At 70.4% G+C, this 115,343-nt stretch carries 105 protein-coding genes and 1 pseudogene (1 of these 106 running past the window's edge); 41 read left to right on the forward strand and 65 right to left on the reverse strand.

Features of this window, described 5'->3' with window-relative positions:
* Positions 1–93: 93 nt before the first annotated feature.
* Genes DMB42_RS05295 through DMB42_RS05310 form a run of 4 tightly spaced genes read left to right on the forward strand, consistent with a single transcriptional unit; the run spans position 94 to position 5,549 of the window.
* Positions 94–411, forward strand: a complete 318-nt coding sequence (locus DMB42_RS05295; RefSeq protein ID WP_125631264.1) for a hypothetical protein — start codon at positions 94–96, stop codon at positions 409–411.
* Positions 408–1,154 carry an isocitrate lyase/phosphoenolpyruvate mutase family protein gene (locus DMB42_RS05300; RefSeq protein ID WP_125631266.1) on the forward strand — a complete coding sequence of 249 codons (747 nt, stop codon included), beginning with the start codon at positions 408–410 and terminating at the stop codon, positions 1,152–1,154. The genes DMB42_RS05295 and DMB42_RS05300 overlap by 4 nt, the downstream gene beginning before the upstream one ends.
* A 7-nt stretch (positions 1,155–1,161) precedes the next feature.
* Positions 1,162–4,008 (forward strand): BTAD domain-containing putative transcriptional regulator, encoded by a 2,847-nt coding sequence (locus DMB42_RS05305; protein WP_125631268.1) that lies wholly within the window; start codon positions 1,162–1,164, stop codon positions 4,006–4,008.
* A 35-nt stretch (positions 4,009–4,043) separates the two neighbouring features.
* Positions 4,044–5,549, forward strand: a complete 1,506-nt coding sequence (locus DMB42_RS05310; protein WP_125631270.1) for a DHA2 family efflux MFS transporter permease subunit — start codon at positions 4,044–4,046, stop codon at positions 5,547–5,549.
* Here the strand turns inward: DMB42_RS05310 and DMB42_RS05315 are convergent.
* Positions 5,518–6,756 carry an MFS transporter gene (locus DMB42_RS05315; RefSeq protein WP_125631272.1) on the reverse strand — a complete coding sequence of 413 codons (1,239 nt, stop codon included), beginning with the start codon at positions 6,754–6,756 and terminating at the stop codon, positions 5,518–5,520. The two genes, DMB42_RS05310 and DMB42_RS05315, sit on opposite strands and share 32 nt — an antisense overlap.
* Before the next feature lie 233 nt (positions 6,757–6,989).
* Between DMB42_RS05315 and DMB42_RS05320 the strand changes: the two genes are divergently transcribed.
* Entirely contained in the window at positions 6,990–9,530 is a 2,541-nt protein-coding gene (locus DMB42_RS05320; RefSeq protein WP_125631274.1) for a PEP/pyruvate-binding domain-containing protein, read from the forward strand.
* Positions 9,531–9,540: 10 nt separating this feature from the next.
* Here the strand turns inward: DMB42_RS05320 and DMB42_RS05325 are convergent, their stop codons facing one another.
* The 9 genes from DMB42_RS05325 to DMB42_RS05365 form a co-directional block, all read right to left on the reverse strand.
* Positions 9,541–10,431: a serine hydrolase gene (locus tag DMB42_RS05325; protein WP_185844477.1), complete on the reverse strand. Its 891-nt coding sequence runs from the start codon at positions 10,429–10,431 to the stop codon at positions 9,541–9,543.
* A 93-nt stretch (positions 10,432–10,524) separates the two neighbouring features.
* Positions 10,525–11,469, reverse strand: a complete 945-nt coding sequence (locus tag DMB42_RS05330; RefSeq protein WP_125631278.1) for an NADPH:quinone oxidoreductase family protein — start codon at positions 11,467–11,469, stop codon at positions 10,525–10,527.
* A gap of 58 nt (positions 11,470–11,527) precedes the next feature.
* On the reverse strand, positions 11,528–12,400 hold the full coding sequence (locus tag DMB42_RS05335) for an alpha/beta hydrolase (protein ID WP_125631280.1): 873 nt from the start codon (positions 12,398–12,400) through the stop codon (positions 11,528–11,530).
* Positions 12,401–12,458: 58 nt separating this feature from the next.
* Positions 12,459–13,853: an FAD-binding oxidoreductase gene (locus DMB42_RS05340; protein ID WP_125631282.1), complete on the reverse strand. Its 1,395-nt coding sequence runs from the start codon at positions 13,851–13,853 to the stop codon at positions 12,459–12,461.
* Between the two features lie 180 nt (positions 13,854–14,033).
* Positions 14,034–14,825, reverse strand: coding sequence for an ABC transporter permease (locus tag DMB42_RS05345; RefSeq protein WP_125631284.1), 792 nt, complete (start codon positions 14,823–14,825; stop codon positions 14,034–14,036).
* A complete protein-coding gene (locus tag DMB42_RS05350) occupies positions 14,822–15,673 on the reverse strand; it encodes an ABC transporter permease (RefSeq protein WP_125631286.1) in 852 nt (283 codons plus the stop codon). Before DMB42_RS05350 ends, DMB42_RS05345 begins: the two co-directional genes overlap by 4 nt.
* Positions 15,674–15,675: 2 nt before the next feature.
* A complete protein-coding gene (locus DMB42_RS05355) occupies positions 15,676–16,908 on the reverse strand; it encodes a spermidine/putrescine ABC transporter substrate-binding protein (RefSeq protein WP_125631288.1) in 1,233 nt (410 codons plus the stop codon).
* 9 nt (positions 16,909–16,917) lie between these two features.
* Positions 16,918–17,985, reverse strand: a complete 1,068-nt coding sequence (locus DMB42_RS05360) for an ABC transporter ATP-binding protein (RefSeq protein ID WP_125631290.1) — start codon at positions 17,983–17,985, stop codon at positions 16,918–16,920.
* Between the two features lie 14 nt (positions 17,986–17,999).
* Positions 18,000–19,433, reverse strand: a complete 1,434-nt coding sequence (locus DMB42_RS05365) for a gamma-aminobutyraldehyde dehydrogenase (protein ID WP_125631292.1) — start codon at positions 19,431–19,433, stop codon at positions 18,000–18,002.
* Positions 19,434–19,636: 203 nt separating this feature from the next.
* Between DMB42_RS05365 and DMB42_RS05370 the strand changes: the two genes are divergently transcribed.
* The gene (locus DMB42_RS05370; protein WP_125631294.1) at positions 19,637–20,128 is read left to right on the forward strand and encodes an Lrp/AsnC family transcriptional regulator; all 492 of its coding nucleotides are present in this window, start codon (positions 19,637–19,639) and stop codon (positions 20,126–20,128) included.
* Here DMB42_RS05370 and DMB42_RS05375 read toward each other — a convergent pair.
* The 3 genes from DMB42_RS05375 to speB are packed head-to-tail and all read right to left on the reverse strand — an operon-like array spanning position 20,125 to position 23,215.
* Positions 20,125–20,781 carry a cyclase family protein gene (locus tag DMB42_RS05375; protein WP_125632580.1) on the reverse strand — a complete coding sequence of 219 codons (657 nt, stop codon included), beginning with the start codon at positions 20,779–20,781 and terminating at the stop codon, positions 20,125–20,127. The two genes, DMB42_RS05370 and DMB42_RS05375, sit on opposite strands and share 4 nt — an antisense overlap.
* Positions 20,781–22,286, reverse strand: coding sequence for a cytosine permease (locus DMB42_RS05380; protein WP_125631296.1), 1,506 nt, complete (start codon positions 22,284–22,286; stop codon positions 20,781–20,783). The genes DMB42_RS05375 and DMB42_RS05380 overlap by 1 nt, the downstream gene beginning before the upstream one ends.
* A complete protein-coding gene (gene speB, locus DMB42_RS05385; RefSeq protein ID WP_125631298.1) occupies positions 22,283–23,215 on the reverse strand; it encodes an agmatinase in 933 nt (310 codons plus the stop codon). The genes DMB42_RS05380 and speB overlap by 4 nt, the downstream gene beginning before the upstream one ends.
* A gap of 70 nt (positions 23,216–23,285) precedes the next feature.
* Between speB and DMB42_RS05390 the strand changes: the two genes are divergently transcribed.
* A complete protein-coding gene (locus DMB42_RS05390; RefSeq protein ID WP_260477507.1) occupies positions 23,286–24,740 on the forward strand; it encodes a PucR family transcriptional regulator in 1,455 nt (484 codons plus the stop codon).
* A 10-nt stretch (positions 24,741–24,750) separates the two neighbouring features.
* On the opposite strand, the gene DMB42_RS05395 is transcribed toward DMB42_RS05390, so the two are convergent.
* Genes DMB42_RS05395 through DMB42_RS05410 form a run of 4 tightly spaced genes read right to left on the reverse strand, consistent with a single transcriptional unit; the run spans position 24,751 to position 30,615 of the window.
* Positions 24,751–27,471, reverse strand: coding sequence for a glycoside hydrolase family 38 C-terminal domain-containing protein (locus DMB42_RS05395; RefSeq protein WP_125631300.1), 2,721 nt, complete (start codon positions 27,469–27,471; stop codon positions 24,751–24,753).
* Entirely contained in the window at positions 27,462–28,550 is a 1,089-nt protein-coding gene (locus DMB42_RS05400; RefSeq protein ID WP_125631302.1) for a Gfo/Idh/MocA family protein, read from the reverse strand. Before DMB42_RS05400 ends, DMB42_RS05395 begins: the two co-directional genes overlap by 10 nt.
* A complete protein-coding gene (locus DMB42_RS05405; RefSeq protein ID WP_125631304.1) occupies positions 28,547–29,446 on the reverse strand; it encodes a TIM barrel protein in 900 nt (299 codons plus the stop codon). The genes DMB42_RS05400 and DMB42_RS05405 overlap by 4 nt, the downstream gene beginning before the upstream one ends.
* Positions 29,437–30,615: a CehA/McbA family metallohydrolase gene (locus tag DMB42_RS05410; protein WP_125631306.1), complete on the reverse strand. Its 1,179-nt coding sequence runs from the start codon at positions 30,613–30,615 to the stop codon at positions 29,437–29,439. The genes DMB42_RS05405 and DMB42_RS05410 overlap by 10 nt, the downstream gene beginning before the upstream one ends.
* 224 nt (positions 30,616–30,839) lie before the next feature.
* Between DMB42_RS05410 and iolC the strand changes: the two genes are divergently transcribed.
* The 5 genes from iolC (at position 30,840) to DMB42_RS05435 (ending at position 36,393) form a co-directional block, all read left to right on the forward strand.
* Positions 30,840–31,778 (forward strand): 5-dehydro-2-deoxygluconokinase, encoded by a 939-nt coding sequence (gene iolC, locus DMB42_RS05415; protein ID WP_125631308.1) that lies wholly within the window; start codon positions 30,840–30,842, stop codon positions 31,776–31,778.
* Positions 31,775–32,680, forward strand: a complete 906-nt coding sequence (locus tag DMB42_RS05420) for a deoxyribose-phosphate aldolase (RefSeq protein WP_260477508.1) — start codon at positions 31,775–31,777, stop codon at positions 32,678–32,680. The genes iolC and DMB42_RS05420 overlap by 4 nt, the downstream gene beginning before the upstream one ends.
* Positions 32,677–33,516, forward strand: a complete 840-nt coding sequence (gene iolB, locus DMB42_RS05425) for a 5-deoxy-glucuronate isomerase (protein WP_125631310.1) — start codon at positions 32,677–32,679, stop codon at positions 33,514–33,516. The genes DMB42_RS05420 and iolB overlap by 4 nt, the downstream gene beginning before the upstream one ends.
* A complete protein-coding gene (gene iolD / locus DMB42_RS05430) occupies positions 33,513–35,348 on the forward strand; it encodes a 3D-(3,5/4)-trihydroxycyclohexane-1,2-dione acylhydrolase (decyclizing) (RefSeq protein ID WP_125631312.1) in 1,836 nt (611 codons plus the stop codon). Before iolB ends, iolD begins: the two co-directional genes overlap by 4 nt.
* A 61-nt stretch (positions 35,349–35,409) precedes the next feature.
* On the forward strand, positions 35,410–36,393 hold the full coding sequence (locus DMB42_RS05435) for an AI-2E family transporter (RefSeq protein WP_125632586.1): 984 nt from the start codon (positions 35,410–35,412) through the stop codon (positions 36,391–36,393).
* Here DMB42_RS05435 and DMB42_RS05440 read toward each other — a convergent pair whose 3' ends face one another.
* Complete coding sequence (locus tag DMB42_RS05440) at positions 36,394–36,990, reverse strand: PadR family transcriptional regulator (protein WP_125631314.1); 597 nt, start codon at positions 36,988–36,990, stop codon at positions 36,394–36,396.
* A 65-nt stretch (positions 36,991–37,055) separates the two neighbouring features.
* Between DMB42_RS05440 and DMB42_RS05445 the strand changes: the two genes are divergently transcribed.
* Entirely contained in the window at positions 37,056–38,642 is a 1,587-nt protein-coding gene (locus DMB42_RS05445) for an FAD-dependent monooxygenase (protein WP_260477509.1), read from the forward strand.
* Here DMB42_RS05445 and DMB42_RS05450 read toward each other — a convergent pair.
* A complete protein-coding gene (locus DMB42_RS05450; protein WP_185844478.1) occupies positions 38,584–39,090 on the reverse strand; it encodes an N-acetyltransferase in 507 nt (168 codons plus the stop codon). The genes DMB42_RS05445 and DMB42_RS05450 overlap by 59 nt on opposite strands.
* A 19-nt stretch (positions 39,091–39,109) precedes the next feature.
* Between DMB42_RS05450 and DMB42_RS05455 the strand changes: the two genes are divergently transcribed.
* Positions 39,110–39,769 (forward strand): HAD family hydrolase, encoded by a 660-nt coding sequence (locus DMB42_RS05455; RefSeq protein ID WP_125631317.1) that lies wholly within the window; start codon positions 39,110–39,112, stop codon positions 39,767–39,769.
* On the opposite strand, the gene DMB42_RS05460 is transcribed toward DMB42_RS05455, so the two are convergent.
* Entirely contained in the window at positions 39,766–40,293 is a 528-nt protein-coding gene (locus DMB42_RS05460; protein WP_185844479.1) for a DivIVA domain-containing protein, read from the reverse strand. The genes DMB42_RS05455 and DMB42_RS05460 overlap by 4 nt on opposite strands.
* Positions 40,294–40,409: 116 nt before the next feature.
* Here DMB42_RS05460 and DMB42_RS05465 point away from each other — a divergent pair, with 116 nt between their 5' ends.
* Genes DMB42_RS05465 through DMB42_RS05475 form a run of 3 tightly spaced genes read left to right on the forward strand, consistent with a single transcriptional unit; the run spans position 40,410 to position 42,590 of the window.
* The gene (locus DMB42_RS05465) at positions 40,410–41,183 is read left to right on the forward strand and encodes an ATP-binding cassette domain-containing protein (RefSeq protein ID WP_125631321.1); all 774 of its coding nucleotides are present in this window, start codon (positions 40,410–40,412) and stop codon (positions 41,181–41,183) included.
* The gene (locus tag DMB42_RS05470) at positions 41,180–41,851 is read left to right on the forward strand and encodes a hypothetical protein (RefSeq protein WP_125631323.1); all 672 of its coding nucleotides are present in this window, start codon (positions 41,180–41,182) and stop codon (positions 41,849–41,851) included. Before DMB42_RS05465 ends, DMB42_RS05470 begins: the two co-directional genes overlap by 4 nt.
* 31 nt (positions 41,852–41,882) lie before the next feature.
* Positions 41,883–42,590, forward strand: a complete 708-nt coding sequence (locus DMB42_RS05475) for an SGNH/GDSL hydrolase family protein (protein ID WP_125631325.1) — start codon at positions 41,883–41,885, stop codon at positions 42,588–42,590.
* 43 nt (positions 42,591–42,633) lie between these two features.
* Here the strand turns inward: DMB42_RS05475 and rlmN are convergent, their stop codons facing one another.
* A complete protein-coding gene (gene rlmN / locus DMB42_RS05480; RefSeq protein WP_125631327.1) occupies positions 42,634–43,734 on the reverse strand; it encodes a 23S rRNA (adenine(2503)-C(2))-methyltransferase RlmN in 1,101 nt (366 codons plus the stop codon).
* A gap of 149 nt (positions 43,735–43,883) precedes the next feature.
* On the opposite strand from rlmN, the gene DMB42_RS05485 reads away from it, so the two are divergent.
* Entirely contained in the window at positions 43,884–44,906 is a 1,023-nt protein-coding gene (locus DMB42_RS05485) for a suppressor of fused domain protein (RefSeq protein ID WP_125631329.1), read from the forward strand.
* Here the strand turns inward: DMB42_RS05485 and DMB42_RS05490 are convergent.
* From DMB42_RS05490 to DMB42_RS05515, 6 genes are all read right to left on the reverse strand, one after another.
* Entirely contained in the window at positions 44,886–45,725 is an 840-nt protein-coding gene (locus DMB42_RS05490) for a phosphatidate cytidylyltransferase (protein ID WP_260477510.1), read from the reverse strand. The genes DMB42_RS05485 and DMB42_RS05490 overlap by 21 nt on opposite strands.
* Before the next feature lie 59 nt (positions 45,726–45,784).
* The gene (frr, locus tag DMB42_RS05495; protein WP_125631332.1) at positions 45,785–46,342 is read right to left on the reverse strand and encodes a ribosome recycling factor; all 558 of its coding nucleotides are present in this window, start codon (positions 46,340–46,342) and stop codon (positions 45,785–45,787) included.
* A gap of 43 nt (positions 46,343–46,385) precedes the next feature.
* On the reverse strand, positions 46,386–47,084 hold the full coding sequence (gene pyrH / locus DMB42_RS05500; RefSeq protein ID WP_221762026.1) for a UMP kinase: 699 nt from the start codon (positions 47,082–47,084) through the stop codon (positions 46,386–46,388).
* Between the two features lie 145 nt (positions 47,085–47,229).
* Complete coding sequence (tsf, locus tag DMB42_RS05505; protein WP_125631336.1) at positions 47,230–48,063, reverse strand: translation elongation factor Ts; 834 nt, start codon at positions 48,061–48,063, stop codon at positions 47,230–47,232.
* Between the two features lie 983 nt (positions 48,064–49,046).
* On the reverse strand, positions 49,047–50,006 hold the full coding sequence (rpsB, locus tag DMB42_RS05510; RefSeq protein ID WP_125631338.1) for a 30S ribosomal protein S2: 960 nt from the start codon (positions 50,004–50,006) through the stop codon (positions 49,047–49,049).
* A gap of 242 nt (positions 50,007–50,248) precedes the next feature.
* Complete coding sequence (locus tag DMB42_RS05515; RefSeq protein WP_125631340.1) at positions 50,249–50,863, reverse strand: helix-turn-helix transcriptional regulator; 615 nt, start codon at positions 50,861–50,863, stop codon at positions 50,249–50,251.
* 133 nt (positions 50,864–50,996) lie between these two features.
* On the opposite strand from DMB42_RS05515, the gene DMB42_RS05520 reads away from it, so the two are divergent.
* From DMB42_RS05520 to DMB42_RS05545, 5 genes and pseudogenes are all read left to right on the forward strand, one after another.
* Complete coding sequence (locus tag DMB42_RS05520; RefSeq protein ID WP_125631342.1) at positions 50,997–52,316, forward strand: MFS transporter; 1,320 nt, start codon at positions 50,997–50,999, stop codon at positions 52,314–52,316.
* Positions 52,317–52,757: 441 nt separating this feature from the next.
* Positions 52,758–53,960: a M23 family metallopeptidase gene (locus tag DMB42_RS56310; RefSeq protein WP_221762027.1), complete on the forward strand. Its 1,203-nt coding sequence runs from the start codon at positions 52,758–52,760 to the stop codon at positions 53,958–53,960.
* A gap of 67 nt (positions 53,961–54,027) precedes the next feature.
* Positions 54,028–54,570: a hypothetical protein gene (locus tag DMB42_RS05535; protein ID WP_125631346.1), complete on the forward strand. Its 543-nt coding sequence runs from the start codon at positions 54,028–54,030 to the stop codon at positions 54,568–54,570.
* 125 nt (positions 54,571–54,695) lie between these two features.
* Positions 54,696–56,238 (forward strand): annotated as a pseudogene (locus tag DMB42_RS05540) (ISKra4 family transposase).
* Positions 56,239–56,423: 185 nt separating this feature from the next.
* Entirely contained in the window at positions 56,424–57,119 is a 696-nt protein-coding gene (locus DMB42_RS05545) for a hypothetical protein (RefSeq protein ID WP_125631348.1), read from the forward strand.
* A gap of 807 nt (positions 57,120–57,926) precedes the next feature.
* Here the strand turns inward: DMB42_RS05545 and DMB42_RS05550 are convergent.
* The 13 genes from DMB42_RS05550 to rpsP all read right to left on the reverse strand — a co-directional run bounded on the left by DMB42_RS05550 (position 57,927) and on the right by rpsP (position 68,672).
* Positions 57,927–58,886: a tyrosine recombinase XerC gene (locus tag DMB42_RS05550; RefSeq protein WP_396981146.1), complete on the reverse strand. Its 960-nt coding sequence runs from the start codon at positions 58,884–58,886 to the stop codon at positions 57,927–57,929.
* A 149-nt stretch (positions 58,887–59,035) separates the two neighbouring features.
* Positions 59,036–60,343 (reverse strand): DNA-processing protein DprA, encoded by a 1,308-nt coding sequence (gene dprA, locus DMB42_RS05555; protein ID WP_260477511.1) that lies wholly within the window; start codon positions 60,341–60,343, stop codon positions 59,036–59,038.
* 76 nt (positions 60,344–60,419) lie between these two features.
* Positions 60,420–61,961, reverse strand: a complete 1,542-nt coding sequence (locus DMB42_RS05560; protein ID WP_125631352.1) for a YifB family Mg chelatase-like AAA ATPase — start codon at positions 61,959–61,961, stop codon at positions 60,420–60,422.
* The gene (locus DMB42_RS05565) at positions 61,962–62,315 is read right to left on the reverse strand and encodes a YraN family protein (RefSeq protein ID WP_125631354.1); all 354 of its coding nucleotides are present in this window, start codon (positions 62,313–62,315) and stop codon (positions 61,962–61,964) included. It lies immediately after the preceding gene.
* A 1,133-nt stretch (positions 62,316–63,448) separates the two neighbouring features.
* Positions 63,449–63,772 carry a DUF2469 domain-containing protein gene (locus DMB42_RS05570; RefSeq protein ID WP_026215037.1) on the reverse strand — a complete coding sequence of 108 codons (324 nt, stop codon included), beginning with the start codon at positions 63,770–63,772 and terminating at the stop codon, positions 63,449–63,451.
* A 39-nt stretch (positions 63,773–63,811) separates the two neighbouring features.
* Entirely contained in the window at positions 63,812–64,480 is a 669-nt protein-coding gene (locus DMB42_RS05575; protein WP_125631356.1) for a ribonuclease HII, read from the reverse strand.
* A gap of 50 nt (positions 64,481–64,530) precedes the next feature.
* Positions 64,531–65,127, reverse strand: a complete 597-nt coding sequence (gene lepB / locus DMB42_RS05580) for a signal peptidase I (RefSeq protein WP_125631358.1) — start codon at positions 65,125–65,127, stop codon at positions 64,531–64,533.
* Positions 65,127–65,984: a signal peptidase I gene (gene lepB / locus DMB42_RS05585; protein ID WP_125631360.1), complete on the reverse strand. Its 858-nt coding sequence runs from the start codon at positions 65,982–65,984 to the stop codon at positions 65,127–65,129. Before lepB (DMB42_RS05585) ends, lepB (DMB42_RS05580) begins: the two co-directional genes overlap by 1 nt.
* Before the next feature lie 142 nt (positions 65,985–66,126).
* Positions 66,127–66,489: a 50S ribosomal protein L19 gene (gene rplS, locus DMB42_RS05590; protein WP_125631362.1), complete on the reverse strand. Its 363-nt coding sequence runs from the start codon at positions 66,487–66,489 to the stop codon at positions 66,127–66,129.
* 137 nt (positions 66,490–66,626) lie between these two features.
* The gene (gene trmD, locus DMB42_RS05595; protein ID WP_125631364.1) at positions 66,627–67,406 is read right to left on the reverse strand and encodes a tRNA (guanosine(37)-N1)-methyltransferase TrmD; all 780 of its coding nucleotides are present in this window, start codon (positions 67,404–67,406) and stop codon (positions 66,627–66,629) included.
* Entirely contained in the window at positions 67,406–67,906 is a 501-nt protein-coding gene (rimM, locus tag DMB42_RS05600; protein WP_125631366.1) for a ribosome maturation factor RimM, read from the reverse strand. Before rimM ends, trmD begins: the two co-directional genes overlap by 1 nt.
* Before the next feature lie 72 nt (positions 67,907–67,978).
* A complete protein-coding gene (locus DMB42_RS05605) occupies positions 67,979–68,224 on the reverse strand; it encodes an RNA-binding protein (RefSeq protein WP_125631367.1) in 246 nt (81 codons plus the stop codon).
* A 1-nt stretch (position 68,225) separates the two neighbouring features.
* A complete protein-coding gene (gene rpsP / locus DMB42_RS05610; protein WP_125631369.1) occupies positions 68,226–68,672 on the reverse strand; it encodes a 30S ribosomal protein S16 in 447 nt (148 codons plus the stop codon).
* Between the two features lie 254 nt (positions 68,673–68,926).
* Between rpsP and DMB42_RS52980 the strand changes: the two genes are divergently transcribed.
* A complete protein-coding gene (locus tag DMB42_RS52980; RefSeq protein WP_185844480.1) occupies positions 68,927–70,222 on the forward strand; it encodes a hypothetical protein in 1,296 nt (431 codons plus the stop codon).
* 112 nt (positions 70,223–70,334) lie between these two features.
* Here the strand turns inward: DMB42_RS52980 and ffh are convergent, their stop codons facing one another.
* Genes ffh through DMB42_RS05640 form a run of 5 tightly spaced genes read right to left on the reverse strand, consistent with a single transcriptional unit; the run spans position 70,335 to position 76,219 of the window.
* Positions 70,335–71,891 carry a signal recognition particle protein gene (ffh, locus tag DMB42_RS05620; protein WP_125631371.1) on the reverse strand — a complete coding sequence of 519 codons (1,557 nt, stop codon included), beginning with the start codon at positions 71,889–71,891 and terminating at the stop codon, positions 70,335–70,337.
* Positions 71,892–71,948: 57 nt separating this feature from the next.
* Positions 71,949–72,509 (reverse strand): ATP/GTP-binding protein, encoded by a 561-nt coding sequence (locus DMB42_RS05625; RefSeq protein WP_125632592.1) that lies wholly within the window; start codon positions 72,507–72,509, stop codon positions 71,949–71,951.
* A gap of 7 nt (positions 72,510–72,516) precedes the next feature.
* A complete protein-coding gene (locus DMB42_RS05630) occupies positions 72,517–72,909 on the reverse strand; it encodes a DUF742 domain-containing protein (protein ID WP_125631373.1) in 393 nt (130 codons plus the stop codon).
* Between the two features lie 5 nt (positions 72,910–72,914).
* Positions 72,915–73,337: a roadblock/LC7 domain-containing protein gene (locus DMB42_RS05635; protein WP_020546542.1), complete on the reverse strand. Its 423-nt coding sequence runs from the start codon at positions 73,335–73,337 to the stop codon at positions 72,915–72,917.
* A complete protein-coding gene (locus DMB42_RS05640; protein ID WP_125631375.1) occupies positions 73,334–76,219 on the reverse strand; it encodes a nitrate- and nitrite sensing domain-containing protein in 2,886 nt (961 codons plus the stop codon). The genes DMB42_RS05635 and DMB42_RS05640 overlap by 4 nt, the downstream gene beginning before the upstream one ends.
* 389 nt (positions 76,220–76,608) lie before the next feature.
* Between DMB42_RS05640 and DMB42_RS05645 the strand changes: the two genes are divergently transcribed.
* From DMB42_RS05645 to DMB42_RS05660, 4 genes are read left to right on the forward strand one after another with little or no spacing between them, the layout of a single operon-like run.
* Positions 76,609–77,592: an ABC transporter substrate-binding protein gene (locus tag DMB42_RS05645; RefSeq protein ID WP_260477512.1), complete on the forward strand. Its 984-nt coding sequence runs from the start codon at positions 76,609–76,611 to the stop codon at positions 77,590–77,592.
* Positions 77,592–78,368 (forward strand): ABC transporter permease, encoded by a 777-nt coding sequence (locus tag DMB42_RS05650; protein ID WP_125631377.1) that lies wholly within the window; start codon positions 77,592–77,594, stop codon positions 78,366–78,368. Before DMB42_RS05645 ends, DMB42_RS05650 begins: the two co-directional genes overlap by 1 nt.
* Positions 78,365–79,156 carry an ABC transporter permease gene (locus DMB42_RS05655; protein WP_125631379.1) on the forward strand — a complete coding sequence of 264 codons (792 nt, stop codon included), beginning with the start codon at positions 78,365–78,367 and terminating at the stop codon, positions 79,154–79,156. The genes DMB42_RS05650 and DMB42_RS05655 overlap by 4 nt, the downstream gene beginning before the upstream one ends.
* Before the next feature lie 15 nt (positions 79,157–79,171).
* Complete coding sequence (locus tag DMB42_RS05660) at positions 79,172–80,176, forward strand: methyltransferase (protein WP_125631381.1); 1,005 nt, start codon at positions 79,172–79,174, stop codon at positions 80,174–80,176.
* 24 nt (positions 80,177–80,200) lie between these two features.
* On the opposite strand, the gene DMB42_RS05665 is transcribed toward DMB42_RS05660, so the two are convergent.
* The 4 genes from DMB42_RS05665 to DMB42_RS05680 form a co-directional block, all read right to left on the reverse strand.
* Positions 80,201–80,767, reverse strand: a complete 567-nt coding sequence (locus DMB42_RS05665; protein ID WP_125632596.1) for an ATP/GTP-binding protein — start codon at positions 80,765–80,767, stop codon at positions 80,201–80,203.
* A 7-nt stretch (positions 80,768–80,774) separates the two neighbouring features.
* Positions 80,775–81,122 carry a DUF742 domain-containing protein gene (locus DMB42_RS05670; protein ID WP_125632598.1) on the reverse strand — a complete coding sequence of 116 codons (348 nt, stop codon included), beginning with the start codon at positions 81,120–81,122 and terminating at the stop codon, positions 80,775–80,777.
* Positions 81,123–81,193: 71 nt separating this feature from the next.
* Positions 81,194–81,616, reverse strand: coding sequence for a roadblock/LC7 domain-containing protein (locus tag DMB42_RS05675; RefSeq protein ID WP_020546542.1), 423 nt, complete (start codon positions 81,614–81,616; stop codon positions 81,194–81,196).
* Entirely contained in the window at positions 81,613–84,462 is a 2,850-nt protein-coding gene (locus DMB42_RS05680) for a nitrate- and nitrite sensing domain-containing protein (RefSeq protein ID WP_185844481.1), read from the reverse strand. Before DMB42_RS05680 ends, DMB42_RS05675 begins: the two co-directional genes overlap by 4 nt.
* Before the next feature lie 759 nt (positions 84,463–85,221).
* Here DMB42_RS05680 and DMB42_RS05685 point away from each other — a divergent pair.
* From DMB42_RS05685 to DMB42_RS05695, 3 genes are read left to right on the forward strand one after another with little or no spacing between them, the layout of a single operon-like run.
* Positions 85,222–86,097, forward strand: a complete 876-nt coding sequence (locus DMB42_RS05685; protein WP_185844482.1) for an ABC transporter substrate-binding protein — start codon at positions 85,222–85,224, stop codon at positions 86,095–86,097.
* Positions 86,094–86,915: an ABC transporter permease gene (locus DMB42_RS05690; RefSeq protein WP_125631388.1), complete on the forward strand. Its 822-nt coding sequence runs from the start codon at positions 86,094–86,096 to the stop codon at positions 86,913–86,915. The genes DMB42_RS05685 and DMB42_RS05690 overlap by 4 nt, the downstream gene beginning before the upstream one ends.
* The gene (locus tag DMB42_RS05695; RefSeq protein WP_125631390.1) at positions 86,912–87,742 is read left to right on the forward strand and encodes an ABC transporter permease; all 831 of its coding nucleotides are present in this window, start codon (positions 86,912–86,914) and stop codon (positions 87,740–87,742) included. Before DMB42_RS05690 ends, DMB42_RS05695 begins: the two co-directional genes overlap by 4 nt.
* Here the strand turns inward: DMB42_RS05695 and DMB42_RS05700 are convergent.
* On the reverse strand, positions 87,729–88,160 hold the full coding sequence (locus DMB42_RS05700; protein WP_125631392.1) for a pyridoxamine 5'-phosphate oxidase family protein: 432 nt from the start codon (positions 88,158–88,160) through the stop codon (positions 87,729–87,731). The genes DMB42_RS05695 and DMB42_RS05700 overlap by 14 nt on opposite strands.
* 140 nt (positions 88,161–88,300) lie before the next feature.
* On the opposite strand from DMB42_RS05700, the gene DMB42_RS05705 reads away from it, so the two are divergent.
* Both DMB42_RS05705 and DMB42_RS05710 read left to right on the forward strand, forming a co-directional pair.
* A complete protein-coding gene (locus DMB42_RS05705; RefSeq protein ID WP_125632600.1) occupies positions 88,301–89,533 on the forward strand; it encodes a flavin-dependent oxidoreductase in 1,233 nt (410 codons plus the stop codon).
* Positions 89,534–89,638: 105 nt separating this feature from the next.
* Positions 89,639–90,508, forward strand: a complete 870-nt coding sequence (locus tag DMB42_RS05710; protein ID WP_125631394.1) for an ATP-binding cassette domain-containing protein — start codon at positions 89,639–89,641, stop codon at positions 90,506–90,508.
* A gap of 73 nt (positions 90,509–90,581) precedes the next feature.
* Here the strand turns inward: DMB42_RS05710 and DMB42_RS05715 are convergent, their stop codons facing one another.
* From DMB42_RS05715 to DMB42_RS05740, 6 genes are all read right to left on the reverse strand, one after another.
* Complete coding sequence (locus tag DMB42_RS05715; RefSeq protein WP_125632602.1) at positions 90,582–91,133, reverse strand: ATP/GTP-binding protein; 552 nt, start codon at positions 91,131–91,133, stop codon at positions 90,582–90,584.
* Positions 91,134–91,140: 7 nt separating this feature from the next.
* On the reverse strand, positions 91,141–91,545 hold the full coding sequence (locus DMB42_RS05720) for a DUF742 domain-containing protein (RefSeq protein ID WP_055507219.1): 405 nt from the start codon (positions 91,543–91,545) through the stop codon (positions 91,141–91,143).
* Positions 91,546–91,564: 19 nt separating this feature from the next.
* The gene (locus DMB42_RS05725) at positions 91,565–91,978 is read right to left on the reverse strand and encodes a roadblock/LC7 domain-containing protein (RefSeq protein ID WP_201760494.1); all 414 of its coding nucleotides are present in this window, start codon (positions 91,976–91,978) and stop codon (positions 91,565–91,567) included.
* 5 nt (positions 91,979–91,983) lie between these two features.
* Positions 91,984–95,223 (reverse strand): nitrate- and nitrite sensing domain-containing protein, encoded by a 3,240-nt coding sequence (locus tag DMB42_RS05730; RefSeq protein WP_125631396.1) that lies wholly within the window; start codon positions 95,221–95,223, stop codon positions 91,984–91,986.
* Positions 95,224–95,474: 251 nt separating this feature from the next.
* The gene (locus DMB42_RS05735; RefSeq protein WP_125631398.1) at positions 95,475–96,872 is read right to left on the reverse strand and encodes an aminobutyraldehyde dehydrogenase; all 1,398 of its coding nucleotides are present in this window, start codon (positions 96,870–96,872) and stop codon (positions 95,475–95,477) included.
* A gap of 17 nt (positions 96,873–96,889) precedes the next feature.
* Positions 96,890–98,161, reverse strand: coding sequence for a glycosyltransferase (locus tag DMB42_RS05740; RefSeq protein ID WP_125631399.1), 1,272 nt, complete (start codon positions 98,159–98,161; stop codon positions 96,890–96,892).
* A 128-nt stretch (positions 98,162–98,289) separates the two neighbouring features.
* On the opposite strand from DMB42_RS05740, the gene DMB42_RS05745 reads away from it, so the two are divergent.
* A complete protein-coding gene (locus DMB42_RS05745; protein WP_260477513.1) occupies positions 98,290–98,895 on the forward strand; it encodes a TetR/AcrR family transcriptional regulator in 606 nt (201 codons plus the stop codon).
* Here DMB42_RS05745 and DMB42_RS05750 read toward each other — a convergent pair.
* From DMB42_RS05750 to DMB42_RS05770, 5 genes are all read right to left on the reverse strand, one after another.
* Positions 98,889–99,938 carry an ABC transporter ATP-binding protein gene (locus DMB42_RS05750; RefSeq protein WP_125631401.1) on the reverse strand — a complete coding sequence of 350 codons (1,050 nt, stop codon included), beginning with the start codon at positions 99,936–99,938 and terminating at the stop codon, positions 98,889–98,891. The two genes, DMB42_RS05745 and DMB42_RS05750, sit on opposite strands and share 7 nt — an antisense overlap.
* Positions 99,925–100,731 (reverse strand): ABC transporter permease, encoded by an 807-nt coding sequence (locus DMB42_RS05755; RefSeq protein ID WP_125631403.1) that lies wholly within the window; start codon positions 100,729–100,731, stop codon positions 99,925–99,927. The genes DMB42_RS05750 and DMB42_RS05755 overlap by 14 nt, the downstream gene beginning before the upstream one ends.
* The gene (locus tag DMB42_RS05760) at positions 100,724–101,578 is read right to left on the reverse strand and encodes an ABC transporter permease (RefSeq protein ID WP_221762028.1); all 855 of its coding nucleotides are present in this window, start codon (positions 101,576–101,578) and stop codon (positions 100,724–100,726) included. Before DMB42_RS05760 ends, DMB42_RS05755 begins: the two co-directional genes overlap by 8 nt.
* 11 nt (positions 101,579–101,589) lie before the next feature.
* Positions 101,590–102,711, reverse strand: coding sequence for a spermidine/putrescine ABC transporter substrate-binding protein (locus DMB42_RS05765; protein WP_125631405.1), 1,122 nt, complete (start codon positions 102,709–102,711; stop codon positions 101,590–101,592).
* Between the two features lie 339 nt (positions 102,712–103,050).
* Positions 103,051–103,350, reverse strand: coding sequence for a hypothetical protein (locus DMB42_RS05770; protein ID WP_125631406.1), 300 nt, complete (start codon positions 103,348–103,350; stop codon positions 103,051–103,053).
* Positions 103,351–103,481: 131 nt separating this feature from the next.
* On the opposite strand from DMB42_RS05770, the gene DMB42_RS05775 reads away from it, so the two are divergent.
* Together DMB42_RS05775 and DMB42_RS05780 are read left to right on the forward strand one after the other, a co-directional pair.
* Entirely contained in the window at positions 103,482–104,603 is a 1,122-nt protein-coding gene (locus DMB42_RS05775; RefSeq protein ID WP_125631408.1) for a hypothetical protein, read from the forward strand.
* Entirely contained in the window at positions 104,600–105,559 is a 960-nt protein-coding gene (locus DMB42_RS05780; protein ID WP_125631410.1) for an SIS domain-containing protein, read from the forward strand. Before DMB42_RS05775 ends, DMB42_RS05780 begins: the two co-directional genes overlap by 4 nt.
* On the opposite strand, the gene DMB42_RS05785 is transcribed toward DMB42_RS05780, so the two are convergent.
* The 4 genes from DMB42_RS05785 to DMB42_RS05800 form a co-directional block, all read right to left on the reverse strand.
* Entirely contained in the window at positions 105,553–106,122 is a 570-nt protein-coding gene (locus tag DMB42_RS05785) for an ATP/GTP-binding protein (protein ID WP_125631412.1), read from the reverse strand. The two genes, DMB42_RS05780 and DMB42_RS05785, sit on opposite strands and share 7 nt — an antisense overlap.
* Positions 106,103–106,417 (reverse strand): DUF742 domain-containing protein, encoded by a 315-nt coding sequence (locus DMB42_RS05790; protein WP_260477580.1) that lies wholly within the window; start codon positions 106,415–106,417, stop codon positions 106,103–106,105. Before DMB42_RS05790 ends, DMB42_RS05785 begins: the two co-directional genes overlap by 20 nt.
* 66 nt (positions 106,418–106,483) lie before the next feature.
* Complete coding sequence (locus DMB42_RS05795; protein WP_125631416.1) at positions 106,484–106,906, reverse strand: roadblock/LC7 domain-containing protein; 423 nt, start codon at positions 106,904–106,906, stop codon at positions 106,484–106,486.
* Positions 106,906–109,695: a nitrate- and nitrite sensing domain-containing protein gene (locus tag DMB42_RS05800; RefSeq protein ID WP_125631418.1), complete on the reverse strand. Its 2,790-nt coding sequence runs from the start codon at positions 109,693–109,695 to the stop codon at positions 106,906–106,908. Before DMB42_RS05800 ends, DMB42_RS05795 begins: the two co-directional genes overlap by 1 nt.
* 341 nt (positions 109,696–110,036) lie before the next feature.
* Here DMB42_RS05800 and DMB42_RS05805 point away from each other — a divergent pair, with 341 nt between their 5' ends.
* The 5 genes from DMB42_RS05805 to betA all read left to right on the forward strand — a co-directional run.
* The gene (locus DMB42_RS05805; protein WP_125631420.1) at positions 110,037–111,092 is read left to right on the forward strand and encodes a glycine betaine/L-proline ABC transporter ATP-binding protein; all 1,056 of its coding nucleotides are present in this window, start codon (positions 110,037–110,039) and stop codon (positions 111,090–111,092) included.
* A complete protein-coding gene (locus DMB42_RS05810) occupies positions 111,089–113,002 on the forward strand; it encodes a proline/glycine betaine ABC transporter permease (protein WP_125631422.1) in 1,914 nt (637 codons plus the stop codon). The genes DMB42_RS05805 and DMB42_RS05810 overlap by 4 nt, the downstream gene beginning before the upstream one ends.
* Positions 112,999–113,976, forward strand: coding sequence for an ABC transporter substrate-binding protein (locus tag DMB42_RS05815; protein WP_125631424.1), 978 nt, complete (start codon positions 112,999–113,001; stop codon positions 113,974–113,976). Before DMB42_RS05810 ends, DMB42_RS05815 begins: the two co-directional genes overlap by 4 nt.
* A gap of 71 nt (positions 113,977–114,047) precedes the next feature.
* Entirely contained in the window at positions 114,048–114,983 is a 936-nt protein-coding gene (locus DMB42_RS05820; protein ID WP_125631426.1) for an ABC transporter substrate-binding protein, read from the forward strand.
* Positions 114,959–115,343, forward strand: the 5' portion of a protein-coding gene (betA, locus tag DMB42_RS05825) for a choline dehydrogenase (protein WP_260477514.1). Its footprint extends 1,259 nt past the window's final position; the window shows 385 of its 1,644 coding nt (coding positions 1–385); its start codon is at positions 114,959–114,961; its stop codon lies off the right edge, out of view. The genes DMB42_RS05820 and betA overlap by 25 nt, the downstream gene beginning before the upstream one ends.

Consider the following 115,343-nt stretch of genomic DNA (forward strand, 5'->3'; position numbering starts at 1 on the left):
GCTCGAGTCTGCTGTCTGCCATCTCTCCAGCAGACCTCAGCCGCCAGAGACCGTCACCACTTCACGGACAATCTGAAACGAGACACACCTCATGTGGCGTCCCGGATACTCGCGACCGGCTCACTAGGTGACGACCCCGAGGCGGTGCTGCACGAGACGCTCAGGCAGGACCCGCCGCTCAAGGCCGCCCGCAGGCTCGACACCAGGACCGGCGAAGAGGTCACGATCGACCTGGTCGCGGCCAATCGCGATCCCGAGGTGTTCCCCGACCCGGCCCGCTTCGACGTCACCCGCGGCCCGGCCCCCCACCTGACCTTCGGGGACGGCCTGCGCCCCTGCCCCGCCCCCGCCCACGCGCTCGCACTGGCCGCGGGCGTGCTCGACACGCTCCTCGGAGGGACCGGCCGATGAACTTCCACGACCTGCACCGGCCGGGCGACCCGCTGCTGCTGCCCAACGCCTGGGACTACGGCTCGGCCGCGTTCCTCGCCGCGCACGGCTTCCCGGCGATCGGCACGACCAGCCTCGGCGTGTCCGCCGTGCACGGCAAGCCGGACGCCGCCGGCGCGACGAAGGCCGAGACGATCGAGCTGGCCGAGACGGTCAAGGATCTGGGCGTACTGGTCACGGTGGACATCGAGGGCGGGTTCAGCGACGACCCGGCCGAGGTGTCGGACCTGGTGGCGGGCCTGGCCGCGCTCGGGGTGGCGGGCGTCAACCTGGAGGACGGCCGTCCCGACGGCACGCTGCGCCCGGTCGAGCTGCACCGGCGGATCATCGAGGCGGCCAAGGGCCATGGCGTGTTCGTCAACGCCCGTACCGACACCCACTGGCTCGGGACCGGCGACTGGCGGGAACGGGTGGACGCCTACGGGGAGGCCGACGGCATCTTCGTCCCCGGGTTGTCGGACCTGGCGGAGATCGCCGAGGTGGTCGCGCGTACGCCGCTGCCGGTCAACGTGCTCTACCAGCCGGCCGGGCCCACGCTCGACCAGCTCGCCGGGGCCGGGGTCGCGCGGGTGAGCACCGGCTCGCTGCTCTACCGCGCGGCCCTCCAGGGCGCCCTGGCCGCCATGCTGAGCGCGCAGGGCAAGGAGGCCCCGGCGCTGCCGACGTACGGAGAAATCACCGCGATCCTCCCGCAGGCCCGATAATCAGGGCATGCGCTTCGAGATCCTCGGTCCCACCAGCGTGCTGGGCGAGAACGCCGCACCGGTGGCGCTCGGCGGGCCGCGGGTGCGCGCCCTGCTCACCCTGCTGGCCCTGCACGCCGGCCGCGTGGTCGGCGCCGACCAGCTCGTGGACGGCCTGTACGGCCCCCACCCGCCGGACGGCGTGGCCAACGCGCTGCAGTCCCAGGTCTCCAGGCTGCGCCGGGCGCTCGGCCGGGACCTGGTCGAGTTCCACCCGGCGGGCTACCGCCTGGTCGCCGACCCGCAGGACGTGGACGCGCGCAGGTTCGAGCTCCTGGCCGCGGCCGGGCGACGGGCGCTGGCGGATGGGGACGCCGGACGGGCGGCGGCGCTGCTGGGCGAGGCCCTGGAGTTGTGGCGGGGCGCGCCGCTCGCCGACGCGCCGCACGCCGGGTCCGCCGCGGCCGGGCTGGAGGAGCTGCGGCTGGCGGCCACCGAGGACCGCATCCAGGCCGACCTGGAACTCGGCCGGCACCGCGACCTGGTCGCCGAGCTGCGCCGGCTCACCGCCGCCCATCCACTGCGCGAACGCCTGCGCGCCCAGCTCATGCGCGCCCTGTACGGCAGCGGCCGGCAGGCCGAGGCCCTGGCCGTCTACGGCGAGGCGCGGCGGCTGCTCGACCACGAGCTGGGCGTCGAGCCGGGCGCCGAACTGGCCGCCGCCCACCTGGCCGTGCTCCGCGCCGACCCGGCCCTCGGCGAGGCGGCCGGGACGACCGCGCCGGCGAAAGCAGTGGGGGCGACCGGCGGGCAGCCGGGGCTCAAGCAGGGATTGCGGGCGCAGCTCACCAGTTTCGTGGGCCGGGCGGAGGAGCTGGCGCAGGTGGGCGCGCGGCTGCGGGGCAGCAGGCTCGTCACGCTGATCGGGCCGGGCGGCGCGGGCAAGACCAGGCTCGCCCAGGAGGCGGCCGGCCAGGAGCCGGGCGACGTGTGCTTCGTGCCCCTCGCCCCGGTGGCCGACGCGGCGGGCCTGCCCGGCGCGGTGCTGGTCGCGCTCGACATCCGCGACGCCCTGCTGCACGCGCCCCAGCGGCCCGCGCTCGACCCCGTCACCCGGCTGGGCACCGTGCTGGCCGAACGCGACCTGCTGCTCGTCCTGGACAACTGCGAGCATCTGGTCGGCGCCGCGGCCGACCTCGCCGACACGCTGCTGGCCTCCTGCCCGGGGCTGCGGGTGCTGGCCACCAGCCGCGAGGCGCTGGGCATCACCGGGGAGTCGATCCTGCCGGTGTCCCCGCTGCGCCTGCCGCCGCCCGAGCCGGACGACCCGCTGGCGTACGCGGCTGTGCGGCTGTTCGCCGACCGGGCCGCCGCCGTCCGGCCCGGCTTCGCCGTGGAGGCCGGCAACGCCGCGCAGGTGGTGCGCATCTGCCGGGCGCTCGACGGGCTGCCGCTGGCCATCGAGCTGGCCGCGGCCCGCCTCCGTACGCTGTCGGTCGCCGACGTCGCGGCCCGCCTGGACGACCGGTTCCGGCTGCTGACCCGGGGCAGCCGTACGGCGTTGCCCCGGCACCAGACGCTCCACGCGGTCGTGGCGTGGAGCTGGGACCTGCTGGACGACGGCGAGCAGCGCCTGGCCAGACGCCTGAGCGTGTTCGTGGGCGGCGCCACGCCGCGGGCGGCCGAGCGGGTGTGCGGGCTGCCGGAGGAGGTGCTGTTCTCGCTGGCGGAGAAGTCGCTGGTGGAACACGTCGGTGGCCGGTACCGCATGCTCGACACGATCCGGGAGTTCTGCGCCGAACGCCTGGCCGAGTCCGGCGAGACCACCGCCGTCCGGGACGCCCACACCACCTACTACCTCGACCTGGTCCTGACCGCCGACCCGCTGCTGCGGACCGGTGACCAGCTCGACTGGCTGGCCCGGCTGGACGCCGAGAGCGACGACCTCGACGCCGCCGTACGCTGGGCGACCGAGTCCGGGCAGCTGGAGACCGGCCTGCTGCTGCTGGCGCACAGCTCCTGCTACTGGTGGATGCGCGGCCACCGAGGCACCAGCGCGAACCTGGCCGCCGGGCTGCTGGCCAGGACCGGCGGCGCCTGCCCTCCCGGCATGGAGGAGGAGTACGTCATGTGCGTGCTCGTCAGCGCGTGGACGGGCGTGGCCGACGAGGAGTTGCGCGAACGGCTGGCGGAGGTGCGCGAGCTGCTGCCGGTGACCCACCTGCCGGAGCGGGTGGAGTTCCTGATGATGATGCGCTCGATGTTCACCGGGCCGCCGGGCGACGTCGAGGAGATCTACCACCAGCTGCTGGAGCACATCGACGGCCTGCCGCCCTGGCAGCGGGCGTTGTCGTACAGCGGGGCGGGGTTCGTGCTGCAGATCCTGGGCCGGGTCGAGGAGTCGGTGGCCTCCTTCCGGCGCAGTCTGGCCACGTTCCGGGAGATCGGCGAGCGGTGGGGGGCGGTGCTGGTGTTGTCGGGGCTCGGCTCGCTGGCCTCCGAGCAGGGCGACTACGCGGCCGCGTACGCGCTGTCGGACGAGGCGCTGACGGTGGCCCGCGAGCTCGGCGTACGGGCGGAGATGGCCGAGGCCCTGTGCCGGCGCGCCGAGGCGCTGCTCGGCATGGGTGAGCCGCTGGGCGCGCGGGCCGACTACGAGGAGGCGGCCGAGCTGGCCCGCCGGGTGGGTTCCATGGACATGCTGGCCTGGGCGCACCTCGGGCTGGCCGAGGTGGCACTGGCGGAGGGCGAACGCGACGTCGCGCTGTCCCTGCTGGCCCAGGCCCGCGCTGAGTGCCCCGACGACTGGTACAGCACCGAGGACATCCGCAAGCGCATCGACGCCACCCGCGACAGGGCGGTCAGCGGACGGTAGGCGCGCCGTCAGCCGCCCCCGCGACCGTGGACGGCATGACGAACAAATGGGCGTGCCTGGCCGTCGCCTGCCTGGCCACGCTGCTGCTCTCGATAGACCTCACCGTCCTGCACCTGGCGCTGCCCCGGCTGGTCGCCGACCTCGGCGCGAACTCCACACAACTGCTCTGGATCGGCGACATCTACGGCTTCGCCCTGGCCGGTCTCCTCGTCACCATGGGCAACCTGGGCGACCGGGTGGGCCGCAAGCGGCTGCTGCTGATCGGCGCGGCCGGCTTCGGCCTCGCCTCGGTGGTGACCGCCTACGCCCCGAACCCCGAGCTGCTGATCGCGGCCAGGACGCTCCTGGGCGTGGCGGGCGCGATGATCATGCCGTCCACGCTGTCGATCGTCAGGAACGTGTTCACCGATCCGGGCGAGCGCACCGCCGCGATCGGGATCTGGAGCGGGATGAGCGCGGCCGGGTTCGCGCTGGGGCCGGTCGTCGGGGGTGTGCTGCTGGACCACTTCTGGTGGGGGTCGGTGTTCCTCGTCAACGTGCCGATCATGGTGCTGGTGCTCGTCGCCGGATTCCTGGTGCTGCCGGAGTCGCGCGACCCGGCCCCCGGCCGCCTCGACGTGCCCAGCGTGGTCCTGTCCTTCGCCGGGATCGTGACGGCCGTCTACGCGGTCAAGGAGGCCGCCCGCACGGGTCCGGCGCAGGCCGACGTGCTCGTGGCGGCCGTGGCGGGCGTGGTGTGCCTCGGGCTGTTCGTACGGCGGCAGACGCGGCTGGCCGACCCGCTGATCGACGTACGGCTGTTCCGGCGGCGGGCCTTCAGCGCGTCCGTGGGCACGAACCTGCTGGCGATCTTCGCGTTGTCGGCCATGAGCCTGCTGTTCGCCTGGTACCTCCAGCTCGTCCTGGGCTGGTCCCCCTTGCAGGCGGGGCTGGCGCAGATCCCCGGCGGTCTGAGCGGCGCGGTGGGCGGGGTGCTGGCGGCCCGGCTCATCGGCCCGCTCGGCCGGAACGGCGTGGTCGCGCTCGGCCTGGCGCTGAACTCGGGCGCGTTCGCCTGGTACAGCACCCTGGGCACCGAACTGGACTACCTCACCCTGCTGCCCGTCATGCTGGTGGGCGGGCTCGGGGTCGGGCTCACGTTCACCGTGAACAACGACAACGTCCTGGCCACCGCGCCCAAGGAGCGGGCGGGGGCGGCGGCCGCGGTGTCGGAGACGGCGTTCGAGCTGGGCGGGGCGCTCGGCATCGCGATCCTGGGCACGGTGCTGAACAGCGTCTACCAGGCGAACCTGCGCCTGCCCGCCGGGGTGCCAGGGGAGGCCGCGCGGGAGTCGATCGCGGGGGCCACCCGCACGGCGGCCGGCCTGCCCCCGGAGGCGGCCGGCGAGCTGATGCGGGCGGCGCGGACCGCGTTCATGTCCGGCATGCACGTGACGACACTGGTCACGGCCGTGCTGCTGGCCGTGGTGGCGGTGCTGGCGCTGGCGGGGCTGCGCGGGGTGCCGAAGGTCATCCGGGAAGAGTCGCCGGTTCACCCGTGAGCGACGGCACGCCCGGCGCGGGCGCGGCGGGCCGCGGGCGCAGGCTGCCGATCCTGGCCAGTACGAGGATTGCGGCCAGGCCGGTGGCCACCGGCGCGACCACGAACGCCAGGGAGGCGCCGAAGTGGTCCACGAGCTGGCCCGCGACCGACGATCCGGCGGCGATGCCGAGGGCGATGCCGCCGTTCAGCCAGGTGAACGCCTCCGTACGGACCTCCGCCGCGACCAGGCCCTCGACGAGGGTGTAGCCGGTGATCACCACGGGGGCGATCACCAGGCCGGCCAGGGCGGCGGCGACGTACAGGTGGGGGACCGCGCCGGCGAGCGTGAACGCGCTGGTCGCGACCGCCAGCAGGGCCAGCCCGGCGGCCAGCCGGACGCGGGCGGTGGGCCGCCAGCGGACGGCGCCGTACAGCAGGCGGCTGAGCATGCTGGCGGCGGAGAACACGCCGTAAACGGGACCGGCGGACGCGGGCGCGTGCAGGGCGGTGGTGAGCGAGGTGACGCCGACCTGGAGGCTGCCGAAGACCGAGCCCATGGCCAGGAACGCGGCGGCCAGCAGCGCCACGCCACGCCGCCGCAGCACGCCCTTGGAGGCGGCGACCCGGACCGGCGCCGGTTCGGGCACGTCCGTCCGGACGGCGGCGAAGATCACCGTGCCGACCAGGATCAGCACGAGCCCGCCGAGCAGCGCGACCACCGGCGAGTACGCCGTGGACAACCCCACCAGCAACACCGGGGCCAGCGTGAACGTCAGCTCGTCGGTGATCGACTCGACCGCGAACGCGGTGTTCAGCCGGCCGGTGCCGCCGAGCCGGTGCGCCCAGCGGGCCCGGACCATCGAACCGACCTGCGGCCCGGACGCGCCGACGAGGACGGCCACGGCGACCAGCAGCCCGAGGTGCGCGTGCGCGGCGGCCAGGGCCAGCAGGCCGCCCATGGCCAGGGCGTGCACGGCCACCTGCGGCAGCAGCACGCGGGCCTGGCCGTGGCGGTCGGCCAGGCGGCCGGTCTGAGGGCCGACGAGGGCCTGGGAGACGGCGGTGGCGGCGGCGGTGATCCCGGCCGCGCCGTAGGAGCCGGTGGACCATTGGACCAGCAGCAGGATGCCCATCTGGGTCATCGCGAACGGCACGCGGGCCAGCAGCGCGGGCACCAGGAACCGCCAGGCTCCTGGCGTGGCCAGCACGTGGAGGTAGGACTTCAAGGGTCTCCGTCCAGATCATGACGGAGTCCTCTCCCGGGGGAGCACACCGTCGGAGGTGGGCTTCGACCGGGGTAGATACCGGCGGGCGCCGGCCGCCGAGCGGTCAATCAGTTCACTTCAGTCAAACGCGACAAGAGCCGATCCTATTGCAGGAAACGGTCGACTTAATTCATTTGTCGTTGACTTCAACGCCGTTGAGATTTACCGTCGGAGTGTGGATGGAGGCAGTGCACATGGACGCGATCCTGAAATTTCCTGACATCGATGGCTCGATGCTCGCGCCGGCCGGCGGCAAGGCGGTCAACCTCGGCGTGCTCACCAGGGCGGGGCTGCCCGTCCCGCCGGGCTTCTGCGTCACCACGGAGGCGTACCGCGCGATCACCGCCGGGCTCGGCGACGTGACGGACCCGGCGGTGGCCCGCAAGCACATCCTCGACGCCACGATCCCCGCCGCCCTCGCGCGGGCCGTGGTCGAGGCCCTTCCCGGCGGCCCGGTCGCGGTCCGCTCGTCGGCCACCGCCGAGGACCTGCCGTACGCCAGCTTCGCCGGCCAGCAGGACACCTTCCTCAACGTGGTCGGCCCCGAGGCCGTGCTCGACGCCGTACGCCGGTGCTGGGCCTCGTTGTGGACCGACCGGGCGGTCGCCTACCGCGAGTCCAACGGCATCGACCACCGGACGGTCAGCCTGGCCGTGGTCGTCCAGCGCATGGTGGAGTCGCGGACCGCGGGCGTCATGTTCACCGCGAACCCGGTCACCGGTCGGCGCCGGCAGGCGGTCATCGACGCCGCCCCCGGCCTGGGCGAGTCCGTGGTGTCGGGGGCGGTCAACCCCGACCATTTCGTGGTCGATCCCGACAGCGGCCCCGTCCTGGAACGGCGGCCCGGCGACAAGCTCCTGGCCGTCCGTCCCGTGCCGGGCGGCGGCGTCGTCCACGAGCGGGCCGCCGCCTCCGGGGAGCCGTGCCTGACCGACGGCGAGCTGCGCGAGCTGGCCGCGCTCGGCGCGCGGGTCGAGGAGCTCTACGGCGCGCCGCAGGACCTCGAATGGGCCTTCGACCAGGCCGGGAAGCTGTGGCTGACCCAGGCCAGGCCGATCACCACCCTGTTCCCGGTGCCCGGCGGGCATCGCGGCGAGGGGCTGCGGGCCTACTTCTGCTTCAGCGTCGCCCAGGGCGTCTTCAGGCCGTTCACGCCGATGGGGCTGGCGGCGGCGCGGGCGGTGTCCGCCGGGGTGTCCGGCCTGTTCGGCTTCCCCGTCGCCGCGCCGCTGGCCGGGGCGCCCGCCTTCGCCGCGGCGGGCGGGCGGCTGTTCATCGACGTCACGGGCGTGCTGCGGAGCCGGGTCGGCCGGGCGGTCGTGCCGCGCGTGTTCGACGTCATGGAGGCCAGGTCCGCCCGGGTCCTGCGCGGCCTGTTCGACGACCCGCGGCTCAGCGTCACCCGGCGCTCGGTGTGGCCCTTCGCCCGCCGGGTGGCCGCGATCACGCTGCGACACGGCGTGCCGGTCACGTTCGTCCGGGCGCTCGCCGACCCGGCGGGCGCCGAGCGGCGCGTACGCAGGCAGGCCGACGCCCACCTCGCCCGGCTGGCCCCGCCCACCGGCGCGAGCCTGACCGAGCGCGTGGACCACGTGGCCAGGGCGCTGATCGGCCAGGTCGTGCCGATCGCGCCGCGGGCCTTCCCGGTGGCCGCCGCCGCGGTGCCCATGCTGCTGCTGGCCGCCCGCCTGCTGAAGGGCAGGGTCGCACCCGGCGAGCTGCAGACCGTCCTGCGCGGCGCGCCCAGGAACGTGACCACCGAGATGGACCTCGCGCTGTGGGCGCTCGCGCAACGCCTGCGCCGGGACCCGGCGGTGGCGGCCCGTTTCCTGTCCGAGCCGCCCGCCCGCCTGGCCCGCGAGCCCCTGCCCGCCCCCGTACGCGACTTCCTCGACGAGTACGGCCACCGCGCGGTCGCCGAGATCGACCTCGGCCTCCCCCGCTGGTCGGAGGACCCCACGCACGTCATCGGCATGCTCGCCAACTACCTGCGCCTGGAGGACCCGGCCCTGGCCCCCGACGTGCTGTTCGCCAGGGGCGTGGCCGAGGCCGAGGCCATGATCGAGGAGCTGGCCGGCCGCGTGGGCGGCCTGCGCGGCCGGGTGGTGCGCTTCGCGCTCGGCCGGGCCAGGGAGCTGGTGGGGGTGCGGGAGCTGCCGAAGTTCCTCATCGTGCGGATCTTCGCGGCGCTGCGCGCCCAGTTGCTCGACGTGGGCCGCGAGCTGGTCGGCCGGGGGCTGCTCGACGCGTCCGGCGACGTGTTCTTCCTGACGCTGGCGGAGGCCAAGTCCGGCCAGGACCTGCGCGGACGGGTCGCCGAACGGCGTGAGGTGCACGAGCGGGAGCTGCGCCGCAGGCACGTGCCGCGGGTGCTGCTCTCGGACGGCACCGAGCCCGAGGCCGTCGCCTCCGGCGGGGCGGCCGAGGGCGCGCTGACCGGCTCGCCCGCCTCGCCCGGCGCGGTCACCGGCGTGGCCAGGGTCGTGCTCGACCCGGTGGGCGCGCATCTGGAGCCCGGCGAGATCCTGGTGTGCCCGTCCACCGATCCGGGCTGGACGCCGCTGTTCCTGACCGCGGGCGGGCTGGTCATGGAGATGGGCGGGTCCAACTCGCACGGCGCGGTGGTGGCCCGCGAGTACGGCATCCCGGCCGTCGTCGGCGTCCCGCACGCGGTCGAGCGCATCCGTACGGGCCAGACCGTCACCGTGGACGGCACCGCGGGCACGGTCGCCTGACACGGGCAGCTCAGGCGACCGGGTTTTTCGGACAGGACCGGGTCGTCGTCGGGGACAGCTCGTCGAACCGCGAGCCGATCATCCTGGCCACCCGCTCGATGGTCTCGATGCCCGGCCCCTCCCCCGGCTGCTGGTCGGTCTGAACGGCCAGCAGCAGGTCGCGCCCCGGCCCGACGACGCGGCCGTAGCTGGTCACGGCCCACGTGTTGTGGATGAACGGGCGCGGCGTCCAGCCGTTCTTCAACGCCACCCGGTCCCCCGGCCGGGCGGCCGCGCTGACGCCCCACGACTGGTCCTTCACCACCCGGCCCATCAGGCCGAGCACGAGGGCGCGGTCGCCGTCCGAGAGCCCTTTGCCGCCGTTCACCAGCACCTTCAGCAGGCGGATGCGGTCGGCGGGGCTGGTGCTGGTGCCGCCCCAGTACATGCCGGGCCCCGGGGCGGTCTCGTTCAGGCCGAGGCGCTGGTAGACGCCGCTCATCGCGCCGCCCACCCGGCCCCACAGCGCGTCGGCGGCGCCGTTGTCGCTCTCGATGATCATGCGTTCGGCCAGGTCGCGTTCGTCCTCGTGGAGGCGGTCGCGGTCGAGCATGAGCGCGGTGAGGATGTCCACCTTGGCGCCGCTGGCGGTGATCATGTCGTGCTGGTGCTCGGCGTGGCCGAAGCCGACGCCGCTGTTGAGCTCCAGGAAGCTGTAGGCCACCCGGCCGGGGCGCCCGGACACGTACTGGTCGATGTCGCGCTGGAGCCGCTCACGGGCCACGTCCCCGGCCCTCGCGTCCTGAAGTGTCAGGACGCATCGGGCGATCTTCGCCGGGGCCTTCACCACCTCCGGCAACACGGGCGAGCGCTCGTCCGCGCAACCGCCCGCGAATGCCCAGACCGCCGCGACAGCCAGCAATCTCCACCACACACGCAAAACCCCCGTGATCATCACCTCTCGGGGGTTTTGCTCACCTCCTGCCCAGTGGCGGCATCTGTCACACCCTGCCCGTCAGGGCAGCAGAACGACCTTTCCCACCGTACGCCGCCCCGCCAGGTCCGCCACGGCCCGCGCCGCCTCCGCCAGCGGGTACTCGCCACCCGCCAGCGGCCTGATCCGGCCGGTCGCGGTGAGCGTGAGCAGCTCGCCCAGCGCGGGCCCGATCATCTCCGGCCGCACCCGCAGCGGACGCAGCCAGAACCCGAGTACGGCCAGGTTGCCCGCGGTGAGCCGGCCCGGATCGACCGGCCGGGCCGGCTCGCCCGACGACGACCCGTACGTCACCAGCCGCCCGAAGGGGGCCAGCACGGTCAGCGCCGCGTCGAAGACCTCCCCGCCCACGGCGTCGAGCACGATGTCCACCGGCAGGTTGCCGTTGGCCTCGATGACGCGCTCGGTGTAACCGTCGGCCGAGCCGTCCACGGCGGCGTCCGCGCCCAGGTCGCGGGCGAGCGAGCGTTTGTCCTGGCCGGAGGCGGTGGCGATCACCCGCCCGGCGCCGAACACCTTGGCGAGCTGCACGGCCAGGCTGCCCACACCGCCCGCGCCGGAGTGCACGACGACGCTCTCCCCCTCCCTGAGCCGCGCCGACGAGCGCAGCAGGTGCCAGGCGGTGAGCCCCTGCACGAGCAGCGCCAGCGCCTCGCCGGGCCGCAGCGAGTCGGGCACGACCACGACCTCGGCCTCGTCGAGGACGGCCCTGGAGGCGTAGCCGTTGGCGGTGAAGCCCATCACCCGCCGCCCCCGGGGGTCACGCCCGATGACCTCGTTGCCCGGGATGTGCGGCAGGGCGTCCGGGGCCGAGTAGTGGCCGGAGATCTGCCGTACGTCGGCGAAGTTCATCCCCGCGGCCTCGACGTCGACCATCACCTGCCCCGGACCCACGACCGGGTCGGGCACCTCGGCCTCTTCTAGCACCTCGGGCCCGCCGAAACGGGCAAACTGGATGGCACGCATGAATCCCCCCGATCAGCGCGAACCCATCCAGCGTAACGTCAGGGGTTCCGGCGGCCCGTCAGAGGTGCTCGCCGAGGAAGTCCGCGGTCGCGTCCACGGCCTGCGACACGTACGGCTCGCGGTCGTAGAGGTCGATGTGCTGCTTGGCGTCCACCCAGACGAGCCTCTTCGGCTGGTCGAGCCGCTTGAACGCCTCCTCGGCCCCCTCCGGCGAGCAGAACCTGTCGATCACGCCGTGCACGATCAGGGCGGGCTTCGGCGACAGGAAGTCGGCGCCCGTCATGTTGTCCATGGTGATCAGCTCGCGCACGCTCGCCCGCGTCACCTGGTTCCGCCAGTGGGCGGACGCGCCGCGCTCGGTGCCGTAGTAGGCGTACGGCTCGTCGCCCGGCATCGCCGCCTCGCCCTCCTCGGCCACGGCGGGCACGTACTCGATCGGGCCGCCCAGGTCCTGCCGCTCCAGCACGGCGGTGAGCCCGGCCAGCGCCCCCTGGTAGTCCATGCCCGACCGCATCGTGTACGGGTTGTTGTAGGCCCCGGCGATGCCCGCGAACACCCGTACGCGGGGGTCGAAGGCGGCGAACCTCAGCGCGTACCCGGCGCCCAGGCAGATCCCGACCACACCGACGCGGCCGGCGTCCACCTCGGGCCGCGAGCGCAGCAGCGACACCGCGGCGCGCAGGTCGTACAGCTTGCCCTGCGGGTCCTCCTGGCCGCGCGGCTGGCCGCCGGACTCGCCCCAGTTGCGGTGGTCGAAGGCCAGCGTCGCGTACCCGCGCCCGGTCAGCCGGTCGGCGTAGAGCCCCGTGACCTGGTCGCGCACCCCGGTGAACGGCCCGGTGAGCACCAGCCCAGGCCAGGGGCCCGCGCCCTCGGGAACACGGAGGTCGCCGACCAGGGGTACGCCGTCGGCCACGAACTCGATCCTCATGGCCACAAGTGTGCGCCAGGCCCGCGGCGACGGGCCCGGCGCCCCCTCGTGACACCGATCAGGAGTCGAACCCGAGGCCCATCCTGTCGAGCGTGCGCAACCACAGGTTGCGCTTGCCCTGATGCTGGTCGGCCTGCGCGATCGACCACCGGGTGAACTGGATCACCCCCGACCGGACCGGTTCGGGCGGGAACGGGATCGGCTTCTCCTTGACCATCCGCAGCTCGGTCCGCTCGGTGGCCTCGCCGGACAGCAGATCCAGCATGACGTTCGCGCCGAACCTGGTGGCCCCGACGCCCATGCCGGTGTAGCCGACGGCGTCGAGCAGCCGGCCGCCGTGCGCCGTGCCGTAGAAGGCGCTGAAGCGGCTGCAGGTGTCGATCACGCCGCCCCAGCGGTGCGTGAACCGCACCCCGGACAACTGCGGGAAGGTGGTGGCGAAGTGCTCGGCGAGCTTGACGAAGGTCTCGTCACGCTGCTCGTACTCCGGCTTGACCAGGCCGCCGTTGTAGTAGACCGCGTCGTAGCCGCCCCAAAGGATGCGGTTGTCGTCGGTCAGCCGGTAGTAGTGGAACTGGTTGCCCGAGTCGCCGACGCCCTGACGGTTGCCCCAGCCCACCTCGGCGAGCTGGGCCGCGCTCAGCGGCTCGGTCATCAGGGCGTAGTCGTACACCGGGACGACGAAGTGCTTGAGCCTGCGCAGCAGGGGCGGGAAGACCCCCGTGCCCAGCGCCACCCGGCGCGCCCCCACGGACCCGTACGGGGTGCGCAGGGTGATCGTCGTGCCGTCGTCGCTCAGCGAACGCACCGGACTGCGCTCGAAGACCCGTACGCCGAGCCGCAGGCACGCATCGCGCAACCCCCAGGCCAGCCGCGCCGGGTCGAGCATGGCGCAGCCGCTGCGTTCCCACAGGCCGCCCAGGTAGGTCGGCGAGTTGACCTCGGCCCGCACCTGCCGCTCGTCCATCGGCACGTAGTCGAGCCCCAGCTCGGAGATCAGGTCGAGATGCTCGCTCAGCGAGTCGAGCTGCCACGGCTCGGTGGCCACGTGCAGCTCGCCGGTGCGCTCGAAGGAGCAGTCGATGCCGTGGCGCTCCAGCGTGCGCTCGATCTCGTCGAGGTTGTCCACGCCCATGCGTTCGAGGCGGCCGATCTCCTCCGGCCACCGCTCCAGGCCGTTGGCCAGGCCATGGGTGAGGGTCGCCATGCAGAACCCGCCGTTGCGGCCCGTGGCCGCCCAGCCGATCCTGCGCCCTTCGAGCAGGACGACGTCCAGCGAAGGGTCACGTTCCTTGGCCATCAGGGCCGTCCACAGCCCCGAGAAGCCTCCGCCGACGACGACCAGGTCGGCGTCGGTGTTTCCGATGAGCCGCGCGCGCGGCTCGGGTCTGGCCGGACTGTCCAGCCAGTACGGCTTGCGCTCCGCGTCAGCCAGCGCCTTCAGCGGATCCACAAATCCCACTTCCCTACGAAGTTCTTAGATTGTTCATTGTTTTGATTGCGGGATCCAAAGGGGTGATGTGATCACGCGCGGGTTCCCCCCGCCGAAATCCGATCTCGCCTCCCTGTTCTTGGTCGGAAATACACCAATCCCCCCGCAGGATCGCGGGGGGAAAGCCTGTTGGAGCAGATCCTAGGCGCGGCGTCTGGCGGCCACCGCATTAGCCACGGCGATCAGCACGCCGATCCCGAAGATGAGCGTACCCATCACGTTGACCTGCGGCGGAATGCCGGTCTTCACCGCACCGACGATCCACAGCGGGAACGTCACGGTCGAGCCGTTGACGAAGCTCGTCACCACGTAGTCGTCGATCGACAACGCGAAGGAGAGCATCGCGCCCGCGAGCACGCCCGGCATGATCGAGGGCAGGGTCACCTGCCGGAACGTGCCCCACGCGGTCGCGCCGAGGTCCTTGGCCGCCTCCTCCAGCGACGGGTCGAGCGTGATGACCCGCGCCCTGACCGTCACCACGACGAAGGAGAGCGAGAACAACACGTGCGCGACGATGATCGTGTTGCCGTCGCGCGGCACGTTGCCCGAGACGAACAGCGACAGCAGCGAGGCCCCCATCACCAGCTCCGGCGTGGAGATGGCGGCGAAGACCAGGAAGTTCGTGGCGCCGAGGCCGCGGAAGCGGTGCCGGCCGACGGCCAGGCCCAGCATCGTGCCGATGACGACCGTGATCACGGTGCTGACCAGGGCGATCACGATCGAGTTGGTCAACGCCGTGGTCAGGTCGGAGATCTCGAAGAGCTCGCCGTACCACTTGAGGGTGAAGCCCTGCCAGCTCGTGTTCGACTTGCTCTTCTTGTCGTTGAAGCCGAACAGGATCATGACGGCGATCGGCGACGACAGCCACAGGATGATCAGCCACGTGTAGACGTGCAGCAGGCGGTCGCCGAGCCTGCCCCGCGCGCCCCTCATCGCGCCGCCGCCTCAAGGACGTTCTCGGTGCCGAGCGCGCGGGCGTAGATGAAGATGCCGACCAGCAGGATCGCCATCAGCGTGAACGACAGCGCCGAGGCGGTCGGGTAGTCGAGGTTGGTCAGGTACTCGGTCTGGATGATGTTGCCGATCATGGTGTTGGCCGTGCCGCCGAGGATCTGCGCGTTGACCGGGTCGGCCGTCGCGGGCACGAACGTCATCAGCACCCCGGCGAAGACGCCCGGCAGCGACAGCGGCAACACCACCCGGCGGAAGGCTCCGGCGCGGGTGGCGTACAGGTCCTGGGCGGCCTCCACCACCCTCGGGTCGACCCGTTCCAGGGCCACGTAGATCGGCAGGATCATGAACGGCAGGAAGTTGTAGGTGAGCCCGCCCACCACCGCCACGGTCGTGGCCAGCACGTGGAAGCTCTCGGGCAGCAGCCCCCACCCCTTCAGCGTCCCGAACAGGATGCCGTTGTCGGCGAGCAGGAAGTTCCACGAGATCGTGCGCAACACGAACGACACGAAGAACGGCAGCAGCAGCAGGAACAGGTACACCGACTTGCGCCTGCCGCCCCTGAAGGCGATCCAGTACGCCACCGGGTACCCGATCACCAGCATGGCCACGGTGGCGAGGCCGCCGTACAGGAGCGAGCGCAGCAACTGGTCGCTGTACCTGCCGAGCGCGTCGGCGTAGTTGGAGAAGCTGAACGTCATCGCGTAGCCGTCGATGGCGTTGCCCGTCTGCAGCGAGACCGACGCCATCGCCACCATGGGCACGACCAGGAAGATCGCCAGCCACAGCCAGCTCGGCAGGGCGAGCAGGTAGGGGGTGAGCCGTTTCATGGCTATGCCTGGGTGATCGACTGGAAGATGGAGTTGAACACCTGCTCCTGCTGCGTGGTCAGGGTGGTGTACGTGCGCAGCTTGGCGTAGTCGGCCGCCGAGGGGAACATGAGCGGGCTGTCCACCATGTCCTCCAGGGCCTTCTTCGCGTCGCCCTTGGCCGTCTTGGCCTTCTCGCGCATGAGGTCCTGCACGGCCGGGATCGGCGTCACGAACTGGATGAACTCATCCAGCTCGGCGGCCACCGCGGGCTGGTACAGGTAGTCCATGAGCGTGAGCGCGTCCACGGGGTTGGCCGCGCCCTTGGGGATGAGCATGTTGTCGGTCCAGATCGTGCCGCCCTCGTCGGGCACCACGAACTTGACCGGCTCGCCGGCGAGCTGCCGCTGGAAGATGTCGCCCGACCAGGCCATGGTCAGCCACACGTCGCCCTTGGACACCGCGTCGATGTAGCTCTGGTCGTAATATTTCCGGACGATTCCCGCGTCGCGCTGCTGCTTGAGCTTCTCGCCGGCCTTCTTCCAGTCGGCCTCGGTCGACTTCTCCGGGTCGATGCCGAGGGCGAACATGCCGAAGTTGCCGATCTCCTGCGCGTCGGCCATCATCCCGACCCGCCCCTTGTACTTGGGGTCGAACAGCGCCTCGATGCTGGTGACGTCGTCCTTGACGTACTTGGTGTTGTACGCGATGCCGGTCACGCCCGAGGAGTAGGGCATCGTGTACTGGTTGCCCGGGTCGTAGGCGCGTTCCTTGTACTTCTCGCCGGCGTTGGCCAGGAAGTTCGGCATCCGGCTGTGGTCGAGCGGCACGATGTAGCCGAGCTCGACCATGTGCTGGAGCTGGACGCCGTTGGTCATCACGACGATGTCGTAGCCGAGCGGCTGGCCGGCGCGGAGCACGGGGTCGGCCTTGCCGAAGAACTCCGCGTTCTCCTGGATGACCTCCTTGTACTCCACGGAGATCCCGGTGGTCTCGGTGAACTTCTTCAGCGGGGCCTGGTCCTCGGGCATGTACTCGGGCCAGTTGGCGAAGACGAGCTTGCCGTGCTTGGTCTGCTTGGACCAGTAGTCCTGGACGGCGTCGGCCTTCGGAGGGGCGGCCTTCTTGCCCTGGACGCCGCAGGCGGCGAGCGCGAGGCCGGCGGCGGACAGGCCGGTGACCCGGAAGAAGTCGCGGCGGGTGCGGGGCTGGGTCATGCCCCTGAGGAGGGCGGGGGTGATCTGGCGGGGGTTCATGGGGTGCTATCAACTTCCAATCACGTAAGAGTGCTGCGCCTCCCACGACAGCCACACGGAGTCGCCCCGCTCCGCCGTCGCCGTCGCGTCGTGCGCGTTCTGCTCGAAAACGGTGATGTCGGCCCCGTCGGCGAGCTTCACCGCGTAGCTGTTGGAGGTGCCCAGGTAGACCATCTCCGTGACGGTCCCGGGCACGGCGCTCAGCCCGCGCCCCGGCTCGTCAGGGCAGATCGTGATCTTCTCGGGGCGGACGGTCACCGTCACGTCGCCCTCGTGTCCCGGCACCAGCACCCGGCCGCCGCCGATCTCCAGCACCCCGCCGGCCACCGTCCCGGTGATCAGGTTGGAGGTGCCGATGAACCCCGCCACGAAGGCGGTCGCCGGCCGCTCGTAGATCTCCCGCGGGCTCGCGAGCTGCTCGACCAGCCCGTCGTTCATCACGGCGATCCTGTCGCTCATGGTCAGCGCCTCGCTCTGGTCGTGCGTCACGTACACGAACGTGATGCCGACCTCGCGCTGGATGCGCTTGAGCTCGATCTGCATGGCCTGGCGCAGCTTGAGGTCGAGCGCGCCGAGCGGCTCGTCCAGCAGGAGCGCCCTCGGCCGGTTGACCAGGGCGCGGGCCAGGGCCACGCGCTGCTGCTGGCCGCCGGACATCTCCCGCGGCCGGCGCTTCTCCCGGCCCGCGAGGTCGACGATCTCCAGCATCTCGCCGACCCGCCGCCTGATCTCCTCCTGCGGCGTCTTACGCTGCTTCAGCCCGAACGCCACGTTGTCCCACACGCTCATGTGCGGGAACAGGGCGTAGGACTGGAAGACCATGTTGACGTCGCGCTTGTTCGGCGGGACGTTCGTGACGTCCTTGCCGTGCAGCCTCACCAGCCCTTTGGTGGGCTCCTCGAAGCCGGCGACCATCCTCATGGTCGTGGTCTTGCCGCATCCGGACGGGCCGAGGAGGGAGAAGAACTCCCCCTCGGCGATGTCCAGCGACACACCTTTGACCGCCTGGACGACCTCGCCGTGCGAGAGGTACTCCTTGACGACGTCCTCTAGCTGAATCGCGGATAGCTCGGTCATGTCCAGGCTTGTCCTTATTCGCCGATGTAGTGCATGACGTGCTTGACCCTGGTGTAGTCGTGCAGACCGAACACCGACAGGTCCTTGCCGTACCCGGAGTGCTTGAAGCCGCCGTGCGGCATCTCCGAGACGAACGGGATGTGCGTGTTGACCCAGACCACGCCGAAGTCGAGGCGGTTCGACATGCGCATGGCGCGGCCGTGGTCGGAGGTCCACACCGAGCTGGACAGGCCGTACCTGACGTCGTTGGCCTTGGCCAGCGCGTCGGCCTCGTCGCTGAACGTCTGGACGGTGATGACCGGGCCGAAGACCTCGTTCTGCACCATCTCGTCGTCCTGCTTGAGGCCGTCCACGACGGTCGGGGCGAAGAAGTAGCCCTTGTCGCCGACGCGGTGACCGCCGGTGAGCACCTTGGCGTGGCCGGGGACCCGGTCCATGAAGCCCTGGACCCTGGCGAGCTGGTTCTCGTTGTTGAGCGGGCCGTAGAGCGCTTCCTCGTTGCCCAGGTCGCCGGTCACGGTGGCCGCGGCGGCCTCGGCCAGCGCGGCCACGAACTCGTCGTGCACGCTCTCCTGGACGAGCACGCGGCAGGCCGCGGTGCAGTCCTGGCCGGCGTTGTAGAGACCGGCGGTGGCGATGTCGGAGGCGGCCTTGGCGAGGTCCTTGACGTCCTCGAAGACCACGACCGGCGCCTTGCCGCCGAGCTCCAGGTGCACCCGCTTGAGGTCGTCGGCGGCGCTCTTGGCTACCGCCATGCCCGCGCCGACCGAGCCGGTGATCGCCACCATGGCGGCGGTCGGGTGGCCCACGACGAGGGCGCCGGTCTCGCGGTCGCCGGTGACGACGTTGAAGACGCCGGGCGGCAACACCGAGCCGACGATCTCGGCGAGCTTGAGCGTGGAGGCCGGGGTGGTGTCCGACGGCTTGAGCACGATCGTGTTCCCGGCGGCCAGCGCCGGGGCGATCTTCCACACGGCCATCATCATCGGGTAGTTCCAGGGCGTGACCTGGCCGACGACGCCGATGGGCTCGTGCCGGATGACGCTGGTGTGCTCGGCGAGGAACTCACCGGCGGTGGGGCCCTCCAGCGTGCGCGCGGCGCCGGCGAAGAAGCGGAAGTGGTCGGCCGCAACCGGGGTCTCGTCCTCGGCCATGCGGGCGCGCGGCTTGCCGGTGTTGAGGCACTCGGCCTCGTTGATCTCGTCGGCCCGCGCCTCGATCGCGTCGGCGACCTTGAGCAGCAGGTTCGCCCGCTCACCGGGGGTGGTACGACCCCACGACTCGAACGCGGCGGCCGCGGCGGCGTAAGCCGCATCGACGTCCTCGACGCCGGAGACGGGCGCCTGTACGTAGGCCTCTCCCGTGCAAGGGTCGATGATGTCGGAGAACCGGCCGCTCTGGGCGTCCACGAACTCACCGTTGATGAAGTTCTGCAGACGGGTGGTCAATGCACGACCTCCTCGTTGAGGTGGCTGAGATGCCGCGACTCTTACAGAGCAGATGCATCTGGACAAGGGATTTCGTGGTGAAGATATCAAATTGCTACGAATTCGCTTGACAGAGCGCCAAGAACTGACAACATGTCGCACCAGGACGGCAATCAAGCGGGAACGCCCCCGTAACGCCGGACCGCTAGGAGGATTCCTCTGACATGACGACGCCGCCCCGCGTACGACGAACCAACGCCAGTTCCGGGCCCGTCGTGCTCGACGATCTCTCCAAGCAGATCATCGAGCAGCTCCAGTCCGACGGGCGCATGCCGTACGCCGCGATCGGCAAGGCCGTCGGGCTCTCCGAGGCCGCGGTGCGCCAGCGCGTCCAGCGGTTGCAGGACGCCGGGGTGATGCAGATCGTCGCGGTGACCGACCCGCTCACCCTCGGGTTCCCCCGGCAGGCGATGATCGGGGTCAACTGCGAGGGCGACCTGGAGTCGGTGGCCGACGAGCTGTCGGCCATCGAGGAGATCGACTACGTGGTGCTCACGGCGGGCTCCTTCGACGTGATCGTCGAGGTGGTCTGCGAGGGCGACGGCCACCTGCTGGAGATCCTCAGCAAGATCCGGGCCATCCCCGCCGTACGGGCCACCGAGTCGTTCGTGTACCTGAAGCTGCGTAAGCAGTCGTACTCCTGGGGCACGCGCTAACCGATCCGCGCCACAGCCCGTACGGGCGCCCCGTCGGCGCCGTCGAGCCGCAGCGGCATCATCCAGACCTCGACCGTCCTCCCCCGCGCCTGCGCGTCGAGCAGCCGGTCGAGGCCGGTCAGGTTCTCGGCGATCACGGCGTGCGCGCCGCACAGGACACGATGGGCGGGGAAGTCGTCCGCCGGTGTGGGGTCGACGCTCAGCGCGTCGATGCCGACCGTGCGCACGCCCCGCTCGACCAGCAGCGCCGCGGCCTCCTCGGTGAGGAAGGGGTGCCCCTGGTAGGACTCGCTCCCCCAATGGGCCGACCAGCCGGTCGCGACGAGCACCATCGGCGCGTCCCCGCCGGGCGCCGGGCCGAGCCCGGCGAAGCTCGCGGCCCCGATCGGGGTCCGGGGCGCGAGCCCCAGGGCGTCCACCACCACGGCGGGGCCGGCGAAACGGGACAGCGGCAGCTCGCCGAGCGCCGGGAGCGTGTCGTCCACGTGGAAGGGCGCGTCGACGTGGGTGCCCGACTGCGACCCCAGGTGCAGCCCCAGCACGTTGACGCCGTCGCGGGCCAGGGTGAGCGCGGGGGCGACCGAGACCTCGGGATCGCCCGGGTAGACGGGCATCCCGGTCTCGACGGGCACCGACAGGTCGACGAGTTCCATCACGCCATCGATTCTGCCGCGTCCACGATCGGCAGGATGGGCGTGTCGGCCGAGCGCACCAGGCGCGGGCCCTCGGGGCCGTACACCTCGCGAGGTTCGGGGAAGAGCACGAGCAGCGTCAGGTAGAGCACGGCGGCCACCGCGAGGCCCAGCGGCAGCGAGACGTCCACGCCGCCGGCCAGGTCGCCGAGCGGCCCGACGAACTGGCCGGGCAGGTTCACGAACATCAGCGCCGCGCCGGCCGCGACCAGCCAGGCCGAAAGGCCCCGCCAGTTCCAGCCGTGGGTGAACCAGTACCGGCCGCCGCGCTGGCGCCGGTTGAAGACCTGGAGGGCGTCGGGGTCGTACCAGCCTCGGCGGGTCACGTAGCCGAGGACCATGATGACCATCCAGGGCGCGGTGCAGGTGATGATCAGCGTGGCGAACGTCGAGATGCTGGCCGTCAGGTTGGCCGCGAAGCGCCCGACGAAGATGAACACGATCGACAGGGTCCCGATGAACACGGTCGCCTGCACCCGGGAGAAGCGGGTGAACACGCTGGAGAAGTCGAGGCCGGTGCCGTACAGGGAGGTGGTGCCGGTGGACATGCCGCCGATCAGCGCGATCAGGCAGACCGGTACGAAGTACCAGGCCGGCGAGATCGCCAGCAGCCCGCCCACGTAGTTGGGCGCCGCCGGGTCGACGTACTCGGCGGCCTTGGCGGCGATGATCGAGGCGGTGGCCAGCCCGAAGAAGAACGGCAGGATGGTGGCGATCTGCGACAGGAAGGCCGCCGCCATCACGCGGGAACGCGGGGTCGAGGCCGGGATGTAGCGGGACCAGTCGCCCAGGAAGGCGCCGAAGGACACCGGGTTCGACAACACGATCAGCGCCGCCCCGATGAACGACGGCCAGAACAGCGGGTCACCGGCCGCCAGCGTCCCGGGATAGGACGGGTCGAAGTCCCCGGCGAAGGCGAACACCCCGAGCACGAACAGCAGCGACGCCGCCGCGACCGCGATCTTGTTCACGAACAGCATGAAGCGGAAGCCGTACACGCAGACCACGAGGACGAGCACGGCGAAGATCGCGTACGCGACGCCGTACGACAGGTCGCCGTCGGGCAGCCCGACGAGCCGGTGCGCGCCGCCCACCAGCGCGTCGCCCGACGACCACACCGAGATCGAGAAGAACGCGATCGCCGTCAGCAGCGACAGGAACGAGCCGACCACCCGGCCGTGCACGCCCAGGTGGGCCGAGGAGGAGACGGCGTTGTTGGTGCCGTTGAGCGGACCGAACAGGGACAGCGGCGCCAGGATCAGCGCCCCGACCACCAGGCCGAGCACAGTGGCCGCGAGCCCCTGCCAGAACGACAGGCCGAACAGGATGGGGAAGGCCCCGAGCACGCAGGTGGCGAACGTGTTCGCGCCGCCGAAGGCGACCCGGAACAGGTCGAACGGCCCGGCGGTGCGGTCGGCGTCGGGGATGCGCTCGACGCCGTAGGTCTCGATCTCGGTGATGCTCATGTCTTCTCCTGCATCGCCAGCAGGCTGACGAGGTCGTAGGCCACGTGGGAGGCGGCGACCGAGGTGATCTCGGCGTGGTCGTAGGCGGGGGCCACCTCGACCACGTCGGCCCCGATCAGGCGGCAGCCGGCCAGGCCCCGGAGGATCTCCAGCAGCTCCCGGCTGGTGAGCCCGCCGGCCTCCGGCGTTCCCGTGCCGGGGGCGTGGGCGGGGTCGAGCACGTCGATGTCGACCGAGACGTACAGCGGCCGGTCGCCGACGCGCTGCCGCAGCACGTCGATGACCTCGTCCAGGCCGCGGCGCAGGACGTCGGCGGCGGTCAGGATGCCGAACCCGAGCCGCCGGTCGTCCTCCAGGTCCTTCTTGCCGTACAGCGGGCCCCGGATGCCGACGTGGCTCAGCGCCTCGGTGTCGAGGATGCCCTCCTCGACCGCGCGCCGGAAGGGGGTGCCGTGGGTGTACTCGGCGCCGAAGTAGGTGTCCCAGGTGTCGAGGTGGGCGTCGAAGTGCAGCAGCGCCACGGGACCGTGCTTCTTGGCCGCCGAGCGCAGCAGCGGCAGCGCGATCGTGTGGTCGCCGCCGATGGTGACGAGCTTGGCGTCCAGCTCGTCGGCCGCGGCCTCGATGGTCTCGACGGCCGCGCCGATGTCGAACGGGTTCGCCGCGATGTCACCGGCGTCGGCCACCTGCACCCGCTCGAACGGCGACACGTCCAGCCCCGGGTGGTAGGGCCGCAACAACCGCGACGCCTCCCGTACGGCGGCGGGACCGAACCGGGCGCCCGGCCGGTAGGACACGCCCGCGTCGAAGGGCACGCCCACGACGGCCACGTCCGCCCGCTCGACCTGGTCGAGGCGGGGCAGCCGGGCGACGGCGGCGGGCCCGGCGAAGCGCGGGACCTTGGAGGAGTCGACAGGACCGATGTGCATGTCCGTCAGTGTTCGTCACCCTTCTGACCTGCGGCAATTGTTACTCCCACAAAGTAATACGGTGTGTGTTGTGGCTGACCACAAGATGACGGTCGAAGACCTTCTCCGCTCCCCGGCTCTCCAGCTCCGCGTGCTCGCCGGCGAGGCCGGGCTGTCCCGCTCGGTCTCGTGGGCGCACGTCAGCGAGCTGGCCGATCCGACGCCTTGGCTGCTCGGCGCCGAGGTCATCATGACGACCGGCATCGGCCTGCCGCGCTCGGCCGCCCGGCAGCGCGCCTACCTCGAACGCCTCGACGACGCCGGGGTCTCGGCGCTCGCCCTGTCGGCCCAGCTCCACGTCCCGCCGCTGCATCCGGCCTTCTTCGAGGCCGCCGAGGAGCGCGGCATGCCGGTGCTGGAGGTGCCGCTCGCGGTGCCGTTCATCGCGGTCTCGCAGGAGGTGGCGGCGGCGCTGCAGGAGGACGCCAGCCACCGGCTGGGCGCGCAGCTCCAGGTGTTCGGGGCGCTGCGCTGGCTGGCCGCCGAGGACCTGGACACGGTCACGCTGTTCAAGCGCCTGGAACGCCTGTCCGGCTACGACGTCTACCTGTGCACCCCGCAGGGGCGGCCGCTGCTGCCCGGCGTGCCGGTCCCCGCGCTCGACGTCCTGCCCGCCGAGCCCGACGCGCCGCCCACGATCCCGGGCGGCTTCGCGCTGCCGGTCCCGGCGCCCGGCGGCCCGGCCGGGTTCCTGGTGGCCTTCGAACGCGAGGGCGCGCGGCCCGCCGGGCTGGCCGTGGTCCAGCACATCGCCACCGTGGCCGCCCTCCAGGTCGCCATGGCCAGGCACGAGCGCGAGACCCTGCGCAGGGAGGGCGCCGAGACGCTGGCCGAGCTGCTCCAGGACGTGCTCGACCCGCCCGCGGCCCGGCGGCGGCTGGCCAGGATGGGCCTGCCGCTGGAGAGCGGGTCGGTGTTGCTCGTGGTGCGTCACGCGCCCGACGACGCGCTGCGCAGGGCCGTGGGCGAGCTGCCGCACCTGATGCTCAGACGCGGCGACGACCACTACCTGCTGGGCCCGCCCGGCCTCGGGCCCGCGGTCGCCGCCGTGCCCGGGGTCAGCGCGGGGATGAGCCGCCCGTTCCCGCCGGGCGAGTCGCTGCGGGTCGCCCAGCGGGAGGCCGTGTGGGCGGCCACGCACGCCGCCGAGTCCGGCAAGGCGCTGGTCCACTACGGCGACGACACCACGGGCCGCTGGCTGCCCGACGACCCCTCGACGTTGTCGGCCCTGGTCGAGCACGTGCTGGGCGAGGTGCTGGCCTACGACGAGGCCCACGACTCGCGGCTGCTGCTGTCGGTGCGCACGTGGATGGAGCGCAACCGCCACGTCGAGGACGCGGCGGCGGCGCTGCACGTCCACCCCAACACGCTGGCCTACCGGCTGCGCAGGTTCGCCGCGCTGAGCGGGCGCGACCTGTCGTCGAGCGCGGCGTTCGCCGAGGTCTGGCTGGCCGTACGGGCGGCCCGCCAGCTCGGCCTGTGCTAGCCCGGCCCGCTCACGTGCCGCGGAGCTGGACCGTGGCGATCTCCCATGCCTTGAGCGGCAGCCTGAGTGTGCCCTCCTCGGTCTCCAGCGGCTCGCCGGGCCGGCCCGTCAGGTCGGCGCGCCTGGCCCGGGTGAAGTCCCCCTGCACGACGGCCTCGGTGTCCACCTCGGTGAGCGCCACCATCCGCAGCTCGTGCCAGCCGTCGCGCAGGCGCAGCGAGGTCATCGTGACGCCCTGGCCGGACACCGACAGCCCGGCCGCCGCCGGGGGCAGCGGCAGCTCCGGATCGCCCTGGCCGGGCGCGACCAGCAGGTCGTGCCGGAAGATCTCCGCCGCCACGGGGACGTCCCGCCAGTCCATGAACGGCATCAGCGCCAGCGACACGGTGTGCGGCCCGCGAGACTGCGCGGCCGGTGTCGGGAGCTGCGGGCCGGCGGGCTCGGGACGCAGCCCGTTGTGGTTGCGCGACAGGTAGCCGACCGAGCGCAGCAGCGTGAGCGCCAGCTCGTCGCCGTCGTTCAGCAGCTCGTACTCGGTCACGTTCTCCAGCAGCGCGGCCACCCCGCCGGCGGCCACCCAGCCGGCGGCGGGGAAGGTCGGCAGCGGGGTCTCGCCGCAGCCGCCCTCGGACTCCAGCTCCCGCCGCACGATCGCGAACTGCCCGTCGGCCAGCGAATGGTCGGCCCGCCTCGGCAGCGGCACGTGCAGCCGCACCCGATGGTCCTCGCACCGGTTGTCGAACGACACCCGCAGCCGGACGAAGCGCTCGCCCGCCCGCAGCTCGACCCGCATGTCCACGACGGCGTCCTCGCTCTCGCCGGTACGCGTGAGCGGCGGGAGCTCGGGCGTCGACGCGAGGCGTTCCCCGGCGGCCGGCCACAGGTAGACCCGGCGCACGTTCACGGAACCCACGAGCGGGCCCGCGTCCACGAGGGTGCTCTCGATCGACAGGGGTTCGGAGACGACCAGGTCCTCCTCGGGGGGCGCGTAGTTGTAGGTGTCGCCGGCGTCCCCGCCGTCCTCGATGCGGCACACGCCGGTGATCGTCCGGCCGTCCTCGCCGAAGAGCCCGAGCGTGCCGTCCGGCTCGATCTCGACCCGTAGCAGCCCGTTGTCCAGCACCTTCCTGCCGGCCGTGACGGGCAGGACCTCGACGTCGGAGCCGAGCCAGCAGCGGTCCTGGTGCCCCCACTCCTCCCGCGGCTCGCCGAACGCGTCGTCGTAGGCGACGGGCCGCAGGCTGGTGTGGCCCAGGGCGGGCACCTCGACGTAGGCGGCCACCTTGCGCCAGGGCTCGACCTCGATGCGGACGTGGGTGACGCCGTCGAGCGCGGCGCGTACCGCGGCCGGGTCGAACGGCCCGCGCGGTTCGCGGTCCAGGGTGAAGGTGAGGGTGTCCTCCGTGACGTCCCAGGCCACGATGTGCTGTCCGTACAGCTCGGTGCCGTGGACGTAGGTCAGCACCGTGGCCGGGTCGATGCGCTCGTCCATCAGGAGCGTCGGCGCGTGGTCGATGCGGTGGGAGGGGATCGCGGCTCCGAAGGAGTCGACCAGCGAGTCCGTGCCGGGCACCTCGACGATCACGACCCCGGCGCGCGGGGCCGGCGTCGGGTTGACGACGAGCACGCCGCCATATGGCACCGCCGCCGCCAGCCGGGCGGTCACCATGTCGCGGACGGCCTGCCCCAGGTGCTCGGCCTCGGCGATGCGGGCGGCGACCTGCTGGGCCGTCTCGTCCACGCCGCAACCGGTGACCGAGTCGTGGCCGCTGGCCTCCACCAGCCGCCGCCAGGCCATGTCGAGGAAGCGGCCGGGCCACGGGCCGCCCCAGAGCGCGGCCAGGGGCTCGGCGTAGCGCTCGACCATGCGCTCGGCCCGGCCCATGGCCTGCTTGACGGCGGCGCGGACGGAGATGACGCCGGGCAGGATGTTGGCGCGGGCGTGGGAGCGCAGCTCGCCGGTGACCCGCGGCAGGCCGGTGGTGTCGCCCGAATATCTCTCGATATAGCCGGACAAGGTGTCCATGCGGGCGCCGATGGCCACCACCATCTCCGGCAACCCGCGTACGGGCGCCGAGTGGTCGGTGCCGTACATGGCCAGGAGTTCGCCCTCGGGGCCGTGCCAGGCGCGCATGGTCTTCACGAACTCCGCCGCCCGCTCCTCCAGCCCGTTGACGTCGGAGAACAGGTGGGCGCCGTTGCCGTAGCCGCCCTCGGGCAGGTATTGGGTGCGGATCGCGGTGCCGTCGGGCGCCACCCAGGCGAAGGCGTCGGTCGTCACCGACGACGGCACCCCGCGGTAGACGCAGGCGTGCTCAAGCCCGGCCCGCCGCAGGATCTGCGGCATTTGGGCGATATGGCCAAACATGTCCGGCAGGTAGCCCACCCGCATCGCGCCGCCGAGCTTCTCGGCCCCGGCCAGCCCGAGTTCGAGGTTGCGGACGATGTTCTCGCCCGAGCACAGGAACTCGTCCAGCAGGATCTGCCACGGCCCCACCGCCAGCCGTCCGGACTTCACGAGCGCCGCGACGCGGTCGCGGTTCTCCGGCCGCACCTCCAGGTAGTCGTCCACGCAGGCGAGCTGACCGTCGAGGGTGAAGTGGTAGCCGGGCTCGCTTTCCATGGTGTCGAGCACCTCGTCGAGCAGGGCCACGAGCCTGAGCCTGAAACGCTGGAAGGGTTCGTACCACTCCCTGTCCCAGTGCGTGTGCGGGACGACCACTATGTCCATGCCGCCGCCTCCCCTCCGATGGGCAGTCGATGCCGGACGGCGTAGCGGGCGGCGATCCGCTGAGCCGTCACGATGTCCTCCAGTGCGCCGCCCGCGTCGGTGATCGGCGGGCTGCCATCGTTCACATAAGCATGGAAGGCGGCCAGTTGTACCTCGAACGCCTCGGTCACCTGGCGGTGTTCGGCGCGGGTCTCGGCCCCGGAGACCACGGTGAGGGTGGTGGGCGCGTTCATCAGGTAGGGCGTGGGGAAGACGAGCTCCAGCGTGCCGGCGGTGTGGTGGATCGCGACGGTCTCGCGGTAGGCCGGGTAGCCGTCCAGGTAGTGCCAGCGGATGTGGAAGCGGCCCGCGACGGGCAGGGGCCCGGAGATCTCCACCGAGCCGGGCGCCGGGCCCCAGCTCTCCACGTACGAGATCTCCTCCGGCGACCCGGTGAAGCACCTCAGCAGCGACAGGTCGTGGCAGATCGAGCCCAGGGAGATCGTGTACACGTCGCGCAGCGCCTCCGGGGCGTCCGCGCCGAGCGCCCGCGAGACGAGCGCGTCCTCGGCCGCCCGCAACGAGCCGAGCACGCCGGGATCGACGTCGCCGGCCCGCGTCAGGTTCGCGAACGCGAGCTGCGACTCCCCGCTCGGATGCAGCACGGTCACCTCGACCGACCGGACCGCCGCCGGCCCGCCCAGCTCGGCCAGCAGCTCGGCGGCCCGGCGTACGGCGGGGTCGTACTGCTTCATGTAACCCACCATCAGCCGCCCCTCGGGCAGCGCCGCCACCTCCGCCCGGGTCAGCGCGAGCGGCTTCTCGCACAGCACGGCGCAGCCGGCGTCCAGCGCCTGCCGCACGGTCTCGCCGTGGGAGCCGGAGGCCAGCACGATCACCGCCTCGAAACCGCCGTCGGCCAGCATCTCCGCCACGGACGTGTACCGCCGGGCCGCGCCCAGCCGGTCGCCGACGGCGTCGGCCAGCGTGCGTGACAGGTCGCAGACGGCGCTCACCTCGAACAGGTCGCGCCGCCTGGACAACAGCGGCACGTAGACCGCCTGGGTGACGGCCCCGCACCCCACCAGCGCGATCCTCACAGCCCCAGCTCCCTCAGCCTGTCGCGGTTGGCGGCCTGGTCGGCGATGTTCCGTTCGACCGGGCGGCGGCCCGGCATGATGTCCTGCTCGACGACGATCCAGCCCTCGTAGCCGAGCGCGTCGAGCGCCGCCACGACCGCGGGCAGGTCGAGCTCGCCCTCGCCGAGCCGGGTGAAGCCACCCCTGGCCATCAGCTCGCGCAGGTCGGCGCCATCGTCCAGGGCGGTGGCCAGGATCTTGGTGTCGCCGTCCTTGATGTGCACGTGCCCGATCCGGCCGGCCCACGCGCGCAGGGCCGCCACCGGGTCTCCCCCGGCCAGCAGCAAGTGGCCGGTGTCCAGGCAGAGCGGCACGTCGGTCAGCTCCAGGAGGCGTTCGACGTCGTCGGGGGTCTCGACGTACGTGCCGAGGTGGTGGTGGAAGGCGGGTTCCAGGCCGCGTTCGCGGCAGCGGTCGGCGGCCTCCTGGACGCGGGCGGCGTACCCGGGCCAGTCGGCGGCCGGCAGCCCGGGGACGCTCCCGCCGGGCCTGGCGAACCGCTCCGGCGAGCCCGAGCAGGCCAGCGTGGGCCGGGGCGCGAAGGGCGCGGGCGCCTCGGGCGCGGCGGCGAACACGTCGAGCGCGGCCTCCAGCGCGGGCAGCCCCCGCCGGTACGCCTCGGCGTCGCCGTACCGCAGGTCGACCCAGCCCCCGGCGAGCAGCAGGCCGTGCGCGGCCAGCCGCCGGGCCAGGCCGGGGCCGGTGCCGAGGTAGCCGATGGGCCCCGAGTCGATGCCCTCGTAGCCGGCCTCGGCCAGGGCGCGGACCATCTCGTCGGGGCCGAGCGGCGGCGGCGCGTCGCTGAGCTCGAACACGCCGAAGCTCACCGGCGCGTTCGCGACTTTCCTCAATGGCATAGGGCGATCACCTCGTTCTCGTGGGTCTCCAGGCGGTGGAGTCCTTCGCCGGCCCGCAGCAGCGCGCGCTCGCCGCGGACGACCTGGCGGGCACCGCCGGGACGGACCAGCACCAGGCCGTCGGCGCCGAGCGCGAGCAGTTCGTCGCCCAGCCGGAGCAGCAGCGGCGCGTCCGGCCCGGCCGAAACGGCGGTGCGCCCGGCGCGTACGCCGTCGAGCACCGCGTCCGGGTCCTCGGCCAGCACCCACGTGGTCGGCGCGCCCGGGAGCCCGTCGCTGCCGGGGCGGTGGAAGTCGCTGCCGCCGATGGCCACCACGTCCTCGCGCCAGGCGTCGGCCCAGGCCAGCGGCGCGCCCCAGCGGCGGTCCCACCAGCCGGAGCTCCACACCTCGGCCACCCTCGGGCGATCGGCGATCGGCAGCAGCCAGGCGCAGTCGCCGCCCAGCGGGTGGTTGATCGAGATCAGGCCGCCCGCCCGCCCGGCGTGCTCGGCCCAGGAGTCGGCGGGCCGCCGGAAGTCCACCCAGCCGACCTCGCCGAACACGTTGGCGTGGCCGCGGTCGGTGGTGACCTCCTGGCCGGGGATGAGCGTGACGCCGCGGCCGGCCGCGCGCAGCCACGGGTGGTGGCTGACCGTGTTGTGGTCGGTGACGGCCAGGAAGTCGAGGCCCCGGCCGTGGGCCAGCTCGGCCAGTTCGGCGACGGTGAGCGTGCCGTCGCTGTGGACGGTGTGGGCGTGGAAGTCGCCGGCGTACCAGCGCAGCCCGTCCACGTCGGGGACGTCCCTGCGCGGGGGCCGCTCGCCGGGCGGCGGCTCGGCGACGAAGCGCTCGGGCGGGGCCGTACGCTCCGCCGTGATCTCCAGCGTGAAGTCGAGCCCCTGCGGCGGCACGCGGTGCAGCCCCAGCCACACGTGCCAGACGCCGGACTCGGGGACACCGGGCAGGTAACCGGGGGTGGCCCAGTCGCGGGTGATCGTGAACTCCGCGCGTGCCCCTCCCGACCAGCCGCGGAACCCGCCGGGGGCACCGCAGCCGAGGTCGAGCACGCCCTGTGAACGGTCGTAGTCGAGCCGTACGGTGACGGCCTCGGATCCGGGGGGCACCTCGAAGGGCACCTCACGCAACATCCGCTCCAGCCGGTCGTCGAGGCTCCAGTGGCCTTTCACGCCGGTCCGCCCTTGCCTGAGGCGGGGCGGAAAGAGAGCTTGGTGATGTGCTGTTCGTGGTGGACGTCGCTGGGGACGAACATGAGCGAACCTCCTCAGCGTCCGACACTACCGAAGTGAGGTGACGGGGCCCGGCCTGAACGATCATCCACAACATAGCGGACATCCTTATGTCATGACAATATGCCATAGTGTCGAGGTAAGGTGCGTCCTCTGGAGGTGCGTTGTACGACCTGATCACGATCGGCCGCTGCGGCGTCGACGTCTATCCGCTGCAGACCGGCGTCGGGCTGGCCGACGTCGAGACCTTCGGCAAGTTCCTCGGCGGCAGCCCGACCAACGTCGCCGTCGCGGCGGCGCGTCACGGGCTGCGCTCCGCGGTGATCACCGCCGTGGGCGCCGACCCCTTCGGCGTGTACGTACGACGGGCCATCCGCGGCTTCGGCGTGGACGACGCCTACGTGAGCGTCATCGAGGGCCCGGCCACGCCGGTCACGTTCTGCGAGATCTTCCCGCCCGACCACTTCCCCATCTACTTCTACCGCGGCGAGCACCCGCCCGACCTGCGCATCACCCCGGACCTGCTCGACCTCGACGCCGTCCGGGCCGCCGGCCTGTTCTGGTTCTCGCTCACCGGCCTGAGCATGGAGCCGAGCCGGTCCGCCCACGCCGCCGCCCTGGCGGCCCGTACGTCCGGCTGGACGGTGTTCGACCTCGACTACCGCGCGGCGCTGTGGGAGTCGCGCGAGGCCGCCCGCGCGGCCGTGCGCGAGGCGCTGCCGCACGCGAACGTGGCCGTCGGCAACCTGGAGGAGGTGGAGACCGCGGTCGGCGTGCGCGACCCGGAGGCGGCGGCGCGGGCCCTGCTCGACGCCGGGGCCGAGGTGGCGATCGTCAAGATGGGCCCGGCCGGGGTGCTCGCCCGCACGGCGACGGAGAGCGTCGTGGCCGAGCCGGTCGAGGTGAAGGTGGTCAACGGCATCGGGGCCGGCGACGCGTTCGGCGGCGCGGTCTGCCTCGGGCTGCTGCGCGGCTGGCCGCTGGAGCGCACGATCCGCTTCGCCAACGCCGCCGGGGCCCTCGTCGCCGGCCGCCTGGCCTGCGCCGACGCCATGCCCACCACGGACGAGGTGCGGCAACTGCTGGACGAGGTGCCCACGTGAGCGACCTCACGCTCCCCGGGACCGCCCGCTACGAGTGGCTCACGCGCATCCGCGCGACCCGTCCCGAGGAGATCGCCGAGGCCGCCGCCCGGCGGCGGCGCCGAGGGCTGCCCGCCGCGGACGAGCGCCTGGTGATCATCGCCGCCGACCACCCGGCCAGGGGCGCCCTGTCCGTACGCGACCGCCCGCTGGCCATGGGCAGCCGCCCCGACCTGCTCGACCGCCTCCGGACGGCCCTGGCCAGGCCCGGCGTGGACGGCGTCCTGGCCTCCCCCGACGTCCTGGAGGACCTGCTCCTGCTGGGCGCGCTGGAGGGCAAGCTGGCCTTCGGCTCGATGAACCGCGGCGGCCTCCAGGGCTCGGTGTTCGAGCTGGATGACCGCTTCACCGGCTTCGACGCCGACGCCATCGACACGATGCGCCTCGACGGCGGCAAGATGTTGTGCCGCATCGACCCCGGCGACCACGCGACGGCCGCCACGCTGGAGTCGTGCGCCCACGCGGTGACCGGCCTGGCCCGCAGGCGGCTGCTGGCCATGGTGGAGCCGTTCTGGGCGACCCGTTCGGAGTCCGGCGTGCTGCGCAACGACCTGTCCCCCGACGCGGTGATCCGCTCGATCAGCGTCGCCCAGGCGCTCGGCGCGACCTCGGCCTACACCTGGCTGAAGATCCCCGTGGTGGCCGAGATGGAACGGGTGATGGCCGCGACCACGCTGCCCGCCCTGCTCCTCGGCGGTGACCCGACCGACCTCGGCGCGGCCTTCGCCGACTGGCGCCGCGCGCTGGCCCTGCCCGGCGTCCGCGGCCTCGTCGTCGGCCGCGCCCTGCTCTATCCGTCCGACGACGACGTGGCGACGGCGGTGGACGGCGCCGCCGCCCTGGTACGAGAGGCACACGCATGACCTACCTGCCCTACGGCAAGGCCGCCGGCGGCCCCTGGTCGGTGGAGATCACCCCGTCGCTGGCCGGATGGACCTACTCGGGGCTGCGGGTCGTGGACCTGACCGGCGTCCCGCTGTCGTTCGACACCGGCGAGGAGGAGACGATCGTCCTGCCGCTGTCCGGGTCGTGCACGGTCGAGGCGGCCGGGGAGACGTTCGTGCTGGCCGGGCGCGGGTCGGTGTTCGAGGGGCCGAGCGACTTCGTGTACCTGCCGATCGGCACCCGGGCCACGTTGAACGGCGCGGGCCGGGTCGCGCTGCCGTCGGCCCGCGCGACCCGGGCGCTGCCGCCGCGCCAGGTGCCGGCCTCGCGCGTGCCCGTGGAGATCAGGGGCGCGGGCCGGGCCAGCCGACAGGTCAACAACTTCTGCGCACCCGGCGTGTTCGAGTGCGACAAGCTCATGGCCGTCGAGGTGCTCACCCCGGGCGGCAACTGGTCGTCCTATCCCCCGCACAAACACGACACCCCCAACCCGGGCGAGGCCGTGCTGGAGGAGATCTACTACTTCGAGGTCGCCGACGGCGGGCCCGGCTACCAGCGCGTCTACTCCTCCGAACGGGGGCGGATCGACACGCTCGCCGAGGTCACCTCCGGCGACGTCGTCCTGGTGCCCTACGGCTACCACGGGCCCTCCATGGCCGCCCCCGGCTACGACCTGTACTACCTCAACGTGCTGGCGGGCCCGGCGGAGGAGCGTTCGATGGCGTTCTGCGACGATCCCCGCCACGCCTGGATCCGCTCGTCCTGGTCAGGGCAGGACATCGACCCCAGACTGCCGTTCGGGAGGGACGCATGACCCGGTTGACCGTCGCACAGGCGCTCGTACGCTTCCTGGCCGGCCAGTGGAGCGAGCGGGACGGCGTGGAGCGCCGCTTCTTCGGCGGCTGCTTCGGCATCTTCGGCCACGGCAACGTCGCCGGACTCGGCCAGGCGCTGGCCACCACGGGCGACGACCTGCCCTACTACCTGGCCCGCAACGAGCAGGCCATGGTGCACACGGCCGCCGCCTACGCCCGCGCCGGCAACCGGCTGGCCACGCTGGCCTGCACCACCTCGATCGGCCCCGGCGCGACCAACATGGTCACGGGCGCGGCCGGCGCGACCGTCAACCGGCTGCCGGTGCTCCTGCTGCCCGGCGACGTCTTCGCCACCCGCGCCGCCAACCCGGTGCTCCAGGAACTGGAGGACCCCCGTTCGTACGACCTCTCGGTCAACGACTGCCTCAAGCCGGTCTCGCGGTACTGGGACCGGATCAACCGGCCGGAACAGCTCCCGTCCGCGCTGCTGGCCGCCATGCGGGTGCTCACGGACCCGGCCGAGACCGGCGCGGTGACGCTCGCGCTGCCGCAGGACGTGCAGGCCGAGGCGTACGACTGGCCGCGGGAGCTGTTCGCCCGCCGTGTGTGGCACGTGCCGCGCCCGAGGCCGGACCGCGCCGCGCTGGCCAGGGCGGCCGAGGTGATCAGGTCGGCGGCCCGCCCGCTGATCGTCGCGGGCGGCGGGACGATCTACAGCGAGGCCACCGGCGAGCTGGCCGCCTTCGCCGAGGCGCACGGCATCCCGGTGGCCGAGACGCAGGCCGGCAAGGGCTCGCTGCCCCATGGCCATCGGCTGGCGATGGGCGCGGTGGGCGCGACCGGCACCACCGCCGCCGACACGCTGGCCCGCGAGGCCGACGTGATCATCGGGATCGGCACCCGCTACAGCGACTTCACCACGGCGTCGAGATCGCTCTTCGCGGCCGGGGCGAGATTCGTGAACGTCAACGTCACCGCGTTCGACGCCGCCAAGCTGTCGGGGCTGCAACTGGTGGGCGACGCCCGGGAGTGCTTGACGGACCTGGCCGCGGCCTGCGCCGGCTGGCGCTCCGACGACGCCTGGACGGCCAGGTCCGCCGCGCTTTCCCAGAGTTGGGACGTGAGCGTGGACCAAGCGTACTCGCTCGACGACTCTCCGTTGTCGCAGTCGGCGATAATCGGCGCCGTCAACGCGGCGGCGGGCGCGGACGGCGTCGTGGTGTGCGCGGCCGGGTCCATGCCCGGCGACCTGCACCGGTTGTGGCGGCCGAGCGGCCCCGGCGCCTACCACGTCGAGTACGGCTACTCCTGCATGGGCTACGAGATCGCGGGCGGCGTGGGCGTCAAGATGGCCGTGCCCGAGCGCGAGGTGTTCGTCATGGTGGGCGACGGGTCGTACCTGATGATGGCGCAGGAGCTGGTCACGGCGGTCGCCGAGGGCGTCAAGCTGATCGTCGTCCTGGTGGACAACGCCGGCTTCGCCTCCATCGGCCGGTTGTCGGAGAGCGTCGGCGCGCGCCGGCTGGGCACGTCCTACCGCTCCCGTACGGGTGGCCCGCTGCCGGTCGACCTGGCCGCCAACGCCGCCAGCCTGGGGGCGGCCGTGCTGCGTCCGGAATCGCTCGCCGACCTGCGCAAGGCCCTGGAGGAGGCGCGCGCGTCCACCGGGACGACGGTCGTCTACGTGCGCACCGACCCCCTGGCCGACGACGCCCCCTCCTCCGGAGCGTGGTGGGACGTGCCGGTGGCCGAGGTGGGCGCGGCGGCCGAGCGGGCGGCGTACGAGGAGGCCAAGCGGTCGCAGCGGCCGCACCTGACACCGCCGTCCTGACCAGGATTGCCCCCGATCACCCGCGGGAAAGCCTCTGACCAGGCACGATCGGGGGTTGGGAATGAGGCCGTGGCGGGCGCTTGGCTGGATCGCGATCATCGCGGTCGCCTTCTTCTGCCTCTATCACGTGCGCACGGTGGCCATGTCCATCATCATCGGGGTGTTCATCACGGCGCTCCTGGCCCCGCCCGCCCGCTGGCTCACCGCCCGCGGGGTCGGACCGGCCCTGGCCACCGCGGTCGTCTTCGCCGGCGGCCTGCTGCTGGCCGGGGCGCTGATCGCGCTGCTGGTGCCGCCGACGGTCGACAGCCTGAGCGAGCTGCGCTCAAGCGTGGGCAAGGCGCTGGACGACGTGCACGGCCTGGCCGCCCGGTTCGGCCTCGACGACCAGCGGCTGCTCGCGCAGGCCAGGGACTACCTGTCCAAACAGGGCAAACAGATCACCAGCGGCGCCCTGGCCGGGGTCAAGACGGTCGGCGAGATCGTCGTGGGCGCGGTGCTCGCGGTCATCCTGTCGGTGTACTTCGTGCACGGCGGCGAGCGGCTGTTCGCCTGGATCGTCGACCTCGTGCCCGAACGCGCCAAGGCCCGTTGCCGCGACACCGGCCTGCTGATCTTCGGGGTGATCGGCCGCTACATCCGCGGGGTGGCGATCGTGGGCGTGGTGGACGGGTTCTTCATCGGGCTCACGTTGTGGATCCTCGGCGTGCCGATCGCGCTGCCGCTGGCCGTGCTGACGTTCGTGGGGGCGTTCCTGCCGGTGGTGGGGGCGTTCATGGCCGGGTTGCTGGCGGCGGTGGTGGCGTTCGTGGCCAAGGGGTGGCTGGTGGCGCTGATCGTGGTCGCGGTGACCGTGGCCGTGCAGCAGCTCGAAGGGCACGTGCTGGCGCCGCAGATCTACGGCAAGGCGCTCGACCTGCCGGGCGCGGTCATCCTGGTGGCGATCGCGGTCGGCAGCGTGATCGCGGGCATCACCGGGGCGTTCCTGGCCGCCCCGGCGACCTCGGTGCTGGTCGCGCTGCTGCGGCGGCCGCGGGCCACCTGATCACTCCCGGGCGGCGCTGACCTCCGCCAGTTGCTCGTGCGACCACGTCATCCGCCCGTCCCGCAGGTCGGCGAGCACGGCACGCAGCCAGCGCGCCTCGGCCGCCGTCACCTCGCGCAGGTACTCGATCTCCAGCATCGTGATGCGCGGCAGGTCCGCCTCGGCCGCGAGGCTCGACTCCAGCTCGGCGAGCGTGCGCTCCACCGCCTCCGCCCGCCGTTCCAGCGCGTCGGCCAGCTCGCCGGGGGCGAGCAGCATCGCGTTCGACAGCGCCGCGGGGAACTGCGGGAACTCCTGCTTGGGACGGCTGAGCATGTCGTCCAGCCAGGCGCGCAGCCGCTCACGGCCGGCGTCGGTGAGCTCGTAGACCGTGCGCTCCGGGTACTGCTGGTCGCGCCCGGTCTCCCTGACCCTGAGCAACCCGGCCTCGGCCAGCCGGTCGATCGTGCGGTAGAGCCCGGCCCGCTGGCCCACGTTGACCACCTGGTCCTTGCCCCACTGCTTGAGCAGCCGCTGCATGCCGTACGGATGCAGGGGCCTGGACCGCAGCAGGGCCAGCACGGTCAGAGCGAGCGGCGAGCCGCGGTCGAGGGCCATGCCCACCATCCTACTCCCACAGCAACTAGTTGACTTGATACTAGTTGCAATGTAACTATCGAGTCATGACCACAGCAGACCGCCCAGAGGGCGTCATGAGCGAGATCCCCGTACTGATCGTCGGCGGCGGCTACGCCGGTCTCGCCTCCGCCCTGTTCCTGTCGCACCACGGCGTGCCCTGCGTGCTCGTCGACCGCCACCCCGGCGTGTCGATCCTGGGCAGGGCGCGCGGCATCAACCCGCGCACCATGGAGATCTACCGGCCGCTCGGCCTGGAGCAGGCCGTCAAGGAGGCCGGCCGGCCCTTCGACGAGGAGGGGGGCGTGGCCCGCTGCGAGACGCTGGCCGGCGAATGGCACTGGATCTTCGAAGGCGGCTCCTCCCGGGCGATGCCCGAGCTGACCGCGGGCGAGTTCGGCATGGCCGACCAGAGCACGGTCGAGCCGATCCTGGCCGACGCCGCCCGCGCCCGGGGCGCCGACCTGCGCTTCGACACCAGGTGCCGATCGATCGAGCCCGACGCCGACGGCGTCACGGTGGTGACCGAGGACACCCGAACCGGCGAGCGCCGGACGCTACGGGCCCGCTACCTGATCGCCGCCGACGGCTACCGCGGCACGATCAGGGACCAGCTGGGCATCGCCCGCGAGGGGCTGGGCGTCCTGCGCAGTTACCTGTCCTTCGTCCTCAAGGCCGACCTGTCCGAGCTGGTCAGCAAGCGGGCGCTGTTCTGGATCCTCGGCGGCCCCGGCGTGGCGGCCTCGGGCGCGATGGTCTCCCACGCGCTGCCCGGCCACTGGGGCATGGCCCTGACGTACGACCCCGCCGCCGAGTCGCCCGCCGACTTCACCGACGAGCGCCTGACCGCCGCGGCCAAGGAGCTCATCGGCCGCGACCTGCCCGTGGAGATCGTCAGCAGGGCCGCGTGGGAAGAGGCGGTGGGCGTGGCCGACCGCTACCGGGAGGGACGGGTCTTCCTGGTCGGGGACGCGGCGCACGTGTGGCCGCCGGCCGGCGGGCTGGGCGCCAACTCGGCCGTCCAGGACGCGCACAACCTGGCCTGGAAGCTGGCCGCCGTGCTCGACGGGCTGGCCGGCGACGCGCTGCTCGACACCTACGAGGCCGAACGCCGTCCGGTCGCGCTGGCGCTGGCCGACCTCACCGTACGCAGCCAGGCGGCCAGGTTCGGCCCCGACCCCGAGGACGACCCGCTGGACCACGTCCTGGCCGTCCTGGGGCAGCGCTACCGGTCGTCGGCGACGGCCGGCGCGGAGCACGAGACGGTGTTCGGCGACGCGGTGGCCCAGCACGCCCGTCCCGGCACCCGTGCCCCGCACCTCTGGCTCGACCGGGACGGCACGCGTATCGGCGTGCACGACCTGTTCCACGACGCGTTCGTGTTGTTGTGCGGGCCCGGCGGCACGGACTGGGCAAAGGCCGCACCGCCCGGCGTACGGGTGCACCAGGTGGGCGGCGACCTGCTCGACGTCGAGGACGCCTGGGCCGCGCGCTACGGCGACGCCGCCGCGGTCTTGGTCCGCCCCGACGGGTACGTGGCCTGGCGGGCCGCCGGCCCGGCGGTCGAGGGCGAGGTCAGCCGCGTGCTGGGGCAGGTGCTCGGAGCCGGAGTTCCAGTTCCAGGTAGTGCCTGATCGGGATGCCGTCGGACTCGGCCGGGATGGCCGGCTTGAGCTTCCTCGCCTCGTCGGCGGCGTTCCGGTGCAGGGCGACGAGGTCGAACCCGTACCGCTGGTAGAACCGCAGCGCGTGGGTGTTGTCATTGGTGGTCATCAGCCACAACCGCGCCGCGCCCAGCTCGGCCGCCACACCGCGTACGGCCTCCAGCAGCGCCCTGCCCACGCCCTTGCCCGGGATGACGGCGTCGATCGTCACGACCTCCACCGCGTCACCCCGGTCGGCGTAGGTGAGGACGCCGGCCACGTCCTGGTCCAGGTGGGCGAGGAACCCGGGCAGGCCCGCCGCGTCGACCATCTCGCCGCGACCGACGGCCATCACCGTCGACCCGCCCCAGCTTCCGGTCAGCACGCGCGTCACGGTCTGCAGATCCCGTGGCTCAAGAGGACGCACAGAAATCGACATGACCCTCATTATGTGACTCATGCGATGGATTACGTTCGACTGTTTCGGCACTCTCATCGACTGGCGGCACGGCATCGGCACGAGCCTGGAGCTGATCGCGCCGGCCAAGGGGGACGACCTGCTGGCGGCGTACCTGCGGCACGAGAACGACGTCGAGGCCGCCGCCCCGCGGACGCGCTACCGCGAGGTCATGGCCGAGGCGCTGCGCCGGGCCTGCGCCGACCTCGACGTCACGCTGAACGACGACGACGCCTCGGTGCTGGCCACCACGCTGCCCTACTGGCCGGTGTTCGGCGAGGTCGGGGCGGAGTTGTCGGCCCTTCGCGCGGCGGGCCTGCGGCTGGCCCTGCTCACCAACTGCGACCGCGACCTGATCGCCCAGACGCTGCGGCGGCTGCCCGTGCCGTTCGACGCGGTGGTGACCGCCGAGGACGTCGGCGCCTACAAACCGGACGAGGCGCACTTCGAACGCTTCAGGAAGGCGTACGAGCCGGCCGAGTGGGTGCACGTTGCTCAGAGCCACTTCCACGACATGATCCCCGCCCGGCGTCTCGGCATCCGCCGGGTGTGGATCAACCGGCACGGCGAGCGGCCCGCCGACGCCGGGGTGGTCCGGGAGGTCCTGCCCGACCTCCGCGGCCTGCTCGCGGCCGTCGAGCGGGCCTGGCGGACCTATTAGAGCCGGCGGGGCTGTTCCAGGACGTCGGCGACGCCTTCGAGGAAGGAGTCGACGTCGGCGATCAGGTAGCCGGCGCGGAGGAGCACGGTCGAGAACCTGGTCTCCCGTACCTCCTTGGCGGTCACCGGGAACTCGGTCGTGCCGCGCAGGGTCGCGACGACGCGGTCGAGGAAGGCGTCGACCTCGTCCTCGTTGTAGCCGGTGCCCATGCGGCCGGGGCGGAAGGCCACGCGCTCGACCCGGGCGGCCTGGGTCTCGAACCACTCCTCGCGCAGCAGCTCCCCGGTGGGTTCGGCCATGGCCAGCCGTACCGGGCGTTTGGCCTGGGTCTCCAGGGCCACCACGAACGCCTCCAGCGCGAAGTCCACCGCGGTCTCGTGGTAGCCGCCGCGTTTGGCGCGGAAGGTCGCGGCGCGGACCTCGTCCGCCGTGACGGGCTCGACCGTGTGCGGGCCCCTTCCCAGGGTCGACTCGATGCGTACGATCAGGGCATCGACCTCCCCGGGGTCATAGCCTGAACGCATAGCCATGACGCGCGGAAAGCGGTTCAAGCCCACTCCTCCTGAGATGTGCTGGGGGTCTCTCCATTGTGAGGCCCTTTATCACGGCCCTGCGCCCTGACATATACCGTTACTGCACCATGCGACTGTTACAGGTCTCTTTCCGATACCGAAGGCGTCAGCCGTTCATCCTCAAGGAGGCCGACGCCCAGCTCGCGGCGGGTGACGTGATCGAGCTGACCGGCGTCAACGGGGCGGGGAAGTCCACCCTGCTGCGGCTCCTGGCGGGTCTCGCGGCGCCCACAGGGGGCCGGATCACCGACCGTCCCGCCGTCGTGGGCTTCGCCCCCGACCGCTTCCCGACCGCCCAGCCGTTCACGGTGACGGCCTACCTGACGCACATGGCCTCCGTACGGGGCGGCGCCCGGTGGCGGCCCTGGGCCGAACGCCTGAACATGGGCCACCTCCTCGGCCTGCCGCTCGGCGAGCTGTCCAAGGGCAGCGCGCACAAGGTCGGCCTGGTCCAGGCGCTGATGGCGGACCCGGGCCTGCTGATACTCGACGAGCCGTTCGCCGGCCTGGACGCCGACGCCCGCGAGACGCTGCCCGCCGTGGCCGCCGAGGTCGCCGAGCGCGGCGGCATCGTCGTCGCCAGCGACCACCAGGGCGGGCTGCGCGACCTGCCCGGACTCCGCTCCTGGTCGATCGTGGACGGCCACCTCAAGGAGGCCGCCCCCGCGGCCCCCGTGCCGGAACGCGCGTCGGCCACTGTGTCGGCCACTGTGTCGGCCACTGTGGCTGTCACGCTGCCCGCCGACGAGCTCCCGCTCTTCCTGACCAGGATGCGCGCCCAGGGTTACCGGGCCCAAGAGATCGACGCCCCCGACTTCCCCCCGTCCGAGGAGCCCGGATGATCGCCCTGGCCGTCTTCCGCCTGGCCGCCTACGTCCGGTCGCACCGCGTGCACCAGGCGCTCCTGCTCACCCTCGCCATGCTCGCGATCGTGTACGGCAGCCGCGCCCCCAGGGGCACCGAGGCCGCCGTACTGGCCGACGGCGCCGTGCTGATCATCCCCATCCTGGCCTGGGCCACGAGAAGCCTCCTGGACACCGAGCCCGACCAGCAGCGCGAGATGTCGGCGATCACCGTGGGCGGGCGCGGCAAGGAGGTGGCGGCGGGACTGCTCGCGAGCCTGGCCGCCTGCGGGGTGCTGGCCGCCCTCGGCCTCGGCTGGGCCGTCCTGCTGGTCCTGAGCGAGCGTCCCGGCGGGGACGTGCTCGGCGCGGCGCTCGTCCTGCACGGCCTGGCCGTGCTCGCCGGGATCGCGCTGGCCACGTTCACCAGCCGGGCCGTGCTGCGTTCGCCCGCGGTCTCGATCATGTCGTTGCTGCTCGGCTTCCTGGTGATGTTGTTGCTCAGCGCGTCGCCGGCGTACTGGCTGACGGTGCCGGTGATCGTCTGGATGCGCGCGGCCACCGCAGGCGACCTGCTCGACCAGCTTCCCCAGCTGACCGCGATCTCCCTGGCCTGGTGCCTGGCGGGACTCGCCCTGTATGCCTGGCGCCGCCATAGGGTAGGTTAGTAAGCACTCACCCACCCCTAAGGAGGCAACGGTGAAGGTGATCTGCCTGGGTGACAGCATCACTCGCGGACAGGTGAGCGTCGACTACGTGGCCATGGTGCGGGACCGGCTGCCCGACGCGACCGTGATCAACGCGGGTGTCAACTACGAGCCGTCGTCCGAGCTGCTCAAACGCCTCGACGACGTGGTGGCGCAGGATCCGGACGTGGTCACCGTGCTCATCGGCACCAACGACGCCAACGCCACGCTGAGCGACAAGCGGGCACGTGGCCTGCGCAAGCGCTGGAAGCTCACGGAGACCCCCACGGCCGCCGCGTACGCCGCCAACCTGACGGCCATCGCCGCCCGCCTGCAGAACGAGACCATGGCCCGCGTCGCGCTGATGTCCCCGCCGGTCATCGGCGAGGACCTGGACTCGCTTCCGGTGCGCCGCACCCGTGAGTTCGCCGAGATCGTCAGGACGGTCGCCGCCGAGCAGGGCGTCACGTACCTGCCGCTCAACGAACGTATGACCGCCGACCTGGAGGGCACCTCACCCGGCACCCACTACCGCCCCGAGGGCAACCAGGCACAGACCGCCGCGATCCAGCACTTCCTGCTCGGCCGTAGCCTGGACGCCATCTCCCATGGCCGCGGCCTGCGGCTCACCACCGACACTGTGCACCTGAACAGCCGGGGCGCCGCCATGATCGCCGACCTGGTCCAGAGCTTCGCGGCCCGCTCGACGGCGACGGCGTAGAAGGCGGGACAGGGGCGATCAGATCACCGCCCGGACCGGAAGGCTACTCGGCCGCGGCGAGCTGGCCGCAGGCGCCGTCGATCTCGCGGCCCCGCGTGTCGCGCACGGTCACCGGCACCCCGTGGAACTCCAGCCGGCGCACGAACGCCCGCTCGTCCTCCGGCCGGGAGGCCGTCCACTTCGAGCCCGGCGTGGGGTTGAGCGGGATCAGGTTGACGTGCACGAGCTTGTTCCTGACCAGCTTGCCGAGCAGGTCGGCCCGCCACTCCTGGTCGTTGATGTCCTTGATCAAGGCGTACTCGATGGAGATGCGGCGCTTGGTCCTCGCCGCGTACGACCAGGCCGCGTCGAGGACCTCGGCCACCTTCCAGCGCGTGTTGATCGGCACGAGCGTGTCACGCAGCTCGTCGTCGGGAGCGTGCAGGGACAACGCGAGCGTGACCGGCAGGCCCTCGTCGGCGAGCTTGCCGATGGCGGGCACCAGGCCGACGGTCGAGACCGTGACGCCACGCGCGGAGATGCCGAGGCCGTGCGGCGCGGGCTCCACGATGCGGCGCACGGCGCCGATCACCTGCTTGTAGTTGGCCAGCGGCTCGCCCATGCCCATGAAGACGATGTTGCTCACCCGGCCCGGCCCGCCCGGCACCTCGCCCGCCGCCAGCGCGCGGGCGCCGGAGACCACCTGCTCGACGATCTCGGCGGTGGACATGTTACGGGTCAGGCCCGCCTGGCCGGTGGCGCAGAACGGGCAGTTCATGCCGCACCCGGCCTGCGAGGACACGCACATCGTGACCCGGTCGGGGTAGCGCATGAGCACCGACTCGACCAGCGCGCCGTCGAACAGCCGCCACAGGGTCTTGCGGGTCGTGCCGCCGTCGGTGGTCAGCTCCTTGACCGGCGTGAGCAGCGTGGGCAGCAGCGCCGACAACTTCTCGCGGGCCGCGGCCGGCAGGTCGGTCATCGCGCCGACGTCGGCGGTGTGACGCTCGAAGTAGTGGCGCGAGAGCTGGTCGGCGCGGAACGCCTTCTCCCCCAGCTCGGTGACCGCGGCCCGGCGGTCGGCCATCGACAGGTCCGCCAGATGCCGCGCGGGCTTGGCCCGCCGCGGCGCGACGAAGGTGAGCTGGCCTGGCTGCTGGGACACGTTCCTGCCTTTGCTTGGGGAGTTGCTCGGCTTGGGGGACTTACGGGATTTCTCCTCGGCCAGGTTAGTGAACGCCTGCGGCCGAGGTGGCATTCCTGGTCACGGTACGGCTCGCGTCAGGGTCACCAACCGATCTACAGTCATCTCGTATGGCGATTTTCCGGTCGGCATCTGGCGAGGGTGGGGCCGAGGTCGTCCTCGCCGCCGGTAACCCCTACGGCAGCCGCACGCTCGTGGTCGAGCGGGACGAGGACTCCTCGGTAGCTTACCTGTGCTCGCCCGACGGCGCCGTCCACGGAGCCGTATGGCTGGCCAATCACCGGCCGGCCCCGGCCGTGCTCGACCTGGCCAGGATCAACTCCGGCCTGCCGCCGCTGATGCCCAGGGGCAACACGCTGCACCCCGAGGGCCGCAGGCCGCTCGGCCAGCTGTCCGCCCTGTGGTTCGAGGAGGGCGACGGCGTCGCCCTCTACGAGGACGACGACCTGCTCGCGGTCATCCCCGGCTGGGCCGACATGAGCAGGGGCATGCCCGGGTACGCCCGCGACGCCGTGGGCGAGTCGCCGTTCGCGTGGGCGTTGTCGGAGGCGCTGGAGGGGCTGCGGCCGCGCATCTCCAACGCCAGGTCCTACTGGCGCTGGCGGCACGGCGAGGGTTCGTGGCCGTCGTTCCAGCAGTTCGTCATGGGCCATCTCGACGGGGTGCTGGGCCCGGCGGGCCGCTACTGGGACGCCAGCGGCGAGCGCCTGCCGACCGTCGGCATCACCGAACGGCCCCCGTACGAGGGGCGTGAGCTGACCGTGTTGTCCACGGTGGGGATGAGCTGCCAGCGTATGCCGACGGTCGAGCAGTGGATCGACCGTCCCGACGCGTACGCCAGGATCGAGCTGGCCGTGGCCACCCGCGACGACCCCAGGGACGCGGCGCTGCTGCTGGTGTGGCTGGCGCAGTATCCGTGGCACTCGGTCACCTGGCTCGGCCACGGGCACACGGCCAAGTGGTACCACGAGCCTTCGACGTTCCCGTTGGGGCCGCAGTACTCGGGGGTCCTCATGCGGGCCGACGCTCCGGACATGCCAGACATGTCGGGGTTCGCGTTCGGCGGGGAGGCCGTACGGTGGTTGTGGCTCACCCCCGTGACCACGGAGGCGCTAGAGGAACAGCGTCAGTAGCAGCCAGACCGGCACCAGCGTGGTCACCAGCGAGTCGAGGCGGTCCATCAGGCCGCCGTGGCCCGGCAGGATCGTGCCGAGGTCCTTGATGCCGAGGTCCCGCTTGATCATCGACTCGATGAGGTCGCCCACGGTCGCCAGCAGCGCCGCCAGCGCCCCGATCAGCGCGCCCAGCCGGGGCGGGCCGTCCAGCAGCCACGTCACCAGCCAGCCGCCGACCAGCGTGCAGGCGATCATCGACCCGGCGAACCCCTCCCAGGTCTTCTTCGGGCTGATGACCGTCATCTTGTGCCTGCCGAACAGCACACCGGCGGCGTAACCGCCGATGTCGCTGGCCACGGTCACCGCGATGAAGATCAGTACCCGGTCACGGCCGTCGGGCGGCGCGAGCAGCAATGCCGCGAACGCCGCCAGCATCGCCGGGTAGAACAGCGTGAACACCGAGGCCGTGCCGTCGCGCACGTAACCGTCCGTGCCGTCGCTGAACATCCGCCAGACCAGCAACACGAACGCGAACACCGCGAAGGCCGCCAGCAACCAGAAGGCCCCGCCCCAGTACGCCCCCGCCTGCATGGCCACCAGGCCGGCGAGCACGGGCACGGCCGGGACCTTGATCCCGCGGGTGGCGAACGCCTTGGTCAGCTCCAGCACGCCGACGCCCACGCAGGCCACCATCACCAGGAGGAAGAGCTCCTTGACCGTGTAGAGGGTGCCGAGGACCAGCGCCCCCAGCCCCACACCCACCGCGATCGCGGCCGGCAGGTTCCTTCCGGTACGGCCGCCGCCGCTCGGGCCGGTGCCGGCCGTACGTTCTTCCACAGACACTCTCCATGTGCCACGGCCCCCGCCTTCCGGCGAGGGCCGCGAGGGCGTGCCGCTCAGACCTCGAGCAGCTCGGCTTCCTTGTGCTTGAGCAGCTCGTCGATCTTGGCGACGTGCTTCTGGGTGAGGTCGTCGAGTTCCTTCTCCGCGCGACGGACCTCGTCCTCGCCCGCCTCGCCGTCCTTGATCATCTTGTCGAGGGCCTCCTTGGCCGTACGACGGATGTTCCGGATCGACACCTTGGCGTGCTCGCCCTTGTTCTTGGCGACCTTGATGTACTCCTTGCGGCGCTCCTCGGAAAGCTCCGGGAACGACACGCGGATCACGTCGCCGTTGTCGGTCGGGTTGACGCCGAGGTCGGAGTCGCGAATGGCCTTCTCGATCGCGCCCATCGCACTCTTGTCGTAGGGCTGGATGATGACCATGCGCGCCTCGGGCACGTGGAACGAGGCCAACTGCTGGATCGGTGTCGGAGCGCCGTAGTACTCCGCACTGATCTTGTTGAACATCGCGGGGGTGACCCGGCCGGTCCGGATGGTGGCGAAGTCTTCCTTCGCGACCGAAACGGCCTTGTCCATCTTTTCCTCGGCTTCGAGGAGGGTTTCGTCGATCACAGCGGCTCCCTGTCTACTAGCTGGCGGTGTCGGGCTAGCTCCCTCATTTGCCTGCGGGACTCACCAGCGTGCCGATTTTCTCACCGCGTACCGCTCGCAGGATGTTGCCCTCGCCCATCAGGTCGAAGACCACGATCGGCAGATCGTTGTCCTTGCACAGGCTGATCGCGGTCGCGTCCATGACCGCGAGGTCGCGGAGCAGCACCTCGCCGTAGTCAAGATGGTCGAACCGGACCGCGTCGGGGTTCTTGCGCGGGTCGGAATCGTAGATCCCGTCGACCTGCGTGCCCTTGAGCAGCGCCTCGGCGCCGATCTCCAGGGCCCGCTGCGACGCCGCGGTGTCGGTGGAGAAGTACGGCGACCCGAGCCCCGCGCCGAAGATGACCACGCGCCCCTTCTCAAGGTGCCTGATCGCGCGTCGCGGCAGGAACGGCTCGGCGACCTGCTGCATGGTGATGGCGGTCTGGACGCGGGTCTCGACACCCCGCCTCTCCAGGAAGTCCTGCAACGCCAGGCAGTTGATCACCGTGCCGAGCATGCCCATGTAGTCGGCCCTGGCCCGGTCGATGCCGCCCTGGGACAGGGTGGCGCCGCGGAACATGTTCCCCCCGCCGACCACGACCGCGACCTGCACGCCCTCGCGCACGGCCTCGGTGATCGAGTCGGCCAGGTGGTCGACGACTCCCGGGTCGATGCCCAGCGGGTCGTCTCCGGCGAACGCCTCGCCTGACAGCTTCAACATCACCCGCTTCCACCTCAGTGGACTCTGCGGGCTGGGTGATGAGGAAGCCGCCGTCCGTGTGGATTCGTGGGCTGACTCCCGGTGGTCCTGCACGGCGGCGGCCTCCTTCATAGGGTGGAACTCTGGGCAGGCAGTTTGCTCAAGCCTAAGCCTGGCCGACCTTGAAACGGACGAACGCGAGAACCTCGACGCCGTTCTCGTCGGCGTACTTGCCCACGCTCTTCTTGTTGTCCTTCACGAACGCCTGCTGCAGCAGGGTGAAGTCCTTGTACCAGCCGTTGACGCGACCCTCGACGATCTTGCCGATGGCGGCCTCGGGCTTGCCCTCCTCGCGGGTCATCTCCTCGAAGAGCTTGCGCTCCTTCTCGACGACCTCGGCGGGGACGGAGTCGGCCTTGAGGTACTGCGGGGCCATCGCCGCGGCGTGCTGGGCGATGTCCTTGGCGACCTCGGCGTTGGGCTTGTCGAGCTGCACCAGCACGCCGACCGCCGGCGGCAGCGCCGGGTCGGTCTTGTGCATGTACGCACCGATGTAGCCGCCCTCGAGCACGGCGAAGCGGCGGATCTCGATCTTCTCGCCGAGCGCGGCGTTGGCCACGTCCAGGTGCTCCCTGACGGTCTTGCCGTCGAAGGAGGAGTCCAGCAGCGTCGCCACGTCGGCGGGCTTGCTGTCCAGGATGTGCGCGACCACACCGGCGGCCAGCTCCTGGAAGCGCTCGCCCTTGGCCACGAAGTCGGTCTCGCAGTTGAGCTCGAGCAGGGCGGCGGAGGAGTCGCTGTCCTGCTTCAGCGCGACGAGGCCGTTGGAGGCCGTACGGGCCTCACGCTTGCCCACGTCCTTGGCGCCCTTGAGACGCAGGAGCTCGATGGCGCGGTCGAAGTCGCCGTCGGACTCCTCAAGCGCCCTCTTGCAGTCCATCATGCCGGCAGCGGTGATCTCGCGAAGCCGCTTGACGTCGGCCATGTTCACGGAAGCCATTGCTCTTTTTCCTTGTGGGATTTCGTCGTCGTCGTGGATCGGGGTGGACGCCCGGGGCGCCCTCCCCTGGTCGGTACGGCAGGCGTGTGCCGTACCGGGAAGCAGGGCCTTGTCGTGCGCGGGTCGTACGGTCCGGCTCTGCTCGGTCAGACTCGGTCTCGCTGGGTCTTGCTGGGTCTTGCACAGTCAGGCATGGTCTGGATCGGTCTTGCGTCCGGATCGGTCTTGCGTGGTCCGGCTCTGCTCGGTCTCAGGCGGCGGTGCTCGGGTCGTGCTCTCGTACCGCCCCCACCCCAGCCTAGGCCCGGGCCTGCGCCTTCACCTGAGCCAGAGCCCCGGCTCGGGCCTTTGAGCGAGTCCCGGACCGTCACCTCCGGCCTGAGCCAGACCTCGGACGGTCGCCTTCGGCCTGAGCCAGACCTTCGGGCCGTCGCCTCCGGCCTGAACCTCGGCTCGGGCCCGGGTCGGCCCCCGGGACCTTGATCCTGGCCTGAGCCTGGGCTCGGGCCGGGTCGATCCTGGGGTCTTGCCCGGGTTTGCGCCTGTCCGGGGCGGATGCCCGCCGGTGGAGCTCCGCTCCGCCTCGCCCGGCATACTGCCCAGCGAGGCTCGGCTTATCGCTCCGGGCCGATGGTCATCCTGCCTTGGCCTACCGCCTCGGCGAGGGTGCCGTCCTGCCCGGCTCGCCGTCCTGGCCGGGCCGTTTGCCCGGCCGAGACGCGTACCTTGCCCTTCGAACCCCTCAGCCCCAACAGGACCTCGGCCCGGCGAACCTTCGCTCAGCCCCTTGCGGGACCTCAGCCCGGCGGAACGTCGGCCCCGCTGGACCTCTCAGCCCTTGCGGGACCTCGGCCCGCTGGACCCTCGCTCAGCCCGGCGCCCGCCCCGCGCCGCGGTCGATGCCGACCGGTGGCGCGGAGCCGGCGCCTGAACCATGTCACTCAACCGTGCCCGGCCTCACGACCGAACCCGGCGACCGGGTCTCAGGCCTGCGGCTCGGACTCGGCGGCCTCAGCGGCCTCCGGAGCCTCAGCGGCCGGAGCAGCCTCGGCGGGAGCCTCAGCGGCCGGAGCCTCGTCGGCAGGGGCCTCGGCGGCAGGGGCCTCAGCGGCGGGAGCCTCCTCGGCGGCGGCCTCAGGAGCGGCCTCCTCCGCGGCGGCGGCCTGACCCTGGCCCTGCTCGATGAGCTCGCGCTCCCACTCGGCCAGCGGCTCGGCGGCGGCCGGCTTCTCGTCACCGCGGGCGGCGCCGGAGCGAGCCATCAGACCGGCGGCGACACCGTCGGCGACGACCCGGGTCAGCAGGCCGACGGCGCGGATGGCGTCGTCGTTGCCCGGGATCGGGTAGTCGACCTCGTCGGGGTCGCAGTTGGTGTCGAGGATCGCGACGACCGGGATGCCAAGCTTCTTGGCCTCGCTGATCGCGATGTGCTCCTTCTTCGTGTCCACGACCCACACCGCGCTGGGCACGCGGCCCATGTCGCGGATGCCGCCGAGCGTGCGCTCAAGCTTGTCCTTCTCACGACGGCGCATGAGGAGCTCCTTCTTGGTGAGCCCCGAGCCGGCGACGTTGTCGAAGTCGAGCTCCTCGAGCTCCTTCAGACGCTGAAGCCTCTTGTGCACGGTGGAGAAGTTGGTGAGCATGCCGCCTAGCCAGCGCTGGTTCACGTACGGCATCCCGACCCGCGCGGCCTGCTCGGAGATGGCCTCCTGAGCCTGCTTCTTGGTGCCGATGAACAGGATCGTGCCGCCGTGGGCGACGGTCTCCTTGACGAAGTCGTAGGCACGGTCGATGTACGACAGCGACTTCTGCAGGTCGATGATGTAGATGCCGTTGCGCTCGGTGAAGATGAAGCGCTTCATCTTCGGGTTCCACCGGCGGGTCTGGTGGCCGAAGTGAACGCCGCTCTCGAGCAGCTGTCGCATGGTGACGACGGGGGCCATGTGATGGTCCTCCAGGTCTGGGCGCCCTGCGGATGGGCGCGGTTCTCGGTTGTGCCGCGGCAGCGCGTTGTCTACCGCCCTGATGCCCCAAAACCGCTCCAGCCGGGCCGAGGCCCGGACCGAGGGTGCGGTCCGCAACGGGGCATGCGAAGTCGGCCTGTTGCCACAGGCCATCGAAAAGTCTACCTCCCACACCGCCCCAGGCTGACCGTCTGAGGTCAAACCGACATTCCCGGTACGGCTCAGCCCGCATCGTGATCCTCGGTGGGCAACCCCGGGGTCACCCTCGGGGCGAGCGGGAAGAGATTGATCTGCGCCTCGGCGACCCTGGCCCCGCTCGGCGCGTCCTCGGGGCTGCGCTGATGAGCGATGTACGGCTCCAGCAGCTTCTCGATCTCCTCGCTCAGCCGCCCCATCTCGCCCGCGTCAACCCTGATCCGGGTACGGCCGAACCGGGTCACGTCGCGCCATTCGTCCGGCTCGTGCACCGTTCTGGCCAGGGCCCGGTCCGCCTCGTCGCCGGCTTCCTTCCGGAACGCGTTGATCAGCATGTTCTTGGCGTCCCGGACCTCCGGCTGGTCGTCCGGCAGGACTCCCACGCTGAACGGCTTGTGCGTCGATCTCCACAACCGTTCCCGCCCGTCACCTCTGGGCGGGGCGTCCTCGACGAACCCGTACTTGGCCAGCATGCGCAGGTGGTAGCTGGCGGCGCTGGGCGTGATCCCCGCGATCTCCGCCACCTCGGTGGCCGTGGCACTGCCTTCCACACCGAGCCGGTTGAGGATCATCAGCCTCGCCGGGTGAGCCAGCGCCCGCATCATCTTGGGATCGCTGAGCCCCTCCATGTCCTGCGTCATGTGCCAAAGGTACCCGCCGACAGATGTGAAGCATTCCCTTTACAACTCTGAAGGGATCCCTTCATACTTATGAAGTCTTCCTTTCACATCTCCCGAACTCCCTCCAAGACCCCACCCGCTGGAGACCCTGAGCATGGACGCGACCTCCCCCCTCCCCCTCCGCAAGCAGCGCGACTACCGCCTGCTGTGGGGCGCCCGCACGATCTCGATCACCGGCTCGGAGGTCTCCAAGCTGGCCGTACCCCTGACCGCCGTCACGCTGCTGACCGCCTCCCCCGCCGAGATGGGACTGCTGACCGCCGCCGCCTCGGTGCCCGCCCTGCTGTTCGGCCTCCAGTCGGGCGCCATCGCCGACCGGCTCACCCGCCACCGCCCGCTGATGATCGCCTGCGAGCTCGTCTCCTGCGTCGCCGCCGCCACCGTCCCGCTGGCCTGGGTGTTCGGCGTCCTGACCGTGCCGTGGCTGATCGTGGTGGCCCTGGTCATCGGTACGGCCGGCGTCATCTTCAAGTCGGCCAACTTCCCCTACGTGGCCGCGACCGTGGACCCGTCGCAGCGCACCGAGGCCATGGCCGGCTTCCACGCCTCGTACTCGGTGGCCTCGGTCGGCGGCCCCGGCCTGGCCGGCCTGCTGGTGCAGACGCTCACGGCGCCGTTCGCCGTACTGGCGGAGGCGTTGTCCTTCCTCGCCTCCGCCCTCCTCCTGCGCTCGATCCGCACCCCGGAGCACAACGAGCCCACCCGCTCGACCGGCATGTGGCCCGACATCGTGGAGGGCCTGCGTACCAGCCTCACCCACCCCACGCTCCGAGCCCTGCTGGGCGCCGGCGTGACGATCAACTTCTTCGCCATGGCGTACACCGCCGTGTACATGCTCTACATGGTCAACACCCTCGGCATCCCCAAGGGCATGATCGGCTTCCTCACGGCCCTGAGCGGCCTGGGCGGCCTCCTGGGCGCCTGGCTCACCTCCCGCCTGTCCAAGCGCTACGGCGAGAACCGTGTCCTGCTCGTCTCGGTCCTGTTCTTCCCGCTGGAGATCCTCGCCGTCGGCCTCCTGTCCGGCCCCCTCTGGATGAAGCTCACCCTCCTCGCCCTGACCGGCATCATGACCGGCGTCATCGTCGTCGCCTTCGCCACCTGCATGGGCGCGATCACCCTCCGCGACACCCCCACCGCACTCAGGGGCCGCGTGAACGCCACCATGACGTTCGCCGTACAGGGCGTACTGGCCCTCGGAGGCCTGAGCGGCGGCCTCCTGGCCGAACTCCTGGGCCTGCGCCCGGTCATCCTCATCTGCGCCGCAGGCGTAGCCCTGAGCACCCTCTGGATCTGGCTCTCCCCCCTACGCCCCACCCGCCCCAACTCCGTCCACCCCCACCACCCCGCCCCCACCCCGGTCCCCGACCCCCTGACCCACCTCATCGAATCCAAGCGCCACACCGTCCTCTAACCCCAGTACGCCGCCCCCTCCACCCAGAGCACCTCCCCCCAACCCAACCCCAAAGCACCCCCAACCCCCGCCCCTACCTCCACCGACGCTTCCCGCCACCACCGACATCGCCGTTGCCCACCGCCCACCGCCCATCGCCCATCGCCCATCGCCCATCGCCCATCGCCCATCGCCCATCGCCCATCGCCCACAACTCCTACCGTCCGCCGCCGCGCTTCGACCGTCCGCAACCTTCTCCTCCACCTCCTTCTCCTCCACCACCGTCCACAGCCTCGGCCGCCCCACTCCCCTTCATCCACAGAACCCCGCTCGCCTCCACGCCCAGAGGCCGCCCCCAGCACACTTCCCGCCATGTCCCGTCGCCCAGCGCCTCCACCCCCGAGGCACCGCCCCCAGAACATGGCACGCCAAGCCCTGAGCCCCCTGGCCCTCCTCACGGCCATGACCACGCTCACGGCGGTCGTCATCCTCGCTGCTCCAGCAAAGGCCGCCCCACCCACATGGCGCTGGCCGCTGGACGGCAATCCGCGCATCCTGCGCCGCTTCGCCCCACCCCCCGCACCATGGCTGGCCGGACACCGAGGCGTAGACCTCGCCGCCCCCGCCGAAGCCCCCGTCCTCGCGGCAGGCCCAGGCACCATCCGCTACGCAGGCTCAGTAGGCGGAAGGGGAGTCGTCACCATTGACCACCCAGGCGGCCTCCGCACGACGTACCTACCGGTCACAGCCTCGGTGAAGCCGGGCCAGCCGATCACCATGGGCGATCCCTTGGGAGTCGTACAGGCGATCCAAGGCCACTGCCAGGAGTCATGCCTGCACTGGGGCCTCCTCCAGAGCTCCCGCTACCTGGACCCCCTGCTCCTCCTGGGCCGCGCCCTGATCCGCCTCCTCCCCCTCTGGCCCACCCCCGCCAAACCCCTGATCACCCCGCTCCCCCTCACCCACCCCAACTCCTCGCAAGCCACCCTCACCCCACCCTCCGAAGGCTCTGACCTCATCACCTCACCACCCCCCCTCACGACTGTCGGGCTCCCCAACCTGCCCACCACCTTCCCCCGCCCGAATCTGTCCGCCCTCCTATGCCCGTACCTGTCCGCTCCTCTACGCCCGTACCTGCCTAACCCCCGGTACTCGACCCCGTCTGGCGCCCATCTCCCGCCCCCACCCGCGCTCCTCGTCCCAATGCCGCCCAGCCTGCTCACGGTTTCTCAGCTCCAACCCCCACCCTCCAAGCCCCAAACCCCGCCCCCATCCGCCATCTCTCCACCCATCCAGGCACTGACCCCCTCAAACCAGCGGCCCCAGGCCTCCGCCATCACCCCCGAAACCACAACCTCCAGCCCCCAGACACCCCCCGGCAAGCACCCCCTCCACCCCGCATCAGCCCCAACACCGAATCGGCAGCACACCCCCACCCACTCCCCCGCCACACCCCTCACCTCCGTCATCCAGCTACTGACACATGCGGCCTCCACCCCCACAGCCCCAGCAATCGGACTGGGCACCCTGCTCGGAGCCGCTCTCCTGATCACAGCCCTGCGCCGCCACCGCCGCCCCCGCAAGAGGCCCCTCAGCCCAAGACGAGGCCAGCACCGCAAACCCCAAAAACCAGAAGGGTGTAGCTCTTCCTCAGGGACTTGTTGACCTGGGGCGTTGAGGGTGTGGTCGTGAGCTGGTTCGTCTTCTACCGTGCGGGGTGGAGGCGATCGCGGTGGGCTCATTGCTGGAGGAACTGGCTCGGCGGGAGGCGGCGGCCCGGGAACGGGCGGAGGTGATCCGGGAACAGATCGAGCGGTTGCGGGAGCGGTTGGCGGCCGAGGAAGAGCTGGTGTCCCGGCTGGTGACCACGCGGGAGACGGTGGCGGAGATCCTGGACCAGGCGGCTGGTCCGGTAGAGCAGCCGTCCGGCGGCGTCGCGGTGGACGGCCCCCAGCGCGTGGACGAGGTGGAGGGGGCGGCCCCGGACTCGGGCACCTCGCCGATCGGGGTGATGACGGTGCCGCGGTGGCGGCCGGGCATAGGCGCATCGGTGTTGCCTCGGACCTACCAGGATGTGCTGGAGGTACTGGTCGATGCCGGTGGCGCGATGCGGGCCAAAAAGATCGTGGCGGCGTTGGGGCTGCCGGTGCGGGCAGCCAAGGTCGAGGGCCTGCGGTCGAAGCTGAAGCGGCTGGCTGAGCGGGGCTGGCTGAGCGAGGACGCCCCCGGCCTGTTCGTGGTGACCGAGCAGGTGGCCGCCCAGCTCACCCGGTAGAACATCTCCGGTAGCCCGGGGTGACATCACCCCCTCCTCACCGGCGGGGTGATTACCCGAGGGCTCTTCCGCCGTCAGGTTCGAAGGTGCGACCCTGCCCGAACCCGCCGGAGGAAGAGCCCGTGATGGAACCGTACGACACTGCCGTGCCGGCTGACTGCTTTGCGTCCGCGCAGAACACCTTCAACTGTCTGATCGGACAGCTCGCCGATCCCGCGGACGAGACGCTCACCCATGACCTTGTGGAGGAGATGCTCGCCGAGCGGGGACGTGAGCTGCTGCGCCTGCTGCTGCAGGCCCACCTGGGCCTGCGGGCGGAGCGTGAGCGCCAGGCGGCGATCACGGCCCGTGCGGCGGGGAAGGCCGGCGGGGTGGCCGGCGTCGGCCAGATGGTGCGCCGCCGGCTGGAAGCAGGCGATCACCGGCTGCTGTCCACGCTCTTCGGGACGGTGACCGTCACGCGATGCGCCTGGCGCGCCCCGGGCATGCCGAATGTGTGTCCGGCCGATGCGGCGTTGTCGTTGCCGGGGGGACGGCATAGCCATGGGCTGGCCCGCCTGGCGGTGGCCGAGGCGGTGCGCGGGTCGTTCGACGCGGCCAAGAGCGCGATCACCGCCCGGTGCGGGCCGGTGATCGGCAAACGGCGGCTCGAAGAGGCGGTGGTGGCCGCCGCGGCCGATATCGATGCCTTCTACCAGCAGCGGATCCCGCTGCCGCGCACGTCTGAAGAGTTGCTGGTCATCTCGATCGACGGCAAGGGCGTGGTGATGCGCCCGGAGGCGTTGCGGCCCGGCACCGCCCGGGCCGCCGCTCGCGCCCGGCCCCGGTTCCGCAGCCGCCTGGCCGCCGGGTAGAAGTCCTGCCGCAAGCGCATGGCCACTCTGGGCGTGGTCTACGACGCCGAGCCCGCACCTCGACGCGGCCATGATGTGATCGCCGTTCCCGGCGGACAGCACGGCCATCGGCCACTGCGACCCGGACCCAAGGCCCGCGGCAAGTGGCTGTGCGGGTCGGTGTCCGCCGACCCCGACGAGGTGATCGGATCGGTGTTCGACCAGGCCGAGGCCAGCGACCCGGCCCATGCGCGGACCTGGGTGGTTCTGGTCGAGCGCCCGCCATCAGCTCGACCTCGTTCATGCCGAGGCCGAGCGCCGCGGTGTGCGGATCAACGTCGTCATCGATGTGATCCACGTGCTGGAGTATCTGTGGAAGGCGGCGTGGTGCCTGCACACGGGCGGTGATCCGGCCGCTGAGGAGTGGGTGGCCACTCATGCGCTCGCCGTGCTGGCCGGTCACGTCGATGAAACCGTGGCCGGTATCGACGCTCAAGCCGGCGCCGTCGGCCTGGCCCGCGATCGCCGCGGCGGCGTGGAGGCCTGCATCCGCTATCTGAGGGGCAACGCCGCGTTCTTGCGCTATGACCGGGCCCTGGCGGCCGCCTGGCCGATCGCCACCGGCGTTATCGAGGGGGCCTGCCGCCATCTGATCGGCGACCGCCTCGACATCACCGGTGCCCGTTGGGGCCTGTCCGGCGCCGAGGCCGTCCTCACGCTCCGGGCCATGATCGCGAACGGTGACTTCGATGCCTACTGGCGCTTCCATCTCGCTCAAGAGCACCTCCGGGTTCACCCGACCCGCTACCAGGACAAACTCGGCTTTACTGCCTGATCAATCGAATCCCTGAGAAAGAGCTGCACCCTGTTGGATTCGGTGCTTTGTCACTGTTGGTCGGGTAGGCCGCAGCTGTCTGAGAGGCTCTGAGACCTGATCGGTGTGGCCGGTTTCTTGATCGTCCGAACAGGTCACCGAGCGGCTGGAAGGATGCTGGGGACACGTTGACCCGAAGACCGGCGGTGGCTGTGCAGGATGACTATCTCGCCCGATGCGGACGGGCGATCGATGAGCTCAAGAGCAGTGACTTCGTCCACGTGGAGAAGGCTGAGCTTCGACCGACCACTCTCGATGTGCTCAGAGACCCCGACTGGGTGTTCGGAGACATCGCCGAGCGAACCGGGCTGACCTTGGCGCCTGGCGTTCGCGAGTACTTCTTTGCGGCCGACAGGGTGCAAGTGTTCTGGTACAGCATGAGCGAACCTGATCTGAGGGGTGAGTTCTGCCTCAATCACTTGCACTGGGCGCTGCTGAGGGGCGAGGTGCCGCAGGACGCTTTCGGGACGATCAGCAGGGACCCCGTGAAGATGGAGGTGCTTGGTCAGCTTCGCTTTCTGGACCAGGAGCCGATGGCCGGAACGGCCCGGCTCACCGCACTGCGCATCACACCCGGCGGGGACGACCCGCAGGTGTGGCTCTACGACATGAACCACGAACGCCTCGAGCTGCTCGACCTCGACTACGCGGGTTACCTGGAGAACCTACTGATCACCAAGGGTGCCTATCAGTGGCAGTATCTCTTCGCCGAGGTCGATTTCAAGGAGCCCGAGTTCCACGACACCGCGCGACACCTGTCCGAAGTGCTGCGCGTGTTTCCGGAGATGTTCCCGGGCCATGACTACGCGCCTTTGCAAGAGCGTTTGGAGGCGCGGCTCTGAACGCGTGAGGGCGCGGAGCTTGAGGGCAGCTTCGGCGTCGGCCAGGTCGTTGGGTCCCTGCAGAAGAGCTGCACCCAAACGCTTCTCTACGACTGAAGAGGAGTCCCCTTCGGCAAGTGCAGCCCCACGCCCTCTCCCCCTGAAGGCAATGCACCTCGCCCAAGCCCAAGCAGCGACCACCATCAACCCTCTGCGCCCCAGGCCTCAACGCTGTCGTCGCACCTTCATGACCTCCCGCTCACGCGGCCTGCGACGCCCATGCCTCGCATTCCTGTGGTCGTCCCTACACCACGACGCACCCATCACACAGCTGCATCAGATCCCCGCGTCTCCCCACTACGCGCCACAGCAACAGCGCTCCTCGGCCCGGTAGTCACCACTACCTCGCGCCGCCAAGGCCTCAAATAGCCGCGCCCTCGTGCCTCTCCAGGGCCTCGCCTCCCGACACAACCGTGATCTCGTCCCTTGTGGTCTTCACGTCGCAACCTTCCGACGGCCCTGCCTCCGGAGGGCCGGGTTTCCGTACGGCGGTGTTTCCCGGCGCCTGGGTTTCTGGACCGGCCATGACTACCGGACTGCCCGTGTCTCCCCTGCTCCTGTGGCACCAGACGGTCGTGTCTCCTGACGGTCGTAACTCAGGACGGCTGCGACTTCAGGTTTGGGTGTTGGGTTTCAGAGCGCCTGTGTCTCTGCTCGGCCCTGCCTTTGCAGCCCGTGCACCGACGTTCCAAGGCTCTTGGGCCGTGGGTCTCCTGAGAGGGGCGGAAATGGGAGTGATCAGGAAGAGGGGTGACGCTGAGGCTTGGGTCAGGCTCTTGGGTGGGCTTGGCGGTATGCGGTGCGGAGGCGGTCGATCGAGACGTGGGTGTAGATCTGGGTTGTGTTGAGGGAGGCGTGGCCGAGTAGTTCCTGGACGCTTCGAAGGTCCGCACCGCCTTCGAGCAGGTGCGTTGCCGCGGTGTGTCTCAGGCCGTGCGGGCCCATGTCGGGGGTGCCCTCGGACTCGGCCAGTCGCGCGTGCACCACCCGTCGTACGGTCCCCGCGTCGATCCGGCCGCCGCGTACTCCGAGGAAGAGGGCCGGCCCGGAACGTTCTCGGACCCAGATCGGGCGTCCGTTGATGCACCACCGGTCCAGCGCTCGGAGCGCCGGAATCCCGAACGGTACCGAACGCTCCTTACGGCCCTTGCCCAGCACTCGTATGACGTGCCGGTCCCGGTCCACGTCGTCGACGTCGAGCGCGCACAGTTCGCCCACTCGCACGCCCGTGGCGTAGAGGAGCTCCAGGATGGCCTGATCTCGGAGGTCCTTGGGGTCGCCGGTGGAGGGGGGCGCGTTCAGGACGGTCTGTGCCTGCTTCTGGTCGAGTACGGCGGGCAACGGGCGCGGGGCCTTGGCGCTGCCGAGCAACAGGCCCGGATCGCCGGCCAGCCAGCCGCGCCGATGGCAGTACGCGGTGAAGGTTCGGACACAGGCGGTCCTGCGTGCCAACGTTGCCCGCGCCTTTCCCGCGCCGTGCTGATCGGCCAGCCATCCTCGCAATTCGCCGATGTCCAGACCTTCAAGCCGGCCGTTCAGGTGATCGAGGAGGGCGGTGATGTCGGAGAGGTAGGCACGAACGGTGTGCGGGGACAGATCTCGCTCGAACCGCAGGTATCTCTCGAACTCGGCGAGGACCTCATAGGCATTCAGATCGTCGTTCGAGTCGCCGGGCGCACTGTCGTTCACGTTCGGGTCGTCGTTCAAGGCTTCATCCACCGTCCCCACGCGCAGGTCTCCGTCGCATCGCGGTGCCCGCGCCGTCCGCATGTCGGGTCGTCGTCATCCGCGTCTTGCACAGGTGATGTCGCCACTGCCCGGCGCTGCCCCTTCAACGTCTCGTGATCCTTCCCTCACCATCTCACCTCATGACTTCGTCACTTGGTCCGCATGCGCCCCGAGGTTGCCGCGAATTCTTGCGGGTGGGGCGGGGGTAGGGAGTCGTCTTCCGAAGGCGGGGGTGGGTCCGTGGCTGGGGCTTCGTTCGCGGGAGGTGGGTCCAGGGCGATGGATTCGGGGGCTTTCAGGTAGCTGACGGTGGTCTTGCGGAGACGCCAGCCGCCTGCCGTTCGTTCGATGTAGCCGGCGGCGGCCAGGCCGCCCAGGGCGCTCAGCGTGATCTCCATGCTGACGCCCGCCGACACCGCTATCGACGCGGGGCCCGCGCCGCCTCGGTTGGGGATGGCGTCCAGGACTCGCTTGGTGGATTCGCTGAGGCGGTCACGGGCGACGACGGGCGTCCTGGGTTGTGCGGCCAGGTCGTCGCCCATGACGCCGACGAGCTCGATCATCTCCTCCGGGGTGGTCACGCACACTGCCTTACGTTCGCGCAGCAGTTTGTGGCAGCCGGCTGACAGGGCGGACGTGGTGGGGCCCGGTACGGCACCCAGATGCCTGTTGAGGGAGAGCGCGTGACCGGCGGTGTTCAGGGCGCCGCTGCGCAGGGCTGCCTCCACTACGGCCGTTCCCCGGGTGAGGGCGGCTATGAGGCGGTTCCTGATCAGGAAGCGGGCTCGGGTGGGATGAACGCCGGGTGGGCATTCGCTGATCACGACACCCTGGTCACGGGCCCGGGCGAACAGGTCCTGATGACCGCTGGGGTAGCAGACGTCCACTCCGCAGGCCAGTACGACCACCGTGGGCGCGTCGGCCAGCAGAGCGCCCTTGTGAGCCGCGCCATCGACCCCGTACGCGCCGCCGGACACGACCGACCAGCCTGCTTCGCTGAGGCCGATGCCGAAGCCGGCCGCGATGTGCAGCCCGTACTGGGTGGCGGCTCGTGCTCCTACGACGGCCACGGATTTGAGACAGGCGAAGCGGAGGTCGGCGGTGCCGTGCAGCCAGAGGCCGAGGGGACGGCTCGGGCCGAGGTCGTCCAGCTGGGTGGGCCATTCGGCGTCGCCCGGGATGATGAGCCTGGCCCCGGCCTGCGCTCCGGCTTCCAGGTCGGCGGCCGGTTTCGACGCCGCCAGGCGGACGAACCAGGCGTTCAGCCTGCCGGACAGGTCGCACGGGCGTTCCTGCCGGGCCTCCTGAGCGATGAAGGCCGACGGCAGGGTGCGCTCGCGGATCGCCTCCACCGCGCCAAGGGCGCCCAGGTGCCTCACCAGGCGGCCCATGGTGGTGTCGCCCACGTCGGCGGCTCGCATGAGAGCCGCACGCGCCTCACGTTCCGAACTGGTCACAGGGCCTCCTGGTGATCTTCTTGGTGGACGGACGAGCGGCCTGCGGGCAGGCCAGCCTGTACGGGCTGAGCGGGGATCACGGCCTTACCCCCAGCCAGAAGCCGAGGGCGGCGGCGGTCTCGTCCTCTTCGGGGCGCGCCTTGCCGGCGAGGTCGGCGAGGGTCCAGGCGACGCGGAGGGCCCGGTCGAGGCCGCGGGCGGTGAGTGAGCCCGAGTCGAGGCAGGAGGTCATGGGCTGCATGGCCGCGTCGGACGGGCGGTAGTCGGCGTGGAGGACTGAGGAGGGGATCTCGGCGTTCGTCCGCCAGGGGGTGTCGGCGAGGCGTTTGACGGCACGTTCGCGGGCCAGCAGGACCCGCTCTGCCACCGTCTTGCTGGATTCGACGAAATGGCGGTCGGCCAGCAGCTCACGCCGGGACGACCGAGCGACGGTCACCTTCATGTCGATGCGGTCGAGAAGAGGGCCGGAGAGTCTGCCCAGGTATCGGCGTCTGGTGGTGGGCGAGCAGCGGCAGGTGGCGGCGGCCTTGCCGTCGGCCTGGGCGCAGGGGCACGGGTTGGCGGCCAGGACCAGCATGAACCGGGCGGGGAACGTGACCGAGGCCGCGGATCTGGACACGGTGACGCGCCCCGACTCCAGCGGCTGCCGCAGCGAGTCGAGGACGTGACGGGGGAACTCGGGGGCCTCGTCCATGAACAACAGACCCCTGTGCGCGAGGGAGACCGCACCCGGACGGACGAACGTGCTGCCGCCACCGATGATCGCGGCGGCGGTCGCCGTGTGATGAGGGCTGACGAACGGCGGACGATTGATCATGGGACTGTCGGGCGGCAGCAGTCCCGCGACCGAGTGGATGGCCGTGACCTCCAAGGCGTGGTCGAGCTCCAGGTCCGGCAGGAGGGTGGGAAGGCGTTCGGCCAGGAGGGTCTTGCCGGTGCCGGGCGGGCCCACCATCCACAGGTTGTGGCCGCCGGCCGCGCAGACTTCGAGCGCTCGGCGGGCCACGGGCTGGCCGACGACGTCCGCCAGATCGACAGCGGGCCGGGAGGTGGGCTCGGGCGTCTCGATGCGGGCATCGATCTCGGGTTGGGGTGGATCGTCGCCTTTGCGTAGCCACTCCACCAACTGGCGCAGGTCGGCCACCGGGATCACCTTCACGTCGGGGACCAGGCCGGCTTCGCCCGAGTTCCCCGACGGGACGATGACCGTGGCCTCTCCGTGCGCTGCCGCGGCGCCCAGGATCGACGGGAGCACGCCGCGTACGGGCCTGATGCGGCCGTCGAGGCCGAGCTCGCCGAGGAAGAACGGCTCGGCGATGCGCTCGGGCGGGACGACCCCGGCGGCCCCCAGGATGGCCATGGCGATGGCCAGGTCGAACTGGGAACCGCGTTTGGGCAGGCTGGCAGGGAAGAGGCTGACGGTGATGCGGGCGTCCGGCCACGGATAGCTGCTGTTGACCACCGCGGAACGCACCCGGTCGCGGGCCTCGCTGAGCGCCGTGTCGGGGAGGCCGATGAGGTGGATGCCGGCCAAGCCGTTGCCCACGTCGGCCTCCACCTCGACGCTGCGGCCGCTCACTCCGACCAGCGCCACGCTGCGGGTACGGGCCACGGCCATCTAGATCGCCCCCCGTATGTGGCGCAGGGCGAAGTTGCCCGCGAAGCGCTCCAGGGCGATCACGTCGATGCGTACGGCGCCGAAGGAGCGGGACTGCGCGGACAGCCATTTGGCTGCCAGCATGCGGAGCCGCGCCAGCTTGGCGCGGTTCACGGACTCCAGGGCTGTGCCGTGGGATCTGCTCGATCGGGTCTTGACCTCGACGACCACCAGGATCTGGCCGTCCACGGCGATGATGTCGATCTCACCTCGGCGACAACGCCAGTTGCGTTCGAGGATCGTCATCCCCTTGGCTTCCAGGTAGATCGCGGCTAGATCTTCGCCTTGCTTGCCGAGCTCATCTTTGGGGGCCATGCGCCGCCTCCGTCCGTCTGTTCGCCGGTTGTTCGGTGACCGACCTTGGCGGATGACGGGGGCATCGGAGGGAGGCGAACGGGATTCTGGGGATGGGGGGCGCAGGGTGGGCCGGGGTTGTGGATAACCGCGGGCGCGGTGGGTTGAGGCCCTCTTGAAGTGGAAGTCCGGCCAGTTGAGGGCGGCGATGACGTGCTGCGCGAAGGGGTGTGACGCTCGCACGCCTGCGTAGACGCGACTCTGCCCCCAAGCCCCAGGATGAGGGCGAGGCGCTGCCTGACCAGGCCGCTTGCAGGTGCTCTGCCTGAGAGGGACAGAGGGGGCGAGGCTGAGCGGAGCGGGACAGCTGGGAATGGCCACACGACCGACACGCCAGATCACGCACTCGCCACCGCGAGCCGCCACTGGCGACCGCGGGGGGCATGGGAGGCTCGCGGGTGGCCGCGGAGGGGGTACGGGCGGCTCCCGGACGTCCGCAGGAGGCACGGGCAGCTCCCGGACGGCACGTGGCAGCAGCGGGCCACCACGGTCGTCCTGCGGCCCCAGCAAGCCTGATCGGGGGCTGCCGCATGGGGGCGGCGCGCCACAGGTCTAGTTAACGCCCAGTTCGCCCGCCTATGCGCCCGCCACGCCACGCCACGCCACGCCGACGATCGTGGCCGCATGACGACGTCACCGGTACCGGCTGCCTTGTGCGAGCGAGGTCGCACCGCTCTACGTCACGGGCCGCCAGCCGTCTTGGGCCGCGACTTCACGGATTTGCGCAGGTTCGGCTGGTGACCGCCCAGGACGAGCTCGGGATGCGATGAGCCCCTCGGTGCCCGCGCAGGCGAAGGCGCGGTGTCCGAGAAGGGACTCGCGCGACAGCGCGCGAGGAAGCGCGCCGCACGACACCGCACGACGCCGCCTGTTGCCCTACGCGAGCGAGCCCGCGCAGGTCGCACGAGAACGGACGCAGGTCGCACCGGAACGAACGAGCGCGAACGGACGAACGAGCGAACGGCCAACCAGCATCGGCCCGTACGTCCCCCAGAACCTCGACGTACCCAGCAGATGAAGCGGGTCGCAGTCCCGCCAGGGCGGCAGGGTCAGATGCCGTCGTCGCCCCCCGCGGCGCCGGCATCCCCCTAGTCCTACCCGGAGAACCCTTCCTTGGGCATCTCCAGGTCGGCCTTGGCCAGCTCTTCCACGTTCACATCCTTGAACGTGACCACCCGCACGTTCTTCACGAACCGCGCCGGCCGGTACATGTCCCACACCCAGGCGTCCTGCATCTTCACGTCGAAGAAGACGTCGCCGTTCTCCGCGGTACGGACGTCGAGGTCGACCGAGTTGGTCAGGTAGAACCGACGCTCGGTCTCCACGACGTATGTGAACAACCCGACGACATCACGGTATTCGCGGTAAAGCTGCAGCTCCATCTCGGTTTCGTATTTTTCGAGATCCTCTGCGCTCATCGCGGTCCTCCTGTCGTACCGGTCCCCCGGTTCGCCTGCTCAGGCAACCCCGGCCCCCATTTCATTTTCACCCATGCCCCTGGCCACCGTGACGAAGGAGTAACGGTGTTCGGGGCACGGGCCATGTCTCTCCAGTGCCAAACGATGTCCTGGCGTGACATACCCCTTGTGCTCGGCGAAACCGTACTGAGGGAATCTTCGATCCAGCTCGACCATCAGGCGGTCCCTCGTCACCTTGGCCACGATCGACGCGGCCGCCACGCAGGCGGCCACCTGGTCCCCCTTCCACACCGCCAGGGACGGCGCCGGCAGGCCGGGCACCGGGAAGCCGTCCGTGAGGATGTACTCCGGGTCACAGGGCAACCGCGCGACGGCCCGCCGCATTCCTGACACATTGCTCTTGTGCAGGCCCCTCGCGTCGATCTCGGCGGCCGGGATCACCACGACGCCCACGTGGGCGGTGGCCAGGATGCGATCGTACAGACGCTCGCGCACGGGCGCTGACAGCAGCTTGGAGTCGCCGAGGCCGTTGACCTCCTTGCGCAGGACGACGGCGGCGACGACCAGCGGACCGGCGCAGGCGCCGCGGCCCGCCTCGTCGACCCCGGCGATCGGGGTCAGCCCACGGCGGGCCAGCGCCCGCTCATAGGCGTAGAGTCCGGAATCGCGCCGGACGACGCTCGGTCGAGGGCGGAACGCAACTGTCATGACACTGGCAGCGTACGCCCCATTCGCCGCAAACCGCGACCGAAAGCCCCCTACTTGACCTTGTCGAAAGTCTCGGGCGTGGAGAACAGGTAGCCGCGCGACAGCGGCCAGTAGCGGACGACCGCCTTGCCGATCACGTCGTCGACGGAGATGAAGCCGCCGCCGGGCTCGTCCATGTGGGCGCGCGAGTCGGCCGAGGCGGTGCGGTGGTCGCCCATCAGCCACAACTTGCCCGCCGGGACGGTGACGCTGAACTTGTCGCCGCCGCCGAAGTCACCGGGGTAGAGGTAGGACTCCTCGTCGAGGGGGGTGCCGTTGACGCTGATGCGGTGCTTGGAGTCGCAGCAGACCACCTTGTCGCCGCCGACGCCGATGACGCGCTTGATGGTGTCCTCGCCGGTACGCCAGCCCTTGAACACCACGATGTCGCCGCGCGCGGGATCGCCCGCCAGCTTGTTGACGAACACCCGGTCGTTGATCAGCAGGGTGTTCTCCATCGACTCCGACGGGATGTAGAACGACCCGATCACGAACGCCTGCAGCAGCAGCGCGATGCCCACGCCGAGCACGAGCAGCAGGACGGTCTCCCGGAAGCCGCCCTTCTTCTTCTCTTTGGCCACGCCCTCCGCCTTCTTGGTGACGGCCATCAGCGCTTCCTCCCCAACCGGCGCCGACGAACCAGGACCAAGGGTACGGCCAGCCCGAACCCGGCCACCAGCGGTACGGACTCGCCAAGTGCCTGAAGTGCGGGCTGCGCGAACGTGTCGGGTATGGACAACACTCCCGCCCGGTTGAACGGCCAGACGATCACGAAGGCCCGGCCGATGACCTGACCTTCGGGGATCGAGCCGCCGCCCTGGTCACCTGTGTGCGAGCGCGAGTCGAGCGAGACGGAACGATGGTCACCCATCACCCACAGCCGGCCGGGCGGCACGGTGATGTCGAAGAACCTGTCGGACGGCACGTTGCCCGGGTAGAGGTAGCTCTCCTCGTCGATGGCCGTGCCGTTGACCGTGATGCGCCCCTTGGAGTCGCAGCACTTGACGTGGTCGCCGCCGACGCCGATGACCCGCTTGATGTAGTCCTTCTCGCCCGGCACGACGCCGAACGCCGTGCCCACCCAGCGGAAGAAGGCCGCGATCGGGTTGGACGGCTCCTCCATCTCGAACTCGCCGTCCCAGGAGTCGACGCCGGAGAAGACCACGACGTCACCGCGCTCGATGTCACGGGTGTGGTAGACGAGCTTGTTGACCAGGACCCTGTCGTTCTTGAGCAGGGTGTTCTCCATGGACTCCGACGGAATGTAGAAGGCCTGGATCACGAACGTCTTGATGATCAGGGCCAGCACGAGGGCCACAACAACAAGAACGGGCAGTTCTTTCCAGAACGACCCCTTCTTCTCCTTGTCGCCCTTTGCCGGCTTCTGAGTCTCTTCGGCGACCACGTCCACCTCGTCCTCGACAGGGCGGCGCGAAGCGCCGTACTCCTGGTCCTCGCTAGTCATCGCTGACGAGCCTAGATGATGGAACGGCTCGACAAGCCTCGACCGACGTTACACCCATGCGCGAGTCGTTCCACATAAAGGAAATGGCCCCGCAAAGCCGAAAAGCCCGTGCGGTGCACGGGCCTTTCGGTAAAGACTTGGGTTACTTCGCGGGGGTCGCCTCACGCTTCTCGCGGATGCGGGCGGCCTTGCCGCGCAGGTCGCGCATGTAGTAGAGCTTGGCGCGACGCACGTCACCGCGGGTCACGAGCACGATCTTCTCGATGACCGGGCTGTGCACCGGGAAGGTGCGCTCGACGCCGACGCCGTAGCTGACCTTGCGGACCGTGAAGGTCTCGCGGGCGCCGCTGCCCTGCCGCCGCAGCACGAACCCCTTGAAGACCTGGACACGGGAGCGGTTGCCTTCGACGACTCGTACGTGGACCTCGAGCGTGTCACCGGGGCGGAACGCCGGGACGTCGCTGCGCAGGGTCGCCTGCTCGAGCTCCTGGATCTTCGTGTGCATGAGAGCTGTCCTCAAGTCCTCGCGAGCACGCGGAGGTCCACCCGGCCGGAGCTCGCGGCGGACACGCTTGCTGATTTGATGAACCCGGGATCGTTTCCCGGGCATGACGGACCAACCGTGTGACGGTTGGCAGCGATTCAGTTTGCCATATCTTCCGGCCGGACGCGAAACGAGAGCTCTTCGAGCAGCTTCCTGTCGTGCTTGTCGAGCGTCTCCGGGTCGAGCGCCGCCGCCAGTTCGGGCCGGTTCCGTACGGTACGCCGGAGCGCCTCGTCCCGTCGCCACCGGGCGACTTTTCCGTGATGTCCGGACAGCAGCACGGCGGGAACCTCGTGCCCCCGCCACACCGGCGGCTTGGTGTAGACCGGACCTTCCACCAGGTTCTGCATCGAACCAGGCGCGAAGGAGTCGTCCACGGCGGACTGGGCGTTCCCCAGCACCCCGGGCAGCAGCCGGCCGACGGCCTCGACCATCACCAGCACCGCCACCTCGCCGCCGGCCAGCACGTAGTCGCCGATGCTGACCTCGTCGACGCGCAGCCGGGAGCCGTACTCGGCCATGACCCGCGAATCGATGCCCTCGTAACGCCCGCAGGCGAACAACAACCACGGCTCCGCGGCCAGCTCCTGGGCCATCTCCTGGGTGAACGGCCGCCCGCTCGGCGTCGGCACGATCATCCGCGGCGCGCCGTCGCCGATCACCGAGTCGATGGCCTCGCCCCAGACCTCGGGCTTCATCACCATGCCGGGCCCGCCGCCGTACGGCGTGTCGTCGACGGTCCTGTGGACGTCGTGCGCCCAGTCGCGGAGCTGGTGGACCCGTACGTCGAGGGTGCCGCGCTCGCGCGCCTTGCCGATCAGGGAGACGTCGAGCGGGGCGAAGTACTCGGGAAAGATGGACAGGATGTCGAGGCGCATCACAGCAGGCCCTCTGGCGGGTCGACGATCAGGCGTCCGCCCGTCAGGTCGACCTCGGGCACCAGGGCCTTCACGAACGGGATGAGCGCGTCGTCCTGCCCGCGACGGCGTACGACCAGCAGGTCCTGGCCGTGGTGCAGCACGTCGGTGACCTCACCGACGGGCTCGCCCGACACGGTCTCCACCGCCAGCCCGACGAGCTGGTGGTCATGGAACTCGTCCGGATCGTCGGACGGCTCCACCTCGGCGGAGTCGATCACCAGCATGGTGCCCCGCAGCTCCTCGGCCTGGTCACGACTGCCGAACCCCTCGAACGCGACCAGGAGCACGTCCTTGTGCCAGCGGCGACCCTCGATGACGAGCGGCCCTCTGCCCGCCGGGTCCGTCGCGATCGACAGGCCCTCGGCGAAGCGCAGCTCTGGATCGTCGGTGCGCACCTCCACGGTCACCTCACCGCGTACTCCGTGCGGACGACCTATCCGACCGACGACCAGCTGCACGTGAACCCACCTTCTCCAACGCAAGCGCCCCCATCGGCCTTTCAGGACCGATGAGGGCGCGAATTCCTGACGCTAACGGACTGCTTCGTTCAGGTCGAGCAGGTCGACCCGTACGTACTTCCCGTCGGCCAGGGCGTTCACAACGGTGCGCAGCGCCTTGGCGGTGCGCCCGCCGCGTCCGATGACCTTGCCCAGGTCCTCGGGGTGCACCCGGACCTCCAGGACGCGCCCGCTGCGAATGCGGCGGGCACGGACCCGGACATCGTCGGGATGTTCGACGATGCCCTTAACGAGGTGCTCGAGAGCCTCCTCGAGCACGTCAGCCCTCGCCCTCGGTCGGGGTCTCGGCGGGGGCGGCCTCGGCTTCTTCCTTCTTCTTGGCACGCTTGGGCGCCGTGGTGGCGGCAGTGCCGGTGTCGCCACCGGACAGCGCCTCCTTGGCCGCGGCCTCGTAGAGGGCGTGCCTGTCGGGCGCGGGCTCGGCGACCAGCAGCACCGCCGGGGCGGCCTCGCCCTTGAACTTCTGCCAGTCACCGGTGAGCTTGAGCAGCTTGAGCACCGGCTCGGTCGGCTGCGCGCCGACACCCAGCCAGTAGGCCGCACGCTCGGCGTTGACCTCGATGCGCGAAGGGTTTTCCTTCGGGTGGTACAGGCCGATCTCCTCGATCGCCCGGCCGTCACGCTTGGTGCGGCTGTCGGCGATGACGATTCGGTACTGAGCATTGCGGATCATGCCGAGCCGCTTGAGCTTGATCTTGACTGCCACTGGTGTGGTCTCTCCTGCATTCGAGCGTGGGTGAACGGCACCTCATCGAGTGGGGCACGATGAGACGACGCTCCAGGGACAGGCGCGGCCGGCGGGAGATGAGAGGGCACCCACCTGGTCACGATGTTCCAACATGTCATTCTGCCAGACCGCGGACACTGCCTTCGACCTGTCCCGGCAGGCCACGGCAAAGGCTCGGCAACGGCCGCGTGTCACCGCGCCGGACTTGATCAACTTCCCTGCGGAATGGGTGGGTGACCACCTTGACCAAGCCGCAGCTCACGCGCACGGGGCTGCTCACCGCCGGCGTGTCCGTCCTGCTCGCAGGGGCCTTGTTCGGGCTTACGGCCACCGCCGCGGCGGGCGAGTTCGCCAATTCCAACGGTATCGGCCTGACCATCACCGAAATCCCGGAGCTGGGCCAGCCCGGCTTCTCCGGCGTCTGGGGCACGGCCTCAGTGGGGCCCGACCCCGGCACCGACAACGGTGACTGGAGCGACCCGGACGGAGTCACCGAATTCGTCGACCTGGCCAACGAACAGCTTCAGGCGAGCGGCCTGGACGCGCCGGACGTATGGGAGGCCAGCGCCCAACTGGTCGTCAGCAGCCTCCAGCTCAACCCGGGCGCCTCCCAGCCACTGCTGATCACGGGCAACGTGGAGACACACGCGCGCTGCACGCCGCCGGCTCCGGCGATGGCGTCCGTACAGGCCGCGCCCGGGACCATCACGGTGCTGGGCGTGCCCATCGAGCAGGGGACCACGCAGGTGCCCGCGACGGGGGCACAACTCGGGTACCCGGACGTGTTCGCCGGGACCCTGACGGTGGTCAGGACCGACACCGCCACGACGAACGACGCGACCTCCGCCGAGGCGGACATGCTGATCTCGATCTCCGCCCGCCTGCTGGACGACGACGGCAACGTCGTCTACGAGGGCCCGCTGACCGATGTCACCATCGGCCGGGTCGAAGTCAACTGCGTCCCCAACCAACCCACCCCGACACCCACACCCACACCCACGCCCACGCCGACACCGACCCCGACGCCCACACCAACCCCGACACCGACACCCACGCCGACATCCACGCCGACCCCGACGCCCAGCCCGAGCCCGAGCCCCACTCCTACGCCGACGCCCACTCCGAGCCCTAGCCCGAGCCCGACGCACACGCCAAGCCCGAGTCCGACCATCAGCCCGACGCCCAAGCCCACACAGGGCTGCACTCATCGGCCGCACAAACCGCAGCACCCGCACGAGCATGGGCATCTATCGCCTCACTGCCCTTGGCCGCCTCACGGCTCGGACCACTACGGCGGCCCGAGCGGTCATGAAGGACCCGCCGACTACGCCGGCCCCTACGGCCCTCCCGGTCCGTTCGGCCCTCTCAGCCCCTACGGCCCTCTCGGTCCGTTGGGTCCGGGGCCGGTCGGCGACATGACGGATGAGGAGTCGCCGTACGTCGGTCTGCCGATGCAGGTGCCCGCGGCGATCACCCCGAGGTGGTCCCTCATGGACCCCGCTCTGCAGTGGCTGCTGCTCTGCCGTTAGAGCAGCCCGTACGGCTCGACACACGCGCCCGGTGACCGAACACGGTCCCGGGCGCGCGTCTTTCGCAGTGATAAAAGCCTGACCGAGGACGACGCCTCCGGTGTGGGGCCGCCTACTTCTGGCCCGGCAGCTTCAGCTTCGACGGGTCGAAACCCGGGGGCAGTTCGAGGCCGGGCGGGAGCTTGCCGCCCAGGTTGCCCAGCACTCCCCCGGCCTTGGGCGCCTCGCCCTCGCCGTCGGGGGACGGGGACGCGGACTTCTCCAGGGCCGCCTTGCGCGGGTCGCCGCTCACGCGCCGCCCCTTCTTGGCCTTCTTCTGGGCCTTGGACGCCTTCCCGCGCCCGCCGGGCATGCCCGGGATGCCCATCCCCCCGGCCACGCGCTTCATCATCTTCTGTGCCTCGAAGAAGCGGGTGACGAGGTTGCTCACGGCGCTGACCGTGACGCCGGAACCGGCGGCGATGCGGGCGCGGCGGGAGCCGTTGATGATCTTCGGGTCCTGCCGCTCACCGGGGGTCATCGAGCGGATGATGGCGGCGATGCGGTCGAGGTCGCGGTCGTCGATGGAGTTGAGCTGGTCACGCATCTGGCCCATGCCGGGCATCATGCCGAGCAGGTTCTTGATGGGGCCCATCTTCTGGACCATCATCATCTGCTCGAGGAAGTCGTCGAGCGTGAAGTTCTCGCCAGAGGTGAGCTTGCCCGCCATCTTGGCGGCCTGATCCTCGTCGAACGTCTTCTGCGCCTGCTCGATCAGGGTGAGGATGTCACCCATGTCGAGGATGCGGGAGGCCATCCGGTCGGGGTGGAAGGCGTCGAAGTCTTCCAGCTTCTCGCCCGTGGAGGCGAACATGATCGGGCGGCCGGTGATGTGCCGCACCGACAGCGCGGCGCCGCCTCGGGCGTCGCCGTCGAGCTTGGTCAGCACGACGCCGTCGAAGCCGACGCCCTCCATGAACGCCTGGGCCGTGTTGACGGCGTCCTGGCCGATCATGGCGTCGACCACGAACAGGGTCTCGTCGGGGCGGACCGCGTCGCGGATGTCGGCGGCCTGCTTCATCATCTCCTGGTCGATGCCCAGGCGGCCCGCGGTGTCGATGATGACGATGTCGTGGTTGAGCCGCCGGGCCTCGTCGATGGAGCGGCGGGACACCTCGACCGGGTCGCCGACGCCGCTGCCGGGCTCGGGCGCGTAGACGGCGACCTGGGCGCGTTCGCCCACGACCTGGAGCTGCTGCACGGCGTTGGGCCGCTGGAGGTCGGCGGCGACCAGCATGGGCGCGTGGCCCTGCTCGCGCAGCCACCGGGCCAGTTTGCCGGCCAGGGTGGTCTTACCGGCACCCTGGAGGCCCGCGAGCATGACGACGGTCGGAGCGGTCTTGGCGAAGCGGAGCCTGCGCGTCTCGCCGCCGAGGATCTCGATCAGCTCGTCATTGACGATCTTGACGACCTGCTGCGCCGGGTTGAGCGCCTGGGAGACTTCGGCGCCGCGGGCGCGCTCCTTGACCTGAGCGACGAACGCCTTGACCACCGGGAGCGCGACATCGGCCTCGAGCAGGGCGATGCGGATCTCGCGGGTGGTGGCGTCGATGTCGGCATCGGACAGCCGACCCTTGGATCGGAGGGAGGAGAAGACCGATGTCAGCCGGTCGGAAAGCGTCTCGAACACGTGGTTGGCCAGTCCTCGTAGCGAATGTACGTCTAAGACTTCAGCCTATCCGCTCTCCTAGCCGCTCCAGCCTGGCACGGCCATCCGGACCGTCAACGCGTGCTCGACGAGGTTGATCAGAGCGCTTTTGACCGAGTCCTTCTGGCGGGCGTCGAGGCGTACCAGAGGGATGTGGGGGGCCAGCGTGAGGGCGTCGCGGACCTCGGTGTCGCTGTGGCCGTACTGGCCGTCCCAGCCGTTGATCCCCACGATGAAGGGCAGTTGCGCCTCTTCGAAATAGTCGATCGCGGGGAAGCTGTCGGCCAGGCGGCGGGTGTCCACCAGGACCACGGCGCCGATGGCGCCGCGTACGAGGTCGTCCCACATGAACCAGAACCGGTGCTGTCCGGGCGTGCCGAACAGGTAGAGGATCAGGTCGCGGTCGAGCGAGACGCGGCCGAAGTCCATGGCGACGGTCGTGGTCGACTTCAGCGGCGTCATGCCCAGGTCGTCGATCCCCGCGGAGGCGTCGGTCATGACGGCCTCCGTGGTGAGCGGCATGATCTCCGAGACGGCGCCGACGAACGTCGTCTTGCCGACGCCGAAGCCACCGGCCACCACGATCTTCGTCGAGGTCAGACCGGGGCTAGAGCCTGCGAAGTCCACTGAGCACCCTTTCCAGCAGGTTGACGTCCGGCCTACCCGCATCCAGCTGCGGCTGGTGCACCCGCACCAGGCCCTCGGCCGCCATATCAGCGATCAGAACACGCACCACACCGAGCGGGATCCGCAGCAGCGCCGACACCTCGGCGACCGACCGGACCTGACGGCAGAGCTGGCTGATCGCCTTGTACTCGGGAGTGATGTGGGAGAACTCCCGGTGTTCGGCGGTCGCCGACGACACCAGGGCCTCCATGGCCAGCTTGACCTTGGGCGCGGTACGCCCGCCCGTCACCGCGTACGGGCGTACCGGCGACGCCGGGTCCGAGCTGGTCGGCGGCTGGGGCTCCCAACCACCGCTGTTCCAGGAATCCGTCACCTACATCACCTGGTCTGGCTGGCGCGCAGTTCGGCACGCACAGCCGGGGTCAGCACCTGACCGGCGCGGTCCACCATCAGAGTCATCTGGTACGCCACCAGTCCCATGTCGCAGTCGGGAGCCGCCAGCACCGCCAGACACGAGCCATCACTGATCGACATGATCAGCATCAGCCCGCGCTGCATCTCCACGATCGTCTGATTGACCGCACCACCCTCGAACACCCTGGCCGCACCCTGCGTCAGACTCACCAGTCCCGACGCGATCGCAGCCAGCTGATCAGCCCGGTCAGCCGGAAAACCCGACGAGGCCGCAAGCGGCAACCCGTCGGATGACACGACCACCGCGTGCGCGACCCCCGGGACGGTACTGACGAAGTCGGTGATTAACCAGTCCACCCCGCGTGCCGCGTGGCTCAGGTCATTCACGCGCCCTCCTCCCTACTGTCGTTCCTAGGGCCGGATTGGTATGTCCTGCCCTCGCTGATGTCGTCACGCGCTGCTCTGAAGCCCTGCTGGAAGCTCGACAGCCTGCTGCGCACCCGGTCCGGGGAGACCGACGGCATGGGGGCCACGCCCTTGGGCGCGGACGCCGTGTCGGCCGAACCGGGCACCAGGTTGGCCTTGGGCACCCGCTTGGGCAGCCCGGCGGCCGTCGAACCGTCGCGTACGGGCTCCACCACGCCGGCCGCCGCGCTCCACCCGGCGTCGGCCTTGGCCGAACCCCAGGTGGCGCTGGTCTCGCCATGGTCGAACCAGGCCGACTCCACCGAGGCGAAGATCGGCAGGTATTCGTCCCCGGCGGAGGCGGGCTTGACCACGGGGATCGGGCCGGTGGCCGCAGACTCGGTCTCGGGGTAGTCGTACTCGGGGGCCGGCAGCGGCGTCTCCTGCGGCGCCGACCAGGGACGGGGCTCCTCGGGGAGCAGGCCGCGCTGCGGCGGCGCGTGTTCCCCGGTCACCGGCCCGCGCGAGGACACCCAGACATCGGATGACGAGTCGGGCAGCCAGTCGGAGCCGGTGCTCGTCGACTCCGTCGAGGGCCACTGCGGCATCGAAGGAGGCATCGAGGACTGCATCGACGAGGGCATCGACGACGGCAGGGACGGCCACGACCCGCCGGACGGCGGCTCGGACGGGTATGACGGGTAGGACGGATGCCCGGGGGCGAGCCCGAACCCGGAACCCGGCCACTGCTGGGCGCCCGTGGCGGACTGGGAGGTGGCGAAGGCGTCCTCGCGGGCGCTTCCGGCGGCGGCGTTGCCGCCCTCCCCGGCGACCGCGGACGGCTGCGCGCCGAGCAGCGACTCGGGGATCAGGACCATGGCGGTCAGGCCGCCGGAACCGTGCGGGCGCAGCTGGACCCTGATGCCGTGCCGGTGGGCCAGCCTGGCGACCACGAACAGGCCCATGCGGCGGGAGACCGACACGTCCACGGTGGGGGCGTCGGTCAGGCGCTCGTTGGCCTGGACCAGCTCCTCGCCGGTCATGCCGATGCCGGAGTCGCTGATGGAGAGCATGATCCCGCCGCCGTCGATCCTGCTGCCGGAGACGGGGACGCGGGTCTCGCGCGGGGAGAACGACAACGCGTTCTCGATCAGCTCGGCCAGCAGGTGGATGACGTCGTTGACGGCCTGGCCGGCGATGGAGACACCCTCGGGGACCTCCAGGACGACGCGCTCGTAGTTCTCGACCTCCGACAGGGAGGCGCGGGCGACGTCCACCAGCTTGACCGGCTGGCTCCAGCGGCGCGGCGGGTCCTGACCGGCGAGCACCAGCAGGTTCTCACTGTTACGCCGCATACGCGTGGCCAGGTGGTCCAGCTTGAACAGGTTCCCGAGCCGCTGCTCGTCCTGCTCGCCCTGCTCCAGACCGTCGATCAGGGTGATCTGCCGTTCGACCAGCGTCTGACTGCGGCGGGAGAGGTTCACGAACATCGCGTTGACGTTCGAGCGGAGCCTGGACTCCTCACCGGCCAGTCGTACGGCCTCGCGGTGGACCTCGTCGAAGGCGCGGGCGACTTCTCCGATCTCGTCCTTGGAGTTGACCTCGATCGGCGGGACCTGGAGCTGTTCGGGGGTGACGTCGGTGTTGCGGAGCTGCCTGACCAGGTCGGGCAGCGTCTGACCGGCGATCTTCAGGGCGTCGCCGCGCAGGCGGCGCAGCGGGCGTACCAGCGAGCCGGCCATCAGGGCGGTGATCGCGAGGACCAGGACGAGCAGGCCGGCCACGATGCCGATGTTGATCGCGGCGAGCTGCCGGTCGCTGCTGGCGATGTCGGCGCTTCGGGTGGCGATCTGTTCCGACAACGACTTCTGCACGGCGTGCAGGCGCTCGACGGTCTCGGTGATGGACTGGAACCACTGGTCGGTGTCGTCGGTGGTGGAGGTGTCGAGCCGGCGCAGCGACTGGTTGGCGTTGTGCAGCAGGACGGCGCGGCCGGCGTAGAACTCGGCCCGGCCGATCTTCAGGCTGGCGACGGTGTTGTCGTAGAACTGGCGCTGCTCGGGCGTGGCGACGGCGCGGAAGGAGTCGCGCTCGCTGGCGCGGCGCGACCGGGCGTCGAGGAAGGCGTTGTACTCGGGTTCCTCGAACGTGCCTCTGATCAGCGCGCTGGTCAGCAGGCCGCGCTGCTTGGACGCCTCTTCCTCGGCGCGGGCCACCGCGCGCAGGGCGGCGCTGGTGGCGATGATCTCCTCGTCCGTGGAGCCCTGGCCCAGCTCGTCGTAGAGCTGCAGCAGCTCGGCGATGGCCTCGGAGTACTTCTCGCTGGTGGGCAGCGCCGGGAGCTTGGTCTCGGCGACCGTCTTGCGCATCGAGGGGATCTGGGTGAGCCGGATCCGGATGTGGTCGAGGGACTTCTTGCCGATGTCGGACAGGGAGGCTTCGGTCTTCTTCGCCACGTCCAGCGTGCTGGCGATGCGCTTGTCCACGATCTCGTGCTGGCTCTTCAGCCGCTGCGCGTCGGAGGACCGGCGGTCGGTGGCGACGAAGCGGGTGGCCAGGTCGCGTTCGAGTCCGAGGTCGCGCGAGAGTTCGCCGAGCTGTGCGACCAGGGTCCCCACATCGCTGATGTCCTGGTACTGCTGGGCGCTGCCGATCGACGTGGTGACCCGCAGGGCGCCGAGGATGACGGCGACGACCGTGGGAATGGCGATGAGGGCGATGAGGCGGGTACGTACACGCCAGTTGCGCAGCGCGAACGGGCTGCCCGCCTTGGGCGCGCGGGCTTTCGGCGCCTCGCCGCCCGCGGTCTTTTCCGGGACGTCCGGAGCCCTGCCACGACCGGGTCCGGTCGTTGTTGTCCTCACTGGTGGCAACCTCTCGCCATGGCCTGCTTCAGGGGGAATCAGCGGCTTCGTCACACGGACGAGTGATCGCAGGCAAGTTCGAGGCCCAATTTGAGCACAAACCTCATACTTAGGCCAACGTTTCGGTGGTTTTCAACCGTTCCAAGTGCCACTCCTTTCACGTCGCATGCCAACGCACACGGAGCGCAACCACCGTATCAATCCGGACATATCACCACTAAACGTCATTAATCTCCGGATTTACATCTATAACGCTGGATTTGTCATATTTTCTGGATAAACCTGCACATACGCGGCATAGCGCTGTAGATCCGATCTCTGCTCCGGTACGCTTCACGCCCGGCAACCCAAGCCGATCTCCGGAACTTCCCCTGGTAGGAGAACCCCCCATGACACGCACCATGCGCGGTCACGCCATTGTCGTCGGCGTGGCTCTGGCGCTCACCCTTGCAGGCTGCGGCGGAGGCGGCGAGACCGCTAACACATCCGCCGGCGGCAAGGGCCTGGAGAAGACCACCATCAAGGTCGGCGCCCTCCCGGTGCCCGACGCCGTGTCGGTCTATCTCGCCAACGCGAAGGGCTTCTTCAAGGAAGAGGGGCTGACGGTCGAACCGGTCACCATCACCGGTGGCGCGGCGGCGTTGCCGCAGATCCAGAGCGGCGCCCTCGACATCTCCCAGACGAACTACGTCTCGACCTTCCTCGCGGTGAGCCAGGGCAAGAAGATCAAGCTGGTCGCGGACATGTACCAGGCCGCGCCGAACACGTTCAACATCATGGTGCCCAAGGACTCCCCGATCAAGACGGTGGCGGACCTCAAGGGCAAGACGATCTTCGTCAACAACCTCAACAACATCGCCACCCTGGCCGCGGAGACGCAGCTCAAGGTCGCCGGTCTCACCAAGGACGACGTCAAGTTCGCCGAGAAGCCGTTCCCGGAGCAGGGCAACGCGATCAACTCCGGACAGGCCGACGCGGGCTGGATGACCGAGCCCTTCATCACCGCCAACCAGAGCGCCTTCGGCTTCCGCAAGCTGGCCGACACCATGACCGGTCAGACGGAGGACTTCCCCATCGCCGGTTGGATGGCCACCGAGGACTGGGTGCAGAAGTACCCGAAGACGCTGGCCGCCTTCCAGCGGGCGATCGCCAAGGCGCAGCAGCTCGCCTCCAGTGACCGCAAGGCGATCGAGGAAGCGCTGCCGAAGTACACCAAGATCGACGCCAAGACGGCCTCGGTGATCACGCTCGGCACGTACCCGAGCGAGCTGAACGAGAACCGCCTGCAGAAGGTCGCCGACCTCATGCTGGAGTACAAGTACCTCACCAGCCCGGTCGACGTGAAGTCGGTCATCGCCGCGCCCGCGAGCTGATGAACGTCGCGCGTCTGCTCCGCGGCGCCGTCGGCGCCGCGGGGTTCCTCATCGCCGGGGAGCTGGTCGTCCGCTTCGTACTGAGCGACGACGTGGCCTTCCCGGCACCCTCCAAGATCCTGTACGAAGCCGCCCTCCTCCTCGCCGACCCGGTGTTCCTGGAGGGCGTGGCCACCACCCTCACGAACTGGGTGCTCGGCCTGCTGGCCGCCATCGTCGTGGCCGTGCCGCTGGGCGTGCTGCTGGGCGCGGTGGCTCCGGTGGAGCGGGCACTGCGGCCGCTGCTGGAGTTCATGCGCCCGATCCCGTCGGTGGCGATCATCCCGCTGGCGATCCTGCTGATCCCGGTGGACGGCCTGATGAAGATCTCGGTCATCGTGTACGCGTCCATGTGGCCGATCCTGATCAACACCCTGTACGGCATGCACGACGTGGACCCGCTGGCCAAGGAGTCGCTGCGCAGCTTCGGCTTCGGCCGGCTCGCCGTACTCGCCCGGGTCAGCCTGCCGAGCGCCGCCCCGTTCGTCGCGACCGGCATCAGGATCGCGGCCGGCATCGCGCTGATCCTCGCGGTCAGCGCCGAGCTGCTGGCCGGCGGCGCGGCCGGGATCGGCGTCTACACGATCCAGGCGGGCAGCGGCAACCGGATGGACCTGATCATGGCGGCGACGTTCTGGGCCGGAGCGTTCGGGGTGTTCGCGAACTTCGTCCTGCTGGTCGGCGAGCGGCGGCTGTTCCACTGGCACCGGGTGCGGGCGGGAGCGGCGGACTCGTGAGGCGACTGCTCAAACTCTGGCTCGTGCCCGTGGTGCTCGTCGTCTGGGAACTGCTCGGACGCCTCCTCGACGACGGCGACTTCCCGCCGCCGACCACCATCGTCACCAGCATGTACGAGATGTGGTTCTCCGGACCCGTCTCCCACGGGTTCCTCACCGAGGACGCGATCGGCAACGTCCTGCCCAGCCTCGCCCGCATGTTCAGCGGCTGGATCCTGGCCTCGCTGCTCGGGCTGCTGCTCGGCGTGGCACTCGGCCGTTCCAGGGTGGCCACCGACTACGTGGACGCGCTGTTCGAGTTCGGCCGGGCGGTCCCGCCGCCGCTGCTGCTGCCGCTGTTCGTCGTGCTGTTCGCCGGCACCAAGTACGCGACGCTGAGCATGCAGCTGGCCACGATCGTGTTCGGTGTGATCTGGCCGGTGCTGCTCAACACGATCGAGGGCGTCCGGGCCGTCGACCGTACCTATACCGAGACCGCCACCGTGTTCGGCCTGTCGAAGGCGCAGCGGCTGCGGGTGGTCGTCCTGCCCGCCGCCTCGCCGAAGATCTTCGCCGGGCTGCGGCTGAGCCTGTCGCTCGCGCTGATCCTCATGGTGATCTCCGAGCTGTTCGGCAGCACCGACGGCATCGGCTACCAGCTCCTTCAGGCTCAGCGCAGCTTCGACGGGGCCGGCGTGTGGGCGACGATCGCCCTGCTCGGCATTCTCGGCTACCTGGTGAACTCGCTGTTCGTGCTGGCCGAGCGTCGCCTGCTGGTCTGGCACAGGCAAGCCAACCGCAACGTATGACTCTGGAAGGACCCCATGCCCCACTCGGATGACCTCCTTTGGGGGGCCGTGGCCGACATCTCGCGCTTCGCCGCTCTGCTCACCATGGCGGAGCTCGGCCTGGCCGACCATCTCGCGCACGGCCCCTTAAGCACCTCCGACCTGGCCGCCCGCTGCGACGCCGACGCCCCCAGGCTCCGCCGCGTCCTGCGGGAACTGGCCGGCATGGGCGTCGTACGCGGCGCGGGGCCGGACGCGTACGACCTGACCGAGCGCGGCACCGCGCTGCGCTCGGACGTGCCCGACTCGGTGCGCTCGTCGATCCGCATGCTCGGCGAAGAGGGTTTCTGGCACGCCATGGGCAACCTGCCGGCCACCGTGCAGAACGGCGGCTCGGCCTTCGCCGCCCGCTACGGCCACCTGTACGAGTACCTGGCGGCGAACCCGGGCGCGGGCAAGCTGTTCGACGACTACATGACCGCCCGCGCCATCCCCTTCACCGAGGGCCTGGCCAAGCGGTACGACTTCCCCGACACCGCGACCATGGTGGACGTGGCCGGCGGCAAGGGCCACATCCTGGCCACGGTGCTGCACGCCAACCCGGACATGCGCGGCATCCTGTTCGACCTGGAGCACGTGACCGACCGGGCCAGGGAGCTGCTGGCCGCCGAGGACCTGGCCGAGCGGAGCGAGGTCGTCACCGGCGACTTCTTCGCCGAGGTCCCGGCCGGCGGCGACGTCTACCTGCTGGCCAGCGTCCTGCACAACTGGGACGATGACGACGCGGTGACGATCCTGCGCAACGTCCGCCGGGCCATGGACCCCGGTGGGCGCGTCCTGGTGCTGGAGGTGGTGCTGCCCGACGACGAGGCGCCGCACCTGGGCAAGGACATCGACATGCGCATGCTGGCCATCTTCGACGGCGGCACGGAGCGCAGCCGGGAGGAGTACGCGGCCCTGCTCGACCGGGCGGACCTGCGGCTGGCCGAGGTCGTCGAGCTGGGGGCGGGAGCCAGCCTCATCGAGGCGCGACCCCGCTGAACCGTGCCGAGGCGGCGGCGTGGTTCAGCCGCCGCCGCTCCAGCCCGGCACCGCCATCCTGATCGACAGGGCGTGCTCGACCAGGTGGATCAGTGCGCTCTTGACGGAGTCCTTGGAACGGGCGTCGAGCCGTACGAGGGGGATGTGGGGGGCCAGCGTGAGAGCGTCGCGGACCTCGGCGTCGCTGTGCGGGTACTGGCCGTCCCAGCCGTTGACGCCCACCACGAACGGCAGTTGCGCCTCCTCGAAGTAGTCGAGCGCGGGAAAGCTGTCGGCCAGGCGGCGGGTGTCCACCAGCACGACCGCGCCGATGGCGCCGCGCACCAGGTCGTCCCACATGAACCAGAACCGGTGCTGGCCCGGCGTGCCGAACAGATAGAGGATCAGGTCACGGTCAAGGGAGACGCGGCCGAAGTCCATCGCGACGGTCGTCGTCGACTTCAGCGGCGTCATGCCCAGGTCGTCGATCCCCGCGGAGGCGTCGGTCATCACCGCCTCCGTGGTCAACGGCATGATCTCCGAGACCGCGCCGACGAACGTCGTCTTGCCCACCCCGAAACCGCCGGCCACCACGATCTTCGTCGAGGTCAGACCGGGGCTAGAGCCTGCGAAGTCCACTGAGCACCCTTTCGAGCAGATTAACGTCCGGCCTGCCGGCGTCCAGCTGTGGCTGATGCACGCGGACCAGGCCCTCGGCCGCCATGTCGGCGATCAGCACGCGTACCACGCCCAGCGGGATCCGCAGCAGCGCCGACACCTCGGCCACGGATCGAACCTGCCTGCACAGTTGGCTGATCGCCTGATACTCCGGTGTGATGTGCGAGAACTCCCGGTGCTCGGCGGTCGCCGACGACACCAGGGCCTCCATCGCGAGCTTGACCCTGGGGGCCGTCCGCCCGCCCGTCACCGCGTACGGGCGGACGGGCGAGGCGGGGTCGGGCTGCAACGGCGACTGGGGCTGGGGCCGAGGCGGGGGCGCCCAGCCGCCGCTGTTCCATCTCTGGTCCGTCACCTACATCACCTGGTCTGGCTGGCGCGCAGTTCGGCACGCACCGCCGGAGTGAGCACCTGACCGGCGCGATCCACCATCAAAGTCATCTGGTACGCCACCAGCCCCATGTCACAGTCAGGGGCCGCCAGCACCGCCAGACACGAGCCATCACTGATCGACATGATCAGCATCAGCCCGCGCTGCATCTCCACGATCGTCTGATTGACCGCGCCACCCTCGAACACCCTGGCCGCACCCTGCGTCAAGCTCACCAGTCCCGACGCGATCGCAGCCAGCTGATCAGCCCGGTCAGCCGGAAAACCCGACGAGGCCGCAAGCGGCAACCCGTCGGACGAGACGACCACCGCATGTGCCACACCGGGGACCGTGCTGACGAAGTCGGTGATCAACCAGTCGACTCCGCGCGCCGCGTGGCTCAGGTCGTTCATGCGCCCTCCTCCCTGTCACTGTTGTGGGGTTCACCGTTGTAGGAGCCGCGAGAGCCCGGCTGGAACGCCTTGCCGTCGGTGATGTCGTCGCGCGCGGCCCGGAAGCCCTGCTGGAAGCTGGACAACCGGTTCCGCACCCGGTCCGGGGAGACCGACGGCATCGGGCTGACGCCCTTGGGCGAGGCGGCGGTGTCGGCCGAGCCGGGCACCAGGTTGGCCTTGGGCACCCGTTTGGGCAGGCCGGCAGCCGTCGTACCGTCGCGTACGGGCTCCGCCGCCGCCTCGGCCGCGGTCCAGCCGGCGTCGGCCTTCGTGGAGGTCCAGTTCCCGCCGCCCTCGTTGCGCCCGAACCAGGCGGACTCGACGGCGGCGAAGATCGGCAGGTAGTCGTCGCCTGCGGAGGCGGGCGGCACCGGCGGGGTCGGGCCGGTGGCCGCCGGCTCGCCGTCCGGGAGGCCGAGCCGCGGATGCTGGACGCCGTCCTGCTGTTTCCAGTCCGGCTTCCAGGGGGGCGGCGGTTCGGCGGGCGGACGCTTGGGCAGACCGCGTTCGCCGTTCCAGCGCGGCGGCATCCAGACGTCGTGGGTGTCGAAGCCGCCGCTGCCGTTGTGCGGCGAGTCGGACGGCCAGCCGTCGGACGGCCACTGCGGCCAGTTGCCCCCCGCCTCCGGGTTGGACGGGTACGACGGGTGCGCGGGGCCCATCTGGTACGTGGGCTGCGGCCAGTCCTGCGCGGCCGGCGGCGCCTGCGGCCAGTCGGCCCCCGGCGCGGGCGGCGCGGGCGGCCAGTCGGCCCCCGGCGCGGGCGGCGCGGGCGGCCAGTCGGCCCCGGTGGAAGAGGGGATCGCGGGCCAGTCGGCCTCGGGCGGAGCCGAGACCGGCGGCCAGTCGGTCGCCGGCGGCGCCGCGTGCGGCCCCACGTACGGCTCGTTCCCCGCCATGCTGTCGGCGGACGCGGCCGGCTGCATGCCGGCGAAGCCGGGCGGCTGCGAGCCGAGCATGTTCTCCGGGACCAGGACCATGGCGGTCAGCCCGCCCGAGCTGTGGGGGCGTAACTGCACCCTGATGCCGTGCCGGTGGGCCAGCCTGGCGACCACGAACAGGCCCATCCGCCGCGAGACCGACACGTCCACGCTGGGCGAGTCGGTCAGGCGCTCGTTCGCCTGGACCAGCTCCTCGGGGGTCATCCCGATGCCGGAGTCGGTGATCGACAACATCACGCCGCCGCCGTCGATCCTGCTGCCCGACACCGCGACCCGCGTCTCGCGCGGCGAGAACGACAACGCGTTCTCCACCAGCTCGGCCAGCAGGTGGATGACGTCGTTGACGGCCTGACCGGCCACGGAGACGCCGTCGGGCACCTGGAGCACGACACGCTCGTAGCTCTCGACCTCCGACAGGGAGGCTCGGGCGACGTCCACCATCTTGACCGGCTGGCTCCAGCGGCGCGGCGGGTCCTGACCGGCCAGAACCAGCAGGTTCTCACTGTTACGCCGCATACGGGTCGCCAAGTGGTCCAGCTTGAACAGGTTCCCGAGCCGCTGCTCGTCCTGCTCGCCCTGCTCCAACCCGTCGATCAAGGTGATCTGCCGTTCCACCAGCGTCTGACTGCGGCGGGAGAGGTTCACGAACATCGCGTTGACGTTCGAGCGCAGCCGCGCCTCCTCACCGGCCAGCCGTACGGCCTCGCGGTGGACCTCGTCGAAGGCGCGGGCCACCTCGCCGATCTCGTCGTGGGTGTCCACCCCGATCGGCGGTACGGGCCCGACCTTGCCGTCACCCGCCTCGCGGAGTTGCTGCACGGTCTCCGGCAGGCGTTTGCCGGCGATGTCGAGGGCCTCGCCGCGCAGCCGGCGTAGTGGCCGGATGAGCGAGCGGGCGATGAAGGTGATGATGATCAGCACCACGATCAGCAGGATCATGATGAGCACGCCGGAGATCAGCGCCGAGCGGTTGGCCCCTTCCTCCAGGGCGCGGGCCCGCAGGATGACCGAGGAGGCCAGCGACTTCTCCACGCTGCGCAGGGCGTCGATCTTGCCGGTGCTGACGTCGAACCAGGTGCCGACGTCCTTGTCCGGCCGTACGCCGATGCTCAGGGGCTTGGCCTCGACGGACTGGGCCATGGCCCGCAGCCGGAACAGGTCGGTCTGGTCGACGTCCCTGCCCACGACGGTGTCGCGGTAGAGCTCAAGCTGGTCGAGGCTGGCGAGGGTGCCGAACAGCGTCTCCTCGCTCTCCTCGCGTGCCTTGGCGTCGGACAGGGCGTCGAGCTCGCCGCTGTCGAAGCTCTTCTTGTCCAGGGCGCTGGCCAGGATGCCGCGCTGCTTGGACGCCTGCTCCTTCGCGCGCGCGATGGCCGCCATGGAGCTGGCGCTGTGGGAGATGTCGTCGTCCACCGCGACCTGTCCCACCTGGTCGTGGAACTGCAGGAGGGTGGAGATGATCTGCGAGTACTTCTGGATCATCGGCAGGGGTTGGATCTTGCCCTTGACGGCGGTGTCGCGCAGGGTCTGGATCTCCTCCAGGCGGCGCAGCACCGGGCGTACGGAATCGGCGTGGCTGTCGGTGAGGGCGCCGGCCCGCACCTTGGCCTCGTCGATGAGGTTGTCGACCCCGCTGTAGGTGGTGCGGAGCTGGGCCGCGCGACTCTCCGGACGGCCTTGGGCGATGTAGAGAGCGGTCTGGTCGCGCTCGAAGGCCAGTTCGTGCGTGACGGCGCCGAGCTGCTCGCTGAGCTCGGCGACCTCTCTGAGTGTCTGGTAGGTGTTGGCGTCCCTGAGGGAGGTGATCACGTTCAGCCCGCCCAGGCCCACCGCGACGGCCGTGGGGACGACGATCAACGCCACGAGGCGCGACCGTACGTGCCAATTGCCCAATCCGAACCTGTTTGAAGCAGGTTTGGGCAGCCGGCGCTTCTGGTGCCCGTGCGGCTCGCGGTCAGCGGAAGCTTCAGCGCTCTGCGTTCTCACTTGCCTCGCAACCTCTCGCCCCGGAGGGGAATTCTCGAAGACCATGCAGGTAAATGCACGTGGGGCAATATGTACAATCCGAGATGAGGGCCATTGGAGCACAGGTACCGGTCAGGACCAACCACCTATAGTGCCCCCTTGAGGCTTATATCCCTGATTGTCCAAAAATTGTGGCAGAATTGGTAGACCGCCGCCTACCTGCACAAACGGGCAGCCCAAATGATTCCGCAAGCCCCCTTCAGCCCGCGGATTGATCCGAGTAGTCCCACCAGTAACAGAGGCCCCGCTCGCCACCCTCTTTCGCAAAACGGACAAAGACATCTCTCGCCTCTATTTACGATAGAGCGACAAACGGACATTGCAACCACAAGAGTCATTTTCTTGATAATGACTAGCAATGTGGTGCTACGGTCGTTTCCTGCTTGTTCGTCAGGCACTCAGCCCCGGGGGCAGACAGCCACCCGGTACCCCCGGCTCCACGTCTCGAAGGGAGTCCCTGACATGAGGCTTGGCCGCTCCGCCAAGGCCGCCATCATCGGGTTCGCTGTGACTTTAGGCGCCGTAGCGTGCAGCACCGGCGGCTCAACCACCGCCAGCGCACCACCCTCCGCCTCCGCCAGCGGCGGTGGCGGCGCCTTGGAGAAGACGAAGATCAAGATCGCTACCCTGCCCGCCATCGACAGTGCCGCCATCTACGTTGCCATCGACCAGAAGCTCTTCGAACAGGAAGGGCTCGACGTCACCCCGCAGGTCGTCCAGGCCGCGCCCGAGGCGATCCCCATGATGGTCAACGGCGAGATCGACGCCATGTTCGGCAACTACGTGTCGATGTTCCAGGCGCACGACAAGGGCGCACTCAAGATCCACGTGCTCGCCGAGGGCTCGCGGGCCGCCCCCGACTCGCTCAGCATCATGGCGCTGCCCAACTCCCCCATCAAGACGGCGAAAGACCTCGAAGGCAAGACGATCAACGTCAACGTCCTGCACAACTTCCAGGAGCTCGCGCTCACCCAGGTGCTCAAGGCCAACAACGTCGACCCGGCCACGATCAAGTACGTCCCCGTGACGTTCCAGAACATCATGGCCTCGTGGAAGAACGGCCAGATCGACGCCGCCTACCTGGGCGAGCCGCTGGTCACCGCGGCGACCTCGCAGATGGGCGCCCGCAAGATCCTCGACCCGGCCTCCGGCCCCGCGGCCGAGTTCCCGATCTCCGGGTACATCAGCACGCAGGACTGGTACGAGAAGAACCCGAAGACGGCGGCGGCCTTCCAGCGGGCCATCCACAACGCGGCCAAGCTGATGGAGAACAACCGTGAGGTGGTGGCCAAGGTGCTGCCGAACTTCACGCAGATCGACGCGTCCACGGCGGCGACGGTCACCTTCCCCTACTTCTCCAGCTCCGACAACCCGGTGCGGCTGCAGCGGGTGGCCGACTGGATGTGGGAGGCCAAGTGGCTCACCAAGGAGATCGACGTCAAGACGTTGATGTCGCCGACGACGTCGGGGTGAGCGTCAGCACCACGGGCCTGGCCGCCCGCCGCCGCGCCGGCCCCGCCACGCGGTGGTCGCGCCGGGCGGCGGGGGCGGTGGGCTTCGCCGTCCTCGTCGAGCTGGTGAGCCGGTCGGGGCTGGTGGACGCCGAGGTGCTGCCGCCCGCCACCCGGATCGTCGGGCGCGGCGCGGCACTGCTCGCCGATCCCGCCTTCCGCGAGCACGCCCTGACCAGCCTGCTCGCCTGGGCACTCGGGCTGGGCATCGCGGTGCTGGTGGCGGTGCCGCTCGGCCTGCTGCTCGGCAGCGTGCCGGTGATCGACGCCGCCACGCGCTCGGTGGTGGAGTTCCTGCGGCCGATCCCGTCGGTGGCGCTGATCCCGCTGGTCGCCCTCGTGATCGGCACCGGCCTGCAACTCCGCGTCACCCTCGTGGTCTACGCCGCCATGTGGCCCATCCTCTACAACACCATGTACGGCCTGCGCGGCGTCGACCCCGTGGCCAAGGAGACCCTGCGCTCCTACGGCTTCGGCCCGCCGTCGGTGTTGCTGCGCGTCAGCCTGCCATCGGCGGCGCCGTTCATCACCACGGGTGTCCGGCTGGCGGCGTCCGTGGCGCTCATCCTGACCGTCAGCACCGAGATCGTGGCCGGGCGCGGGGAGGGCATCGGCGTGTTCATCTTCTTCGCCGGGATCGCGGTCCCGGCCAGGATGACCGACATCCTGGCCGGCGTGTTCTGGGTGGGGATGTTCGGCGTACTGGTCAACGCGCTCCTGGTGGCGGCCGAGCGGCGCTCCTTCCGCTGGCACCACGCCCGGCTCGCGGAGGGGGCGTGACCAGGGCCGGGCGCGGGCCCGCGGCGCGGGACCGCACGCGGGGCGCGGCGTTCCGGGTGGCCGTGCTGGTCGTGCTCCTGCTGGCCTGGGAGGCGGGTACGCGGCTGGCGGGCAGCGCGTTCTTCCCTCCGCCCACGGCGATCGTGGACCGGATGCGGCAGATGTGGTTCTCCGGGCCGCCCGGCAGCCTGTTCCTGACCGGCGAGGCGGTGGACAACATCCTGCCGAGCCTGGGCAGGATGGCCGCCGGGTTCGCGGGCGGGGCGCTGGCCGGGGTGGTGCTCGGGCTGGCGTTCGGGTTGTCGGCGCGGGTCTACGACTACCTGGACGGCGTGCTGCAGTTCCTGCGCGCGATCCCGCCGCCCGCGCTGGTCACGGTGTTCCTGGTGGTGTTCGGCTTCGGGCTGCGGATGCAGCTCGCGTTCATCGTGTTCAGCGTCGTGTGGCCGGTGCTGCTCAACACGGCCGACGGCGCGCGGGCGGTCGATCCGCTGCACCTGGACACCAGCCGGGTGTTCCGGTTGTCCAGGGCCGAGCGCCTGCTGCGGGTAGTCGTGCCGTCGGCGCTGCCCAAGATGTTCGCCGGGCTGCGGCTGGCGTTGTCCCTGTCGCTGATCGTCATGGTCTTCGCCGAGTTGCTGCCGGGGGCCTCGAACGGCATCGGGTTCCAGCTCACGACCGCGTACTCGACGTTCGACCTGCCCGCGATGTGGGCCGGGATCGTGCTGCTCGGCGTGCTCGGTTACCTGCTCAACGAGTTGTTCCTGGTGGCCGAGCGGCGCGTGCTGGCCTGGCACCTCGGCGCGCAGCAGCTCACGGAGCGGTGAACGTGCCCGCGGCCACCGGGCGGCTGCGCGGCGGGTCGTAGGCGGCCGTGTCGATGCCCCAGGACGCGACGGCGAGCGGCATGATCTCCACCCATACGGGCTCGTACCCGGGTTTCAGCCGTTCGCCGCCCTTGGGGTGGACACGCCCGATCCCCTGGACGAGGACGCCGCGCGGTCCGTCCTCGGTGAAGTCGTCCACGACGAGCGACACCTCGGGGTTGCTCCGGACGTCGCGGCGGTACCGCCGGGGACGTACGCCGCCGGGCAACATGCGCGAGCCGACCGCGATCATGCCGCGGTCCGGCTGAAGATGGATCCGTACGGGCACGACGTGCGGCGTTCCCCCGGCCGCGGTGGCCAGCCGGGCCAGGTCGTGCTCAAGCAGGTACGCGAACTCGCCGTCGCTGAATCCGTGCATCAGACACCTCACAGCCAGATAGGAACGAGGTTAGTGGGATAAATCTGGTCTTCGGCCGTCATAGGAGGAGAAACTTACTGTCATGTTCCGCGTCAGGAGCACGCGATCGGATCGAGACCACTGGGGGCGACGTGCGGACGATGATCGTGGGCGGCGGGATCGGCGGGCTCACCACCGCGCTCAGCCTGGCGGCGGCCGGGCTGGAGTGCGTGGTGGTGGAGGCCGCCTCCACGCTGAGGCCGCTGGGTGTCGGGATCAACCTGCAACCCCACGCCGTACGGGAACTGACCGAGCTGGGGCTGGCCGGCGAGCTGGCCGCGCTGGGCGTGGAGACGAGCTTCATGACCTTCGCCGACCGGCACGGCAACACGATCCTGGCGCTGCCGCGCGGGCGCTCGGCCGGATACCGCTGGCCGCAGTACAGCATCCACCGGGGCGAGCTGCAGATGGCGCTGCTGGCCGCGGTCGAGGAACGGGTGGGCCCGGTCCGTACGGGTGTGCGCCTGGAGGGGTTCGAACAGGACGGCGACCAGGTCCTCGTCCGGCTCCGGCGCGGCGGCGAGCTCCTGGAGGAACGGGTGGACGTGCTGGTCGGCGCGGACGGGGTGCAGTCCTCGTTACGGGCCCTGCTGCACCCGTCCGGCGACCCGCTGCTGTGGGCGGGCATCAGGATGTGGCGCGGGCTGGCCGAGGCCGACCCGATCCTGGACGGCGCCACGGTGCTGGTGGGCGGCTCCAACCTGGCCGGGAAGTTCGTGACGTATCACATCTCGGCCAGAAATCCCCGGCTGGTCAACTGGGTGGCCGAGGTACGGGTGGCCGAGCCGGGCGTCGTCGCGGAGGCCGACTGGTCGCGCGAGGGCCGACGGGACGAGGTCGCCGCGCACTTCGCGGACTGGCGGTACCGGCCGGTGGACGTGCCGGGACTGCTCGCCGCCTCCGGCCGCATCCTGGAGTACCCGATGGTGGACCGGAACCCGCTGCCCACCTGGGGCGAGGGCCGGGTGACGCTGCTGGGCGACGCCGCGCACCCGATGTACCCGATCGGGTCGAACGGCGGCTCGCAGACCGTGCTCGACGCGCGGGTGCTGGCCAGGTGCCTGGCGACCTTCGACGACCCGGCGGCGGCGCTCAAGGCGTACGAGGAGGAGCGGCGTCCGCCCACGTCGGCGCTGGTGCTGGCCCATCGGGCGCTGCCGATCGAGGACACGATCAGGCTGGTGACCGAACGGGCGCCCGACGGGTTCGCCGACATCGCCGACGTGCTGACGGAGGCCGAGCTGGCCGCCATGGCCGGCGCGCAACGACGGATCTCCGACGCCGACGTCCGGGCGCTGAACGAGCGGGAGTCGTGGAGCGTACGCATCCCATGACAGCCGCGAAGCCTCAGGGGTAAGATCCGACACCGTAGAGCCATACCGACATTTCCGGCTCCCTGAGCCGGTCCTCCGCACGCGGTCTCGCCACCTAGGACATCCATGCTCGAGATAGAGAACCTCTCCCACGTGTACGGCGGCGGTGGCCCCAACGCTCACCACGCCATCGAAGGCCTGAACCTGAGCGTCGCCGCGGGCGAACTGCTGTGCATCGTCGGGCCGTCGGGCGCCGGGAAGTCGACCCTGTTGCGCTCCATAGCCGGGCTGATCAGGCCGACGGGCGGCGAGGTCAGGGTGGAGGGCGAGCTCGTCCGCCAGACGCCGGACAACCTGGCGGTGGTCTTCCAGGACTACAGCCGCTCGTTGTTCCCGTGGATGTCGGTGGCCGACAACGTGGCGCTGCCGCTGCGCCGCAGGGGCATGGACAAGCAGAAGCGCCGCGAGGCCGCGCAGGAGGCGCTGGAGTCGGTCGGGCTCAAGGGCGCCGAGAAGAAGTACCCGTTCCAGCTCTCGGGCGGCATGCAGCAGCGGGTCGCCATCGCGCGGGCGCTGGCCTACCGGCCCTCGCTCATGCTCATGGACGAGCCCTTCGGCTCGGTCGACGCCCAGACCCGCGAGGACCTCGAAGACCTCGTGCTCAAGGTGCGCGGGCACCACCAGATGACGATCGTGCTCATCACGCACGACATCGACGAGAGCGTCTACGTCGGCGATCGCGTCGTGGTCCTGTCGAAGGCGCCCGCGCACGTGGTCGGCGACCTCAAGGTCGACCTGCCCGGGCCGCGTGACCAGATCACCACCCGCGAGCACCCCGACTTCGTCCACCTGCGCGCCGAGGTCGGCCGCCTGGTGCGCGGCCACGCCACCGTCGCGGACCCCGCTGTCGAGCCCACTTCAGACCCGGACGCCGAACCTGCTTCCGACACGGACGCCGAACCCGCCGCCGAACCCACTTCCGACCCCGTCGCCTGAGCCCGCCGCCCGGCCTTCTGCGGCCGTCCGGGGCGCGCGCGGATCGATGGGCGCGCGCCCGGGGCGCTCGCGCCTATGCCGGCGTGTGCGAGTGGCGGGTGAGCGCGTGTTCCACCAGCGTGATCAGGGTGGATTTCACCGTGTCGCGCTGGCGTGCGTCCAGACGGACGATCGGGATGTGGCCGCCGACGGACAGGGCCTCCCGGATCTCGTCCTCGGCGTGGGCGAACTGGCCGTCCCAGCCGTTGATGCCGATCACGAAGGGCAGCTTGGCCTCTTCGAAGTAGTCGATCGCGGGGAAGCTGTCCGCGAGACGGCGCGTGTCCACGAGGACGACGGCACCGATCGCACCGCGTACCAGGTCGTCCCACATGAACCAGAACCGGTGCTGTCCGGGCGTGCCGAACAGGTACAGAATCAGATCGCGATCCAGCGACACACGCCCGAAGTCCATCGCCACGGTGGTGGTCGTCTTGTTCGGCGTGAGCGAGACGTCGTCGACGTGGGCCGAGGCGTCCGTCATGACCGCTTCCGTGGTGAGCGGCAGGATCTCCGAGACCGCTCCCACGAACGTCGTCTTCCCCACGCCGAAGCCCCCGGCCACGACGATCTTCGTCGAGGTCAGACCGGGGCTAGAGCCTGCGAAGTCCACTGAGCACCCTTTCGAGCAAGTTGAGGTCCGGCTTTCCCGCGTCCAGCGCAGGCTGGTGCACGCGGATCAGGCCCTCCGACGCCATGTCGGCGATCAGCACCCGGACCACACCAAGGGGCTGGCGTAAAAGGGCGGAGATCTCGGCAACCGACCGGACGTTCCGGGTCAGCTGAATGATCGCCTGATACTCCGGACTCAGTAGGGAAATGTCTTGGTATTCCGACGTCACGGAGGACACCAAAGCCTCCATGGCGAACTTCATCCGCGGCGCGGTGCGCCCCCCGGTCACGGCATAGGGCCGTACCAGGGAGCTCGGCTTCTGCGGACGAGGGGCCGCCGGATGCGGCGGAGTGCTATCACCAGCCCAACCCTGACCTGACACCATGATCTCCTGTCACCGCCCGCTAGCGGGGGCGGGCCGCTTGCAGCTCGGCGCGTACGGCCGGGGTGAGCACCTGACCGGCCCGCTCGACCAGCAGCGTCATCTGGTACGCCACCAGGCCCATGTCACAGTCGGGGGCCGCCAGGACGGCCAGACAGGAGCCGTCGCTGATGGACATGATCATCAAGAGCCCACGCTGCATCTCGATGACGGTCTGGGTCACCATTCCGCCCTCGAAGACCCGCGCGGCACCCTGGGTCAAACTGATCACACCCGAGGCGACCGCGGCGAGCTGGTCGGCCCGGTCCTTGGGGAAACCCTCCGAGAAGGCCAGCGGCAGGCCGTCGGACGACACCACGACGGTGTGCGCGACGCCCGGCACGTTGTTCACGAAGTCGGTGATCAGCCAGCTGATGCCACGCGCTCCCTGGCTCATCTCTCTCATTTGTCCTCCTCATTCTCTTCTCCGCGGGTGAACGCGCGGCCTTGCCGCACTCCCTGCTGGAAGCTGGAGAGCCTGCTGCGCAACCGCTCGGGCGAGATCTGCGGCGCCGGTGACGTGGGCTGCGGCTCGGCGAGACTGGCCGTACCCGGCACCAGGTTGGCCTTGGGCACGCGACGCGGCAGACCCGAGGCCGTGGTGCCGGACTGGGCGGGCTGCGCGGCGGCCTGGGCCGCCTGGAAACCGGAGTCGGCGGGCGAGGACCACGACGCGCCGGCGCCGGACTGGCCGGGCTTGCGCTGCGCCAGGCCGGACCGGCCGACCTGCGTCCCCGGCGCGGGCGCGGGCGGCTCGGCGGGCACGGCCAGGTGCACGGCGGTGATCTCGTGCTCGGGCTCGGCGTCCTGCCGGCCGAGCTCCTCGGGGTCGGGCCTGCGGAACCAGTCCGAGCCGACCGAGGAGAAGATCGGCAGGAACTCCTCGCTCTGCTCCTCCATGGGCGAGGTACGCACCACGGGGAGCGGGCCGGTCAGGTCCTGCGAGGAGTAGTCGCCGGGGCCGAACGGGCCGTAGGCGCCGGGCTGAGCGCTCTGCTCGTACTGGTCGGCGGGCTTGGACTCCTCCGCGCCGAACCCCTGGAGGTCGCCGAACGCCGACCGGTACGGCTCCTCGCCGTACGCCGGGGGGCGCGGCCGGTCGATCGACTCGAACAGGGACCGCCGCGACTGCTCCTCCCCGAAGGCCGACTGGCCGAGCGAGGTGTCGCCGAAGGACGGCGAGCCGAAGGAGGACCAGCGGGGCTCCTCCGTGCCGCCCTGCGGCGGCTCGGTGGCGAAGGAGGGCCAGCGGGGCTCGTCGTCCTGGAGGGGCGGCGGCTGCTCGGCGAAGGACGGCCAGCGCTGCTCGCCCCACTGGGCCTGCGGCTGCGGCTCGGGCTGGGCTGCGGGCGGCTCCTCGGCGAAGAACGGCTTGGGCTCCTCGCCGAAGAACGGCTTGGGCTCGTCACCGAAGAACGGCTTCGGGTCCTCGCCGAAGGACGACGGGTTGGGGTCCTCGGCGAACGACGGCCAGCGCGGCTCGTCCTTGGCCGGCTCCTCGGCGAAGGAGCCCCAGCGGGTCTCCTCCTGGGCGGACTCGTCGGCGAAGGACGGCCAGTTGCCGGTGCCCGGCGCGGGCAGCGAGCCCGGCCACTGCGTGTCCATCACCCGGTCCGGCGAGTCCGGCGCGGAGACGTAGGCGCCGCCGCCGTTCTGGCTCGACTGGGCGGGCTGGGCAGGGGCGCCGAACTGGCTCGGGTCGAACGTGGTGAACGCCTCGTACTGGCTGCCGGCCTGCTGCGGCATGCCGGCGCCGCCGCTGATGAGCATGTCGGGCATCATCACCAGCGCGCTCAGGCCGCCGTTCTCCCGCATGCTGAGCTGGACGCGGATGCCGTGGCGCAGCGCCAGGCGGCCGACCACGAACAGGCCCATGCGGCGGGAGACGCCGACGTCCACGACGGGCGGGTTGGCCAGGCGCCAGTTGGCCTCGGAGAGCTCCTCGGGGCTCATGCCGATGCCCAGGTCGTTGATGGAGATCATGACGCCGCCGTCGGCGGCCACGCTGGTGACCTCGACCTTGCTCTCGCGGGGCGAGAAGGAGATCGCGTTCTCGATCAGCTCGGCGAGCAGGTGGACGGCGTCGGTGACGGCCGGGCCGACGATCAGCGTCCCGGACGGGATCTTGATCTGGACCCGCTCGTAGTTCTCGACCTCCGACAGCGAGGCGCGGGCGATGTCGACCAGCGGCACCGGCTCGCTCCACTTGCGCGCGGCCTCCTGGCCGGCGAGGACCAGGAGGTTCTCGCTGTTGCGGCGCATGCGGGTGGCCAGGTGGTCGAGGCGGAAGAGGTTGGCGAGCCGCTGCTCGTCCTCCTCGCCCTGCTCCAGGCCCTCGATGAGCTGGAGCTGCCGTTCGACCAGCGTCTGGCTGCGGCGGGAGAGGTTGACGAACATGGCGTTGACGTTGGCGCGCAACTTGGCCTCGTCGCCGGCCAGCCGGAGCGCCTCGCGGTGGACCTCGTCGAACGCCCGCGCCACTTCACCGATCTCGTCACGGGTGTTGACGCCGACCGAGGGCACCTCGGGCACCTGCGCGCCGTCACCGGACTCGCGCAGGATGCGGACGGTCTCGGGCAGCCGGGTGGTGGCCACCTGGAGCGCCTCGGCACGCAGCCGGCGCAGCGGGCGGACCAGCGAACCGGCCACGCGGGTGGTGATGATCAGGACGAGCAGCAGCAGGACGAGGATGGTCGCGCCGCTGATGATGGCGTTGCGCTGCTCGGTGTCGCTCAGCTCGCGGGCCCTGGTCACGATCTTGGTGGCCAGGCCGTCCTCGACCTTGCGCATGGCGTTGCCGGCCAGGGTGGTGCTGTCGTACCAGCGGCTCAGGTCACGGGCGGAGGTGACGTCGAGGTCCCTGATCCGGTTGTACTCGCGTACCTGGGCCAGGGCGCGCTGGCGCATGGCGTCGGCGCGGTCGATGTCCGGTCCGCGCATGCCCTTCTGGTACGCCTTCAGGTCCGCCGGGTCGGCCGCCTGCTCGAAGGCGGCCAGTTCGGCCTGCTGGCGGCTCCACGAGCCCAGGAACTCCGACAGGTCGTCGTAGTCCAGCTCACGCTCGATGAGCGCGATCATGAGAATGGCCTGCTGCCTGGAGACCTCTTCCTTGACCCGCTGCAGCGAGCCGAGGGCGGCCACGTCACCCTGGAGGTCGTCGTCGTTCACGCCGTCGCCCAGGTCGCCCTGGATCGCGGAGAAGACGCCGATCATCGTCGTGTACGTGGTGATCGCGGCTCGCGGGGGCACGCCCTCGGCGACCATCGAGGCGCGGAGGCTGTCGAGGCCGCTGAGCCACCGGCGCATGTTCTCCACGCCGTCGCGGATACGGGCCGCGTGCGCGGCGTCGATGGCGTTCGCCGAGGCCAGGACCTTCTTCTTGGCCGCGTCGACGGCCGCGCGCTGGGTCTTGAGCTGGACGAAACGCCCCGCCTTCGACTGGTCGGTGACGTACCACGCGGTGAGCGTGCGCTCCTTGGCCAGCTCGTGGTTGAGCCCGCCGATGCGCTGCACCAGCTCGGCGACCTGGGTCAGCCGGCGGTACTCGGAGCTCGTCCCGATGGCGTTGGCGAGCTGCACGCCCGCGAGGAGCACGCCCACGATGGTGGGGATGAGGATCAGCGCGATCAACCTCGAGCGCACACGCCAGTTCCCCAGCCGGAACCTTCCGCCTGTGTACTCCCCTGACCTCGTGTGCCTGGGGTTTTCCGTCCTCACTGACTCTCGCTACCTCTCGCCGGTACGTGCTCGAAAGAAATCAGACACGCGTGTGGCGCATGGGATTCTGTCCGGCTGGGTAATTGGAACACAGTCCGTACCAGACGGCCAACCGTACATTTCCCACTAAATGCGTCCAAAGCTGCGCTTTGGGCGACATATCGCCGTACACGTTTTCAGGCAGGCCGGAACGAATCCCGTTCCGCGGGCGCCGCGTGCTTGACCATCAGGTGCCGCGTCACCGAATACTCCTGCACCGCCTCCTGGCTCATGTCCTTGCCGAACCCGCTGCCCTTCACGCCGCCGTGCGGTGCCTCGCTGGCGATCGGCAGGTGATCGTTCACCCAGGTCACGCCCACGTCGAGCCGGTGCGCCACGCGCATCGCCCGTGCCACGTCCCGCGACCACACCGACGAGGCCAGCCCGTACGGGGTGTCGTTGGCCAGCCGGACCGCCTCGTCCTCGCCGTCGAACGGGAGCACCACAAGGACCGGTCCGAAAAGTTCACCTTGGACGATCTCGCTCTCCTGTGCGACATCGGTCACAAGCGTGGGCGGGTAGAAGAACCCGGGCCCCTCGACCGGCGCTCCGCCGTGCACGATCCGCCCGCCGGAGCGCGCGACGAAGCCGTGCACGCGCTCGCGGTGGGCGGCCGAGATCAGCGGGCCGATGTCCGTCGCCGGGTCCCAGGGGTCGCCCACGGTGATGCCGGCGAGCGTCTCCCGGATGGCCTCGACGGCGTCGTCGTGGACCTCGCGGGCGACGTACACGCGGGTGGCCGCGGTGCAGTCCTGCCCGGTGTTGTACGTGGCCCCCATGGCCACGCCGCGGGCCGTCTCGGCCAGATCGGCGTCCTCGAACACCAGCGCCGGCGCCTTGCCGCCGAGTTCGAGGTGCACCCGCTTGAGCGTGGCCGCCGCGCCGCTCATCACCGCCCGGCCGGTGCCGGTCGAGCCGGTGACGCTGACCATGTCCACGCCCGGGTCGGTCACCACCGCCAGGCCGACCTCGGCGTCGCCGGTGACGGCCTGGACGAGCCCTTCGGGCGCGCCCGCCGCGGCGAACAGCTCGGCCAGGCGCAGCGTCGTACGCGGCGTCTGCGGCGCCGGCTTGATCACCACGGCGTTGCCGGCGGCCACGGCCGGGCCCACCTTCCACACCGCCATGACGAACGGGAAGTTCCACGGCGCGATCGACCCCACCACCCCGACGGGACGGCGCAGCAGCACCGAGGTGTAGCCGGGGCTGAACACCCCGGCGCCCGAGCCCTCCAGGGAGCGGGCGGCCCCGGCGAAGAAGCGCAGGTTGTCGACGGCGAACGGCAGCTCGCCGTCCCTGAACACGGCCGCCGGCTTGCCGGTCTCCTCCACCTCCAGCCTGGTCAGCTCCTCGGCGTCGGCCTCCACCAGGTCGGCGAGGCGCAGCAGCAGCCGCTGCCGCTCGGCGGGGGTGGTCTGCCCCCACTCCTCGAACGCGCCCCGGGCGGTCCGGACGGCCGCCGCCACGTCCGCCACCGGCGTGTCCGGGATCTCGGCGCACGGGAGGCCGGTGGCGGGGTTGATCAGTTCACGCATGGAAGTCCTCGAAATCCCTACTGGCCGAGCTGTTCGATCAGGTCGGCGGCCTTGCGCAGTCCGTCGCGGCGGCGGATCTCCTCGCCCGCGGCGGCCAGCCTGGCGCGCATCTCGGTGTCGCCGAGCAGGCGCTCCACCGCGCCGGTCAGTTCCTCGTCGGTGAAGGTGTAGGTCGAAAGCCTGACACCGTAGCCGAGTTCGTCCACCCGCTGGGCGTTGTCGTACTGGTCCCAGAAGAGCGGCAGCAGGATCATCGGCTTGCCGAAGTGCGCCGCCTCGGTGGTGGTGTTGTTGCCGCCGTGCGTGATGACCAGGTCGCACAGCGGGATGATCTTCGTCTGCGGCAGGAACTCGGCGCCGTACATGTTGTCGGCGAGCTTGATCTCCTCGTGCAGCGGGCCCTTGGAGACGATGTACTGGTGCCGCGTGCCGGCCAGGATGTCGATCACGCGCTGCATGAGCTCCACGTCGGAGGAGCCGAGCGAGCCGAGCGAGAAGTAGACCAGCGAGCCGTCGTTGCGCTCGAAGGGCAGCGTGAAGTCCTCGTCGGTCTCGCGCACCGAGGAGTCCAGCCGGTGCCAGGACGGGCCGAGCGGGCGGGCGTCGGTGTAGTCGAGGATCTCGGGGAAGACGTAGAGGTTGAGGTCGCCCTCGTGGATGAAGTCCAGGTCGGGCAGCGGGGCGGTGCCCTGCTCGACGCACCACTCGTTGAAGGCGGTCCAGATCTCGCGGTGGGTGCGGTCGTACTCGGCGCGGAAGGCGTCCCAGCCGGAGCGATCGTCGGCGGGCAGGCCGGAGAAGACCGGCGCGACGTTCTCGCCGCGCGCCTCCAGCGGGTTGCAGGAGACGATGCGGACGAACTTCTTGCCCGCCGTGAGCAGCGCCGGGAACGTGATCACGTTGTCCTCGACGATCACGTCCGGGTTCACGCGCTCGATGATGGCCTTGAGCTGCGGCTCGCAGTACTTGGCGCCGTCGATGAGGGAGTCCCAGATGGGCTTGGTGACGGTGTCGAGCTGCTCCAGCGTGCTCTTGCGGTACTCCGGCGCGGTCTCGCGGATGAAGTCCTTCCAGAACTGGCCGGCGTCCTGCTCCTCGGCGTTCTCGGCCGGCGGGGCGAGGTCGACGAGGTCCTCCTCGAAGCCGAGCGCTTCGAGCTTGCCCTTCCAGGAGGATTCGGCGGCGAAGACGACGCGGTGCCCGCGGCGACGGAGAATGTCGCCGATGCCGATGCTGTTGTTCGTGGGGCCGTACGCGCTCTCTGGCATGAACAGGATGGTGAGGGACATCGTGAACTCCGGGGGAACTCGTCAAATTGAAGAGGAATTCAAATACTCATCTAGCGTGAAGCGCAAGTTAAGTGCACTATGGTCACGGCCGATCTGAATGGTGACCAAACGCACGGGGGGTGGTGGTCGTGGCCCAGAGAAAAAGCCGTAGTGACCGGCGCATCGACTTGATCGAGGCTGCGCGCCGAGCCATCATCCGGCACGGCATCGACGGTGTACAGCTTTCGCACGTGGCCGAGGAGGCCGGTCTGACCTCCGGAGCCGTGCTCTACCACTACCCCGACCTCGGGGAACTGCTCGTCGAGTCCCAGCACGCGGGCATGGAACGTTTCTACGAGCTGCGCATGCGCCGCCTGGCCGACTTCACCGACCCGGTCGAGAAGCTGGTCGTCACGATCCGGTCGGGATTGCCGACCGGGCCGCTCGACCCCGACGTGCGCCTGCTCAACGAGCTGGGCGGCGCCGCCGGCCGCAACCGGGTCTACGGCGTGCTGCTCACCTCGCTGTACGACCGCCAGGTGTCGATGTACCAGGCGATCCTGGACACCGGGGCCGCGCTGGGGGTGTTCCGGCTGACGGCCGACTCCCTGACCGTCTCGCGCAACCTGGTGGCGCTGGAGGACGCCTACGGCTACCGCATCACCGCCAGGCACCCGCTGATCGGCCCCGACGAGGCGGCCGAGCTGATCCTGTCGTACGCGCGGGCGGCGACGGGCAACGACCTGGCTCATTGATCGACCGTCATGATGACGGCGTCCTGGGCCTCCCAGCGCACCTTGACCTTCGCGCCGGGCTGCACCGTGCTCGCCCCCTGCACCGCGGCGAGCACGGGCTTGGCCCGGCCCGGCACGTCCACGGAGACGTGTGAGACGCCGCCGTAGAAGCTCACGTCCAGGACGCTGCCCTTCAGGCCCCTGGCCGCGCTCTCGTCGGCCAGCTCGATCTTCTCGGGACGCACCGCGAGCAGCGCCTTGGAGTCGGCGGCCGGCTCGCCGAGCGGCGTGCCGGCCAGCATGCCGAACTCGTCGCTCTTGATCCCGTCCAGGCCGGTGAAGACGCCCTCGAAGAGGTTGTTCGCACCGACGAAGTCGGCCACGAACGGCGAGCGCGGGCGCTCGTACAGGGCCACGGGGGCGTCCACCTGGCGTACGGTGCCGCTGTCGAAGACCGCGATGCGGTCGGCCAGCGACATGGCCTCCTCCTGGTCGTGCGTGACGACCACGAAGGTGATGCCGACCTCGTGCTGCAGCCGCTTGAGCTCAAGCTGCATGTCGGCGCGGACCTTCTTGTCCAGGGCCGACAGCGGCTCGTCGAGCAGCAGCAGGCGCGGGCGCTTGACGATGGAACGGGCCAGCGCGACCCGCTGCCGCTGCCCGCCGGAGAGCTGCGCGGGCTTGCGCGAGGCGTGCGCCGACAGGCCGACCGTCTCCAGCACCTCGCCGACGCGCTGCTTGACCTCCTGCCGGGGCAACTTCTCCCGTTCCAGGCCGTACGCCACGTTCTTGGCCACGGTCATGTGCGGGAACAGCGCGTACGACTGGAACATGAGGCTGATCGGCCGCCGGTTGGGCTGCTTGCCCAGCAGGTCCTCGCCGTCGAGCGTGACCGTGCCGGCGTCCGGCGACTCGAACCCGGCGATGATCCGCAGCAGCGTGGTCTTGCCGCAGCCGGAGGGCCCGAGCAGGGCGAAGAACTCGCCCTGCTCGATCTCCAGTGACACGCCGTCGAGCGCGGTGACGTCGCCGAACCTGCGGGTGATCCCGTCAATCCTGAGCACGTGACTCCCCGATCTTGGTCATCCGCTGCCCGGCGATCACCGCCGTGAAGCTCACGAGGAGCAGGATCGCGGCCAGCGCGTTGATCTTCGGGGTCACCCCGAAACGAACCATTGAGTAGATGACGATCGGCAGCGTCGGCTCCGCGTTGCCGATCGTGAAGAAGGCGATCACGAACTCGTCCAGCGACAACGTGAACGCCAGCAGCGCCCCGGCCACGATCCCGGGCACGAGCTGGGGCAGCGTGATCTTCATGAACGTGACCACCGGCCCGGCCCCGAGGTCGCGCGAGGCCTCCTCCAGCGAGGTGTCGGCGTTGGTGAGCCGGGTGCGCACCACGGCCGCGACGAACGCCATCGAGAACAGCGCGTGCGCGATCGTCACCGTGGGCAGGCCGAGCGCGAACTGGGCGTCCCACTGGGCCAGGAACTGGTTGATCAGCGCGTACAGGAGCAGCAGGCCGATCGCGAGCACCAGGTCGGGCAGCACGGCGGGCATGAGCGAGATCGCGTCGAGGATCTTGGACTTGGTGTACCTGGCCAGGCCCACGGCCAGCAGCGTGCCGAGCACGGTGGCGATCGCCGTCGAGCCCAGGGCCACGATCAGCGTGTTGACCAGGCCGTCCCTGATCTTCTCGTCGGCGGCCAGCTCGCCGTACCACTTGAGGCTGAAGCCCTCGTAGGTGTAGGCCGACTTGCCGGAGTTGAACGACATGGCAACCAGGACGAGGATCGGCACGTACAGGAAGACGTAGGTGGCCCAGAAGGGCACGTACAGCAGCTTGGATCTACGCACGGCGGGCCGCCCACGCCTGCACGAGCAGCAACACGATCAGCACCGCGATCAGCGCCAGCACCAGCGCCGAGCCGAACGGCCAGTCGCGCGCGGTCAGGAACTGGTTGCGGACCAGGTTCCCCACCATGATCGACTTGCTGCCCCCGAGCATCTCGGGGATGACGAAGTTGCCGAAGCTCGGCACGAACACGAACATCGCGCCGGTCAGCACGCCGGGCAGCGTGAGCGGCAGCGTCACCTTCCTGAACGTGGTGAACGCCGAGGCCCCCAGGTTCGCCGACGCCTCACGCAACTGCGGGTCGAGCTTCTCGATCGTGGCGTACAGCGGCAGCACCATGAGCGGCAGGTAGGAGTAGAGCAGGCCGGTGACGATCGTGCCCTGGTTGTAGAGCAGCTCCATCTTCGTGCCCAGCAGCGAGTTGATCAGCCCGGGGCCGCTGAGCATGATGATCCACGCGTAGACGCGGATGATGAAGTTCGTCCAGAAGGGCAACACGATCGCCACCAGGGCGATCGTCTTCCACTTCGCCGGGAGCTGGGCGATCAGGTACGCCGTCGGGTAGCCGAGCAGCAACGCGATCACCGTCGTGATCGCCGCGATCTTCAACGAGTCGCCGACCACGCCCAGGTAGAGCGAGTCGGCCAGGCGCTGGAAGTTCTCCAGCGTGAACTCGTAGACCACGCCGCCGAAGCGGCCCCGCTGGAAGACCGTGTAGCTGAGCACCAGCGCCAGCGGCACCAGCAGCAGCACGACCAGGTACGTCAGACCTGGCGACAGGAAAACGAACGCGCCCAGCCGGCGCCCCCGCGTACGGGACACCGGCCGGGCCTTGACCTCGGATCTCACTGCACCAACGACTATCCGGCCGTGACTTCTTGCGACAGGCGGCTGAACTTGGTCGACGCCTGCCCCAGGTCGATGATCGACTCACCGTTGAGCAGCTCCGCGGGCTTGATGTCGAGCAGCGAGCCCTTGGCGATGGTCACCTTGTCCATGGCGGCCTTGTTGGGGACCTTGTAGTTGATGTTCTCGGCCGCCCAGCGGTGGGTCTCCGGGTCGAGGATCATGTTGATGAAGGCGTGGGCCGCCTCCTTGTTCTTGGAGGACTTCATGATCACCATGGTGTCCACCCAGAGGTCGCTGCCCTCCTTCGGCACCACGAACTTGATGTTCTGCTTCTCGTCCGTGGTCGGGCACCAGCCGTCCCACGCCTCGACCATGAGCGCCTCGCCGGACTTCAGCTTGTCGCCGAAGGTGGTGTCGTCGTAGGCGAGCAGGTGCGGCTTCTGGGAGACCAGCAGCTCCTTGGCCTTGGCGATCTCCTCGTCCTTGTCGGTGTTGACCGAGTAGCCGAGTGCCTTGAGCGCGGGCAGGACCAGCCAGCGCTCGGTGGTCATCATGGTGACCTTCTTCTCGGCCCAGGACGGGGGCTTGAGGATGTCGTTCCAGCTCGTCGGCGGCGTCTTCACCAGGTCGCTGCGGTAGCAGATGCCGGTGGTGCCCCAGGTGTAGGGCACCGAGTACTTGTTGCCCTTGTCGTAGGAGAGCTGGGTGGCCTCGGGGTAGAGGTTGGCCAGGTTGGGGATCAGCTCGGCGTGGATGGGCTCCAGCAGGCCCTGGGCGCTGAGCGCCTGGGCGTACTGGCCGGAGACGAACGCCACGTCGATGCCGCTGTCGCCGGAGGCGGTCAGCTTGGCCATCGCCTCTTCGTTGGTCGCGTGCAGGCCGACCTTCATGTCCTTGACCTTGAGCTGCGACTTGACCTTCTCGGGCAGCTCCTTGGGCGTGTAACCGTCCCAGACCGTCACCTGGAGCGACTGCTTGGACAGGTCGGCGTTGGGCTGGAGCTGTTCGGCCTTGGCCGCGGTCGTGCCGTCTGAGCTGTTCGACGACTCACCGCCGCACGCCGCGACGGCTAGCGCGAGGCCGGCCACCGCCACGGCGGCCGGAAGTCGACGGGTGAACCGGGTACGGGACACGGCCGCTACTCCTTCTGGTGCTGAGGGTTGAGGGGTCGCGCGACCTTACTGGACACGGCAGACCAGAGCAGGAGTGTTGCAGCAGAAATCAACATGAGCAAGACTTTTCCCGACATTGCTACCTGGAAGTTTGATCACAGTGTTGAATCGGGATTCAATAACGGATGCGCCTCATCCCGGTCCGTGAGGGACCTCCACCTCGCGTCCGGACCGCCTTTGGGCCGCGCTCTTAGCGCCATCTCTCCTAGCCGTAATCTAGCGGCTCAGGAGCGTGCGATCCCTGTTGGGTACACCGGAAACGGGCGACAAGTCAGGATTCACGCAGCCAGGGATGAGCAGTCACCTCCGGACAGCTCCCGCTCTCCCGTGGCCCGGACACCGAACACGCACGTCGTCGATCTCCGCGTCGGAGAGCGAGCCGTCCCTGGCCGCGGTACGGAGGCGTCCCGCGATCACCACGGACATCTCGCGCAGGTTGGCGGCCTGCACCCTCCGGGCCTCCTCCGCGTTCGCCTTCAGCGACCACCACGCGCCCACCGCCACACCGGCTGCCGCCAGCACGACGATCACCGCCAGAACGGTGACAGCGGCGAGCCGGCCATCACCTGTCGGCTCGGGCTCCTCCGGGCGATCCACCACGGTTCGGACAGTACCCTCCTGTCCGGCGGCGGCGCGACATTTCCCGGTACGCCCGCATTACCGATGGAATCGCGGAGTTGCAGGGGATATCAACATGAGCGAGACTTCCTTCCACACGTCGGACGGGAACCATGGTCAATCTGCTGAACTGGGATTCAATTGAGCGCAGGCTCACCGCCCTGGCGGAGGAGCCCGTGTCCGACCGGGATCACGGCCTGTCCACGAGCCTGCTGCGGGCCCTCGTGGGCGATCCGCCGGCCCCCTTCGGGATCCGCCGCTTCCACCCTCTTCCCGCGCTGAGTGCGACGCCCGCCGAGCGCGGCTTCGGACCGTACGTCGACCAGACCAACCACTCGGTCGTCGTGGACGAGCGGGTGGTCGTGAAGTGGCTGACCCCGCCGGTCCCGCTCCCCCACCCGACGCCCGAGATCTTCGCCCACCTCGTCGAGGTCGGCTTCGCGGACACCGCGCCCCCGTACCTGGCCCTGACGCGGGCCACGGACGCCGGGGAGGAGCTGCTGGCGCTGGTGACGGGCTACCTGCCCGAGGCGCGCGACGGCTGGGAGTGGTGCGTGGACGAGGCCGAGTCGGGCCGCACGGAGTTCGCCGGCGAGCTCGGCCGCCTGGCCGCCGACCTGCACGTGGCGCTGTCCACCCTGCCCGGCGGCTCGTCCGCGCGGTCGGCCGACCCGGCGGCGCGGGCCGCGCGGGCGCTGGCCGAGGCGCTCGACCTCACCGGCGACGCCGACGGCGAGTGGCTGGCCGCCAGGGCCGGCGCCCTGGCCCGCGAGCTGGAGCCGCTGCGGGCGGGCATCGCGAGCCCGGCGATCAGGATCCACGGCGACCTGCACGTGGGCCAGATCCTCAGCTGGCGCGACGGCTACGCCGTGATCGACTTCGACGGCAACCCCACGGTCGCCGACACCGGCGTCCGCCAGCCGGCGGCCAGGGACGTCGCCCAGCTCACCACGAGCCTGGAGCACGTGGCCCAGGTCGCGATCAGACGTCGGGGCACGCCGCCCGCCGACGCCGCGGCCTGGGCGGGCGCGGCCCGTACGGGTCTGCTGGCCGCCTACCGGCGCCGCCTGTCCGAGCAGGGCAGGCCCGACCTCCTGGACGAGACCCTGATCCGCCCGTTCGAGGTCGAGCAGGAGTGCCGGGAGCTGATCTACGCCGCCCGCCATCTGCCCCGCTGGCGCTACGCCCCCATGGGCGTGCTGCGCACCTGGTACCCCGAGGAGATCGTTCCGTGAATTCCGAGCTCTACCTGGCCGACCTGGAGGCCAAACCCGCCGCCCTGGCCGGCCTGGCCGACGGGCTGCGCGCGGCCGACCCCTTCGCCGGGCTGCCCGAGGGCGTCCGCAGGGTGTTGTTCCTCGGCATGGGCAGCTCCCGGTACGCCGCCGGGGTGGCGGCCCTGCGCCTGCGCGCGGCCGGCGTGGACGCCTACGCCGACTACGCCTCGGCCGCGGCGACGTACCCGGCCGGCCCGGACACGCTGGTCGTGCCGATCTCGGCCACCGGCGGCAGCCGCGAGACCCTCGACGCCCTCGCCCGCTACGCGGGAGGCCCGTCGTACGTGGCCGCGATCACCAACGTGCCCGGCTCGCCCGTCACCGAGGCGGCCGACCTGGTCGTCCCCATGAACGCGGGCGAGGAGCGCGGCGGCGTGGCCTGCCGGACGTTCCAGCACACGCTGGCCCTGCTCCTGGCGCTCGAGGCCCGCCTCACCGGAACGGGACGCGACCTGCCCGCGCTGCTCACGCGGGCCGCCGAGGCCACCCGCGACCTCCTGGACCGCCGGGACGACTGGCTCCCGCTCACCATCGAACTCCTCGACGGCCCGCACGGCGTCTACACGATCGCCCCCGCCGAACGGCTGTCGTCGGCCGAGCAGTCGGCGCTGATGTTCCGCGAGGGCCCGCGCCGCGCGGCCGACGCCTGCGAGGCGGGCGACTGGTCGCACGTGGACGTCTACCTCACCAAGACGCTCGACTACCGCGCGCTGCTCTTCCCCGGCTCCGCCTACGACGCCCAGGCCATGGACTGGGTGCGCGAACGCGGCTCCACGGTGATCTCCGTGGGCGGCGAGGTGAAGGACGCCGCGGCGGCGGTCCGCTACGCCCACGACGACGATCCCGACGTGGCGCTGCTCACCGAGACGCTGGTGGCCGAACTGGTCGCCGCCTACTGGTGGAACGCTCAGTAGGAGCGGGCGCTGAGGACGTGCTCGACCAGCGTGATCAGGGTGTTCTTGACCGACTGGCGGGCACGGGCGTCCGTGCGCACGATGGGCACCTGCGGCGAGAGCGTCAGCGCCTCCCGCACCTCGCTCTCCACGTGCGGGAAGTGCCCGTCCCAGCCGTTCAGGCCGACGACGAACGGCAGCCGGGCGTCCTCGAAGTAGTCGACCGCCGGGAAGCTGTCGGCCAGGCGGCGGGTGTCCACCAGCACGATCGCGCCGATGGCCCCGCGTACGAGGTCGTCCCACATGAACCAGAACCGGTGCTGACCCGGCGTGCCGAACAGATAGAGGATCAGCTCGCGGTCGAGCGAGACGCGGCCGAAGTCCATGGCGACGGTCGTGGTGGCCTTGTCCGGCGTGTGCGAGAGGTTGTCGATGCCCTCGGAGGCGTCCGTCATGACGGCCTCGGTCGTCAGCGGCACGATCTCCGACACGGCGCCGACGAAGGTCGTCTTCCCGACGCCGAACCCGCCCGCCACGACGATCTTCGTCGAGGTGAGCGCTGTGTTAGAGCCGGCGAAGTCCACTCAGGACCCTTTCGAGCAGTCTCCGGTCCGGGAGCCCCGCCTCGAGCTGCGGCTGGTAGACCTTGACCAGCCCGTCGGCCTCCATGTCGGCGACCAGCACCCGCGCGACGCCGAGCGGGACGGCCAGCAGCGCGGAGATCTCCGCCACCGACCGCACCTGACGGCACAGCTCGCTGATCGCGCGGTACTCGCGGGTGTAGGTCATGCCGAGTCGCGCCGAGGTCGCCGACGAGACCAGCGCCTCCATGGCCAGGCTGGTACGCGGTGCCGTCCTGCCGCCGGTGACGGCGTACATGCGTACCAGCGAGCTGCGCTCGGGCTCCGGCTCCCGGTCATGCCACGATGCCAACGTCCACTCCCATCACCAAGGGCGCGCGGATGACAACTCCGCCCGTACGGCAGGGGTCAGCACCTGCCCCGTACGCTCCACCAGAATCGTCATCTGGTACGCCACCAGGCCCATGTCACAGTCGGGCGCGGCCAGCACAGCCAGGCACGACCCGTCGCTGATCGACATGACCAGCAGCAGGCCGTGTTCCATCTCCACCAGGGTCTGCGTGACACCGCCGCCCTCGAACACCCGCGCGGACCCCTGCGTGAGGCTGACCAGCCCGGCCGCGATGGCGGCGAGCTGGTCGGCGCGGTCCTTCGGGAAGCCGCGGGAGAAGGCCATCGGCAGGCCGTCGGCGGAGACGACCACGGCGTGGGCCACGCCGGGCACCTCGTCGACGAACCCGCTGACCAGCCAGTTGATGTCCCTGGCTCCCTGGCTCAGCTCCTTCATCAGTCCTCCTCTAGCTCGGCCCGGCCTTTGCGCACGCCCTGCTGGTAGCTGGCCAGCCTGTTGCGCAGCCGGTCGGGGGACAGCGGAGGAACGGGCGGGGGCGGCGGCTGTGGGACCGCGGTACCCGGTACCAGGTTCGCTCGCGGCGTGCGTTTGGGCAGGCCGGAGCTCGTGGTGCCGTTCTTGGCGGGCTCGGCGGCCGTGGTCGCGGCCTCCCAGCCCTGGTCGGCGGGCGACGTCCAGGCCGGATCCCGGCGGTCGGCGGTCGGCGTCGACTTGCTGAACCAGCTGCTGTCCTCGACCGAGGCGAAGATCGGCAGGAACTCGTTCGTGGCCGCCGGGTCGGTCGAGGCCGGCTCGGGCCCGGTCGCGAACGACGGGTACGAGTCCTGCGCGCCGGGTGGGCCGGCCGGGCCCGGTTGCGGCAGTTCGACCGAGTGCGTGGAGGTCGAGGTGAACCACGACGACGCCTCGGACTCCGCCTGCATGGCGTCGAACGACGGATGCCCGTAGGCGGGCATCGGCGCCGTGGGCGGCGCGAACGGCTCACCCCCCGCCCCGAACGGCTCGCCACCCGCGTGCGGCGGCCCGAACGGATCCGCGGCCGGGTTCGGGGGGAACGGCTCCGCACTCAGGTTCGGGGAGAACGGGTCGGCGGTGGGGAAGGAGCCGGTGCGGCGGCCCTGGTCCAGGCGGGCCGCGCCGGTGGCCTGGGCGTGCCCGGGCCCGGCCATCGACCCCGCCAGAGGCCCGGTCATGGATTCGGCCAGGGGTCCGGCCATCGAACCGGCCATCGAACCGGCCATCGAGCCCGCCAGCGGGCCGGTGCCGGGGATCGCGGTGAGCAACATCTCCGGGACCAGCACCATCGCGGTCAGCCCGCCGATGTCCTGGCGGCGGAGCTGCACCTTGATGGTGTGCCGTAACGCCAGCCGCCCGACCACGAACAGTCCCATCCGCCGCGACACGGACACGTCCACGACCGGCGGGTTGGCCAGCCGCCAGTTCGCCTCCGCCAGTTCCTCGGGGGTCATGCCGATCCCGTTGTCGGTGACCGACACCATCAGCCCGCCGCCGTCGATGCGGCTGCTGGAGATGATCACCTTGGTGTCCTTGGAGGAGAACGACACCGAGTTCTCGACCAGCTCGGCCAGCAGATGCACGACGTCGGTGACGGCCTGCCCGGCGATGGCCACGTCCGACTGCACCTGGACGCTGACCCGGTCGTAGCTCTCGACCTCGCCGAGCGCCGCCCGCACGATGTCCATGAGCTCGATCGGCTCGCTCCACTTGCGCGCGGCCTCCTGACCGGCCAGGACCAGCAGGTTCTCGCTGTTGCGGCGCATGCGGGTGGCCAGGTGGTCGAGCTTGAACAGGTCGCCCAGGCGCTCGTCGTCGCGCTCGCCGCGCTCCAGGCGTTCGATCAGCGTGAGCTGCCGTTCGACCAGGGTCTGGCTGCGCCGCGACAGGTTGACGAACATGGCGTTGACGTTGGAGCGCAACCGCGCCTCGTCGCCCGCCAGCCGTACGGCCTCGCGGTGCACCTCGTCGAAGGCGCGGGCGACCTCGCCCACCTCGTCCCTGGAGAAGATGCCGATGGGCGGCACCTCGGCGTCGACCGCGCCGTCGCGCGACTCGCGCAGGTGCTGGACGAAGTCGGGCAGCCGGTGCCCGGCGATCTCCAGCGCCTCGCCGCGCAGCCTGCGCAGCGGCCGGACCAGCGACCTGGCCACGCCGGTGGTGATCAGCAGGACGGCGACCAGCAGCGCGAGCACCGCGCCCACGATGACCATGGCACGCTGCCGTTCCTCGGCCGCGAGCGTACGGCTGCGCGCCACGATCCCGGCGGACTGCCGCTGCTCGACCGTGCGCATGGAGTCCACGACCACGTTGGACGCCTCGAACCATTCCTTGGCGTCGTCGCGTTTGGCCAGGTCCAGCCCGCGCAGCGGCAGCGAGGCCGAGGCCCTGATGAGCACGAGTTCGCGCAGGAAGAGCATGCGGTCGGCGCTGCGGCCGTTCACGGTCTCGTCGAAGAAGCGGCGCTCGTCGGCGGTGGCCTCGGCGGCGAAGCCCTTGCGCTCGGCGTTCTCGCTGGACAGCTCTCCCAGGAAACGTTTGAGCTGGTCCTGGCCGAAGGCTCCCTCGACGAGGACCGTGGTGAGCAGCGCCTGCTGGTACGAGACGCTCTCCTTGGCCCTGGCCAGGCCGTCCAGCATGCGGGTCTGGCGGAACAGCTCGTCGTCGGAGCTGCCCTTGATCAGTTCGGTGTGGATGGAGAGCAGTTCGTTGACGACCGTCGTGTAGAGGTCGACGGCGGGGCCGGGGAGCAGGTTGGCGTCCAGCGCCTGCTGGCGCAGGGAGGTCAGGTCGTCCAGGCGGCTGAGCATGTTCTCGATCTGGTCGGCGGTGCGGCCCTCGACGTCGGCGAGGATCTGCTGCGCGGTGCCGCGTACCTCTCTGATGGCGACGTCCACCTGGTCCATCTGGGCCTGGACGCCGCCGATCCCGGTCACCGGCCGGTTCCTGGCGATGTACCAGGCGGTCTTGGCGCGTTCGCCGGCGAGCTGGTGGGTCAGGTCGCCCACCTGCTCGGACAGCGCGGCCAGTCGGTTCGTACGGTCGTAGTCGGCGGCGGCGCCCGTGGAGGACAGCACCTGGACGCCCACCGCCAGCACGGCGGCGGCCGTCGGCACCAGGATGAGGGCGATCAGCCGCGCGCGCACGCGCCAATTGCGCAGGCGCCAGTTGCCCTCGCTGGCCTGCCTTTCGCCCAGCTGTGTTGTCACCGAACGCACCTCGCCCGAATCGGCGTATTTGTGGGGTCTGCGCCCCTTGAGAGAAATCAGCAAGTGCGGGTAATTGGAACACATCCTAAGCGGGCGTGGCCACCCGCGCATAACGGGGCGAAATTCAACTTCTGCGTCGAGTGAGACAACGAGCTGGAGCTCCATCCCGGCGTTCACCTAGCCAGAAATAATCCCTCATATGTTTATATGTCCGCGTATGGGCGATTAGCGCGTTCCAACCACATAACACGCGAGGAGCAGCCGGATCTCTCACAGGTCACAGCGTTGAGATTTGCGTTATTCACCGCATATGTTGAGCCCCGGCAAACGAGGAGGCGAGGGTGCGGGATTCTCCCGACAGCGCGGCTATCAGCGTCGAGGGCCTTTGGAAGATCTTCGGGTCGAGGGCACAAAAGGTGCTGGACAGCGAGGACAGGCACCTCGAACCGGCCGCGCTGCGAGAGAGGACCGGCTGCACCGCCGCCGTCCGCGACGTGAGCTTCGAGGTACGCCCCGGCGAGGTCTTCGTCGTCATGGGCCTGTCGGGAAGCGGCAAGTCCACCCTCGTACGCTGCCTGACCAGACTCGTCGAGCCCAGCGCCGGCGAGATCAGGATCGGCGGCGAGGACGTCGGCCGCGCCTCCCCCGCCCGGCTGCGCGAGCTGCGCCGCCACCAGGTGAGCATGGTCTTCCAGCATTTCGGGTTGTTGCCGCACCGTAAGGTCGTTGACAACGTTGCCTACGGTCTGGAGATCCAGGGCACCGCCAAGGCCGCCCGGCACGCGCGGGCCGCCGAGATCCTGTCCCTCGTGGGCCTCGACGGACACGCCGACGCCTACCCCGACCAGCTCTCCGGCGGCATGCAGCAGCGTGTCGGCCTGGCCCGCGCGCTGGCCGTCGATCCCCAGGTGATGTTGTTCGACGAGCCGTTCAGCGCGCTCGACCCGCTGATCCGCCGCGACATGCAGGCCGAGGTGATCCGGCTCCACCGCGAGGTCGGCAAGACCATGGTGTTCATCACGCACGACCTGTCCGAGGCGCTCAAGCTGGGTGAGCGGATCGCCATCATGCGGGACGGCTCGATCGTGCAGCTCGGCACGGCCGAGGAGCTGGTGGGCGCGCCGGCCGACGACTACGTGGCCGACTTCGTCCGCGACGTGCCGCGCAGCCACGTGCTGACGTTGCGCTGGATCCTCCGCTCCCCCGAGCCCGGCGAGCCGCTGGACGGCCCCCAGCTCCCCGTCACCACCCTGATCAAGGACGCCATCGCCGCGGCCTCGGCCTCCTCCCGCCCGATCCGGGTGATGGACGGCGACGAGCTGGCCGGGGTCGTGGACCGCGTCGACCTGCTGTCCTTCCTCGCCGGGCAGGACACGGCGGCAAGGGCAGGCGCGTGAGCACCACCGCGGTCAGCGCCCCCACCAAGCTCAGGATCCCGAGATGGGCCGCGCCCGCCGGGGTCGCGATCGTGTTCGCCGCGGCGTACCTGGTCTTCCGCGGCACGGGCACGCTGCCGCACGACAAGGAGGCGCCGCAGTTCCTGGCGGTCACCGACCTGCGCGAATGGATCGACGACAACCGGAACGAGAGCCCGCTCTTCCTGTACTTCCTCAACTACGTCCGCCTGTTCGTCGGCGGCGTCTACACCTTCTTCCAGTCCGTCCTGAACGCCCTGAACTGGCCCGGTCTCATCGGCGTCCTCGGCGCGCTGGCCTGGCTGGCCGGCGGCTGGCGCATCGCGCTGCTCGCGGCGGCGGGTGTGAGCGCGTTCGGGGTGCTCGGGTTGTGGCAGTCGAGCGTGGACACGCTGGCCCTGGTCGCGGCCTCGGTGCTGCTGTCGCTGGTGATCGGCGTGCCGCTCGGCGTGTGGGCCGGGTTGTCGGCGCGGGTGCGCCGGGTGCTGACGCCGGTGCTGGACGTCATGCAGATCATGCCGACGTTCGCGTACCTGGCGCCGCTCGTGCTGTTCTTCCACATCGGCGCGCCGGCCGGGGCGATCGCGACGATGATCTACTCGATCCCGCCCGCGATCCGCATCACCGCGCTGGCCGTCGAGGGGGTCTCCCCCACGGCCGTCGAGGCGTCGGCGTCGCTGGGCGCGACCCGCCGGCAGACGCTGTTCAAGGTCCACCTGCCGCTGGCCCGCCCGACGATGGCGCTGGCGGTGAACCAGACCATCATGATGGCGCTGTCCATGGTCGTGATCGCGAACCTGATCTCGGCCCCCGGCCTGGGCGGCGACATCATCCGCGGCCTGTCGCGGGCGCAGGTCGGCATCATGCTCCCGGCGGGCCTGGCGATCGTCGTCATGGCCGTGGTGCTCGACCGCACGCTCATGTCGGTGGCCCGCCGCGAGGCGCACGCGACGGTCGGACGGCTCGACCTGGTGGTCGCTGCGGCGCTGGCCGGTGTGGGGCTGGTGGCCGGACTCGTCTTGCCCGCGGGCTGGCCGGACGGTCTGACGGTCACCTTCGCCGGCGCGGTGAACGACGCGGTCCGCTGGGCCGAGACGACCTGGTACCCGGTCACGACGTTCGTCAAGGATCTAACCTCGGCCTTCCTGCTCAACCCGCTGGAGGGCCTGCTCACCTCCGCCCCGTGGTGGCTGATCGCCCTCGCGGTGCTGACCCTGGCCTGGTGGGTGAGCGGCGTACGCCCGGCGCTGACCGCGCTCGGCTGCCTGCTGGCGATCGCGCTGCTCGGCGTGTGGGAGCACGCCATGCAGACGATGACCACGGTCGCGGTGGCGGTGCTCGTCACCCTGGTCATCGGCCTGCTGCTGGGCGTGGCCGCGGCGCGCTCGCCGCGTTATTCGGCGATCCAGCGCCCGCTGCTGGACGCCGCCCAGACCATGCCCGCCTTCGTGTACCTGCTGCCGGCGCTGGCCCTGTTCGAGACCACCCGGTTCACCGCCATCTTCGCCTCCGTCATCTACGCGGTGCCACCCGTGGTGCGCCTGGTCGAGGACGGCATCAGAGGCGTGCCCGCCACGGTCGTCGAGGCGGCCGCCTCGGCGGGCTCGACCCCGGGCCAGCTCCTGTGGAAGGTACAACTCCCGATGGCGCGACGGGCCATCCTGCTCGCGGCCAACCAGGGCATCGTGATGACGCTGGCCATGGTCGTCGTCGGCGGCCTGGTCGGGGCGGGCGCGCTCGGGTACGACGTGGTCGTCGGCTTCTCCCAGCGCACGGATTTCGGCATGGGCTTCGTGGCGGGCATCGCGACCGTCCTGCTCGGAGTCATGCTCGACCGCATCACGCAGGGCGCCGACAGGCGCCCTTCCCCCCGAAAGAGGAAGCGCACATGAAGATTCGCCTGCTCGCAGGCCTGCTCGTTCTCGGCCTCACCGCCGTGGGTTGCGGCGGTGGCGCCAAGGTGGAGACCTCCCCCAGCGCCGCCGCCCCGGCGGCCGGCACCGGCTCCGGCGCGCCGGCGACGGGCACCGTCAAGATCGCGATCAACCCGTGGGTCGGGTACGAGGCCAGCGCGAACGTCGTCGCCTACCTGCTGAAGAACGAGCTCAAGTACACCGTCGAGCTGCCCGAGATCAAGGAGCAGGTCGCCTGGGAGGGCTTCGAGACCGGCGACGTGGACGTCATCATCGAGAACTGGGGCCACCCGGACCTGAAGAAGAAGTTCATCGACGAGAAGAAGGTCGCGCTCTCGGCGGGCTCCACCGGCAACAAGGGCGTCATCGGCTGGTACGTCCCCAAGTGGATGTCCGACAAGTACCCGGACATCACCGACTCCAAGAACCTGAACAAGTACGCCGACCTGTTCAAGACGTCGGAGTCCGGCGGCAAGGGCCAGCTCCTCGACGGCGACCCCAGCTACGTCACCAACGACGAGGCCCTGGTCAAGAACCTCAAGCTGAACTACAAGGTGGTGACCGGCGGCAGCGAGGCGGCCCTGCTCAAGGCCGCCGAGCAGGCGCAGGCGCAGAAGAAGGCGTTGTTGTTCTACTTCTGGACGCCCCACTGGCTGTTCGACAAGGTCGAGCTGACCCGGGTGAACCTGCCCCCGTACAGCGAGGGTTGTGACGCCGACGCCAAGAAGGTCGCCTGCGACTACGCCGAGCTGGACCTCGACAAGATCGTCAGCAAGAAGTTCGCCGACACCGGTGGCAAGGCGTACGAGCTGGTCAAGAACTTCAGCTGGACCAACGAGGACCAGAACGCGGTCGCCAACGACATGACCAACAACGGCCTGACCGGCGAGCAGGCCGCCAAGAAGTGGGTCGAGGCGAACACCGCCAAGTGGCAGGCCTGGATCCCCAAGTGACCCCTCTTGACCGCGCCCCCTCCGGCCGCCCGCCGGAGGGGCCGGAGGAGACGCGGTCGCGGAGACCTCTCATGCGAACCAAGAAGCTCATCGGGCCGCTGCTCGCGGCCCTGCTCCTGACGGCCTGCTCCGGCGGCACCCCCGAGAGCGCCGGGGCGGGCAAGGGCACGGTCAACATCGACGTGCACGCCTGGGTCGGGTACGAGGCCCAGGCCGCCGTGCTGGCCTACCTGCTCGAACACGAGCTGGGATACAAGGTCAGCACGCGCAAGAACAACGAGAGCGATTCCTGGCGCGATTTCGAAAGCGGCAAGGTCGATGTGATCGTCGAGAACTGGGGACACAACGATCTGAAGAAGGAGTACATCGAGCAGAAGAAGGTGGCGCTGTCGGCCGGTCTCACCGGCAACAAAGGGGTGATCGGTTGGTACGTCCCCGAGTGGATGGCCAAGAAATATCCCGACATAACCGACTATCGGAACCTGAATAAGTACGCGCCCCTCTTTAGGACAGCCAAAACTGGAAATTTGGGTCAGGTGCTCGACGGCGACCCCACATTCGTCACCAACGACGAGGCTCTCATCAAGAATCTCGGCCTCGATTACAAGGTCGTCTACTCGGGCAGCGAGGACGCGCTGATCAGGGCCGCGCAGTCCGCGACGAAGAACCGTACGCCCCTGCTCATGTATTTCTACGAGCCGCAATGGTTGTTCACCAGGGTCAAGCTGGTCAAGGTCAACCTGCCCGCGTACGCGATCGGATGCGACAACGTGCCCGCCAAGGTCGCCTGCGACTACCCGCCGTACCTGCTGGACAAGATCGTCAGCCGGCGGTTCGCCGAGAGCGGCGGGAAGGCGTACGAGCTGGTGCGCAACTTCACCTGGACCAACGACAACCAGAACGCCGTGGCCAGCAACATGATCAACGGGAAGAAGTCCGCCGAGGCGGCCGCCCGGCAGTGGGTGGAGGAGAACAAGATCGTGTGGAAGGACTGGATTCCGCGTTGAGCTTCGACTTCGTCATCGTGGGCGGCGGCTCGGCCGGCTGTGCCCTGGCCAACCGGCTGAGCGCCGACCCGTCGGTGTCCGTGCTGGTGCTGGAGGCGGGCCGTCCGGACCACCTCTGGGACGTCTTCATCCACATGCCGGCCGCGCTGATGTTCCCCATCGGCAGCCGCTTCTACGACTGGAAGTACGAGTCCGAGCCCGAGCCGCACATGAACGGCCGGCGCATCTACCACGCGCGCGGCAAGGTCCTGGGCGGCTCCAGCAGCATCAACGGGATGATCTTCCAGCGCGGCAACCCCCTCGACTACGAACGCTGGGCCGCCGACCCCGGCATGGAGCACTGGGACTACGCGCACTGCC

The sequence above is a fragment of the Nonomuraea sp. WAC 01424 genome, assembly GCF_003947315.1.
Lineage (GTDB): Bacteria > Actinomycetota > Actinomycetes > Streptosporangiales > Streptosporangiaceae > Nonomuraea > Nonomuraea spiralis.

Bases quoted from the DNA above. Each gene is read 5' to 3' on its own strand.
- DMB42_RS05300 (WP_125631266.1), top strand. From the start codon at position 408: ATGAACTTCCACGACCTGCACCGGCCGGGCGACCCGCTGCTGCTGCCC.
- DMB42_RS05305 (WP_125631268.1), top strand. From the start codon at position 1,162: ATGCGCTTCGAGATCCTCGGTCCCACCAGCGTGCTGGGCGAGAACGCC.
- DMB42_RS05310 (WP_125631270.1), top strand. From the start codon at position 4,044: ATGACGAACAAATGGGCGTGCCTGGCCGTCGCCTGCCTGGCCACGCTG.
- DMB42_RS05320 (WP_125631274.1), top strand. From the start codon at position 6,990: ATGGACGCGATCCTGAAATTTCCTGACATCGATGGCTCGATGCTCGCG.
- DMB42_RS05330 (WP_125631278.1), bottom strand. From the start codon at position 11,469: ATGCGTGCCATCCAGTTTGCCCGTTTCGGCGGGCCCGAGGTGCTAGAA.
- DMB42_RS05335 (WP_125631280.1), bottom strand. From the start codon at position 12,400: ATGAGGATCGAGTTCGTGGCCGACGGCGTACCCCTGGTCGGCGACCTC.
- DMB42_RS05345 (WP_125631284.1), bottom strand. From the start codon at position 14,825: ATGAGGGGCGCGCGGGGCAGGCTCGGCGACCGCCTGCTGCACGTCTAC.
- DMB42_RS05350 (WP_125631286.1), bottom strand. From the start codon at position 15,673: ATGAAACGGCTCACCCCCTACCTGCTCGCCCTGCCGAGCTGGCTGTGG.
- DMB42_RS05355 (WP_125631288.1), bottom strand. From the start codon at position 16,908: ATGAACCCCCGCCAGATCACCCCCGCCCTCCTCAGGGGCATGACCCAG.
- DMB42_RS05360 (WP_125631290.1), bottom strand. From the start codon at position 17,985: ATGACCGAGCTATCCGCGATTCAGCTAGAGGACGTCGTCAAGGAGTAC.
- DMB42_RS05370 (WP_125631294.1), top strand. From the start codon at position 19,637: ATGACGACGCCGCCCCGCGTACGACGAACCAACGCCAGTTCCGGGCCC.
- DMB42_RS05375 (WP_125632580.1), bottom strand. From the start codon at position 20,781: ATGGAACTCGTCGACCTGTCGGTGCCCGTCGAGACCGGGATGCCCGTC.
- DMB42_RS05380 (WP_125631296.1), bottom strand. From the start codon at position 22,286: ATGAGCATCACCGAGATCGAGACCTACGGCGTCGAGCGCATCCCCGAC.
- speB (WP_125631298.1), bottom strand. From the start codon at position 23,215: ATGCACATCGGTCCTGTCGACTCCTCCAAGGTCCCGCGCTTCGCCGGG.
- DMB42_RS05395 (WP_125631300.1), bottom strand. From the start codon at position 27,471: ATGGACATAGTGGTCGTCCCGCACACGCACTGGGACAGGGAGTGGTAC.
- DMB42_RS05405 (WP_125631304.1), bottom strand. From the start codon at position 29,446: ATGCCATTGAGGAAAGTCGCGAACGCGCCGGTGAGCTTCGGCGTGTTC.
- iolB (WP_125631310.1), top strand. From the start codon at position 32,677: ATGACCTACCTGCCCTACGGCAAGGCCGCCGGCGGCCCCTGGTCGGTG.
- iolD (WP_125631312.1), top strand. From the start codon at position 33,513: ATGACCCGGTTGACCGTCGCACAGGCGCTCGTACGCTTCCTGGCCGGC.
- DMB42_RS05435 (WP_125632586.1), top strand. From the start codon at position 35,410: ATGAGGCCGTGGCGGGCGCTTGGCTGGATCGCGATCATCGCGGTCGCC.
- DMB42_RS05440 (WP_125631314.1), bottom strand. From the start codon at position 36,990: ATGGCCCTCGACCGCGGCTCGCCGCTCGCTCTGACCGTGCTGGCCCTG.
- DMB42_RS05445 (WP_260477509.1), top strand. From the start codon at position 37,056: ATGACCACAGCAGACCGCCCAGAGGGCGTCATGAGCGAGATCCCCGTA.
- DMB42_RS05450 (WP_185844478.1), bottom strand. From the start codon at position 39,090: ATGTCGATTTCTGTGCGTCCTCTTGAGCCACGGGATCTGCAGACCGTG.
- DMB42_RS05455 (WP_125631317.1), top strand. From the start codon at position 39,110: ATGCGATGGATTACGTTCGACTGTTTCGGCACTCTCATCGACTGGCGG.
- DMB42_RS05460 (WP_185844479.1), bottom strand. From the start codon at position 40,293: ATGCGTTCAGGCTATGACCCCGGGGAGGTCGATGCCCTGATCGTACGC.
- DMB42_RS05465 (WP_125631321.1), top strand. From the start codon at position 40,410: ATGCGACTGTTACAGGTCTCTTTCCGATACCGAAGGCGTCAGCCGTTC.
- DMB42_RS05470 (WP_125631323.1), top strand. From the start codon at position 41,180: ATGATCGCCCTGGCCGTCTTCCGCCTGGCCGCCTACGTCCGGTCGCAC.
- DMB42_RS05485 (WP_125631329.1), top strand. From the start codon at position 43,884: ATGGCGATTTTCCGGTCGGCATCTGGCGAGGGTGGGGCCGAGGTCGTC.
- pyrH (WP_221762026.1), bottom strand. From the start codon at position 47,084: ATGTTGAAGCTGTCAGGCGAGGCGTTCGCCGGAGACGACCCGCTGGGC.
- tsf (WP_125631336.1), bottom strand. From the start codon at position 48,063: ATGGCTTCCGTGAACATGGCCGACGTCAAGCGGCTTCGCGAGATCACC.
- rpsB (WP_125631338.1), bottom strand. From the start codon at position 50,006: ATGGCCCCCGTCGTCACCATGCGACAGCTGCTCGAGAGCGGCGTTCAC.
- DMB42_RS05515 (WP_125631340.1), bottom strand. From the start codon at position 50,863: ATGACGCAGGACATGGAGGGGCTCAGCGATCCCAAGATGATGCGGGCG.
- DMB42_RS05520 (WP_125631342.1), top strand. From the start codon at position 50,997: ATGGACGCGACCTCCCCCCTCCCCCTCCGCAAGCAGCGCGACTACCGC.
- DMB42_RS56310 (WP_221762027.1), top strand. From the start codon at position 52,758: ATGACCACGCTCACGGCGGTCGTCATCCTCGCTGCTCCAGCAAAGGCC.
- DMB42_RS05560 (WP_125631352.1), bottom strand. From the start codon at position 61,961: ATGGCCGTGGCCCGTACCCGCAGCGTGGCGCTGGTCGGAGTGAGCGGC.
- DMB42_RS05565 (WP_125631354.1), bottom strand. From the start codon at position 62,315: ATGGCCCCCAAAGATGAGCTCGGCAAGCAAGGCGAAGATCTAGCCGCG.
- DMB42_RS05570 (WP_026215037.1), bottom strand. From the start codon at position 63,772: ATGAGCGCAGAGGATCTCGAAAAATACGAAACCGAGATGGAGCTGCAG.
- DMB42_RS05575 (WP_125631356.1), bottom strand. From the start codon at position 64,480: ATGACAGTTGCGTTCCGCCCTCGACCGAGCGTCGTCCGGCGCGATTCC.
- lepB (WP_125631358.1), bottom strand. From the start codon at position 65,127: ATGGCCGTCACCAAGAAGGCGGAGGGCGTGGCCAAAGAGAAGAAGAAG.
- lepB (WP_125631360.1), bottom strand. From the start codon at position 65,984: ATGACTAGCGAGGACCAGGAGTACGGCGCTTCGCGCCGCCCTGTCGAG.
- rplS (WP_125631362.1), bottom strand. From the start codon at position 66,489: ATGCACACGAAGATCCAGGAGCTCGAGCAGGCGACCCTGCGCAGCGAC.
- trmD (WP_125631364.1), bottom strand. From the start codon at position 67,406: ATGCGCCTCGACATCCTGTCCATCTTTCCCGAGTACTTCGCCCCGCTC.
- DMB42_RS05645 (WP_260477512.1), top strand. From the start codon at position 76,609: ATGACACGCACCATGCGCGGTCACGCCATTGTCGTCGGCGTGGCTCTG.
- DMB42_RS05650 (WP_125631377.1), top strand. From the start codon at position 77,592: ATGAACGTCGCGCGTCTGCTCCGCGGCGCCGTCGGCGCCGCGGGGTTC.
- DMB42_RS05660 (WP_125631381.1), top strand. From the start codon at position 79,172: ATGCCCCACTCGGATGACCTCCTTTGGGGGGCCGTGGCCGACATCTCG.
- DMB42_RS05675 (WP_020546542.1), bottom strand. From the start codon at position 81,616: ATGAACGACCTGAGCCACGCGGCGCGCGGAGTCGACTGGTTGATCACC.
- DMB42_RS05700 (WP_125631392.1), bottom strand. From the start codon at position 88,160: ATGCACGGATTCAGCGACGGCGAGTTCGCGTACCTGCTTGAGCACGAC.
- DMB42_RS05705 (WP_125632600.1), top strand. From the start codon at position 88,301: ATGATCGTGGGCGGCGGGATCGGCGGGCTCACCACCGCGCTCAGCCTG.
- DMB42_RS05710 (WP_125631394.1), top strand. From the start codon at position 89,639: ATGCTCGAGATAGAGAACCTCTCCCACGTGTACGGCGGCGGTGGCCCC.
- DMB42_RS05720 (WP_055507219.1), bottom strand. From the start codon at position 91,545: ATGGTGTCAGGTCAGGGTTGGGCTGGTGATAGCACTCCGCCGCATCCG.
- DMB42_RS05725 (WP_201760494.1), bottom strand. From the start codon at position 91,978: ATGAGCCAGGGAGCGCGTGGCATCAGCTGGCTGATCACCGACTTCGTG.
- DMB42_RS05735 (WP_125631398.1), bottom strand. From the start codon at position 96,872: ATGCGTGAACTGATCAACCCCGCCACCGGCCTCCCGTGCGCCGAGATC.
- DMB42_RS05740 (WP_125631399.1), bottom strand. From the start codon at position 98,161: ATGTCCCTCACCATCCTGTTCATGCCAGAGAGCGCGTACGGCCCCACG.
- DMB42_RS05775 (WP_125631408.1), top strand. From the start codon at position 103,482: ATGGTCAATCTGCTGAACTGGGATTCAATTGAGCGCAGGCTCACCGCC.
- DMB42_RS05790 (WP_260477580.1), bottom strand. From the start codon at position 106,417: ATGTACGCCGTCACCGGCGGCAGGACGGCACCGCGTACCAGCCTGGCC.
- DMB42_RS05795 (WP_125631416.1), bottom strand. From the start codon at position 106,906: ATGAAGGAGCTGAGCCAGGGAGCCAGGGACATCAACTGGCTGGTCAGC.
- DMB42_RS05815 (WP_125631424.1), top strand. From the start codon at position 112,999: ATGAAGATTCGCCTGCTCGCAGGCCTGCTCGTTCTCGGCCTCACCGCC.
- DMB42_RS05820 (WP_125631426.1), top strand. From the start codon at position 114,048: ATGCGAACCAAGAAGCTCATCGGGCCGCTGCTCGCGGCCCTGCTCCTG.